Source organism: Sporosarcina saromensis, assembly GCF_054901285.1.
In genome coordinates, this window is sequence record NZ_CM142738.1 from 1,006,201 (window position 1) to 1,117,654 (window position 111,454).

Sequence of the window (111,454 nt, forward strand, 5' to 3'; positions counted from 1 at the left end):
GCGTGGAAATGGTTATGCCTGGCGACAACGTTGAAATGACAGTTGAACTAATCTCTCCAATCGCGATTGAAGAAGGAACTAAATTCTCAATCCGTGAAGGTGGACGTACAGTTGGAGCTGGCGTTGTAGCAACAATCGAAAAGTAATCCTTTTCAAACTAAAACCCCGCATATGCGGGGTTTTTTGTTTTAGAATGATTAGCGTGTTCCATAGATTCTTCATTACACATGCTAGTAAGCACGAAACTTTTTCGATCGACTTATAATCAATAAAATCACAATGTTTTTTCTAGGAACGTCGGATATTCGCCTCATGCAGCATATTTCCATAGAGCGCCGCAAAATCGCATCAAATGCAGCATATTCCCCTGTAACCCGGCATAATCCCATCAAACGCCGCATATTTCTCTGTAACGCGGCATAATCGTCTCAAACGCGGCAAAACTCCTCAGAACGCCGCATAATCACTTCAAACGCGGCAAAACTTCTAGGAACGCCGCATAACTACAGGAAACACCGCATAACCCCTCAAAATCCTTCCATATTAGTATTCCTCTCAACCAAACCGTTAATTTGTCAAAACCCATTTAGCGCGACCAGAGAATTAACCGATCAACCAACTGCCGCGCGGTACTAGCAAAATGATTGATTGAATCTATTAAGTGCTAATTTCTTAACCAATTTTTAATAAACCAAGCAACTCCAAGCATCTACCGTTCTTCTATAAGAAAACAATAGTCATCGAAGCCAACTTTTACCTAAATCATCATATCGCGAAAGAATACCCTTACTAAAAAGTCAAAGCATCTATATGAATTCCGCTGCATCTCACTAGTACGCTGAGTGATTCCAAGAATTGCGGAGTTTTGCAGTAACATGAGGAAAACTACAGTACTATGCGCTCTTCTAGCTAAATATGCTGAAATCTAACAAATTATGCGGATAATTAAAGAATTATGCGGTTTATATGAAAGCACTAGCTACAAATAAAAAGCATTATCTCCTCTTTACGCGGTGTCATACGCAACCATGATCAACTCTTCGTCAAGTTATCATCTATATTCCTACTTGCTTTAAATGTTTTAAAAAATTCGATGGTGGCGCGTAGTGTAATTTTCAATCTCATATGTATCATCGCATTCATTCTACTGATTAAATTAAGTATCATTTGTGTGAAGCTAATTCAACTTGGACAAGTTGAATAGCAATCAAATTACGCAGCGAATCGCGTATTTCCAATCTTTACTCCCTCATAACAGTTGAAAAAAATAATATATCCTATTATAATAAAAAAGCTTGAGAAAGAATTTCGCCAAAAGACTTGCGAGATTCTATTTCCTTGTGTATAATGTTGAATGTTGGTCTTTGACTGCGATGAAGCGAGAGGTTGCCGACACACCCGGCCGCTTTGCCATGGCATGTGTGTGGGAAATTTTCGTGGAGAATGTCTAGAAAATAGGCGAAAAGGAGGGAAAGTAATGGCAAAACAGAAGATTCGTATCCGTTTAAAAGCATATGATCACAGAATTCTTGATCAGTCAGCTGAAAAAATTGTAGAAACAGCAAAACGTTCAGGTGCAAGCGTATCAGGTCCGATACCTCTTCCAACTGAAAGATCTGTTTATACAGTGCTTCGTGCGGTACATAAGTACAAAGATTCGCGCGAGCAGTTTGAAATGCGTACGCACAAACGTCTAATCGATATCGTTAACCCAACACCACAAACTGTTGATGCGTTAATGAAACTTGATTTACCATCTGGCGTTGACATTGAAATCAAACTTTAATCGATAAAAATAAAACTAATCAAATTCAGGAGGTGTGACAAATGACCAAAGGAATCTTAGGGAGAAAAGTCGGTATGACGCAAATTTTTGCTGAAAACGGCGATCTCATTCCAGTAACTGTGATTGAAGCTGCTCCAAACGTAGTTCTTCAAAAGAAGACTATTGAAACGGACGGTTACGAAGCAATCCAGCTTGGATTCGACGACAAACGTGAAAAGCTAGCAAACAAACCTGAAAAAGGACACGTTGCTAAAGCTGAAACGGCACCTAAGCGCTTCATTCGCGAATTCCGCGGAGACGTTAATGGGTACGAAGTTGGTCAGGAAGTCAAAGTCGATACATTCGCAGAAGGCGATATTGTCGATATTACAGGAGTATCAAAAGGTAAAGGGTTCCAAGGTGTTATTAAGCGCCACGGATTCTCACGCGGACCAATGAGTCACGGTTCTCGTTTCCACCGTGCACCAGGTTCACTAGGTGCGGTTGACGGACAACGTGTATTCAAAGGGAAGAAATTACCAGGACGTACTGGTGGAGACACAATTACGATCCAAAACCTTGAAATCGTACGAGTTGACGCTGAGCGTAACTTGCTACTAATCAAAGGTAACGTTCCAGGCGCACGTAAATCACTTATCCAAGTGAAAAGCGCAATTAAAGGGAACTAATTCTTAAGGAAGGAGGAAACAAAAATGCCTAAAGTATCCGTACTAAGTCAAACAGGTTCTTCAGTTGGCGATATCGAATTGAGCGAAGCGATCTTCGGAATCGAGCCAAATGAAGCTGTATTATTTGAAGCTTTGGTTCAACAACGTTCATCGTTACGCCAAGGTAATCATAAAGCAAAAACTCGCGCGGAAGTTGCTGGTGGTGGCCGTAAACCATGGCGCCAAAAAGGAACTGGTCGTGCACGTCAAGGTTCAATCCGTTCACCACAATGGCGTGGAGGCGGTATCGTATTCGGACCATCTCCAAGAAGCTACAGCTACAAGCTTCCTAAGAAAGTTCGTCGTTTGGCACTTCTATCTGCGCTTTCTACGAAAGTTCGCGATGAAGAAATCATCGTGTTAGATAGCCTTACATTCGATGCACCAAAGACAAAAGAATTCACGAAAGTTCTTAAAGATCTTTCAATTAATAAAAAAGCGTTATTCGTAACAGCTGATTTAGATGAAGCGGTAGCATTGTCTGCTCGTAACATTCCTGGAGTTAGCGTAGTTACTGCTAACGGCATCAACGTTCTTGACATCGTTGCACATGACAACCTTGTTGTAACAAAAGATGCTGTACAGAAAATTGAGGAGGTGCTTGGTTAATGGAAGCACGTGATGTACTAAAACGTCCGGTCATTACCGAGCGTTCTTCAGAACAAATGGAACTTAAGAAATACACTTTCGAAGTAGATACGCGCGCTAACAAAACACACGTTAAGCAAGCTGTAGAAGAAATCTTCGGAGTAAAAGTAGAGAAAGTCAACGTTCAGAACTACAAAGGTAAGTTCAAGCGTATGGGCAAACATGCAGGATACACTAACAAACGTCGTAAAGCGATTGTTACATTGACTGCTGACTCTAAAGACATCGAACTTTTCGAAATGTAATTGAAACGTAAATAAACGAAGGAGGGAACACAAATGGCGATTAAGAAATACAAACCTACCTCCAACGGACGTCGTAACATGACTTCTTCTGACTTTGCTGAAATTACAGCTACAAAGCCGGAAAAATCATTGCTTGAACCACTCAAGCGTAAAGGCGGACGTAACAACCAAGGTAGAATGACTGTTCGTCACCAAGGTGGAGGCCACAAGCGCCAATACCGTGTCATCGATTTCCAACGTCGGAAAGATGGCATTCCAGGACGCGTTGCTACGATCGAATACGATCCAAACCGTTCTGCAAACATTGCCCTAATCAACTATGCTGATGGGGAAAAACGTTACATCCTAGCTCCAAAAGGATTACAAGTAGGAATGACAGTAATGTCAGGTCCAGAAGCGGATATCAAAGTAGGTAACACACTACCACTTGAAAACATCCCAATGGGTTCTACTATCCATAACATTGAGCTAAAACCTGGTAAAGGTGGACAATTGGTACGTTCTGCAGGAACTTCTGCACAACTACTAGGTCGTGAAGGCAAATATGTCATCATCCGTCTACAATCAGGAGAAGTTCGTATGATCTTATCAACTTGCCGCGCTACAATCGGTCAAGTAGGTAACGAGCAACACGAATTGATCAACATCGGTAAAGCAGGTCGTTCTCGTTGGATGGGTAAACGCCCAACTGTACGTGGATCTGTCATGAACCCTAACGATCACCCACACGGTGGTGGTGAAGGACGTACGCCAATCGGTCGTCCAAGCCCTGTTACACCTTGGGGTAAACCAGCTCTTGGTTACAAAACACGTAAGAAAAACAACAAATCCGACAAACTTATTGTTCGTCGCCGTAAAAAATAATGTGGTGACACTGCGGTTCGTTGAAAGGACCGTAGTACGATCATCACGGAGGGAGGTTTCTACATGGGCCGCAGCTTGAAAAAAGGACCTTTTGCAGATGATCATCTAATGAAAAAGGTCGATGCTCAAAAAGATGCACAGAAAAAGCAGGTCATTAAAACTTGGTCACGCCGTTCTACAATCTTCCCATCTTTCATCGGATTGACGATTGCAGTTTACGACGGACGCAAACACGTACCTGTCTATGTGACTGAAGATATGGTTGGTCACAAACTAGGTGAATTCGTACCTACGCGCACATACAAAGGTCATGGCGCTGACGATAAGAAAACAAGACGTTAATTGAGAGGAGGTTAATCTGATGCAACAAGCAAAAGCTACTGCCCGCACAGTCCGTATTGCTCCTCGCAAAGTCCGTTTGGTCGTTGATCTTATCCGGGGCAAGAAAATCGGTGAAGCTGTCGCGATTCTACGCCTGACGCCTAAAGCGGCATCTCCGGTTGTAGAAAAGGTATTGAAATCAGCAATCGCTAATGCTGAACACAACTATGAAATGGATGTTGAGAATCTTGTAGTCAGCGAAGTATTCGTTGATGAAGGTCCAACAATGAAACGTTTCCGTCCACGTGCACAAGGCCGTGCAAGTGCGATCAATAAACGTACTAGCCACATCACTGTAGTGGTATCCGAAAAGAAGGAGGGGTAATTCGTGGGTCAAAAAGTACATCCTAATGGTTTACGGGTTGGTGTCATTCGTGATTGGGATTCTAAATGGTATGCTGAAAAAGACTATGCAAACCTTTTACACGAAGACTTAAAAATCCGTGAATATATCGAAAAACGCCTAGTTGACGCTGCACTTTCCAAAGTGGAAATCGAGCGTGCTGCAAAGCGTGTCAATATTACAATTCACACTGCGAAGCCGGGTATGGTTATCGGTAAAGGCGGTTCTGAAGTAGAAGCACTTCGTAACGCTTTGAATAACATTACTGGCAAGCGTGTACACATCAACATCGTAGAAATCAAGCGTGCTGATCTAGACGCGAAATTGGTTGCAGAATCAATTGCTCGCCAACTAGAAAGCCGTGTATCTTTCCGTCGTGCACAAAAACAAGCAATTCAACGTACAATCCGTTCTGGTGCAAAAGGAATTAAAACACAAGTATCCGGACGTCTTGGCGGTGCTGATATCGCTCGTGCGGAACATTATAGTGAAGGTACTGTTCCCCTTCATACATTACGTGCAGACATCGACTATGCACACGCTGAAGCTGACACTACATATGGTAAGCTTGGCGTAAAAGTATGGATCTACCGGGGAGAAGTCCTTCCAGTGAAGAAGAACTCTGAGGAAGGAGGCAACTAATTATGTTAATGCCTAAACGCGTTAAATATCGTCGTGTATTCCGTGGTAAAATGCGCGGAACTACTAAAGGCGGAGCATCTGTTCAATTCGGTGAATTCGGTCTTCAATCAACTGAATCTGGTTGGGTTACAAACCGACAAATCGAATCAGCTCGTATCGCAATGACACGTTACATGAAACGTGGCGGTAAAGTTTGGATCAACATCTTCCCACATAAGCCATATACGAAAAAGCCTCTTGAAGTCCGGATGGGTTCCGGTAAAGGTGCTGTAGAAGGCTGGGTTGCAGTAGTAAAACCAGGTCGTGTAATGTTCGAAATCGCAGGTGTGTCAGAAGAAGTTGCTCGTGAAGCTCTACGCCTCGCATCTCACAAACTGCCGGTTAAGAGCAAGTTTGTAAAACGAGAAGAAATTGGTGGTGAGTCTAATGAAAGCTAAAGAAATCCGTGACTTGACAACTGCAGAAATCGAGCAAAAGGTAAAATCACTGAAAGAAGAGCTTTTCAACCTTCGCTTCCAATTAGCGACAGGACAATTAGAAAACACTGCACGCATCCGTGAAGTTCGCAAATCGATTGCGCGCATGAAAACTGTAATACGTCAAAGAGAGATCAGTGCAAATAACTGATGAAGGAGGTTGCAGCCATGACTGAGCGTAACCAGCGCAAAGTGTACACAGGCCGTGTCGTATCTGACAAAATGGATAAGACGGTTACCGTAATGGTAGAAACACACAAAAAACACTCTTTATACGGCAAACGTGTAAAGTACTCTAAAAAATTCAAGGCCCATGATGAACTTAATGAAGCGAAAATCGGCGACGTAGTTCGCATTATGGAAACACGTCCACTTTCAGCTACAAAGCGTTTCCGCCTCATTGAAGTAGTCGAAAAAGCGGTCATCATCTAATATCGTTCGGAAAGTAAATTCCGAGAGGAGGTAGCCTCAATGATTCAACAAGAAAGTCGTATGAAAGTTGCCGATAACTCAGGTGCACGTGAAGTGTTAACGATTAAAGTTCTAGGTGGAACAGGTCGTAAAACTGCAAACATCGGTGATGTCGTTGTTGTAACAGTGAAAAAAGCAACACCTGGTGGCGTTGTCAAGAAAGGTGAAGTTGTCAAAGCTGTTATCGTCCGTACAAAAAGCGGGGTGCGTCGTAAAGATGGCTCCTACATTACGTTTGACGAAAACGCATGTGTTATCATCCGTGATGACAAGAGTCCACGTGGAACACGTATTTTCGGACCTGTTGCCCGCGAACTACGCGACAGCAACTTCATGAAAATCATTTCACTTGCTCCAGAAGTTCTTTAATTACATGACAGTGCCAATCAAGGAGGTGCGATAAAATGCACGTTAAAAAAGGCGATAAAGTTATGGTCATCACCGGAAAAGATAAAGGTAAGACCGGCGTAATCTTAGCTGCTTTCCCCAAAAAGGATCGCGTGCTTGTTGAAGGTATCAACATCGTAAAGAAACATACGAAACCGAACCAAGCAAATCCTCAAGGCGGAATTATCAGCCAAGAGGCAGCTATCCATGTATCTAATGTCATGCCAATCGATCCTAAAACAGGCGAGCCTACTCGCGTTGGATACAAAATCGAAGATGGCAAGAAGATTCGTATTGCTAAAAAATCCGGTGAAGCGCTGGATAAATGAGTAATGGATGAAAGGAGGTCCAACTGATGAGCCGATTAAAAGATAAGTTTTCAAAAGAAATCACACCTGCTCTAATGAGCAAGTTTGAATATAGTTCAGTAATGCAAGTACCTAAAGTAGAAAAAATCGTCATCAATATGGGTGTTGGTGATGCTGTTCAGAACTCTAAAGCACTTGACGCGGCAGTGGAAGATCTAACAATCATTTCCGGTCAAAAGCCAGTTGTTACAAAAGCGAAGAAATCAATCGCTGGTTTCCGTCTACGTGAAGGAATGCCGATTGGAGCTAAAGTAACACTTCGTGGTGAGCGCATGTACGAATTCCTGGATAAGCTGATTGCAGTTTCACTTCCGCGTGTACGTGACTTCCGTGGTGTTTCTAAAAAATCATTCGATGGTCGCGGTAACTACACACTTGGTGTGAAGGAACAGCTAATTTTCCCTGAAATCGACTACGATAAAGTATCTAAAGTACGCGGAATGGATATCGTCATCGTTACGACTGCTAACTCCGATGAAGAAGCACGTGAGTTATTAACGCAGTTCGGCATGCCGTTCCAAAAGTAAACTAAAGGGAGGCGAAAACGTGGCTAAGAAATCAATGATCGCAAAACAGAAACGTACGCCAAAGTTCAAAGTTCAAGATTATACACGTTGCGAGCGCTGTGGTCGTCCGCATTCTGTATATCGCAAATTCAAACTTTGCCGTATTTGTTTCCGCGAACTCGCATATAAGGGACAAATTCCTGGCGTCAAAAAAGCAAGCTGGTAATCCCCTAACTTGGGAAGGAGGTTAATGTAATGACAATGAGTGATCCGATTGCAGACATGCTTACACGCATCCGTAACGCGAACATGGTTCGCCACGAGAAGCTTGAAGTACCTGCTTCAAACATGAAAAAAGAAATCGCAGAAATCTTAAAGCGTGAAGGTTTCATTCGCGATGTTGAATATGTGGAAGATAGCAAACAAGGCATTATCCGCATTTTCCTTAAATATGGTCAAAACAACGAGCGTGTTATCACTGGTCTTAAACGTATTTCAAAACCTGGTCTTCGCGTTTACGCAAAAACGAATGAAGTACCTAAAGTTTTGAATGGCCTAGGTATCGCCCTCGTATCCACGTCAAACGGTCTCCTTACTGATAAGGAAGCACGTGCAAAACAAGTAGGCGGAGAAGTCGTAGCTTACGTTTGGTAATCCGTAACAATTGAATGGAGGTGCAATAGGATGTCCCGAATTGGTAAACGCCCAATCGAGGTGCCTGAAAACGTAACGGTTACAATCGCTGATAATAACCAAGTTACTGTTAAAGGCCCTAAAGGCGAACTTACAAATACATTTAACGCTGATATTAAAATCGAACAAGAAGGCAACATCATTACGTTGACTCGTCCTTCTGATTCTAAAGAACACCGTTCCATGCACGGAACAACTCGTTCACTTTTAGACAACATGGTTGTTGGTGTATCTAAAGGATTCGAACGTACACTAGAATTGATCGGGGTTGGGTACCGTGCTCAACTTCAAGGCAAAAAACTAGTATTGAATGTTGGTTACTCTCACCCGGTTGAATTCACACCGGAAGAAGGAATTGAAGTTGAAGTTCCTGCCAATACAAAAATTATCGTTCGCGGTATTAATAAAGAACGTGTTGGTGCTCTAGCGTCGAACATTCGCAAAGTACGTCCACCAGAGCCTTATAAAGGTAAAGGTATTAAGTACGAAGGCGAACAAATCCGTCGTAAAGAAGGTAAAACAGGTAAATAATGCCGCTTAGGCATTCGGAAGGAGTGACCACGATGATTACGAAACAAGATAAGAACGCTGTCCGTAAAAAACGTCACGCACGTGTGCGTACGAAAATCAGCGGATCTTCAACGCGTCCACGCTTGAATGTTTATCGTTCAAACAAACATATCTATGCACAATTAATCGATGACGTAACTGGCGTAACGATTGCTAGTGCTTCCACTATGGATAAAGGGTTCGAAATGGACTCTAAAGCGAATGCTGAAGCAGCAGCTAAAGTTGGCGAAATGATCGCGAAGAAAGCCGTTGAAAAAGATGTCAAATCGGTTGTTTTCGACCGTGGCGGATACTTATTTCACGGCCGTGTTAAAGCTCTTGCAGACGCAGCACGCGAAAATGGTCTGGAATTTTAATTAAGAAGGAGGGACATATTTCATGCGTCGTAATGATCAGAATAGAAGTGAATTCGAAGAACGCGTAGTAACGATCAACCGCGTAGCGAAAGTAGTGAAAGGTGGACGTCGTTTCCGCTTTACAGCACTTGTCGTTGTCGGTGATAAAAACGGCCGTGTCGGTTTCGGAACTGGTAAAGCACAAGAGGTTCCAGATGCGATCCGTAAAGCGATCGAAGATGCGAAGAAGAACTTAATCGAAGTACCAATGGTTAAAGGAACGACTCCGCACGAAATCCTTGGACGTTTTGGTGCAGGAACAATCCTTATCAAACCTGCAGCACCTGGTACAGGAGTAATCGCCGGAGGACCTGTCCGTGCGGTACTTGAACTTGCAGGCATCACGGATATCCTTTCAAAATCCTTAGGATCAAGCACACCGATTAACATGGTTCGTGCTACAATTGAAGGATTGAAGAATTTGAAACGCGCTGAAGACGTTGCTAAATTGCGCGGTAAATCCGTAGAAGAACTGTTAGGTTAAGGGGGGAAACACAATGGCAAACAAACTTGAAATCACCCTTACGAAAAGTGTCATCGGCGCAAAGCCGGCACAACGTAAAACAGTTGAAGCTCTCGGTCTACGTAAGATGAATCAAACAGTTGAGCATCAAGACAATGTTGCGATTCGTGGCATGATCAATAAAGTAAGCCACTTAGTCACTGTTAAAGAACAATAAGTTAGATTTTCAGAATAAGGAGGTGCCGATAAGATGAAATTACACGAGATGAAACCAGCTGAAGGCGCACGTAAATCACGTAAACGCATTGGTCGTGGAATCGGTTCCGGTACAGGGAAAACTTCCGGTAAAGGTCATAAAGGGCAAAACGCTCGTTCTGGCGGAGGCGTTCGTCTTGGATTTGAGGGTGGACAAATTCCACTTTTCCAAAGACTTCCGAAGCGTGGATTTACGAACATTAACCGTAAAGAATACGCAATCGTGAACTTGGACGTACTTAACCGTTTTGACGAAGGTACCGAAGTTACACCTGAATTGTTGATTGAAACTGGAATCGTGAGCAATGAAAAATCAGGAATTAAGATTCTTGGCAATGGGACTCTTGAGAAAAAGATTACTGTCAAAGCTCATAAATTCTCTGCTTCTGCAAAAGAAGCGATCGAGAAAGCGGGCGGGCAAACTGAGGTGATTTAATGTTTCAGACAATCTCCAACTTTATGCGCGTTAGAGATATCAGGTCTAAAATCATTTTCACACTACTAGTGCTCATCGTATTCAGACTAGGATCTTTCGTTCCAGTCCCAAACGTTGATGCCACGGCTTTACAACAGTCAAACAACTCATTCATTAACCTCTTGGACACATTTGGTGGTGGTGCGTTAGGTCAGTTCTCCATTTTTGCGATGGGAATCATGCCGTACATCACTGCCTCCATCATTGTGCAATTATTGCAGATGGATGTTGTTCCGAAGTTTACTGAATGGGCGAAGCAAGGCGATGTCGGTAGACGGAAGCTTGCGCAATTTACAAGATATTTCACAGTCGTTCTTGCTTTCATTCAAGCGATTGCCATGTCATTTGGATTCAACCAAATGTTTGGTGGTACGTTGATTAAAGATGAAGGAATTGCTACATATGTAGTAATTGCGATTGTGTTAACTGCGGGTACTTCTTTCTTGCTATGGCTTGGTGAGCAAATTACTGCAAAAGGTGTTGGTAATGGGATTTCCATTATTATCTTTGCGGGAATTGTCTCAGCAATTCCAACGTCATTGTCACAGTTGTATGCATCCCAAATTCAAGATGCGGGTGACGCGTTGTATATCCGTATTGCAATGATGGTATTGTTGTTGATTGTTGTATTAGCAATCATCGTCGGAGTGATTTACGTACAAGAAGCACTTCGTAAAATTCCAATTCAATATGCAAAACGCATGACTGGTCGTCAACAATCGTCGGCTGGACAACAAACTCACTTGCCATTGAAATTGAATGCTGCAGGAGTTATTCCAGTAATCTTTGCGGTGGCGTTCTTCATTACACCACAACAAATTGCTAATTTCTTTGGAGAAAACAGTGTTACGAAATTCATCGCGCGGACATTTGATTACAATGAACCGATCGGGATGATCTTGTATGTAGCACTCATTCTTGCCTTCACGTATTTCTATGCATTCATTCAAGTGAATCCGGAAAACATGGCAGATAATCTGAAGAAACAAGGCGCGTATATTCCTGGCATTCGTCCAGGTCAAAACACGCAAGATTATTTAACAAGCACTTTGTATAGACTGACATTTGTCGGCTCGATTTTCCTAGCTGTCGTTGCAGTCATGCCAATTCTTTTCATAAACTTGGCTAGCCTTCCACAGTCCCTTCAAATTGGAGGAACAAGCTTGCTAATCGTCGTCGGGGTTGCCCTTGAAACGATGAAACAGCTTGAATCACAACTTGTGAAAAGGCATTACAAAGGGTTCATGAAATAATATTCAACTCAGGTTTTCCTGTTTTGAATACGGATGGAGGGCAAGACGTATGAATATCGTCTTAATGGGTCTGCCGGGTGCCGGTAAAGGTACACAAGCAGACAAAATTGTCGAGAAGTACGAAATCCCTCATATTTCTACAGGCGATATGTTCCGTGCTGCTATTCAGGAAGGCACGGAACTTGGAGTCAAAGCAAAATCGTTCATGGATCAAGGTGCTCTTGTTCCTGATGAAGTGACAATTGGTATCGTTCGTGAACGATTAAGCAAATCCGACTGTGATAATGGATTCTTACTTGATGGTTTTCCAAGAACAGTTCCTCAAGCAGAAGCACTCGATGCGTTGCTTTTGGACATGGGACGGAAAATTGAGCATGTGCTTAACATCAAAGTAGAAAAAGATGAACTTATCGCTAGATTGACCGGTCGCAGAATTTGTAAAGTATGCGGCACATCCTACCACTTACAGTTCAATCCACCTAAGGTTGAAGGTGTATGTGACAAGGATGGCGGGGAACTTTATCAGCGAGCGGATGACAATCCGGAAACTGTCACGAACCGTCTGGAAGTAAATATGAATCAAACAGCACCGCTCTTAGCGTTTTATGACAATAAAGGCGTGTTGACGAATATAGATGGTCAAAAAGACATCAATGATGTTTTTAAAGACCTGGACGCGATCTTACAAGAGAGTGGCCAGTGATCCTTTCCGGACGCAATTCATGCACGCCATATTGTGGGCAGCATCGCACTATTGCACGGAAAGAACGTTTAATTAACGAGCTGCAAAAGCATATGGTGCCCGGTATAGGAATTGGTGATCATCCACTAGTAGAACGTTTTTGGGACGTTGTACATGCAAATATTCATTTCGGTGGATATAATGTAGAATGTGTCCGGAAATATTCCGCAAAGTTGGAGTGCACCAACGGCAATCCTGTCGTTTGTGTCTTTTCCGATGCGATTTTCCACAACAAAAGTCGGGGACTGACTAACGGGAAACGAAGTGTGACAGACGTCTTTCGAACATCACTCATGCAATCCGGACATATGTTGAAGGAAGCTTTGAAGGCGACAGTTGCCGCTCGATGGTTAAGACCTTTATTGGATATAGAAGGGAGACAGGATTGATGGCGAAGGACGACGTAATTGAAGTTGAAGGTACCGTAGTCGAAACGTTGCCGAACGCGATGTTCAAGGTGGAATTGGAAAACGGTCATACGATTCTTGCACATGTTTCAGGCAAGATCCGCATGCACTTTATCCGTATCCTACCTGGTGACAAAGTGACGATGGAACTCTCACCTTATGATTTGACACGCGGTCGTATCACATACCGTTTCAAATAAAACTTTTGCAACTCCGGAATATTGAAGGAGGTTGGGTAAGATGAAAGTAAGGCCATCTGTAAAACCGATCTGTGAAAAATGTAAAGTTATTCGCAGACGCGGCCGAGTAATGGTAATCTGTGAAAATCCAAAACATAAACAAAGACAAGGCTAATACAAAGGGAGGTGCACAATCTATATGGCACGTATTGCTGGTGTAGACGTACCGCGCGATAAGCGCGTAGTCATTTCATTGACATACATTTTTGGAATTGGTAAAACAACTGCACAAAAGATCCTAGCTGAAGCTGGTATTTCTGAAGATACTCGCGTTCGCGATCTTACTGAAGCAGAACTTGATAAAATCCGTGAGCAAATCGACGGTTTGAAAGTTGAAGGGGACCTTCGTCGTGAAACTTCTTTAAACATCAAACGTTTGATGGAAATCGGAAGCTTCCGTGGAATCCGTCACCGTCGTGGATTACCTGTTCGTGGACAAAACACGAAAAACAACGCACGTACACGTAAAGGTCCTAAACGGACAGTTGCTAACAAGAAGAAATAATAGGTAAAGGAGGTTTTTCGTAGACATGGCACGTAAACAACAAACTCGTAAACGTCGTGTGAAAAAGAATATTGAAACTGGTATTGCACATATCCGTTCGACGTTCAACAATACAATCGTAACGATCACTGATAGCCACGGGAATGCCCTTTCTTGGTCTAGTGCAGGTGCATTAGGATTCAGAGGATCTCGTAAATCAACTCCGTTTGCTGCACAAATGGCTGCTGAAACAGCTGCTAAAGCTGCTATGGAGCACGGCTTAAAGTCTTTGGAGGTTACTGTTAAAGGACCAGGTGCTGGTCGTGAAGCTGCTATCCGTTCACTACAAGCTGCAGGTCTTGAAGTAACTGCTATTAGAGACGTAACTCCGGTTCCGCATAACGGTTGCCGCCCACCAAAACGTCGTCGTGTGTAATGGTTTGTTTTCCAATTGATTGAGAAGCACAATTTTTGGCAAAAATGATTGTGTGATTGCATGGTGATCGTATTTGATAATCGATTTCAATATGGAACGGCCACTATACTAGACGTTTTGAAGGAGGGTAAATAAATGATCGAGATTGAGAAACCGAAGATTGAAACAGTTATGATCAGTGAAGATTCCAAGTTTGGTAAGTTCATTATTGAACCATTGGAACGTGGATACGGAAATACTTTAGGGAATTCCTTGCGCCGCGTGCTTCTTTCATCATTGCCAGGAGCTGCCGTGACATCTATCCAGATCGACGGAGTTCTTCATGAATTCTCTACAATTGAAGGTGTCGTTGAAGACGTTGCAACAATTATTTTGAATGTGAAGAAACTTGCTCTTAAAATCTATTCAGATGACGAGAAAGTGATTGAAATAGATGTAAAAGGTGAAGGCAAGGTGACTGCTGCAGACATTACTCATGATAGTGATGTCGAAGTATTAAATCCTGATCTTCAAATCGCCACACTCGGCAAGAACGGCCATTTACGTATGCGTATGTATGCTGTTCGTGGGCGAGGCTATGCACCTTCTGATCAAAACAAACGTGAGGATCTTGCGATTGGTGTAATTCCGATCGACTCTATTTACACTCCAGTTTCACGCGTCAATTTCCAAGTCGAGAATACTCGTGTAGGTCAAAGTACGAACTTTGATAAGTTGACGTTTGATATTTGGACAGATGGTAGCATCGGTCCGAAAGAAGCTGTTTCGCTCGGAGCCAAAATCCTGACGGAGCATCTTAACATCTTTGTTGGCATGACAGACGAAGCACAATCTGCAGAAATCATGGTAGAAAAAGAAGAAGACCAAAAAGAAAAAGTGCTTGAGATGACTATCGAAGAGCTCGATCTTTCTGTTCGCTCTTATAACTGCCTGAAACGTGCAGGCATCAATACAGTCCTCGAACTTGCAAACAAGTCAGAAGACGAAATGATGAAAGTGCGCAACCTGGGCCGTAAATCACTTGAAGAAGTGAAGGCAAAATTGGACGAGTTGAACCTTGGGTTACGCTTGGAAGATTAAGAACATATAGATTGAGGGAGGGAAACTTCTATGGGTTACAGAAAACTTGGACGCACAAGTTCACAACGTAAAGCAATGCTTCGCGACTTAGCGACAGACCTTATCGTACATGAGCGCATCCAAACAACTGAAGCGCGTGCGAAAGAATTGCGTTCAGTCGTTGAAAAGATGATCACTCTTGGTAAGCGCGGTGACTTGCATGCACGCCGTCAAGCTGCACAATTCATCCGTCGCGAGTTGGTGACAACTGCGGACGAAGAAGGTAATGAGAAAGAAATCTTTGCACTTCAAAAATTGTTCGATACTGTTGCACCACGTTACGCAGATCGCCAAGGCGGTTACACACGTATTATGAAGATGGGACCTCGTCGTGGAGACGGAGCACCTGTTGTCGTAATTGAACTAGTATAATGCGGAGGGCGCCTGCCTAGACGCGATAGGCATAAGACGAATTGGCGAAGCGGCGCTTTTTGCCGCGCACTGCCGAGACGGCTTATGACCCGAGCGTTTGGCGCCAGAAGCTGGAATGTAAAAACACAAGGGTGTGTCTGTCATACGCACAGCCACACCCTTTTCATCAATAATGATTTATACGACAAATATTAAAAGCTGAGTGTTACGATCGACAGTATAGCTGATCGGTCTAGCTCTACGCATCTCATCCGCTGATAAGGATTGAGCACCCATTATCAGAATAGAATTGAGCGCATTTCTTCGGATGAGGTGCGCGCTTTTTTTATTTATTCTCATGAAATATTATAGAATTCAATCTTTATACATAATCGAAGAAATGCCGGGGGTGAAAGATGTGAAAGAAATTTTATCGTTGGATCATGTGTCGTATACATATGAATCAGATGAGACAAATCCACGTAAGGCGATAGATGATGTATCGTTCACAGTCCGTGATGGTGAGTGGATTGCAATAGTTGGCCACAACGGATCAGGCAAGTCGACGCTAGCAAAACTTATGATTGGACTGCTTTTTCCGGAAGAAGGAGAAGTGAACGTTTTCTTAGAGCAGTTAAATGCAGACACACTATGGTCAATTCGTTCTAAAATGGGAATTGTATTTCAAAATCCAGATAACCAGTTTGTCGGTTCCACAGTACAAGATGACGTTGCATTCTCTTTAGAAAATAACGGAGTCCCTTTTGAGGAAATGGTGCCTCGTGTGTATGATTCATTGGCACAAGTGAAAATGGAAGGGTTTCTGAATCATGAACCTCATCATCTTTCCGGTGGACAAAAACAACGTGTCGCCATTGCTGGAGCGCTTGCGATGCAACCGAAGCTATTAATTCTTGATGAAGCGACGTCAATGCTTGACCCACAAGGTAGAGATGAAGTAATTCGTGTCGTTGATGACTTAAAACGCACGACCGGTTTAACCGTTTTATCTATTACGCATGACTTAGAAGAAGTTTTAAGGGCGGATCGAGTCATTGTGATGAATAAAGGAAAATTAATGATGACAGGCAAACCTGAAGAGATTTTTGCACATGGTGAAGAACTTGAAGCAATCGGTTTGGATTTGCCATTCGCTTACCGTGTGTCAAAATCGCTACGGGAACATGGTGTGCAACTTCAAGGTGAACATATGACAGAAGAAGAGTTGGTGAATGAGTTATGGACATCTCACTTCAACAAGTAGGCTACTCCTATGCGAAAGGTACGCCTTTTGAGAAAAAGGCATTGTATGAAGTTAATGCGACAATAAAGTCAGGATCCTATACAGCTGTAATCGGCCATACCGGATCAGGGAAATCGACGTTATTGCTCCATTTAAATGGATTGCTAAAGCCGACGGAGGGTGTCGTACAAGTTGGCGATATAAAAATAACATCTGAGACAAAAGGGAAAGAGTTGAAATCTATCCGTCAGCACGTTGGAATTGTTTTTCAATTTCCCGAACACCAACTTTTTGAAGAAACAGTCGAGAAAGATATTATGTTCGGTCCTTTGAATTTCGGGGTGCCTGTGGAAGAAGCGAGAGAACGGGCACATGCGCTGATCAAGTTGTTAGGCCTACCAGAGGATGTTGCGGAAAAATCTCCATTCGACTTATCGGGTGGGCAAATGCGGCGCGTGGCCATTGCAGGTGTTCTGGCGTTTAAACCGTCCATTCTCATTTTGGATGAACCAACAGCTGGATTGGATCCAAGAGGACGTAAAGAAATTATGGAACTGTTTCATCGGTTGCATGAGGAGGAGAATCTTACAACGATTCTCGTCACACACAGTATGGAAGATGCCGCAAAATATGCCGATCAAATTCTAGTCATGCATGAAGGTCGTTCTGTAATGGCTGGACCGCCGAAAGAGGTGTTTGCGGATGCGGACAAGCTAAAGACGTACAGACTCGGTTTACCGCGTTCTGTGGCATTCCAGAGGGACATAGAAAAGTTGTTTGGCAAACAGTTGAACATGTTAGCACTGACAGAAGAACAATTGGCTGCTGCGATTGCAGAAGCGCTTACGAAAGAAGGTGAGCGTTAATGCTAGAAAAAATGATTTTTGGCCGATATGTACCTGGTGATTCATTCGTCCATAAATTGGATCCAAGATCAAAACTTCTATTTGTTTTTATGTTTATCATCGCAGTGTTTCTAGCGAATAATACAGTGACCTATAGCTTGTTGTTAGTATTTACGTTGTTCATCATTTTCGTCGCCAGAATCCGTCTCTACTTTTTATTCAATGGCTTAAAACCGATCTTATTCCTTATCATTTTTACGTTGCTCATGCACTTCATTTTCACAAAGGAAGGCGCATTGCTGTTTGAATGGAAGTTCATAAAAATTTACGAAGAAGGGATTCGACAAGGGATTTACATTTCTGTCCGTTTCCTCGTCCTCGTGTTAATGACGACCATTTTGACACTTACAACCTCTCCAATCTCAATCACAGATGGTATGGAGACACTATTGAATCCTTTTAAGAAATTGAAGTTACCTGTCCATGAGTTGGCATTGATGATGTCGATTTCTCTTCGTTTCATTCCAACCTTAATGGATGAAACGGATAAAATACTAAAAGCTCAGCTTGCTCGAGGATCAGATTTGACGAGCGGTACCATTAAAGAACGTATACGAGCTGTCGTTCCACTACTTGTGCCGTTATTCGTCAGTGCATTCAAGCGTGCAGAGGATCTGGCCATCGCCATGGAAGTGAGAGGGTATCGGGGCGGAGAAGGAAGGACACGTTATCGACAATTGAATTGGCAAGGTCGCGACACGTTTACTATGCTCGTGTTTGTCTTGCTTGTTGCAGCACTCTTCCTGTTAAGAGGAGGCAGTTAAATGAAACGTGTAAAAGCTACAGTCGCATATGATGGAACAGGTTACGCGGGGTACCAATATCAACCGAATATGCGCACCGTTCAATCGGTCATCGATAAAGCACTTGTCAAACTGCATAAGGACACATCGATCTATTCGGTTGCAAGTGGTCGAACGGATGCAGGCGTTCATGCTTGGGGCCAAGTGATTCACTTCGATACACCTCTTAACCTGCCGCTAGATCGATGGCAGATGGCATTGAATGTTTTATTGCCAAAAGATGTACGCATCGTTGACACCGAATTTGTCAGTGATGACTTTCATGCACGCTATTCTGCAACCGGCAAAACGTATTTGTACAAGTGGTCGTTAAGTCGAATACAAAGTCCGTTTGAACGCAATTATGCAGTGCATTTAGGCAAATGGACACCTGACATCGAACGGATGCGGGCAGCTGCACAGTACGTCATTGGTACACATGATTTCACAAGTTTTTGTTCATCAAAAACGGCTACGGAAAACAAAGTGCGGACTGTACGAGAATTAACGCTTGAAAAACAAGGTGAAGAGTTGCTCATGACAATCGAAGGCGACGGATTTTTGTACAATATGGTTCGTACAATTGCAGGCATGCTTTTTGCGGTCGGCATCGGTTGGAACGAGCCATCGGACATGAAGGAAATCCTTGAAGCAAAAGACCGGAAAAAGGCCGGAAAAACCGCACCAGCACACGGTTTGTACTTGATGAGTGTCACCTACGATGACTGAGTCAACTTTTCCAGGTGTTTTCTCACAAAACACTTGACTTATTACTGAATTCAATATAAGATGATAAATGGTATTTCAATAACCCCACAATAAGCCCCGGAAAGTTTATTTGTGTTTAGGGATAGAGAAAACAACGGAACAGATTGATATTTTTAGGAGGAAACAATACATGCGTACAACATTCATGGCTAAAGGTCACGAAGTAGAGCGTAAATGGCTCGTTGTCGACGCTGAAGGACAGACGCTTGGACGTCTTGCTTCTGAAGTTGCATCAATTTTGCGCGGCAAACATAAACCTACGTTCACACCACACGTTGACACTGGCGATCACGTAATCATCATCAACGCTGAGAAGATCCAATTGACTGGGAATAAATTAAAAGATAAGATCTACTACCGCCACTCTGGCTACACTGGTAGCATCAAACAACGTACAGCTCTAGAAATGCGTACAAACTATTCAACTAAAATGTTGGAACTTGCGATTAAAGGGATGCTTCCAAAAGGCCCTCTAGGTCGTCAAACAATCAAAAAACTTCATGTCTATGCTGGAGCAGAGCATCCACATGCGGCACAAAAACCAGAAGCATACGAGCTTCGTGGATAATTAAGAGGAGGAAACACCTTTGGCACAAGTACAATATATCGGCACTGGCCGTCGTAAAAGCTCAGTAGCTCGTGTACGTCTCGTTCCTGGCGAAGGCAAAATTGTCGTCAACAACCGTGACGTAGAAGACTACGTACCATTCGAAACACTTCGTGAAGTGATCAAGCAACCACTTGTCGCTACACAAACTCTTGGCAGCTATGATATCCATGTAAACGTCAATGGCGGCGGATACACTGGACAAGCAGGCGCTATCCGTCACGGCGTAGCACGCGCTCTACTTACTGTAGACCCTGACTTCCGTGGCGCTTTGAAATCAGCAGGATTGCTTACACGTGACCCACGTATGAAAGAACGTAAAAAATACGGTCTTAAAGGCGCACGTAGAGCTCCTCAGTTCTCGAAACGTTAATCTTGTATTATTGCAGAGCCCTTTCCCGACTTTGTTGGGAAAGGCTTTTTTTGGCGTTTGTATATAGTTTATGGTCGTTATTGATTTAGGAAGTATTGCTTGTAAAATGTGAATTCGTCATGAAAAGAAGGTTACGGGTTAAATAGAAGTGTTTTAAATGCCCGTTAGAGCAGAAAATTGTTGCTCGCGGTCAAATAGAAGTGTTCTAAATGCCCGTGAGCGCTGAAAACCGCAGCTCGCGGTCAAATAGAAGTGTTCTAAATGCCCGTGAGCGCTGAAAACCGCAGCTCGCGGTCAAATAGAAGTGTTCTAAATGCCCGTTAGCGCAGAAAACTGTTGCTCGCGGTCAAATTAGAAGTGTTCTAAATGCCCGTTAGAGCAGAAAATTGTTGCTCGCGGTCAAATAGAAGTGTTTTAAATGCCCGTGAGCGCAGAAAACCGCAGCTCACGGTCAAATAGAAGTGTTCTAAATGCCCATTAGCGCAGAAAACTGTTGCTCGCGGTCAAATAGAAGTGTTCTAAATGCCCGTTAGAGCAGAAAATTGTTGCTCGCGGTCAAATAGCAGTGTTCTAAATGCCCGTTAGAGCAGAAAATTGTTGCTCGCGGTCAAATAGAAGTGTTTTAAATGCCCGTGAGCGCAGAAAACCGCAGCTCGCGGTCAAATAGAAGTGTTCTAAATGCCCGTGAGCGCAGAAAACCGCAGCTCGCGGTCAAATAGAAGTGTTCTAAATGCCCGTGAGCGCTGAAAACCGCAGCTCGCGGTCAAATAGAAGTGTTTTAAATGCCCGTGTGTGCTGAAAACCGCAGCTCGCGGTCAAATAGAAGTGTTCTAAATGCCCGTGAGCGCAGAAAACCGCAGCTCGCGGTCAAATAGAAGTGTTCTAAATGCCCGGTAGCGGTGAAAACCGCAGCTCACGGTCAAATAGAAGTACTCTAAATGCCTGTTAGAGCTGAGAATAGTTGCTATAGGTCAATTAAACCTGAGATATAGTCAAATTTAGTTAGTTGTAGAGTCTATTAGAATTTTATCAACAAAATATCTATGTCTCCTCAATCCCTTGGGTGTGTAGTTTTGGCCGAGCACTCTTCTTATCGTCTTAATTGAAACATCACTCCCGCACCAATCCCACACTTGCCTCGTAGTGATCATCCTATCCGGGAACAGTAGCCGTAATTCCTCAATACTACGCAGAATGCTGTCATCCACAACTTCGGACAACCCGCAATTTTTACAACTCATGAAACGACTATCCTTCTGTTCCATAAAAGTAAAGCAAGAGCTGCAGAGGATTCCTTTCTTCAATTCTTCATACGCATAATGCGGAACTCGAACATACGGTGATTTTGGCAGATGAAGCTTCAGTAATCCTTCAGCAAGCTGGAGATGTTTTGCGCTCAAGGAAGAAGGAACTTGTTCCAGACGCTTCATGAATCGCTTTAACTGTGTTGGTAAAATGATTGGCGTATCCACTGGTGCTTGCAGGAGCGTAAATTCTGGGTTGATAAAAGCGAGATAGCCTTTGATTGACAAGTTGCTACTTTTTAGCATGGATCGCAGAAGAGCGATACTCCGATTCAGCTGATGCAACGGGTTTATAATTTCCTGGTTATTGGAAACTAGGCGGAACGTGCCCGCATCGTACACAAATTCTCCTTCGTAATTCTTTACCTCAAAGAGCAATATCTCCTTTTCCGAAATTAGCATTGTATCAATTTGAAAAACAGAATGGTTGTGCTCGAAACAGATGTCATGCAATAGGTAGGCATCTGATTGCAAGGATTCGATAAGATGAATAAATTGATCTTCTCCTTCTAATCCTTTCGACAAGTTCACAAAGCGCTTAAACTCATTTTCCACTAACGCAACACGGCTATGGAGTGAGCGCAGTATGCTCAACTCGGTTGCCGATGAACGCGCCTTTATAACATATGTCAACGTCCAACAGCTCCTGTTCATTTATTTAAATGGGTAAAAGTGTTAAGGAGAGAAAAGTATGCTAGGGAGATTATGGTGATAGCATTTATGGGGGACTATCTTATCTCTCATGTTCGACATCGAAGTGAAAATACCTGCTAATTCAAAATACATATTGAATCCGAAAAGGAAATTAAGAAATGTTAAACTGTCAACAAACCAGTTACAAGTTACGCAGATAATGACTATTGATGAGGAATGAAAACGGCTGTTGCTGAATTAATAAATGAATTATTAAAAATGGGTCAAACCTGATGTTTCCGCAATCCCTATAAAGCGGAAATACGATTTAATTATCGTGCGAAAAAGTGTGAAATAAGATAAACATAATAAACTGCGTCATATTTAATGACGGATATTCATGCATTCTTCAATACTTATTGAGGATATATCTTGAATTCGAGATATAATACTTGCAGAACTATCAATTGAGTAGTAAAGTGATAAGTATAAGAGGGAGGTCGAACTAGTTGAAAAAGAATACGAGAGGTTCGTTAATTTGGCTGCGGCTCACTCGTTTCACGAATCAAAGTAACTTGCTTTCAAATGAATTCTTAAAGAAATTCGATCTGACTACCGCGCAATTTGATGTGTTAATGCAAATTTCAACTTACGAGCCATTAACACAAAATGAGTTAGCGAAAAAAGTTACAGTTACACAAGGTGGAATTTCTCGTATGCTCGCTCGTCTTGAAAAAGATGAACTCATTGAACGCAAGCAAGATTGGAAAACGAAATCTATTTCATTAACAAAGAAAGGTAGTGATAAACTCGATCACGCCTTTGAGGCTCAACTTGCATTTCAATCGTCTTTTTTTGATGAGTGTTTAACTGAGGATGAACAAAAAACGTTATATATGCTTATGTCGCGCGTGCAGAAAAATAGTGAAAAGAAAATGGGAGGAAAATAATTTTTTTTGCCCCATCACTTGATTAGTCAATTGATAATTAGGAGGAACAATAATGTACACAATTCCTGGACATCACCACATTTCAATGATTACAAAAGATGCAAAACGAAACAATTATTTTTATCGTGAAGTGCTTGGCTTGCGTCGAGTGAAAAAAACAGTCAACCAAGATGACCCGTCGATGTATCACTTATTTTACGGAGATCAAACAGGAAGTGCAGGCACAGAGTTATCGTTTTTTGAAATTCCAATGGTTGGACGGACATACAGAGGTACCAATGCTATTACCAAAATAGGTCTACTTGTGCCAACCGAAGAGAGCTTGTTGTATTGGAAAGCACGATTTGAAGAATATGGTGTACAGCATGGTGACATTACAAATTACGTCAATCGACCTGCGCTGCATTTTGAGGATTCTGAAGGGTTACGCATGGTACTTCTCGTTTCTAATGGCGCGAAAGTAGACCACTGGGAATCATGGGTAAAATCCAATGTGCCTGTAGAGCACCAGATTCAAGGCATGGGTTCTGTGGAAATATCCGTGCGCAGACTCGATAAATTAGCAAGAACATTAACAGAGATGTTTGGTTATGTAGAAGTATCACGTACAGATGATGAAGCGGTCTTCCAATCAGTTCAGGGAGAAGTATTTGGAGAAATCATTGTGAAAAAGATCGACGGACCAACTGAAAAGCCTGGTCGTGGTAGTATTCATCATTTAGCAATCCGCGTTAAAAACGATGAGGAACTTGCTTACTGGGAAGAACAAGTCCGGTCGTTCGGATTTGCTTCCACTGGAATTGTTGATCGTTTCTACTTTAAAAGCTTATATTTCCGTGAGTCAAATGGGATTTTATTTGAAATTGCAACAGATGGACCAGGTTTCACAATTGACGGTGATATAGAAACACTTGGTGAAAAACTGGACTTGCCGCCATTTTTAGAAACCCGTCGAGCTGAAATTGAAGAAAAGCTACAACCACTAGAGGAGGAATGACAATGGAACAATATCGTATCGATCCATCAAAAGGAATCGAGTTTGGACTGTATTCACTTGGAGATCACATTCCCAATCCGCTAACTGGAGAGACCATTTCAGCTCAACAGCGTATAAAAGAATTAATCGAACTAAGTAAATTAGCGGAACAAGCAGGAATTGATGTGTTTGGAGTAGGTGAAAGTCATCAGACGTACTTTACAACACAAGCTCATACGGTCGTACTAGGTGCGATTGCTCAAGCTACAAAAAAGATTAAAATTACAAGTTCCGCAACGGTTCTTAGTGTTTCAGACCCTGTTCGCGTGTACGAAGACTTTGCCACAATTGATTTAATTTCAGATGGTCGTGCAGAAATTGTTGCTGGTCGAGGTTCCCGTGTAGGTGCGTACCAATTACTAGGTGTTGATTTACAGGACTATGAGGAAATTTTTGAAGAGAAATTAGAACTGCTCAAGAAAATAAACGAAGAAGAACTGATCACATGGCAAGGGCAGTTTCGAGCTCCATTACAAAAAGCTCAAATTTTACCACAGCCGAAAAATGGCTCACTTCCTATTTGGCGTGCAGTCGGAGGGCCCCCTGCAAGTGCCATTAAAGCTGGATATATGGGGATTCCAATGATGCTGACAACGTTAGGTGGGCCAGCCATTAACTTTAAGCATTCCGTTGATGCTTATAGAGAGGCGGCTACACAAAGTGGCTTCGATCCGAGATCATTGCCTATTGCGACAACAAGTCTATTTTATGTTGCTGATACGTCTAAAGAAGCTTTACAAGGCATGTACCCACATATTAACGGCGGTTTCCAAGCTATTCGTGGTGGAGGCTATCCCGAACAGCAATTCGCGCAAGCGCTTGATACCCGTGATGCATTAATGGTTGGGAGCAAAGAAGAGATTATCGAGAAAATGCTTTACCAACACGAGCTTTACGATATGCAACGTTTTATGGCTCAAATTGACTTTGGTGGAGTACCTCTTGAAAAGCTTATGAAAAACATCGAGATTATCGGGAATGATATTATTCCGGCTATCAAAAAATACACAGCAAAGTAAATGGTCAATACAAAGGACTTACTTCATCCGCCGTTAGTATCGTAACGGGAGATAAAACGGTAAATTGCGAGTAGAAGACCTAGAGGATATTGGAAACCTGTTGCTGAATTTGTTTCTTATATTGAATAAAGCTATTGTTCCGGAGCAGGATAAGAGCTATGATGCATAAAGAATGGTGGAAAGAAGAAAATGTTTTTGGACTAGCAATTTGTTTTTTGCAGAGCATAGTAATGGACTCGATACCGCCGGGTGTATATGATATTGGTAAGACATATGCCTATTCAGGAGGTTTTGACATGAAAGAAATTACAACAAGCGAATTACAACAACAGTTAGAGAACGGTGCAGTCCTAAATATGATTGATGTTCGTGAAGCGGACGAAGTGGCTGAGGGAATGATTGAAGGCGCAATCCATATTCCATTAGGGGAAATTCCAGACCGTATGAATGAACTCGATGCATCACAACCGTACATTATGATTTGCCGTTCAGGTGGGCGTAGTGGACGTGCTACAGAGTTTTTGACAGGACATGGTTTTGATGTGTCTAATATGGTTGGCGGCATGTTAGAGTGGTCTGGCGAGGTTAAATAATTGTAGAAGAGAGGAGCCGATAGGGCTTCTTTTTTTATCTACTTTTTGAAATGCACACTCCATCGCTTGTCGGGACTATTCCAAGCGCTCTTCGCTTTAGTGTTCATCCGGCTACAAGCGCTAGCCCTCGAGTCGATTCGATCTTGAAAGAAAAGGCAAAGAGCGCTTTTTTCCAATCTCTCAATCGCTTGTCGGAGCTATTCAACCGCCCTCCGCTTTAGCGGTCATATCTTGACCATCTTTTGCGTATAGTGGAGGAAAAAGGCGGTGTGAATGTTGAAACGATGGCTGGTCATGGGTTTGTTGTTTGCAACTTCTTTACTTGTTGTTTTTTATGGCGTACAGGCTTCAGATCGAGGTTTTTTCATGCCAGAGCAGCTAGGGGGAGTGAAAATTGTCATTGATCCTGGGCATGGGGGATTAGATGGTGGTGCATCGGTTGGAGAGGTCGTCGAGCGTGACATTACGTTAAGCATTGCACATGAATTGAAAAAGAAGCTTGAGAAGGAAGGCGCAATTATCGTGATGACGCGTGAAAAGGATGGAGATGCCATCGCGGAGCATGCACCTAAAGAAAAGTTCGGAACAATACGTCAGCGAAAAATGGCTGATTTGAAACTACGCGAAAACATAGCGATTGAAGAAGAACCCGATATGTTTTTAAGTGTACATGTTAATGCCATACCGGATGAGAGATGGCGTGGATCACAAGTGTTTTATCATGCGGAAGGTCATGAAGGTGGCGAGATGCTCGCTAAGTCCATTCAAAGTTCATTCCGTGATAATTTGCAGAACACCGATCGGGAAGCGATGGCAATTAAAGGCGTCTATTTATTAAAAAAAGTACCGATGCCTTCCGTTCTGATTGAAACCGGCTTCATTTCAAATCCTGAAGAACGTCAATTACTGACGAATCCGTCCTACCATGCGAAAGTAGCGGATGCCATTGTAGAAGGGATCATTCAATTTCATACGGGAGAGGAAAATTAAGCATTACGCCATTTAATAAAGTGCCACTATGTTATACTTAGAATAGATTGAATAAACTTCTAAGGAGTGGCCGAATTGATTAACGAACAAATTATCCGTGAAGTTGTGGGCGAACTAAAGGATCCGTTTTTACATAAAACACTAGCTGAAACCGATGGAATTGTGAACATATCGGTGAAGCCTGAAAAACAGCATGTCAGTGTAAAATTGGCCATCGCTAAAATCAACACGGCGGAGCAAATGAACTTGCAAATGAAAGTAGTAGAAGTCATTAAAGCAGCAGGAGCTGACTCGGTTGGTATTCGATTTGAAGAATTGCCACCCGAAACACTTGAGAAGTTTCGTGGGACAGCAACGGAAGCTGAAGCGCAAGATTTATTATCTCCACTAAATGACATTGAATTCATTTCGATTGCTTCAGGTAAAGGGGGCGTCGGTAAATCTACTGTTTCTGTCAACTTGGCTGTGGGCCTTGCACGATTAGGCAAAAAAGTCGGCCTGATTGATGCGGATATTTACGGCTTCAGTGTTCCAGATATGATGGGAATCACGGAGTTGCCGGTTATTCGTCAAGATCGCATCATTCCTGTCGAACGATTTGGTGTGAAAGTTATCTCCATGGGATTCTTCGTGGAGGATAATGCACCAGTTGTATGGAGAGGACCTATGCTAGGAAAAGTACTCGATCAATTTTTCCGCGATGTCGATTGGGGAGATTTAGATTACTTAATTCTTGATTTGCCACCTGGAACTGGTGACGTTGCGCTTGATATTCACCAAATGATTCCTGCGTCCAAAGAAATCGTTGTTACAACGCCACATCCAACTGCGGCATTCGTTGCAGCGCGCGCCGGTGCAATGGCTCTACAAACGGAGCATACGATTTTAGGTGTAATCGAGAACATGGCTTGGTTCCAATCTCCATCGACTGGAGAAAAGGAATATGTATTTGGTCAAGGTGGAGGTCCGCGTCTCGCAGAGGAATTACGTACGGAACTATTAGGCCAAATTCCGCTCGGACAACCGGATTGGAATGAAACAGAGTTTGCGCCTTCTGTCTATGCAGAAGATCATCCAATTGGGCAAACGTATGCAATGATTGCAGAAACGATTATTGGAAAAACGAAAAAAGCATAATATAAAATGAGCGGGGAGGTTATTCACCTCCGCCGCCTTTTTCTTCTCCGCCAGAATCTCCACCGCCCTCAGATTCGCCACCTTTTTCAGTAGGTGCCACTTCGCCGGCCTTCAAAATAAGTTCTTGCCACTTTGCTTTCATCAGTGGGTTGTTAATTGTTTCCTCTACAGATTTTTCGATTTGTTTCTTCATGTTGGCGGACGATAAAATTGTTTCGAGTTGTTTTTGCATGTCAGGCTGACCGAAAAACTCTTCCATCTCTTTTTGAAATGAAGAATCGTTCATCAACTTGGACATAACATCCTGTTGTTGCTCTTTCATGCTTTTGGCAATGGACTCGGCAAATTTCGGATCTTCAAAAGCCTGTTTCCAAAAGTCCTCACCTTTTTTAGAGAGCAATGTTTCCTCAATCGATTTTTTTACTTCTGGTTGCTCTAAAACGATTAATTCTCGGAATTCGGGATCTGCCATCATTTTACGTATAGCCTTTTTCCCTTCTTCCGTTTGTAAAGCGTCCGTCATCATTTTCTTCATTTCATCATAATTGGGACTTTGCTGTTGCTGACTACAGCCTGCGATAAGGAGGACGAGGAGTAGGTAATGAACCCATTTTTTCATCATGGAAATCAAAATCCCTTCCGATTGCTTTTTCATTTATTGTTCACAATATAAAGGGGAATATGCATGAAACGTACAATGAAATAGATTTTTCGGTGAAACGTTGTTACACTAATGTAAGCAATTGAAAACGGGGGAACACAATCGTGACCATACGAAATTGGGTTAAATTCTTTTTTAATGCATTACTAATAGGTGGAATCGTCACAGCAATCGCGGGATTAATTGTAAGGTGGGAGTTTTTCTCGGAATTTCTTTCAAATGGAGAATACTTTGACTTTATTAGCGCATTCATATGGATGATCTTTCTTGGATTTACGATGAGTGTCGTTGCACAAATGGGCTTCTTCGCGTATCTGACAGTCCATCAGTTTGGCGTAAATATGTTTAAATCGTTGACGCTATGGAATTGGGTTCAATTATTAATTATCGCTGTCGTCCTTTTCGATTTAGTCTTCTTTAGATTCAAGCTGACAGAAGGCGACACAGGCCGTACGCTGTTATACATTACGTTATTGTTTTCACTACTTGCGGTATCTATTGTGACAGCATATTTCAAAGCGAAGTGGACAAAAAAGCACGCACTCATATCTGCATTATTCTTCATGATTGTCATCACAACGCTTGAATGGTTACCAGCTCTTATGGTCCGCTCAGGAAACATCGATTCTTGGGTCACCATATTATTATTCCCACTTTTAGCGGTAAATGCGTACCAGTTGCTTATGCTTCCGAAGTATAACCGCCAATCGGACGTCGATAAAGCACGTCTAGATGCGCGCAGAGAGGCACGCAAAGCAAGCAAAAACACAACAAAAAAGAAATAACAGAAAAAAGCACAACGCCTACTAAGGATGTTGTGTTTTTTCTGTTGTAAAAACATGTGTTACGGCGCACAACTAGCATATAGCACTGTATACATGCCTCAAACGCGGCATAAACTCGTAAAACGCAGCAAACTATCCAAGAACACCGCATACTAAAGAAAAACGCCTCATACTTTCATCTAACTAAGCATACCTAAAAAGAAGATCAGTTTTCTATCACTCCGGTATTCTCTTTGTCTTAATTGACATATTAAACAGTACACCTTCCAGCGATTTATATTCTCGAGTTTCATTCAGTTTTTTAAATGCAGCCATACTAATCCGCTTCTCTCTATAATGGGGAATGGAAATAATCTCTCCTTCTAGAACAGGTGGCGGCTCTCCTTCGTACCATTTCACAGTGGAACCAATTGGATTCACTTCACTGTCCCACAGTGCTGTACGCAAAGAAAGAGGGAACACTTCATCAGAAGTCCGGAACCATAGAGGCTTTGTGCCAAAGTGTTTCTCATACAGTTGCAATTGCTCTGCTAACAATGCCGTATTTTGTTCGTACGAATCACCGGCATGTCCTAATAAACCAATGGGAATATTTTTTTCTTCAATTAATTCCACTATATCCGGAAACCGTTCTACCCAATCCATGTCTAATAGCAATAACGGGTAAGGAGCTTTCAATTCGCTGACCAATTGTTCTACTTCTTCATCACCAAAAGAAATATTAATTGTTAATGCTGACCCGGACATGCCTCGCACAATTACTTCAGCGGGCTCATCCGTTAATCGAAATACAGTTCTTAATGAATCAGAGCCAGGCATATTAGGGAAAAATAGAACAACGACACTTACTACGAGTAGAAGAATTACTATTTTTGTTTTCATGTTACATCTCCTTTGCTACGAATCATATAGAGTACTTTATGAGGCAAGCTTGACCATTATGAGTACACCATGCTACGATAAAAAAGTTGTAACGGAAGGTTGAAAAACTTTTTCTAAAAAAACAGTTGCATTCTTAATGACTTTTGGATATACTAAATCTTGTCGTTGGAGAATAAAAATTTAGTACGATTCCGCAGTAGCTCAGTGGTAGAGCAATCGGCTGTTAACCGATCGGTCGTAGGTTCGAGTCCTACCTGCGGAGCCATTTTTTTATGCTTCCATAGCTCAGTAGGTAGAGTGCTTCCATGGTAAGGAAGAGGTCACCGGTTCGAATCCGGTTGGAAGCTTCTGGAAGTATCTTGGTGAAACCTTCTAAAGAAAATTTAAAAATGGGCTTGCGTAGATCAAACAAATTTGTTACTATAACACTTGTGCGATTCATAACAACGACTTACTTATTATGAAGGCCCCTTGGTCAAGCGGTTAAGACACCGCCCTTTCACGGCGGTAACACGGGTTCGAATCCCGTAGGGGTCACCATGTTTGTTCCTCTTAAATAAAGAGGTATCTATATTGGAAACAATGGATATGTACAATAGTACATAAACAACAAAACCAAAAAAGCTGGCAAAGAGATGCACAGCTTATTATTTTTTTACCTGGTGGGGTAGCGAAGTGGCTAAACGCGGCGGACTGTAAATCCGCTCCCTCAGGGTTCGGCGGTTCGAATCCGTCCCCCACCACCATTATTTTTCTTTTGTAGCAGTTTGGGATACGCAGCATATCACCAAGTATAACGTTGGGGTATAGCCAAGCGGTAAGGCAACGGACTTTGACTCCGTCATTCGTTGGTTCGAATCCAGCTACCCCAGCCAATTTTTTAAAACGCTTCACGTTTTGAAAAATTTGCGAGTAATACCGCAAGGTATTAGGAGCAAACGGGTTTAAAGAATTATTTGCGAGTAATACCGAAAGGTATTAGGAGCAAATGGGTTGAGAGAATTAATTTGCGAGTAATACCAAAAGGTACTAGGAGCAAATGGGTTTAAAGATAGCCTAAAAAAATCAAATACAACACTAACTACCAAAATCCTTATACCTGTAGGGTTTTTTATTTTGCCTAAAATAAACGATTCATGAACTTCTCTTCATATAGTAGAAACGTCTCTCTATTGAAAACATACTTTAATCAAAACTGCGTCCTAACATTGGAGAGCAGTTTTTTTCCTGTTTAATGAAACAACACTGCCCATTTCCTTGCTGTGAAATTAGGAAAATGACTCCACTTTTTCAATCTCTATTTACATGTTTTATCCTCAATCTACCGAAACAGCATAATTCAATCTCGTCAGTATTCAACACCTAGTTACCCTACCGAATTCAATACTCTAAAACATCCTTGCAAACAAAGCGCAACTAACTGCAATTTCGTAAAAAGTTCATACTCCCGTTTCCTATTCTAACGACGAAGGAAGTATGATAGAAAAGTAGTGTTGCAAAATAGGTAAATCAGTCCTTTTATACATATCCCATTTGTACGGATACATTAGTAGAGGAAAAGTGAGTGTGTAGAGTTTATGGAGAAATACATAGAAATGATGCACGAGATGACGGGCAGAACGAATAAACAAGAAGTGGAAGAAATGTTGGCTGATATTGCTTACGCGCTCGACCAATCCGTCATTGTTGCCATCACGGATAGAACCGGGAAAATTACATACGTGAATGATTTATTCGTTAAAACATCGCAATACAGTGCGGAAGAGTTAATTGGACGAACGCATGCAGTCGTTAATTCCGGCTACCACCCAAAATCGTTTTTTAAAGAGATGTGGGCTTCAATTGGTAAAGGGAAGATATGGCATGGTGAAATACGTAACCGTGCAAAGGATGGTAGTTTCTACTGGGTGGATACGAAAATTGTCCCTTTCATGAATGAGTTGGGAATTCCCAATCGGTATATCTCGCTTCGGTATGACATTACGGAGAGGAAGCTGATGGAGCAACAAATTCGAAAAGATGCGGAAGTGTATCAGCTAATCACGGAGAATGCCATCGACTTCATTTCTGTCATTGACCGATCGGGGGAGTTTCAATACATCTCTCCTACTTATGAACAGTTGCGTGGTTGCAATGACACATGCACTACAAACAATCTATTCGCGCTAATTGTTGAAGAAGATCATGAGGTAGTTCATAATGCGATCGCAATGGCAGGGAAAACGCATGAATCGGTAACAGTAGAGTTTCGGATCATCGATCAATTAAAATCCATTCGTACAATGGAGGCAAGTTTAAAACGCATTCGACAAACCGGTGAATACCTCCACAATCTTGTTGTTTCCATGCATGATATTACGGCTCAAAAAGAATCAGAATTACGCATTCAGGATTTGGCTTGCTATGACCAGTTGACAACTTTGTTGAATCGTCATGCGTTCGGCCAAAAACTATATACCAAGCTTGAGCGGGAAAGCTCTTCTTTCGGCCTTGTCTATATGAACATTGATCGGTTTCGACACATAAATGATTCCTTTGGTCAAGAAACAGGGGATTATGTTTTGTCGGTCGTTGCAGAACGCTTAAAAAAAGCGCTCGGGAGAGAGGCTATGCTAGGTCGAATTTCTGGTGATGAGTTTGCATTCATTCTCCCACAAGCTTACGATGAAAAAGATGCATTCCTTTTGACAGAACGTATACAAAATCAACTGGCGCAACCGGTATTGATTGGAAGTGATTTGTACGTAGTATCGACCAGTTGTGGGATTGTAATGTTTCCGCAGCATGGCCGTACACCTTCTGTTTTATTAATGAAAGCTGAGAAAGCCTTGCATGTTGTCAAGGAACATGGTGGCGGTAGTCTGCAGATGTACGAGCCCGGTACTGCACAGAAAACGTTGGAACGGATATTGCTTGAAAATGAGTTAAGGAAGAGTGTTCAAAAGGGGCATTTTACGTTAGAATATCAACCCAAAATGAATTTGGAACTAGGTGAACTAAGTGGCGTAGAAGCGCTGGTCCGTTGGAATCATCCTGACTTAGGACGTATCCCTCCTGATACTTTTATTCCCCTCGCGGAAGAAACAAAAATTATTGTGCCGTTAGGTGAATGGATTTTACGCCAAGCTTGCAAGCAGGCGTGGCAATGGAGAAAACAAGGGTTCAAGCCGTTTCGAATTGCCGTCAACATGTCAACGGTTCAGCTTGAAGAACCGGATATTGTATCTACCATTAAGCGCGTTCTACATGAAGAAGACGTAACTCCAGAATTTATTGAAATTGAGCTGACGGAATCTTCGTTTGCAGATCGTGTGGAAATGCGCCATACCATACAAGCCATTCGGGAGATAGGAATTACTGTAGCCATAGACGATTTTGGGACGGGATACAGCACGTTTAGCTATATAAAAGAATTGCCTGCAGATACATTAAAAATTGATATGTCTTTTATTCAGGACATCGATGTGAATGAACAAAGCAGAGCGATTGTAAAAGCGATTGTTACGCTAGCTGACACAGCAGGATTGCGTGTGATTGCTGAAGGGATTGAGACGGAAGAGCAGGCAAAACTGCTACTTACATTAGGTTGTAAAGAAGGGCAAGGATACTTCTACAGTAAACCAGTTCCGGCGGATGAGTGTGAATACATGATTCCTAAAACATTGGAATATGAATAAATATCCGAAAACTTGTCAAGTTGAGCCATTTTCAATAACGTTTTACAATAGTAAGCGTAAGGGAGGTTGGCGAAAATGAAAAAACTAGACATTGCATTGATAGGTGTACCACTCGACTATGGACAAAGCCGTAGAGGGGTGGATATGGGACCTAGCGCTATACGTTATGCAGGCGCAATTAAACGGTTGGAAGCAATCGGCCATTCGCTGACTGACGAAGGGGATATACAAGTTAGTGCGATTGAAAGAAGAGACCGTGAAGAGACAAATTTGAAAAACTTGGAGGAAGTTGTCCAAGCGACGAGCAAGCTTGCAAATAAAGTAGCTGAAGTTGTTGAAAAAGGGCATTTCCCGCTTGTACTCGGTGGCGATCATAGCATCGCGATCGGAACAATTGCAGGCTTAACAGCGAAATATAACAATTTAGGTGTCATTTGGTATGATGCTCACGCTGATATGAATACGGCAGACACATCACCATCAGGTAACATTCATGGAATGCCTTTAGCAGTCACGATGGGGCTAGGTCATGAAAAATTAGTAAATATCTTTAAAGATGGTCAAAAAGTGAAGCCTGAAAACATTGTCATTATCGGAGCTCGTTCCGTTGACCCTGGTGAACGTGAATTGATTAAAGAAAAAGGCGTAAAAGTATATTCTATGCACGAAATTGATCGTGATGGGATGACAGCAGTTATGAAGGATGCCATTACTTATTTACAATCAAAAAATTTGGATGGCGTTCATTTGTCATTGGATCTTGATGGATTAGATCCATTATATACGCCAGGTGTAGGAACGCCAGTTCAAGGCGGCATCAGCTATCGTGAAAGTCATCTTGCAATGGAAATGCTTGAGGATTCCAAAATGATCACATCTGCAGAATTCGTTGAAGTGAATCCGATTCTAGATGAAAAGAATAAAACAGCGGATGTCGCAGTCGGTTTAATGGGCTCGTTGTTCGGTGAAAAGCTTCTATAAAAGAAATGGGCTACTTGAAATAATTTCAAGTAGTCTATTTTATTCTCTTAAAATATTGTAAAGTAAGGAAATAGTTTTCAAAGTTTGGTAAAATAAAAAAGATACATAAAAAATGAAACCTGTTGCACCCTTCGAACGTATAGAAGGAACAGCCGCATAGAGCGGAGGATGAGATTCATTGGATGAATTGATCAATAAACGAATAAATCAAGTGATCAAAGGCAATCAAGAAGCATTCGAAGACATCGTAACGTATTATCAACACCGGCTGTATCAAGTTTGTTATCGAATGCTAGGAAATGCCCAAGAAGCAGAAGATATTGCCCAAGAAGCTTTTGTCAGAGCGTACGTCAATATTCATACGTATGATCAGAAGCGAAAATTTTCGACATGGTTATATCGGATTGCTACAAATTTATGCATCGATCGAATTCGGAAAAAGAAACCGGATTATTATCTAGATGCGACCGTACCGGGGACGGATGGGCTTGATATGTACTCCCAGATTGCCGCGGCGGGTGATTTGCCGGAGGAAGAAGTGGAACGTATGGAGACGCAAGACCGCGTACAGTACGAAATCAGTAGACTCCCCGACAAATACCGAACCGTCATTATTCTTCGTTACTTGGAAGAATTGCCGTTACAAGAGATCAGTGATATTTTAGAATTACCATTAGGTACCGTAAAGACCCGCGTTCACCGTGGTCGGGAAGCACTCCGGAAGCAAATGGGTAATATGTAGGAGGGAACTAAGTATGAATACGTGTCAGGAACCAGTGATCCACTTAATGCACGCGTATTTAGACGGAGACATTAGCCGTGAAGAAGAGCAAATGTTACAAGAGCATTTAGCTGCATGTCCGAAATGCAGAGACATGATGGAAGAATTTAAAATGTCGGCTCTATTCCTTCAACGTGCAGAGCCCGTTCAAGCACCGGAAGGATTTGTCTCAGACGTCATGACACGTCTTCCGAAAGAAAAATCGCAAGCAGGATTTCAGCGTCTGTTAAGAAGGCATCCATTAGTAGCAGCCGCTGCACTATTTTTCATATTAATGAGTGCAACGCTCTTTTCCAATTTCAACAATAATCAGCAATTCTCCTTCACAAAGCAACCGAACCTGGTCATTGAAGGCGAAACTGTCGTAGTTCCAGCTGGTGAAGTTGTAAAAGGAGATCTTGTCGTGAAAAATGGCGACATTCGTATTGAAGGAGAAGTTGACGGTAATGTAACTGTTATCCACGGCTCTAAATATATGGCATCGACTGCTGTCGTTACAGGAAACATAGAAGAAATTGATAAAGTATTTGATTGGCTATGGTATAAAATCAAAGAAGTTTTCAAAGAAGTTGTACCTTCATCGAAAAGTGAACCTGTAGAAGAATAGCAAGGAAAAACGATCGGTTACGTTTCATAAAAGCGTCCGATCGTTTTATGTTGCGAAAGGGAAGTAGAGAGTTATTCTGCAGTCTTTCTGTACCGATGACAGCGAAAGACTCCTCCCGTAGCACGCGCTATGCATTGACGTTTCAGAAGCATTGGCGGACAGCTGTATGCTATACTAGTAATTAAGAATTTGGGATGAAAGTGAGGGAAGCACATGCCTGTGTGGGAGTCAATTACAAGTTCAAGTCCAGTAGAAATACTGAAAAATATCGTGGATGTGCTTCTCGTTTGGTTTGTTTTCTATAAACTGATTACAATCGTCAAAGGAACGAAGGCAGTTCAATTACTTAAAGGGATATTTGTAATCCTATTCGCCAATATTTTGACCAGATACTTAGGTCTTGATACGTTGAATTGGATGATGGAGCAAGTCCTTACATACGGTTTTCTGGTGGTAATCATCATTTTCCAACCTGAATTGAGGCGAGCTTTGGAGCAATTGGGCCGCGGTCGATTGTTTGCACGTTCGGCCATGCAGGAAGAAGAGGAACGAGACCGTTTGATAGAAGCGTTCAATAAGTCTGTCAGTTATATGGCAAAACGTCGGATTGGCGCGCTTATTTCCATAGAAAGAGAAACGGGTCTAAGTGAATATATTGAAACAGGCATCCAGATGAACTCCAACGTAACTTCCGAGTTGCTCATTAATATTTTCATCCCGAACACACCGTTACATGATGGAGCGGTTATTTTACAAAAAAATCGTATTGCTGCAGCCGGTTGCTATTTGCCACTTTCTGAAAATCCGTTTATCTCTAAAGAACTGGGTACACGCCATCGGGCCGCATTAGGCATTAGTGAAGTTACGGATGCAATAACGATCATTGTTTCAGAAGAGACAGGTGCCGTCAGTCTTACAGCAAATGGTGATATTAACCGTAATCTGTCAATGGAAGAATTCGAAAAGCAACTACGGAAAGTTTGGTTTGGTGGAGAAGAACAGGTAACTTCTACTTCATTCTGGAAAAGGGGGAAGCGGAATGACGGATAAGTTCATGGATTCCCCATGGTTTCTTCGTTTTACAGCTTTGGCACTTGCCATTGTCCTATTCTTTTCTGTCAAAGCGGAGGATGACAAAACAAACAAAAACGCTGTCGGGGATATGCAAGATATTATTAATGATGTTCCTGTAGAAGTGTATTATGATAATGAAAACTTAGTTGTCACAGGCGTCCCAGAGACCGTCAATATGACAATTGATGGACCAGCCAACTTAGTGAAAACAACAAAACTACTGAAAGATTTCACGTTAAAAGTCGATTTGAGAAGTTTGCCGAATGGTCGACATAAAGTGAAGATTCTAACTGAAAATGTTTCGGAGAAGTTAGACGTACGGTTAGACCCGGCAACTGTCGATGTTGTCATTGAAGAAAAAATTACACAGTCGTTCAAGGTAGATGCTGAATTGAATGAAAGACTCCTCGCTGACGATTTCTATGTTGCAAATATGGAAGTGGAACCTTCTTCCGTTCAAGTAACCGGTGCGAAAAGTGTAATTGAATCAATTAGCTTTGTGAAGGTTTCAGCAACAGGTGATCCAGGTATAAATAAATCGTTTGAGCAAAAAGCGAGAGTCCGTGTGCTTGACCGTGAGTTAAATAAATTGAATGTAACGATCGAACCTGCTGATGTCGTAGTGAAAGTTGACGTGGAAGAAAACAATAAAGAAGTACCAATCGTACTTCGTCAACGTGGAACACCTGCTGACAATATAACGATTGATGCGTTGAAGACTGAAACAAGAACGGTAAGATTATACGGACCGAAGAGTATCCTTGATTCGATTAAAGAAATACGCGTGGATGTTGATGTATCTAAAGTAGAAGAATCAGGCTCTATGGAGTTGGCGCTCAAGAAGCCGAAGGGCGTATCAAGTCTATCGGAAAGCAAGATTACTGTAAATGTTGAAGCGAGTGTAAAACCTGAAGAAGAGACGACCGACGTTTCCATACAACCTGAAGAAGAGGATGTCACGAGAGAATTTAAAGGTATCCCGATCATTGTAAACAAGCTCGATGAAAAATTTACGAGCACTTTTATTAAACCTGAGTCAGGGGTTGTCGATCTGACGGTCACTGCGAAAGAAGAAGTACTTAATGAGCTGGCCATAACTGATTTTATAATAACGGTGGATGCTTCTGAGACTGCTAGTGAAGGGCAACATATCTATCCACTGAATGTACAAGCGCCAAATCAGGTCGCTTGGGAACTTTCTATAGAAGAAGTGACAGTTGAGATCAAGCTCGCTTGATGATGAACAAGCTGATGAATCAGCATTGAAAGGGAGAATGAATGATGACGAAGTATTTTGGAACAGATGGAGTCCGTGGAGTGGCAAATACAGAATTGACACCAGAGCTTGCATTTAAATTAGGAAGAATTGGTGGGCATGTGTTAACAAAAGATTCGCATGAAACGGCTCAAGTGCTTGTTGGTCGCGATACAAGGATTTCAGGCAATATGCTTGAGAATGCACTAATTGCAGGGCTTTTATCTACTGGCGTGGAAGTGATGAGACTTGGTGTGATCAGTACACCTGGTGTTGCTTATTTGACTCGTGCGATGAATGCTGATGCAGGTGTAATGATTTCCGCATCTCACAATCCAGTGGAAGATAACGGCATCAAGTTTTTTGGTGCAGATGGCTTTAAGCTGACAGATGAGCAGGAGGAAGAATTTGAAGCACTCTTAAACGCTGAAACGGATAACTTACCTCGACCGACTGGTGCGGATGTTGGAACAGTAACGGATTACTTTGAAGGTGGCCATAAATACATCCAATACTTGAAACAGACAGTGGATGAAGAATTCACAGACCTTCATATTGCATTGGACTGCGCACATGGTGCAACTTCAACATTAGCAACACACGTATTTGCTGATTTGGATGCCGACTTATCAACAATCGGCGCATCACCAAATGGATTAAATATTAACGACGGAGTAGGTTCTACTCATCCGGAAGGACTTTGTAAGCTAGTCGTTGAAAAGAATGCAGACGTTGGTCTGGCGTTTGACGGCGATGGAGATCGACTCATTGCAGTAGATGAACTTGGACGAGTGGTCGATGGAGATCAGATCATGTTTATTATCGGTCAGCACTTGCATTCAAAAGGTCGTCTAAAGTCAAACACGATTGTTTCAACGATCATGAGTAATCTTGGTTTCTACAAGGCGTTAGATACGCATGGTATGACAAGTGTGAAAACAGCGGTTGGAGATCGCTATGTCGTCGAAGAAATGAAAAAAGGAAATTATAATCTTGGTGGAGAGCAATCCGGCCACATTATTTTCCTTGATTACAACACGACGGGTGATGGGTTGTTAACCGCTTTACAACTTGTGAACATTATGAAGAAAACCGGTAAGAAGTTATCGGAGCTAGCAAGTGAAATGACAATTTACCCGCAAGAACTTGTCAATGTTCGCGTAACAGATAAACATAAAGTGACTGAAAACGAAAAAGTTGCAGCTGTCATTAAAGAAGTTGAAGAGGAGATGGCTGGCAACGGAAGAGTGCTCGTCCGTCCATCAGGAACAGAGCCACTTGTACGTGTAATGGTGGAAGCGCCAGATCACGATGCATGTGAGCGGTATGTAAATAAAATCGCAGATGCAGTACGACAAGAAATGGGATTAGAAGGATAAGTAAAAAAGACTGGAAACTTCTCTGTTGAGAGGTTTCCAGTCTTTTTAATTATAGGCGGAGAGAAGAGGGATCTTCTTCCTTGTTGTTTAGGTTGATTAAAACACGCGCTGAAACTTATTGCGAATAATAATCGCCGTTGAATTCAAGACGAACAATGCAACCAACAGGACAATGATTGTAGCTGCTGCGAGATTTGCATATTCTGCAACGAGTGAAGCGTCTAGTGTCCAGTAGTAAATTTGCATTGGCAATACAGTGAAACGATCCATTATACCGCCCGGGAAGGGGATGAGTAGCGCTGGAATACCGATGACAACTAATGGGGCAGTCTCCCCGATTGCTCTTGATAATGAAAGGATTGCTCCTGTCAAAATGCCAGGCAGTGCAGCAGGTAAGATGATGCGTTGGATTGTTTGCCATTTTGTCGCTCCTAATCCATATGAAGCTTCACTTAATTGGAACGGAATGGCTCGAATTGCTTCCTGACTTGCAACGATGACAATCGGCAAGATTAGAAGAGACATCGTCAATCCACCGGCAAGAACGACACTACCTAAGTCTAGTACACGGACAAAAACAGTCAGACCAAGAATTCCATACACGATGGAAGGTACACCAGCTAAGTTTGAAATGTTAGTTTGAATAAAACCGACCAATTTCCCTTTCTTCGCATACATCTCCAAGTAAATTGCCGTACCAACTCCTAGGAACATCGTTACAGGAGCGACAACAAGCATTAGCCAAAACGTACCGAGGATCGCACCCATAATGCCTGCTCGTTCTGGTTGTGTGGAAAGTTTACCAGTAAGGAAGTCGATGTTAATTGCCCCGATACCTTCTGACACAACGCGTACAAGTAAAACGACGAGGAAGAACAGTCCAAAAAATGCGGAGAGCATGAATATGAATTTTGAGATCTGGTTAAGCAGTAAACGGAATTTCATGCGTCTCATAAGTGTTGTTTCGCTCTGTTGGTGCATCTTAATATTCCTCCCTGAACTTCTTAGAAACAGCTCTTGCAAGTAGATTCATAAGCAATGTGAAAACAAATAAGGTCATGGCAACTGCATACAAACTGTAATAGACGGTAGATCCGGAAGCTGCGTCTCCTCCAGTTACCTCAACGATATAGGCCGTCATCGTCTGCATCGATTGTGTAATATCAAATGTGAAATTCTTTGTACTACCACTTGCGATCGTCACGATCATCGTTTCTCCGATCGCACGTGAGATCCCAAGTACGAAGGATGCAATAATGCCCGATAAAGCCGCCGGAATGACTACTCTTCGTGTTACTTCAAGTTTTGTAGAGCCTAAGCCATAAGCTCCTTCGCGCATGGACCGAGGTACGGAACTCATCGCATCTTCAGATAACGAGGCGATCATCGGGATGATCATGACGCCCATGACGATTCCGGGACTTAAAATATTCGTCGCTTGAAGGCTTGGAATGAATTCACGCAATAACGGTGTCACGAACGTAAAAGCGAAGAATCCATAAACAATTGTCGGAACACCTGCCAGTAGCTCTAATAATGGTTTGACGACTTTACGCACTTTTGGTGATGCATATTCACTTAAGTAAATGGCAGCCATTAAACCAATTGGAGCTGCAACCGCCATCGCAATCAGTGAAGAAGTGATCGTTCCCATTAATAAAGGAAGCACGCCAAACTCAGGCGTTTGACTTAAAGGTTTCAGTACAGTTCCAGTAAAGAAGTCTACAATTGGAACACGTTTAAAGAACTCGATCGTTTCAGCCAACAGTGTCCAAATGATACCAAGTGTAGTGAGAATCGAGAGGGAGGCGAGAACGAGTAGAAAGACAGGTATGAGCCGTTCAATTTTCCGGCGTAAGGAATTACTCCGTTGATTTTGGTCTATCATATCTCGAATGCTGACCGATTTTGTTTTTGTAAATTCGCTGTTCATCATAAGAGGAACCCCTTCCGCAAAGTTGCAAGAAGATGAGGGCCAGAAGTAGCCCCATCCTCAAGTACTAATGGTTATTTCAGACCTTCCAAGAAGCTGATTGTTTCTTTCACTTCTGCTTCAGGAATTGGTGCAAAGCCTGTTTCACCAGCAAATTTATTAATGTTGTTCATGACATAGATTGCATAATCTTTCACTTGTGGCTTTTCTTTCGCGTGGTTCACGTTTAAGTACGTGAACACAGGACGTGTGAAGTCTGCATAAGCACCGTCTTCAGAAATTGTATCCAAAGCTGGTTCTACTGGACCGTTACCGAAATCAACGGATACAGCTTGCAATTTGTCTTGGTTGTTTACGTAGTAGCCAAATCCAAAGAACGCAATTCCGTTTTTGTCTTCAGATACTAAGTTTACGAGTGTTGAGTATTCTTGTTGCAAGTTTACATCACTCGCCATATCTTGTTTATCTAGAATTTTTTCATAGAAGAACTCATATGTTCCGTGGTTTTCGTTAGGCCCCATTGCATTGATTTTTTCATCTGGCCATTCTGGATTAATGTCTGACCACTTTTCAACGTTGCCATCTGCAAGGAAAATACTAACCAATTGTTCAGGTGTCATTTCATTAGCCCAGTCATTGTCTTTGTTAATAACGAATGTCAGACCATCCAAAGCTACTTTTAATTCTTTCACTTCAATACCAAGTTTGTCTGCTTCAGCTGCTTCTTCGTCTTTAATTTGGCGGGAAGCATCGTTAAAGTCTGTACCGTTTTCTACTAAGAATTTTTTGAAACCTGCACTCGTACCTGCACGGCTAACTTCTACGGATACATTTTCTTGTTCGTTTATCATATATTCTTCAGCTAAACGTGCCATTAAAGGATACACAGTACCTGATCCATCAATTACAACACTTCCTTCAAGCTCTTCTGCTTCCGGTTCTTTCGCTGATGCTGAATTCTTTTCTGAGGAATCACCTGCTTCAGCATCTGTCTTGTTGTCATCCGATTCGGATCCGCATGCTGCGATAATGACGGTGAATGCTGCAATGATCATAAATAAAAGTACCTTGTTGAACTTCATGTAACTAGTCCTCCCCTAAGTAAATGATCTGTTTTAGTATGAGGGGGGTTTCCCTCTCACAATTACAGCATAACGGTTGATTGTTAAGTGAGTATTGTAAAAGTGTAAAGGTTTTGTAAATGTGATTGTTATTTTAATAGAAAAAGTGTTCTATGAGGGGGTCATAGAACACTTTCAGGTAAAGCTGTATAGGGGGAATAAGTCAAGAAATGTAGAGCTGGAAAAGACAATTGAATATTTTGTTCAACACCTATTAACCAAAGCGCCCATTCACGTAGTCGTCAGTTAACGTATCAGTAGGATTATTGAAGATCGTCGATGTTTTGTTCTCTTCAATGATTTCACCGTTTAAGAAGAAAGCAGTACGATCTGAAATACGAGAAGCTTGCTGCATGTTATGTGTAACGATCGCGATCGTCACGTCATTTTTAATGGAACGAATCAATTCTTCGATTTTATGCGTAGAAACGGGGTCAAGTGCAGAAGTCGGCTCATCCATTAAAATGACTTCCGGATCGACTGCTAGACAGCGAGCGATACAGAGACGTTGTTGCTGACCGCCAGACAAGCTGTATGCACTCTTATGCAAGCGATCTTTCACTTCATCCCATAGAGCTGCTTTTTTCAAGCTTTCCTCAACAATGGTTTCCAGCATCGCTTTGTTGCGAATGCCATGGACTTTTGGTCCGTATGCAACATTCTCAAAAATGGATTTCGGAAACGGATTTGGCTTTTGAAATACCATTCCTACTTTGGAACGCAGGATTTCAACGGGCATAGATTTGCCTAGAATATTGTTTCCTTTAAAGGTGACGTTCCCAGAGATTGTCACGTCCGCTGTCGTTTCCACCATACGGTTAAGTGTTTTAAGGAATGTGGATTTTCCACATCCAGATGGTCCGATGATAGCAGTTACTTCTTTTTCATTAATAGACAACTCAATATTTTTGAGTGCGTGTGATGTTCCATACCAAAGGTTAAGTCCATTCGTTTCGTAAATTGGCTTTTTCCAGTTTTCATTACGGACGACAGACAGTGGGTTTTCTTTTATACGTTCGTGCATTAAGGTCATTTGGAAATCCTCCTAATTGTTTTGAGGCTTTCCTTTAGTATAGGGGTGGATTGTTGAGGGAGTGTGAAGGATGTGTAAAGAGTTTGTAAATTTGGGTGGGGGGCTTTTTGGGGATATGCTGCGTTATTGGAGGATTTGCGGCGTTTGTGAGGAGTATGCGGTGTTATCGGAGTTTATGCGGAGTTTGTGAGAAGTATGCGGTGTTATCGGAGTTTATGCGGCGTTTGTGAGGAGTATGCGGAGTTATGGGAGTTTATGCGGCGTTTAGAGGAAGAATGCTGAGTTATAAGAGTTTATGCCGCGATTTGGCTCGAAGCTTGTTTGTTACGTAAGATGCAGGAGAGTAATTAAAAAGAAAGCACTTTAGATCTTTCGATGTAAGAGATCTTTAAATCCGCGGGTGGTAGGAGTTGGTGACGGGGTGGTCGCGCTAAATGGGTTTTGACAAATTAAGGTTTTGGTTGGATTTTGGGGAAATGTGATGGTAGATGGAGTTTATGCGGTGTTAGGAGATAAAATGTCGAGATGTTCAGGGAAAAACGTATTTATTGACGCGAGTGAATCGATTAAGTAGCCTAACGCGTCGATAAACATCACTTAATGACGCGCGATCCCCGATTTTGCAGTCAAACGCGTCGATAAACGTCACTTATTGACATACGCCCCCCGATTTAGTCAGCAGTAGTGCAGGATAGAATGCGGAGATTATAGTTGCTAGATGAAGAAATAGCTAGCAGATACATAATAAATGAAGGAATTCTTATGAGGAAATGAAAACAAGGCTGTCCCGATTAGGGGAGAGCCTTGTTTTTCATTCGAAAATATAATGTAGTGCTTTGACGGCTTGATCCACTGTTTCGACGGTGGCGTGGGCTTTACGGGATAATTCTTTTAATGGGTGATGATGTTGTTCGGAACGGATGAGCATGAGTGGCTTGTCGTATGCAACGGCGGCACTTGCATCCATCGCGGTGTTCCACTGCTTGTATTGCTCCCCAAATAGGGCGATGACAAGATCCGCTTTTTTCATGAGCAGTTCGGTTCGTAAGTTATTGAAGCTTGATGCGGCTGCGTCTTTGAAGATGGCATTCGGTTGTTTGCCGAGAATTTCTTCTCCGATATTATCGGAACGATCGTGGTCTTCCATTGGGCCGACGAAGTCGATGGGCAATTTCAATGCGGCAACTTTTTGTTTCACTTCTTCTCGCCAAGCCGTATGGATTTCGCCTGCAAGGTAAACAGTTAGTCTCATAAAAAATCCCTCCTCAATTAGATAACTTCATTATAACATCGATATTCAGTAGGATTGCTCAATGTTGCATGAAAGTTTAGAATAAAAGATGAGAAGAGGAGGCGTTTACATGAAGACAATGTGGCATAATGGCACGCTTTATACAATGGAAAGAGAAGGCGATACAGCTGAAGCGTTGCTAACAGAAGAAGGTAAAATACTAGCAGTTGGTACATATGAACAATTGAAGGACCAAGCAGATAAGACTGTCGATCTTAAAGGGGCAGTCTTGTACCCAGGATTCATTGACAATCATATGCATATGATTGGGCATGGACAAAAATTACTGAGCTTGGATTTGTCGAAAGCCACGTCTTCAGAAGAGATGATGGATATGCTCATGAAGGCTTATCCACAGTTGAGCGAGGATGAGTGGTTCATTGGTGAAGGGTGGAATGAAAACAATTTCGCTGACCAAAAGATTTTTACGCGATGGGAATTGGACAAGGTGACGAAATCGCCGATGGTGTTGAAACGGACATGCCGGCATGCGGCGCTTGCCAATTCAAGAGCGTTAGCATTGGCCGGGATTACGAAAGACTCGCCTGATCCTGAAGATGGCGTTGTTGAGCGTGACGAAAATGGCGAACCAACAGGGTTTTTGAAGGAAGGACCGATGGATCGGTTGTTACAATTAATACCTCAGCCGTCTGAAGGAATGCTGACAGAAGCATTGGCGAAGTCTGTCGATGACTTGCTGTCACTAGGTTTGACAGGGGCTGTAACGGATGATTTAGGATATTACGGAGATTACTACAATCCATTACAAGCGTTTAAAAACGTAATTGGAGAACAAAAGAAATTCCGTGCGCATTTATTAAGAAGGTCGACGGTTTTTTCAAGGTTGATGGAGGAACATGCGACATATAATGAGCCATGGATCGATCCGGGGGAAATGAAATTCTTCATTGACGGATCGCTCGGAGCACGGACGGCATTATTGAGTGAACCATATGCCGATGCACCTGAAACGTCAGGCAATGCAGTCGTGACAGATGAGGAAATTGATACGCTGGTTGCGACAGCAAGAAAGTATGGAGAAGCTGTAGCCATTCATTTGATTGGTGATAAAGCTGTTGAAAAAGCGTTGGACGCGATTGAAAAGTATCCTGTGCCTGAAGGGAAACGTGATCGACTCATACATGTGAATGTGTTGCGTGATGATTTGGTAGAGCGGATGAAGAAACTTCCTGTCGTTCTTGATATTCAGCCGGCATTTGTCCCGTCGGATTTCCCGTGGGTAATGGATTGCTTACCAGAGAACCTTCATGACTGGGCGTATGCATGGAAACGGCTATTAGATGAAGGTTTCATTTGCGGAGCGGGGTCGGATGCACCGATTGAGGAAGTTGACCCGCTACTAGGCATTTACGCAGCTGTAACGCGAAGAAAGCCTGGACAAACGCACGAAGGCTATTTGCCGAAAGAGAAGTTGAGTCGATTTGAAGCGGTCGGTTTATTCACAACGGGAAGTGCTGCGACCATTGGAAAAGAACATTCACGCGGGAAGCTAGCAGTCGGTTTTGATGCGGATTTTACTGTTTTAGATAAGGACTTGTTTAAAGTGGATGAAGAAGAGATGCTCGATATTGCTGTTGTCATGACGATTGTAGCCGGGGATGTTATGTATAATTCCCGTGGGTAATGCCAGTTCTACTGATTCTATGCATAGGAGGAGGTTAGTAATTGAAGAGACTTTTACTAGGAACTGTGTGTGTAGCAGTAATTCTAGGAGGATGTATTGAAAAATCGAATGCAAATCAGTCAAATGAAAATCATACGGAAGAGATTAAGGAACTGAAGAAGCATATCGAGCAAATTAACTTGGAAAATGAAGAGCTATTAAAGACCGTTGAGGAGCAGAAAAAAGCGCTCGAATCAACGGAAGTGGAGCCCCCAAGTGATGCAAATATTGGTTCTGCTTTGATTAAAGCAAAAAAAATTGAGAAGTATCCACAAACTCTCTATAAAGAAATGACCCTTGACATCGATAGGGATGGTGAGGAAGAAATTATCGAACTGTATGTGAATGCAGGAAAAATGGAGGATGGCCAATTTGCCTGGGATGATGGACAGAACTGGTTGGTTTTTTCCCCGTCTTTCACTACAAGAGAAATGGATTAATAAAGAAGAGAATCAGATTAATCCCAAGGTGATGGAAAAGCTTAAGGAAATAGGCTTCGATGTGTAAGATCTTGTGATATGTGATGTGGACAGTTTTTTTTTGCTGTAGCTACATATCATGTGTGAAGTATCTTCAAGCAAAGATTGGAGGGGTTATGTGGCTATCTTAGTATGGATTTTTAGTATGCTAATTTTATATTTTGTCATCTATTCGGCGGTAAAGTATGGAATTGACAAGTCTGAGGTGGGGAAGTTAATTAAAAAGAAGTATGGGGATCAGAAGGTAGAAAGGGAAATGGATGACCGGTTTTGAGAGGTACCATACTATGAATAATTTATAGTTGCTATAAACGAGGTGATCGATCAAGCATTTGCAGCGGATTGATGAGACCGATTAGGTTAGATTATTCAGGTAAAAAAGGTTATCAAATTGTCCATGAATGCTTGAAATGTGGTAAATTACAAAGAAACAAGGTTGCTCGTGATACAGTTCAAGAAGATAATATTTTGAGCTTAATGACTACAACAGCATACTCACTCAACTAGATGTTTCTCAGCCTCCCGGTTTTTTAAGACTGTGGAGGCTTCTTGTATGAATAGGAAAAAGATAACTGGAATAATGTGAATAACGAATAGGAGAGGAAGAAGTTGTGTTAAAAAGTATTCTTTTAACAATTATATCCGTGCTTGTCTATTACTCGATTTTATTGTTACTCTACCTTTTTGATGTTATTTGGTCATTTGTTTTCTTAGTATTCTTGTTGTACGGCATCATAATAGTAGGTGTACTTTTTCTGGTTTTCTTTAAAAATTCCAGCTTAAAGAGATCATTCGGTGCTTCTATTGTGCTGTTAAGTATATTGTTTGCCTATGAGTTTCTGCTACTCTTTGATACATCCGCACCAGCTTATTCTGTAAAGAATTACATCCCGCCACATGAGTCAATCGCTGGATCTGGAATTTATTCGATCGGTATAGGTGAGATTGAATATGATAAAAAAGATAGTAAAGAGTTGATCCATACAGTACTGACTGAGCAAGGTGTGGACGTACTTTCTATTACTAAAATTGACAACATGATGATTTATGGTGTTAAAAATAGACAATTATTGAGCTGGTTACATCTCAGAAAAGAATATTCATCAAAGGAAATGGTGGAAACAGTGCAAGATTATTTAGGAAATGAAATGGATTGGGTATTGAATTGGGATAAAGAAGGAATTAGTGGTCATAGTGCAGGTCTCAGCTTAGCATTATCAGGGCTTTACAATAGAGGAGATTTTGAGAATCATATACCCATTGCCGTAACAGGTGGCATCAATAAGGATGGAAAAGTAACTAAAGTGGGAGGTATCAAAGAGAAACTTCAAATAATTGATAAAGCCGAAATTTCCATTGCTTTGTTGCCCACTAAAAACAAGAGAGAGGCAGAGAAACTTCGGAAGGAAATGAAGTCAAAGGTTTCTATATTTTATGTTTCTGATGTAAAGGAAGCTCAAAGGAAAATTGAAGAATTAAATTTGAAACACAAGGCCGCTCAATAGTTTTAGCATCAACAATATTTGGAGTGGACATCTATAATCTAAAAATTAGCGATTCAAGTGATGGATCGGACTGGTAGATAGTTAGTAATCTGCATGAATAGAAACCCTTTCCCTGAAATCTATAAAGAGCAAGTAGCCTAATTAAATTGCTACTTGCTCTGTTTTTAATTTTGTTCCAGCAAAGGAACCTTCGTTGCATTTTTAACCGGATAATATTGGGTCGTGGACACAAGATGTAACGTCAATTGCTCAGGAACCTCTTCTAGTCCTTCCAGTTCCAACTCGATCGTTGTTATGAAGCGGCCGTTCTTATCTGTTTTATTCAAAACGGAGCCACTCGGATTGCCTGGGTAGACGTTCCCTTTTTCATCAACCACTAACCAACTGCCGAGGTCGGAGGATTGAGCATCTTTGCCGCCTTCCAATGAAATGACGACAGAGGTCTCCTTTTGGATTGGATTAAGCGACTTTTTGAAGGAATACGCATTCTTCTTTTTGACCTTCGTAATCGTCAAGTGATTCCCTTTATAGTCAAATGATATCGGTTGTTTTTTTAATTCACTCGGTCGAACCGTCAGTGAGAAATTTGCAGGTTCTTTTTTATAAACACCATCCAGTACAAAGGATAAGTTGTCTTCTTTACTTGGAACAAATGAATCATTCCATTCGGTCTTGCCAATCTCTGCCGTGTCTTCACCAGAACTTTGTAGCATACCAATTGTGTCCGCACCCATCGGGTTACCTGTGGCATAGATTGTTTGACCATCAGCGTTTTCAACATGGTACGCAATGGCACTGTCAACACCATAGACGAGAGAATCCAAATGTTTTGCGCCAAAATCTTTTTCAAATTGGTTTCGAGCTTGCTCAGCAATTGCCAGTTCTTCTTGTGTAAAAGAGGTTTCGTACATAAATTCAGTGGAGGAAGGTGCAACCTGAAGCTTTTTCAGATCGATCACAACACCATGATGGCTAGGGATCGATTCATTCAAATCCACAGTTTTCGTCAGCTTTTGGGTTTCTTGCAAATCAACAGGTACTTCTAGCTGCCAGTTCCCTTTGACGCCATTCAACTCGACGAGGTCAAACGAAATCGTTAGCTTCTCAAAATCCTCTTGTCCACGTAATGAAAACTCAACAATGCCGTAATCGCTGCCTTCTTGCCATCCTGTACCTAAGCGGTTGAGAGTTTTTCCCAGTTGATCCATTGCTGTAATTGCATTGTCCGAATCAGATAAGTCCAGATACGTATCCTGGGGCTTGCCATCCTTCAACACTTGGTATGAAAGCGTTACTCTGGAAGAATCGGCAATGACATCTTCCACTTTTAAGGTGAGTCCTTGGTCCTCGACTGCTAAGTCAACCCGTTTTGTCAGTCCAGCCTCTGCGGCAACTTGTAATCCTTCATCTACTTGGTTCGATGAGAACATACCTCCGATGAGCTGAGCGAAACTTGGATGGAAAGTCGCACTGAGTCCGACGGCAAAAACAATTCCAGCAGCGGTCAGCATGACACGTTTCCATGGTGTGGAACGGCGAGATTTCTGCTGTTTTGGATACGGCTCAAGCTGATCCAAGACAAGTGAATTGAAATTGTCTGGCAAGGTAGGCATTTGCAATGTATCTTTGATAAATTGCTGTTCTTTTTTGAAAGCCTTAGCAACTTCAGCACATGCAACACACGAATGAATATGTCTTTTTACGTCCTCTTGCTCCTCATTCCCTAACAAGTTATCCACGTATTGAGAAATTTTATCCACCGTTGGACAGTTCATGAAAATAGCCTCCTTCACGTTTTACGGTTTCTCTCATTTTTTTCTTTGCTCGATGTAATTTATTACGGACGGTTGACAGGGAAACGTTCATAATCTCACTAATTTCCTCGTAGTTCATTTCATTTACATACCGAAGAAGAATGATTAGACGTTCATCATCAGGTAAAGTAGCAACCAATCGCTCTAACTGCCGGCTTTTCTCGTTTTTTAAGAAAATGATTTCCGGATGATTTGGATTGACCACTTTCTCTTCGTCTACTTCAACTTGCACTGTGGAATACTGCTTCTTGCGAAATGCATCCATACAGTGGTTGATAGCAACCCGATAGAGCCAGCTTGCAAATGGACCATCTGCTTTGTATTTGTCGAGATTGCGATACACTTTTATGAACGCATCTTGCACAAAATCTTGTGCATCTTGTGGATTTCTCGTCATCCGTAATACGGTTGCGTACAATTGATTTTTATATTTGTTGATAATGTGTGTATAGGCTTCTTTATCACCAGCCAACACTTGTTGGATCCACAACTGTTCCTCGTCCATAGTGACCTCCTTGCTGAAACGAACATGCGCATGTGTCGTTTTGTCTTTCATTCAGTATAACGGGTTGAGTGGAGGAATAATTTCATGTAACAGAATTTTATCGGTGGATTTGTTGAGCAATTGGATAGTTAAAGATGTTTAGGAAGAAAGAAGGGTCTTGACCGGAGCGGTATTCGTTTAGACAAACAGAGTCCATAGTCGATAAATCAGACTACGGACTCTGTTTGTATGTGCGTCAAAGCTTACATCCAACTTGCAAGCATTCGACAAGCTAGGCAAGTAATAGGAAGCCTTCTTAGTATTATATTGAATTCAGTTTAATGAATCGACGTATCATCCAGGCAACCGTCAGGCTGAATACCAAATGACTAGCTGTCCAATAGAACCACGCCATACCATCATTTGCAGCAGGTGGCCGGTCCGTAAAAAGTGTCAGGAAATACAGGATACCACTACCCGCTGTATAAACGGTCACGTAGGGCCAACTACTATATTGCTTGCCCCAAAAGGATAAAATGGAATAGAGGCCGACCACGCTAGCGATACAAAAGACAAAATGAAAGGCGATCCCGAATAAGTAGCTGTCTTTAAATACATGAATAATAGGGAAGTAATCTACGTTATAGAGTAAAATGTACGCTTCATTTCCAGTTAGAGAATATATGAGTTGCATAATCATCGCTAAAACTGCACCGCTTATAATTCCTATCCCGATTAATTGTAAAAATGTCTTCATCCATTCATCTCCTTTCAAGGCGTTTTGTCTTTTCATTCCCAGATCTACACAAGGTAAAACAGCAGGAATCCCCCTCATACATGAAAATCCTAGTATAGTTGCAGCTAATATGGTGCGATGAAAAATCGTTGACGCCTTAGCATCTAACTTCAATATGATAAACTTATGGAAAATGGCTGAAAGGAGTAGATGACGCATGACAAACACATGGCATGAACGTTTTTCAGGAGAGGAATACATCTATGGCAAAGAGCCAAATGAATTCATTGCGGGGGCTGCGCACATCCTGCAACAAGGAAAAGTGCTTTGTATCGCAGAAGGGGAAGGGCGAAACGCAGTTTACTTGGCATCCCTCGGCCACGACGTAACTACATGGGATTACGCACAGGCGGGCCTGGATAAAACCGAACGTTTGGCGAATGAAAAAGGGGTATCCGTCCAAACCGAACTTCGCGATTTAGCAGATGTGGAGTGGGAGGCAGAACAATGGGATGCTATCGTCCATGTATTCGGCCACTTGCCAAAAGATGTGATGGATTGGACGATAAAAGGAATCCAAAAATCACTTAAACGTGGCGGCTATTATATAAGCGAGTTATACACGAAAGAACAGCTACACTACCAAACAGGCGGCCCGAAAGATGAGACAATGCTTGTGGAACCTGTAGAACTTCTCAACCAGTTCAATAACTATTTTACAAAGCACTTTTTTGTCGGCGAATTGAATCGAGAAGAAGGACAACTGCACACAGGCATCGCCCACGTCGTGCAGTGTATTTTTCAGAAGAGAGAGGAAGACAACTAATGGACGGAAGAAATCGAAGTGATGTACAACCAGGCGTAAAAGTGAACGTCATCCTGAAAAAAGACCAACGGACAGGTGTAAAAACAGAAGGCATCGTGAAAGATTTACTCACAAACTCCAGCTACCATCCACATGGCATTAAAGTACGACTTGAAGACGGACAAGTCGGCAGAGTGTGTGAGATCTTGAAGTAAGTTGGAGAGGTGCAAGTGCCTGTTCGTTTAATCGCGTTCAGGCATTGCCACTCTAGAATAGCGATAAGCCCGCGTTCATGCTTACGCAAATACATGTAGTCGCTAAGTAAACAGAGTTCGTTCGTCGCATAAGACTTTCGCAATAAACAAGCCCCTTCCCGCTCAAAGATGAGCCGCCCGCTCCGAAATACCGACTATCACCATTTAAACCTAAAAACCGGTGAGAACATTGCCCTCACCGGTTAACAATTAACACTCACTTACCCAGAAGTCACTTCCGAATCATCGGCAACCTCTTTATTCGCTGGAATGAGCAAATTCAACAGCACCGTCGCAATTGCACCAACTGTAATTCCAGAAGAAAGGATGTAGTTTGCCCAATCTGGAACAGTAGCGAGCACTTCTTTCGGAAGTACAGTAACAGCAATTGTCAACAAAATCGGAATCCCGATGACCATCATGTTGCGGTCGTCAATAATAATCGGCTGAATGACTTTCATGCCGTTTGTTACAATCGCAACACAGACGATACCGAAAATCCCGTTAATGACCGGTTCAGGTATGCAAGTAATGAGTGTAGATAACTTCGGTACTAGTCCAAGACATACGAGAATTCCACCACTCACCATAATGACGGACCTGCTGGCAACGCCGGTAATCGCAAGCAACCCTGCGTTTGAAGAGTAGCCTGTCATTGGAGTGCTTCCAACAAGTGCTCCTGCGAAACAACCGAGTCCTTCTCCAACAGATGCACGGTTTAACCGTTTTTCATCTAATTCCTCACCAGTTACAGAGGAAACGACAAACCAAGTACCTGTCGTTTCTATTAAAATAATTAAATAGACAAAGATCATTGAAATGATGGCACCCATGTCAAAGACCGGTTTTCCGAAAGGTAGTAACGTTGGTAAAGAGAACCACGCAGCATCTTTTACCGGACTAAAATCGACTGTACCAAAAAACATCGCGGTAATAATGCCGCCAATAATTGCAAGAATAACAGAAACAATACGGAAAAAGGTACCGACTGCACCGAGCCTACGACCAAGCAACATACAAACGATGACAATACTTGCAGACACAGATGCAATAATAATATTGTCCCCAATATTTCCTTCAGCAATAAATATATTGTTCAAGCCGATTGGCATTAATGCAATTCCAACAATGATGATAACCGTTCCACCGACCAATGGTGGAATGACTTTTCGAACTGCTTTTGCAAACCATTTTAAAGGATATCCGAGTAAGGCAATTAATATCGCTCCGGGAATAAGACTGCCTGCAATCGCGCCCAGTCCAAGTTTTCCTCCAATTGCGGCGATCGCTCCGACAGGTACGTAAGATGGCCCTTGTACGACCGGCATCTTGATGCCTGCACCCGTTTGAATAAGTGTTGCGATACCTGTTGCTAAAAAGCACATTTGAATAAAAAATGCTGTGTTTTCGACGGTTAATGAAAGAAGTCCTGCAATGATAATTGGCGCAATATAAAGGTCCATTGCCAACACGTGCTGTAATCCGAGAATAAACGCTTTTGGTGGACTCACTTTTTCATTCACACCAATGATAATGCCGTTTGCTTTGTTCTTATTCACAACGATTTCCCCGCTTCTTCGTGGATTTGTTACTTTTCAATTGGATTATATATAATAAACGCTCGTTTGTATATAAAAACCGAATAATTAACTTAGAAAAAAATCATTCGTTCGTGTTTTCAGGTTGACGGTCGTATATGTTATTCGGTAAACTAAGAACAAGGAATACACGTCAGGAGGAAATGACATCATGATAGAGGATCACGTATTGTTGGAAGACTGGCTCGTTGCTTGCCGTTCCGAAGATGTGAAAGATAAACCGATTCAAGTGAAGTTAATGGGGGAACGCCTTGCGATTTTCCGCAACAGTAAAGGTGTTCATGCTTTCAGGGACTTATGTATCCATAGAGGGGCTGCGTTGTCGTTAGGTGAAGTAAAAAACGATTGTCTTGTTTGTCCTTATCATGCATGGGAATATGACGATGAAGGCAAGTGTGTCCACATTCCACAATTGCCAGAAGGACGAGCGATTCCTAAGAAAGCAAAAGCATCATCATACAGCTGTGTGGAAAAATACGGACTGATTTGGGTGAACTTTGCTGGGAATAAACCTGCTATTTTTGATTACAAACCGATGGCTAATGCTGAATATCGTAATGTCATCTGGGGCCCACAAGAAGTGTTTGCCAAGCCACCTCGAATCATTGAAAACTTCCTAGATGTCGGTCATCTTGCAGTCGTGCATGAAGGGTACTTAGGTACAGAATCGCATCGAGAAGTAATGGACTACAAAGTAAATAAAGAAGGAAAGCGTATCTTTTCTGATGAGATTGCGATTTTCCAACCGGATCCAGATGGTTCGGGCATTCCGAAATATGTGTACTATACGTATGAAATCCACAGCCCTTTCACAGTTAGCTTTACGAAAAGGGATAAAGAAATTGATACATTAATGACGATTTTATTAACGGTTCGTCCAATAGACGACGAGCGTTCTGTCGCGTACGGAATATTATCATTCAATTATGAAACAGGCTTAACGGACGAAGCAATCATTGCATTCCAAGATGAAATCTTTGCACAAGATAAGCCAATTGTTGAAAATCAAAAGCCGGAAGAACTACCACTTGATTTGCAAGTTGAATTGTCACTTGTTTGCGATCGTATGAGTATTGCTTATAGACAATATTTAAAAGAACTTGGTGTGAAAATGGGAACGGCATAAATTAATCGTTACGGTATCGTTCAGCGACAAGCTGTTCGGTGCCGTTTTTTTATATTCATTCAAAGCGATCACACGTATTTTATATGTCCTATATTATTCTTGCTAATAAAAACAAATATTCAAAAATGTGCTATTCTAATAGAAAGAACATTACTACAGGGAGGCTAGAGATTGAAAACCTTTTGGGCAATCTTATCAGTTGCATTCATCATGGCAATCGTATTCCCACTAGTTGCTATTATTGTATTCATCACGTATCTTTCAGAAGCTCGCTATTTATTTCCTTTGGTGATCGCTGCATATATATCACTCGGTGGCTTCCTTGTCATGGCTCGTTTTGAGTTGCACCGATTCAAGAAATATTTTTTCATCGCTGCTGGCGCTGTCTTTGTTGTTGCATTGCTGTTTGCTACACCAGATATTTACGACAAAACGCGGCAAGTCATTGGCGACGGTTCGCTTGAAGTGGAGGAGTATAAGCCATTTCAAAAAAAGACAAAAGCAGTGGCACTTGATGACCCTGCAACATTAAAGATCGAGGATGATTTACCGGTCATAGATGGTGCAACTGCCCTGTACCCAATCTATTCCGCATTTGCACAGGCAGTTTATCCAGAAAAGGATTATGCAGTACATGGCAGTGAAGTGATGTCAAACAGGACGGGGCAAGCTTACACAAATCTGATCAATGGAACGGCAGATATCATTTTCGTCCTCGGTCCATCTGCGGAACAACTAAAGCAGGCTGAGAATAGTGGAAAAGAATTAACGTTGACGCCAATTGGGAAGGAAGCCTTTGTGTTCTTTGTAAATGCGAAAAACCCGGTTACATCATTAACAGTAGATGAAATCAAAGGAATCTATGCTGGAGAAATCACAAATTGGCAAGAGGTTGGTGGGGAAAATGATGAAATTCGCGCATTCCAGAGACCTGAAAACAGTGGGAGTCAAACAGCACTTCAGAATTTTATGGGCACAACGCCAATTATGGATCCTCCAACTGAGAATATTGCCTCGCTGATGGGGACGGTTATTGGGGAAGTGGCTGACTATAAAAATCACAATAATGCGATTGGCTACACGTTCAGGTATTACTCCACCCAAATGGTGAAGAACAATAACATTCGCCTGCTGCATGTTAACGGTATTGAACCGACTGTTGACACGATCCGGTCAGGTGACTATCCAATAACAAACGAGTTTTATGCGGTCACTGCAGGTAGTGAAAATCCTCACGTCAAAGCATTCTTAGAATAGGTCTTGTCTGAGCAAGGACAGGAAATTATCGAAAAAACAGGATATGTACCGATTAAGAAGTGAGGTAAAAGGGTGAAATACTGGTTTAAAGTAACAGCGATTTTAGTTGGTATTGTAGTAGTAATTGTCATTACTCTGTTTTTGATATTGAATTACTTTATTTATCAACACGAGCCAAAAGGAGAACTGTTGAACGAAACGGTTTCGCCGACTGGAGATTACACAGTGAACATGTATGTTATAAGAGGGAATGCGACAGTAGCGAATTCGCTTCGTGGAGAAGTTATTGATCATACGAATAAAGACAAGAAGAAAACGATTTATAAAGCCAATCGTGAAGAAGATGCTGATGTCGAGTGGTTAGATGACTTTATTGTATCCATCAATGGGATTCAACTAGACGTTAGAAACGACTCCTATGATTGGCGAAAGAATAAATGAACGAAGGAGGCTTATCCGATGAAATTTACAGAAAGCGTACAAATCGATCACCCCATCATCCAAGCACCGATGGCGGGTGTGACGACACCTGAATTTGTCGCGGCCAGTGCGAATGCAGGAGTTTTAGGTTCTATTGGTGCGGGTTATTTATCAGCAGAAGCTACGAGAGAGTTTATTCAACACGTTAGGAAACTGACAGATAAACCGTTCGCTGTGAATTTATTTGTACCTGAAGAAATGAATATGGATGAAAAACTTGTACGTCGAGCATATGAACAGTTGCAACCAATTGGAGAGCAGCTCGGTATGCCCTCTTGGGAGACGCCGTTTTCTGCACCGTGTTTTAACGAGCAAGTCCAAGTCGTTATTGAAGAAGGCGTTCCGGTCTGTTCGTTCACGTTTGGTCTACCGTGTGATGATAATGTCCTAAAATTGAAATCGAATCATGTGTTTCTGATTGGCACCGCTACGTCTGTCGAAGAAGCGGTTCTCGCTGAAAAGTGCGGGATGGATGCGGTTGTCGTACAGGGCAAAGAAGCCGGTGGGCATCGTGGTTCATTCATCGGGGAAGCGCTCATCCCTCTTAAAGAATTGGTCACGGATGTAGTTGAACAAGTTCAAATCCCAGTTATTGCAGCTGGCGGAATTGCCGATAAAGAGCAGATGAAAAGCATGATCGATTTAGGGGCACAAGCGGTACAAATCGGGACAGCATTACTCGCTACGAAAGAGAGCGGTGCGCATCCACTCTATAAACAGGCGGTATTACAAGCAAGTGAAGGATGTACAGAATTGACGAAAGCGTTCTCGGGGAAATCCGCAAGAGGCATTCGCAATCAATTCATGATAGAAATGAAAGAAGATAAGCCAATCGCTCCTTATCCGATTCAAAACGATTTGACGAAAAAGATTCGGAGTGAAGCAGCTGCACAAAACCGTCCGGAATTCATGTCGATGTGGGCAGGGGAACGTGTGCATGAAACGGAGGGTGGTTCAATTAGTGAAATAATAAGTAAATTTGTTTGAGACTTAAAAGATTAGAAAATTAGCTTTTAACAATCGAATTATGTGCTGAATTTGAAAGGGGTGTATCTCAATGTTTGTGTCTGAAAGAATCGGACTGCGAAAAATGCAAAATGAGGATGTGGAAATCTACCATGCTTGGCGAAACGATAGTCAAGTAATGTATTCAACAATTCCATCGTTAGACGTGTATTCACTAGAAGAAACAAAGGAATTCGTAGAAAAAATAATTTTACAAGCCAGTTCTTCAAAGAGCTATATCATTTACGATAAACAAAATTCTAAACCAATTGGTATTACATCATTGATAAATATTGATGCGAAAAATAGAAATGCAGAATGTATTATAGATATTGGAGAAAAGGATTATTGGGGACAAGGTTATGGACAAGAAGCCTTATCGTTATTACTCAATTATGCCTTTTTAGAAATGAATTTACATAGGGTTTATTTACGCGTATTTTCATTTAACGAAAAAGCAATCAGTTTATATCACAAGCTTGGCTTTATGCACGAGGGACGCAGCAGGCAAACTCTATTCCGGAACGGCCAGTGGCACGATATTGTTCATATGGGAATACTTCAGGATGAGTATATGAAAAAGAAGTAAGTCTAGAAAGTGATAGGGGATGCAGCTACATGTGTTACGTGTAGCTGTTTGTTTCGAGTGGAAGAATTTTTTATTTATTATCAGTCAATTTAAAACAATTGTACATAATCATCCTCAAATGCAGTATACTTATGTACAAACTTCGCAAGTAGCTGGGGGAATGGATATGTTGGATTTACTTGTGATCATGCTGGAACGGGTAGGGACTATTGTGGCGGTAGCGTTCATTTTGACACGCTTCCGCTTTTTTAAAAATATGGTGCACCAAGATTTGTTAGATCGGAAACAGGAAATGACCGCTATTTTGTTTTTTGGCTTCTTTGGAATTATTGGTACATATTTTGGTGTGGCATTTAATACGCAGACGTTGAATTTCAATAGCGTTGCCATCGAATTGACGACAGATGAAGCAATTGCTAACTCTCGAGTGATTGGTATTGTCGTAGCGGGTTTGCTAGGTGGTTATAGAGTAGGAATCGGGGCAGGGTTAATAGCGGGTATCCATCGGATGACGCTTGGCGGATTCACTGCGATTTCTTGTGGTGTTTCAACAATTATATCGGGTGTTTTGGCTGCTGCATTTTATAAACGAGGCAAGCATGTAAAGCCGTTAACTGCATTTGCAATCGGCGCGTTTGCAGAAACGATGCAAATGGGTCTCATCCTTCTCATTTCGCAACCTTTTGAAAAGGCATGGTCATTAGTCCAAACAATCGGATTGCCGATGATTCTTGCCAACGGAATTGGGACAGCTATTTTCATGCTCATTGTGTATAACGTTATTAGCGACCAAGAGAAAGCGACAGCCCTACAAGCACAAAAAACATTGCGAATTGCAGACCAAACACTAGGTCATTTAAGAAAAGGAATGAATACTGTGACGGCGTCTGCTGTGTGCAACATCCTGTTCCGTGAATTGCAACCAAGTGCAGTCGCCATGACAAACAAAACGGAAATTCTTGCTCATGTCGGGATTGCTGATGACCATCATCAGGCGAACAGTCCGCTCCAAACGCTCGTGACGAAAGATGTGTTGCAACATGGGGAGCTAGTCGTTGCGGGTGAACAAACGATTCATTGTGTACAAGATAATTGTCCGTTAGGGGCGGCCGTCATAGCTCCTTTGAAATTGCGAGACGAAACGATTGGTACGCTAAAGCTGTACTATCCATCCGAAAAAGCGATTACGAATGTGACAATTGAGTTGATTGCTGGTCTTAGTTCATTGTTAAGTAATCAACTTGAAATTGCAGAAGCCGATCGGGCGTACCAGTTAGCAAAAGACGCTGAAATTAAGGCGTTGCAAGCGCAGATCAGTCCGCATTTCCTGTTTAACTCAATGAATATTATTGTGTCGTTAATTCGCACGAATCCTGACGAAGCACGCAGACTATTGACCTCTCTCTCATACTTCCTGCGTCAAAACTTGGAAGGGACGACAGCGGAGAAAGTAACGTTGGAGCAAGAGCTTGCACACGTGGAAGCGTATTTAAAAATTGAAGAAGCAAGGTTCATTGATAAATTGAAAGTGTGTATTGATGTGGATCATACGATTTTGCAAGAGTTCATTCCGCCACTTACGTTACAGCCGCTTGTCGAGAATGCCGTCAAACATGGCATTAAAGAGATGGAGAAGAACAGTGTCATTCAGATTATTATCCGAGACAGTGGTGATGCGATTGATATACTCATCCAAGACAATGGTTCGGGCATTACAAAAGAGCGATTACCGCTTCTTTGTGAGAAAGTAATTGAATCAGAAACGGGGACTGGAATGGGGCTCTATAATGTGAATCGCCGCTTGACAATGACGTTTGGGCACCAGTCAGCATTGCATATTGCCAGTTGTAGGGAGCAAGGAACAGGGACGGAAATATCATTCCAAATTCCGAAAATGGGAGTGGTTGTATGAATCGGATGATAAAAGTTGTCGTAGTGGATGATGAACGCTATGCACGTGAAGAATTGACGTATTTGCTCGAACAACATACTGGAATTTATGTTGTAGGGAAGGCGGATTCAGGGGAGTCCGCCATTATGAAAGCGATCCAACTACAACCCGATGTCTTGTTTTTAGATGTGGAAATGCCGAAGTTGAATGGTATGGAAGCTGCCAAAGCGTTAATGGAGCTAAAAAAGGTTCCATTGATCGTTTTTGCGACAGCTTATCCTCAATTTGCAGCAGAAGCATTTCGTATTAATGCAGTTGATTATTTACTGAAGCCGTACGATGAAGAACAAGTAAAGCAAACGATCATTCGAATCCAAGACAAGCTTTTGCCGAAAGAGAACTTAGAAACCATTAGTCGTTTAGGAAAATTAGCGATCGAGATGGATGGAGAAATTGAGTACATACCGATTCGAGATATTTTTTATATGTATCGTGATGAAAAAGTGACGAAGGTAATTACCGCAAAGCAGGAATATGATTTACGAACTTCCTTGAAAGAGTTGGAAAGCAAGTTAACGCCTTTTTCTTTTTTTCGGATTCACAAAGGCTACATCGTCAATTTACTGCACGTGAAAAAATTGACTCCGTGGTTCAATGGGGCGTATCAGTTAGAGCTCGAAGGACGCAGTGAAAAGTTATCAGTGAGCAGAAATTATGTACGTGATCTACGTCAACAGTTGGAAGTATAAGATGCTTGCACAATAATCCGCCATTCATACGTTTTATTCTTCATTTTTGACATGTTGCGACAAAAACCTCCGTTTTTAGAACATTTCCTCTAAACTGAATGAAACCGCTATCATTCTAAAGGGGGAAGTTCTAGTGATTACGTTTTTATTTGGGGTAGTTTTACTGATTGTCGGTTATTTCACGTACGGTAAATTCATCGAAAAGATGTTTGGCGTAAAGGAAGACCGCGCAACACCTGCTTATACGAGCGGGGATGGAGTGGACTATGTGCCAATGAGCACAAAGAAAAACTCTTTAATACAATTGTTGAACATTGCAGGCGTAGGTCCTATTTTCGGGCCGATCATGGGTGCGCTTTATGGTCCAGTCGCTTTTATCTGGATTGTGGTCGGTGCTATTTTTGCAGGAGCTGTACATGACTATTTAACAGGAATGATTTCGATCCGTAACCGTGGAGCACATTTACCTGAGCTTGCGGGCAAGTTTTTAGGAAAGTTCATGAAGCATATTGTAAATGCATTTGCGGTATTGCTTCTTTTATTAGTAGGAACAGTATTCGTTTCTGCACCAGCTGGATTGTTATACAATTTGATGAACGGTTGGATGGCGATGGGCATTATCGTTGCATTGATTTTTATCTACTATATTATTGCGACATTGTTACCAATCGATAAAATCATCGGGCGTTTCTATCCAATCTTTGGTGCACTACTTATTATCAGTGCTGTTGGTGTGGGTGGAATGATGGTGATCAAAGGCGTTTCGATTCCTGAGCTATCACTAACGAATTTCCATCCTGACAATTTACCGATTTTCCCATTGTTATTCTTAACAATCTCTTGTGGTGCATTGTCTGGTTTCCATGCGACACAATCACCAATCATTTCTCGTACGACACAAAAAGAAAGTCAAGGACGTAAGATTTTCTACGGTATGATGATTGCCGAAGCAATTATCGCGATGATTTGGGCAGCAGCTGGAATGGCGTTATTCAATGGATATGGCGGCTTGAGTGAAATGCTTGCAGCTGGTGGACCAGCACTAATCGTCAGCGAAGCATCTACGATGATGTTAGGAGCTGTTGGTGGAACATTGGCAGTATTAGGGGTTATCGTTCTTCCAATCACTTCAGGTGATACAGCATTCCGAAGTGCACGTATGATCATTGCAGATTATTTGAAATTCCCACAAGCTAAAATGGCGAGCCGTTTGTGGATTGCTGTACCGTTGTTTGTCGTTTCCATCATTTTAACGCAAGTCGATTTCAATATCTTATGGCGCTACTTCTCATGGGCAAACCAATCGACTGCAGTTATTGCATTATTTGTAGGCGCAATGTATTTGTTCATTGCCAGAAAAAATTATTGGGTTGCATTGATTCCAGGCGCATTCATGCTCATGGCGACGATGACGTACATTTTAAATGCGACGATCGGATTCGGTTTACCAATGAACGTGGCGTATATTGGAGCAACTGTTATTTCCATCTTCCTTGTTGTCTTGTTCTTCTTCGCAGCAGTAAAAGCACGGGCTGCGCAAATTCCTTTGGAAGAAGACATTACAAACTGGAAAGGTGCAACGATCAACTGATGAACTCAAAAGAGGCTGGCCAATTCGGTCGCCTCTTTTTACATATACCAAAGCAAATCATATTTCATCTTTTTACCTGCTTTGCTCTCTTGCTCAACAACCTTCCACATGCCATTTTCCCTTTGCACTTGATAGTACACGTTCGACCCATCAGATTTTTTAAAGAGAATGAAACCTTCGTCGTCTTTTACAAAAGTAACCGGGTCAATGACGTTCTTAAAGGGTGGTTGAATTTCAGGACTTAAAATATTGATAACAATTTCTTCAGCGATTGCCGCAAGTGAATTATACGCATCATGCTTTTCTGCTTTATAGCGTAATTGTTTGTAATCATAGCGTTCATAAGGCAATAAGTTCAGATGAAAAGTCTTTTTGATATCAATCAAAACATCTTTGTAAAACTGCTTCATCTTTTTTTCATCGTCATCGCCTTCATGTGCAAAGCTCAGTTGTTCAACGCCTTGAGGACTTACTCGGAATTGTATAGTTTCCTTACCTATTGGCGGATTGTGTGCATTTTCAAATGTTTGAACTTGTACATCGACAATGAACGTAAATTTTCCGACCTCTTCTCGTTCAATCTTTAAAATGTCAGCATCAAAAAGACCATACGATTTGTCATAGCCATAATGTGCGACAACTGCTTGCCTAATAACAGGATCAAGTGTGGTCAGAAGTGCATCTTTGACGGATTGCTGTTCAATTGTTGTGCTGGCGTGACCGGAGTTCGAATTGAACAACGAAAAGAAAATAAGAATAGCAAAGGCGGACAGTAATTTTCTCAATGTTAAACACCTCCTCATCAGACTTTGCAGTTAGGATTACCTGTAGGTGAGAATCAATACGTAACCGAAAAAATATGGCCATGGCCAACGTTTACGTGGAACGCCGCATAAAATCCTGTAATGCCGCAAACTTTATCCAAACGCGGCATAATTCGGTCAAACACAGCAAATTTCTACAAAACACGGCATAATCCCGCAAAACGCCGCATAGCCAGTCTCATTAAAATAAAACCCTTAGTTTGTCAAATGCATTTAGCGCGACACCAACTCCACCAACAAAAAAATCCCGCGCTCACAAGTAATTAAAGGAGCGAAATTTCTCTGTAACTGCTCATGATACTCTTAAGTACCGCAAACTTCTTCGTAATGCCGCAGAAATCCACGAAACGCCGCAAACTTTTTCCGAATGCGGCATAACCTCGTCAAACGCCGCAAACTTCTTTCAAACGCAGTCAAGTCCTAAATCTTGTGTAAATTCCTTACTAATGTTTTCAACATGTCTACTAAAGAAATCTAATTGAACAAATTTGTTAATCCTGTTGAGAAGGATACTTAGCACAACTGGAACAAGGCATACGATTATCTCTCTCACAACTTTACTTGGAGAGGCGGGCATGATAGGCTTGTCGGAAAAGCCAGCATCTACATAAGCTGGCTTTCCTGGCTTAAGAGTCATGCCCGTAGAGGCTCCTAGTCAAGTTGTTAACGGCTTTTTAAGTCTTACGACTTCTTTGTGGTAAATAGTTTTCTGTTCCAGTTTTCATTTGCATCTACATAGCTAATTAATACTGCACCAATTAATCTAAAAGCTGATTGTGTATTCGGGAATATGTTGATGACTCTTTCGCGCCTACGGACTTCTAGGTTTAAGCGTTCTAAACTATTGGTGCTTCGTATGGACTTTCGATGTGAAATAGGATAGTTCATGTATTGAATTGCATCATCAAAACCTTCATCTAGGATCTTTAGTGCCTTTTGGTATTTCAAATCATTCTCATACTTCTCAAAGAATAAATCTTTTAATTTCCTTACTGTCTCTAGCTCTTCAGCCGCAAAGATACTCTTCAGTAAACTGGTTGCTTCTTGACGATCTTTCTTAGGAAGAACCTCTACAATATTGCGTTTAAAATGGACGGTGCAGCGTTGCCAAGAAGTTCCGATGAATTCTTGCCGAATCGCCTTTTTTAAACCTTCGTGTGCATCCGAAATGACCAATTTAGGTGATTGAAGTCCTCTTGAAATAAGGTGCTTGAAGAATCCAGACCAGCTAGTATAGCTTTCATTATGATCCACGCTCATACCAAGTATTTCTCTACGTCCCTCTTCATTAATTCCCATGGCAATGTAAACAGCTTTGGAGACCACTTTACTGTGTTCTCTAACTTTAATGTACATGGCATCGACGAAAAGATACGGATAATAAGCCGTGTTTAGTGGTCGATTTGCCCACTCGTTTACAATTGGATCGAGTTTAGAAGTTAACGAAGAAACAAACGATTTCGATACACTACTCCCACATAACTGTTCAACCACTTTGGTTACTTTCCGCGTAGAAACGCCGTTAACTACCATCTCAAGCATAGAGAGGATAAGTGCTTGTTCACATCTTGCATAACGTTCAAACACAGATGGAGCAAAATCACCTTGTCGAGTACGAGGTACCTTCAACTTGATCTTGCCTAGACTAACAGTGTAGTCGCGTTCGTAATAGCCGTTACGGTAATCCCTACGGCTGTCAGTCCGCTCATAAGCAGATGCCTGTAAATGTTCGTCACGCTCTTTCTCCATGAATTCATTCAGTACAAGCACAATTGTAGATTTTACAACCGCATCAATATTCGAATTCATCACAGAGTCTTTCAAAATATCCATATTTAAGTTAAAATTAAGTTGAGCCATTTTCTATTCCTCCTAAATGTTTATCGTGGTTGAAAACATTTTAACATAAGGAATAGAAATGGCTTTTCCTTTTTACACAATTATATGGACATGGCCTCAAACGCGGCATAATCCCACAAAACACAGCAAACTTTTACAAAACGCGGCATAATCGCCTTAAACGACGCATTCTATTCAAACGACACCATAATTGGCCAATTACATGCATCGCGACAATGAAAACCGAAATCAAAATAAGCTCTCTGCGAAAAGTTCCAACAGGTGTGTTCAATGAGCGTCTCTACCGTGTTTTTGAACAGTTGATTGCATAATTATACATTCCTGCCTTACATTCTCTATTTAAAAATACTCGACCGATTTGGTAAAGTTTACGCTATAATTGTCTAAAGTCATCAAGTGCATACGGAGGGACATATGAAAAAATATATAGGTGAAATTGGTTTGATCATTACGGCCATCATTTGGGGAAGCGGATTTGTCGGTAGTGCGATGGCGTTGGAAACGTACACACCGTATCAAATTTTAGCAGGGAGATTTTTAATTGGTGCGCTTTTATTATGTGCGGTTTTCTATAAAAAATTGAAGTTCATAACAAAAAGTGTGTTACTGAAAGGGACAATCTTAGGTGTGTTTTTATACATAGCATTTGCATTGCAAACGGTCGGATTACAATTTACAACGCCTTCAAAGAATGCCTTTTTGACAGCTGTCAACGTGGTTATTGTACCGTTTATCGGCTTGGCGTTATATAAACGAAAACTTGACATATTTGAAGTGATGGGCGCATTTTTAGCGATGTTTGGTGTCGCAATCTTGTCATTACAATGGTCAGCTGGGGTAAATGTTGGTGATTTTTTATCGTTCTGTTGTGCCATTGCATTTGCGTTTCATATTTTTTACACGTCTCAATTTGTTAAGAATGAAGATCCGATTGTGTTGACGATTGTTCAGATGGCAGCTGCAACAGTTATCGGTTTTGTTGTAGTTCTGCTTAAAGGGGAAATGGCATTCAGTATGGAACCCGGTGGATTGTCGTCTTTATTGTACTTAGGGATTTTCTCAACGACCATTGCATTTTTATTGCAAACTGTGGCTCAAAAATTTATTACCGAAACGAAAGCGGCCATTATTCTATCGACAGAGTCATTGTGGGGAATGGTGTTTTCCGTCATTTTATTAAGTGAAGTGCTTACAATTAAAATGGGCATCGGTGCTGTTTTAATACTTGGAGCTATTATTTTATCGGAAACGAAATTGAGTTTTATGGCAAAAAAACGGTCGAAGCGAGTGACGTGACAAGGGAGTGGATTTGTATGCATGTTCATCCTAAAAAAACTTCTATTATCTAGTTGACTCGTACCTAACGGGCACGTTTACAGTGAGAGTAGAAGGAGGAAACATATGCTATCAATCGGAAAAACGGCACGTCTTGTCGGGATGACTGTTAAAGCGATTAAACATTATGAGGACATTGGTCTGGTCTGTCCATCATATGTGAATCCTGAATCAGGTTATCGTTATTATGCTCAAAAGGAGCAACAGCAACTTCTGCGAATTAAGACATTAAGGCAATTTGGAGTATCTCTTTCAGCCATCTTGCAAGCAGGAGATGAACAGATGGAGACATTATTGCGCAAACGCATTGAAGAAATCGACGGGGAAATGAAGGAATTGCATGGGGCTAAGCTTGCAATTCAACAATTACTTGAACAGGGGGAAAAACAAATGCAAACGAGAATTGTAGAGAGCGAAGGGTTTGTTGTACGTGGGTACGAAATGAAAGGGCCAGTAGCGGATATTCCTGCTAAGTGGGCAATCTTAAACGGTGATATTCACGAAAAAGGGCTTGTCGTGGAAGAATCGTTTGGTGTTTGCTTAAAGATGGAAGGGGATGTGATTCAGTATATCGTTGGATTAAAGTCAGAGTTGGCGGAGCAATTGCCTGGAAAAGATGAAGTAATCATTCCGCCCGGAAGATTCATTGTTGCAACAGTTGAAGGTGGCATCCCTGGCATTCCGGCAGCCTATGACTACATCATTCAAATGGAGGGCATTCAATTGAGGGAGTGCTATGACTTTGAACGTTATGTCCATCCCGAAGGTTCGACAGAAGACATCATTGAGATTTGGATGCCGATCGTGTAACGTGCTTGCGTTTTTTTTTAGAAGCTTCATATCGGCCAATACTTATGAATACGATTCCTTGTATGAATGAGACAACCGCGATAACAATGGAACCACTTTGGGCTTCCCAAAAAGTCCGTTCTAAAAGACGGGACCCTAAAACACCTACTTTTGGTCTGTGGTACATGTCATAATACATGGCCCATGCTGCGATGAAACACACAATGCTAAGAACGACTAGCGTCCAGCAAGCCAGAAACGTCGCAGTACAGGATCACTTAAATAGGTGATAACGAGCATTAGCAGTAACGGTAATAGTAGAGCAGCCATAACAATATAAATCATAAGATTCTCCTTCAATGGATAAGCGGATCAAGAAATTGAGGTGATCCGCTTATTTGTTTTTTTATACTTCTTCCTCGTAAGTAATTGCTGTACCGGTCGCAATACACATCATCATGCCCTCACGAACGGTTTCAAAATCAAGATCGACGCCGATTACTCCATTCGCACCTAAACTTCTAGCCCGTTCTGTCATTTCATTCAGCGCTATTTGCCGGCCTTCAGCCAATTTATCCTCATACGCAGCACTTCTTCCACCGACAATATCGGTCACCGATGCAAATAGATCACGAACGATATTAGCGCCCATAATCGCTTCTCCACTCACTATACCGTGATAAGCCAAAATCTTTTTCCCTTGTAACGTGTTTGTTGTTGTTTGTAACATTGCCATTCCTCCTTTTACTTTTATACGATAGGAACTACTTTTAGTTTCATTATTTAGAAAAATATTGACAAGTAGTAGTTTGATTGGATTATAGTTAATGAAAGGAGTGATGTAGATGAATACACGTATTGAAAAAGTGGAGAGTTTTATTGTGAAAGGGTTTGAAATGAAAGGTGATGTCTCACAAATTCCTGCTCTTTGGGACAAGCTGAATGGAGCGCTTTGTGAAAGTGGAGCCTCCAAGTCGGAAGAATCGTACGGGATTACGTTAGCAATGGAGAATGGGAACTTTCATTATATAGCGGGTGTACGGAAAGAATTTGCAGAAGGAATGGTAGATTCGAAAGAAGTGGTCGTTCCAAGTGGTAATTTTATTGTTGCAAAAGTTGACGGGGGATTGGATCAAATTCCTGCAGTATTTGGTGCGCTGATGCAAATGCCAGGTATTAATCTTCGACACAGCTATGGATTCGAGAAGTATCGTCATCCAGAGGGGGCAGAAGGGTACGAGACAGAAGTTTGGGTCGCGATTGAGTGAAACTTTTTTTTCTTAGCGGAAATTAAAAATTGTTGGTTATAGTAGTTTTTTGCGTTGGCTACTACTCTCCCGGATCTAGGAAACTGAAAGGGGGGACGTTGGAATGAAGAACATTTATCGGAAGTTATACATTTTTAGTTTTAGCGGTGGTTGTGTACTTGCGGTTTTATCCGTTGTCTACTATTTTATTTGGCATGATCAATTTGGGGTGAATGGAGCTCTGTTAGTCGAATTAGGAATTGCGGCTATCGCTGCAATTGGTTCAGGATTTTATTTTCGGCATGCTTTTCACAAGCTAAAAACTGCTGATGAAACTTCAACAGACGTATTCCATTTTGAGGAAGTGACAGAGCTGACGCTGAAAAGAGTACCAGCTCTCATACCTAAAATTGTCCATGTCGATTCTTCTGGACAACCTCAATTCATGATTGTACCGAATAGAAATTGGGCTCGTCCTTTTATGGTGTTTAAGTTGTTTGAAAAAGGACTTATTTTCCCTGTCACCTATACGATTTGTGACATGAATGGGTCTCCAATTGCGACGTTTCGCATAAAAAATACTGTGAAGCAAGTAACGTTATCACTTTGGAGTTCAGAAGGCTTGTTGATTGGGACTTACATACAACAATTAGCGAAATCCGTTCTCGTTAATCGGGGAATGCTTTACGGCTCAAATGGTTCAATTTGGCGTCAACTTGAAGCAAAGAATATGACTGGTGATATTGATGTGACGGATGAGCAGGGGCGTATGACTGCTACCTATCGATACGGACGATTTCCGTATGCAACACATCCTGCTTTCGTCAGTACGGCGCATCACGATTATGTCCGATTTGGTTCACATATTTCTACAGATGAAAAACTTGCATACACTATGATTTTTTTCTTTTGGCTTGGTTTGGAAAATTGACAATTAAAACGTATGTATAAAACGAATCGTAGAGGTGAAAGCATTACAAACAGTAGTGCTTTTTCTTTTAAATATACCCTTGACTCTCACGTTACGTCATACTTTAAAGTACATAGTGAAGGGAGGCTGAAATGATGAAAGTAAAGGAAGTAGCAGCATTATCGGGTGTGAGTGTGCGGACGCTTCACCATTATGATGACATTGGTTTACTCGTACCGGATACTGTAACGGAGGCGGGTTACAGGGTTTATTCAGATGAAAATGTAGCAACGCTCCAACAAATTTTGTTCTTTCGTGAACTCGGCTTTCCTTTAAAGAAAATTAGTGAATTGTTGAGCAGTCCTTCATTCAACCGGAAAGAGGCGTTTGAGTTGCAACGAGAAATGCTGATTGCTAAACGAACGCAACTGGATAGGATGATTGAAACACTCGACAAAACAGTCCAATCAGAGAGAGGAGAAATTACAATGACGAATGAAGAAAAGTTCAAAGGGTTCGATTTTGGTGCAAATCCATTCGAACAGGAAGCTAGGGATCGATGGGGGAATGCGGTTGTCGATCGAACGAATGAGAAATTTAGTACGTTTGGGAAGGATGCACAAGAGGAGATGAACGAGATCTATTTCAAACTGGCTGCGCTTAGAGATAAAGATCCAGCTAGTGAAGAAGCGCAAAAGGCGATTGGTGAATGGTATACGTTCTTAAATAAAATTGGCGATTATTCATTAGAGGCATTCGCCGGATTAGGGGAAATGTATGTCGCAGATGAGCGCTTTATGACGAATATTGATAAGTTTGGAGAAGGCTTGGCGGTATTCATGCGGGATGCAATGAAGGTGTACGCAGAAAAAGGTGAATGATGCTCTGTAGAAAATGTAAATAATTGAAGGTGGGTCGGTGCAGAAGAAAGGATTCCTGTCACCGGCTTTTTCACGCATTCTTCGAGTAGATGATCGTAAACTTCTGTTGCATGAGTTTCTGTTAACTCGCTTATAGTTACACGATACTATCGGTTTGTAGATTATGAAATTTTCATTCGAATGAAACTTCATATGACGTTGACACGTATAATAGATATATAGAAAAGCTCGAACTGTCTACAACGAATAGCGCAGCTACAACTTAAGGCTTAGTCATTTTCAATCTGCAGACGGTTTAGCGCGCGATGTAAATCGTACATACTTGTAGAGAGAAGAGTTAGGGGTTGGGAATTATGGGGAAAACAATTTATATTGTTCTTACTGATACGGGGACATTGCTATCGAAAGCAATCGGTATGTATACACAGAGAGATTTAAATCATGCATCGATTGCATTTGATGAGCAATTGACGGAGATCTATAGCTTTGGACGGAAACAGCAGTATAATCCATTTCTAGGAGGTTTCGTCCGCGAAAATGTGGCGGAAGGGATTTTTCAAGATGCTGCTTGCGCTATTTATCGATGTGAAGTGTCCGCGGAAGCATATATGCGAATCCGACAGAAAATCGTTCAGTTTGAGAGAAATCAAAACGACTACAAATACAACTTCATCGGTTTGTTCGGCGTAGCGCTGAATAAGGAAATTCGACGGAAACGGGCTTTTTTCTGTTCTCAATTCGTGGCGACCGTTATGCAGGAAAGCGAAGCGCATCGGATGATGACGAATCCTTGTTTAACAATGCCGCATCATTTGGCATTTTTGCCACATATGCAACTTGTCTATGAAGGGGACTTGCACGGTTATTTGCAAACTGTAAGAGGTCAGCAAATGCAACGGCCGATTCGGATGGGCTTGTTGAAAAGTTTAGCATTTCGTTTGTTAGCATAAATAGGTGAGGAAGGGAGCTTCTCATTTGTTGGGGGAGCTTTTTTATTATGAACGGATAAGAGGGCTGTGTTTGGAACACTTAGTCCAAGTCGACAGATGAATTGAAGTTCGGGAGAGTAGAATTTTTACCTGCTGAAGCGGTTGTTCTTCGCTTTTGTACAATTCCGTGCGATAATGAACAAAATGAAGGAAAAAGGATGACACGATGACAAAAACAATTGATGTGCAAGTGAACGCACAAAGTATAGCAGCCTTTAAAAAGGGCTATCCCTTAATATTAAAAGATGCAGTGATGAACCCTGAGGTATTGCATGATGAAGGGACAATCATTCGTTTAGTTGATAAATACCGTAAATTTGTTGCGAAAGGCTATTATGGCAATCAAAATAAAGGAATTGGCTGGGTGCTCACAAGAGATGATCAGGAGGAAATCGATTTTGCTTTCTTTGAAGGGAAAATTGCTGCTGCTTTATCTAGACGTGAGTCGTTCTTTGAGGATGAAGAAACGACCGCTTTCCGTCTGTTCAATGGTGAAGGTGACGGAATCGGTGGATTGACAATTGACTTTTTTGACGGGTATGTGATGGTTAGTTGGTACAGCGAAGGCATTTATTCAATGAAACATCATGTATATGGTGTGTTGGATAAGCTTATGGATTATAAAGCCATTTATGAGAAGAAGCGTTTTGACACGAAAGGACAGTATATTGAGCAGGATGATTTCGTTAAAGGCGAGCCAGGAGATTTCCCGATAATCGTGAAAGAGAACGGTATGAATTTTGCCGTCGATTTGAATGACGGTGCGATGACAGGAATTTTCCTCGATCAACGTGATGTGCGTAAAGCGTTGAGGGACAAGTATTCGGAAGGTAAACACGTATTAAACACATTTTCGTATACCGGTGCCTTTTCTGTAGCAGCCGCTCTCGGCGGTGCGCGTGAGACGACAAGTGTCGATTTAGCGAAACGGAGTTTGCCGAAGACTATAGAGCAGTTCAGTGTGAATGGAATTGACTATGAAGCACAAACCATTAAAGTGATGGACGTGTTTGAATACTTCAAGTACGCAAAACGCCATGCGTTAAAATTTGACGTTGTCGTACTAGATCCGCCAAGTTTTGCGCGCTCAAAAAAATATACATTCAGTACAGCGAAGGATTATCCAGCGTTAATCGCTGACGCAATTGCGATTACAGAGAAAAATGGCATCATCATTGCATCCACGAATAATGCAAGCTTCAGCATGAAGAAATTCAAGACATTCATTGCCAAAGGATTCGAAGACGCAGGTGCACGCTATAAAATTCTTGAAGAATCATCGCTACCAAAGGATTTCCGTACAAATCGCGACTTCCCTGAATTCAACTACTTAAAAGTCGTCATCTTACAGAAATTGAAATAAAAACAAAAGCCACCTCCAACGGACACTATCCGAGGAGGTGGCTTTTTTTGTATTTGTTTGGGTGCTAATTGTTTTGGGGACAGGCACCCGCTTGATTCTGAATAGTTCATATAATTATAAATGTACTATTGCAATTTTAAGTGTTTGGACGTTTAATGGATTGAGGAGGTGGGGAAATGATTCAAGCTATTATTCATGGTGTTATTCTTGCATTCGGCTTAATATTGCCGTTAGGTGCACAAAATGTGTTTGTTTTCAATCAAGGCGCACTACAACCCAAGTTAACGAGAGCTTTGCCAGTCGTCATAACGGCTGGAATATGTGACACAATCCTCATAGTCGCAGCAGTTTCAGGGGTTTCTTTACTCATTTTAACGTTTGAGTGGCTTGAGACGATTATTATTGGGATCGGAATTTTGTTTTTGTTATACATAGGCATTTCACTCTGGAGAACCAACTCCTCGCCTGCAAAGCAAGAAGGCGAACGATTTTCTCCAAGACGACAAATTATTTTTGCAGCATCCGTTTCGCTACTCAATCCACATGCTATCCTCGATACAATAGGTGTCATTGGATCAAACGCTTTAAGCTACACAGGCGATGAAAGAATGGCATTTACGGTTGCGACAATACTCGTCGCATGGTGCTGGTTTTTCGGTCTTGCGCTAACAGGGCGTCTTATTGGTAGGTTGGATACGAGTGGTACGTTTATCAACCTATTAAATAAAATCTCGGCCGTCGTTGTTTTTGGCGTCGCTTGCTACATGGTATTCCGTTTGCTTGAATAACAATCATAAGGTGTAAGTGAAGCATGCCCAATCAAAAAAGCCACCCCGCGGAAACTTCCGTGGAGGTGGCTATTTAGCGGTGCCAGTCCCCAAAACAATTTAGAATTTTTCGGGGGACAGGCACCTGCACAATTATGAATAATAAAAATAATGTTAATCACAATTCACGTAGTTCTTTGTTCAATTTTGCAGCTTGTTTTTTGAAGTACAGGTAGAAGGCGGTCCAGATGATTGCGTAGATGACGATGAAGAGACCGAGTATGGCGAGAAAGCCGATTGTTGTGAATGGCACCCATCCTAGTACGAATGCGACGATGAAATAGAGGATGGATACACATAGAAAATGCAACACAGTTTGAACAGGCAACGATAGCCTTTCATTCTCAAAAAGCAACGGAGTTACGGTGAAGAACCAACCACAAAAAACTTGCCCAATTGCATTTTTCACAAGAATGGACGCGTCGAGTGTGTCATGATCCCCGACAAATATGACAATAAATAAGACAACGAGTGTAAGGAATGAGCCAAAAAAGATACCCAATATGCTTCGTAGTAAAAATGTCTTCATCCATTTTTCCTCCTGTTCAGTTTCAGCGCTTCCTTGATGCCATGGACATACGTGCGGGAAACATATTCTTTTGCACCCGATTTGAAATGTACACATAGCGTTCCGTTAAAAGAGGCTTCAAATCTATTTAATTCGTGAAGATTAGCAATGACTGACTTGGATAAGCGAATGAACTTTGATGAAGAAAGCATTTCCTCTAGCTCATACAATTTTTCTCTTAACATATACGACCCTTCTGAAGTGACCGCAACCACCCCTTCGTTTTCCGTATGAAAATAATGCACGGCGTCTGGCCGAATAATATGTTGCATCTCTCCGTCCTTGCCGACGAGAAACTCTGTCTTCTTCCCTTTTAGAAAATCGAGGATTTCTTTAATCGATTCATCTACTTCATTGCAGTGGATCGTCACTTTTGTTTCCTCATAATCACTATCAATGTCCAACGTTACTTTCATTCCCCCAAACCTCCCCTTAAACCTTACTTCTCATATCGTACCATCGAAAACCTCAAACTCTCACTTTTTTTGCAAAACGAATGATGAGAAGCGCTACGAGGACCCAACTTAAAATGTAGCCAATTGACATGAATGTACCGCTTTCAAAGACAAACTGGCCATTCCACACAGCGATGAACAGCTGATTCATATGATAGAGCGGATTGAAGTCTGCAATGACTTGCACGAAAGTCGGCATTCGTTCAATCGGCATTGTGAATCCTCCTGAAATCATACCGACTTGAAAGAGGACAATTGAAAAGACAAGTGCGCCGTTGATACTCTTGAAAAAAGAATAAATTGCAGATGAGATGATGAGTAATGACGCGTTTAATAAAATGAAAAATCCATACGACACGAGAAAGCTTATAGGTTGGAAGGAAAGATCGTATAGGATCATACCTAGGGAAAATACAAGGAAATATCCGAAACTCGTTACAATAATTGATTTTAAAATATCGGATAGCAATAAGACTTTTTTTGGCACAGGTGCCAAGCTGACCCGTTTTTCAACTCCTGTCGACCGATTCAGCACTTTGTTGAATCCAAAAGCGAAAAAGACGACGCCGAATGTGATAAGCAAGATGAAGGAAGGTGTATATGTCTCTGCATAATTCAATCCCCCGGCATACATGAACTCGCCATATAGCTCGCCCATGAAAAGATACGTAACAGGTGGAACGACCACCGTGAACACAAGATAGAATAGCTCCCTTGAAAACATTAAAAGATCATATTTCAACTGATTCGCTAACATATTTAGTCCCCCTCTTAACCTGATACTTTCGAAAGATAAAAATCGTTAATGGATGAATACCCGTCATCCAAAATCTGTTTTGTCGTCGAAAACACTTCACTAACACCGTTATTAATGAGCAACACTTTATCGCAATACAACTCCACTTCATCCATGTTGTGCGTCGTCAAAATGACAGTACCTCCAGTCCGTTTGTTGTAGTCGGTAATGTACATCCACAACATATTTCGCATATGCGGATCAAGTCCAGTCGTCGGTTCATCCAAAATGAGAATTTTCGGTTCCGATAAAAACGCAATGGCCAAACTGACGATTTGTTTCCAGCCACCTGATAACTTATCGAAATACTTTTTTCTGTAAGGTTGGAGTTTAAAGTCGGTGATGATTTTTTCAATGTTTACTGGCGACTGGTAATAGGCTTTAAACAACTTCAACAACTCCACAACCTTTAACGACTTATAAAATTGTGTTGGCTGCAAGACGACTGCAATTTGCATACGCATCTCAACAAGTTGCTGTGCCGATAAGGTGCGTACTTCTTGATTTAACACCGAAACGATTCCTTCGTCATAGGGTCTTAACGTCATTACGATTTCTAAAAAAGTCGATTTGCCAGCACCGTTTTTACCGATGACTCCGATAATTTCCCCTGCTTGAGCTGTAAAATCAATCCTCTGCAATACTTGGTTTGCACCGTAAGTCTTTTTCAGTTGCTTCACCTGAACAATATTCATTGCCATCCCTCCGTTGTTATTCTTTGTACTTCTACTATAGAAAACAATACCGAGTACGTCTTCGGATTTTCGGTAACTCGACAATTACGGTCGGTCACTTGCAGAAAAATAGAGATAAGTTGCAACAGATGAAAAAGGATAAATAACGTTGTGTGTAGAATAACAAGTATAGAAGGGGGGCAAAATGCTTCATTGGAACAGGTCAGATAAAGATTTCTTGTGTTTTGTGACTCTCCGCGTCTGTAAGTTTTGGTTCTTTGATAGGTATGTGTATATAACTTGGGGTTAGTGTATTGCAGAAAGTGTAGCTACACATGAAATCACTCGCTATATAGAATCCATATTTTAGTATATACAATATTGTTTTTGGTAATAAACGATGTATGATTCATTGTTAATGAGGGGGAAATGGAATGATTGTGATGATCAATGGCGCATTCGGTGTGGGGAAGACGACGGTTGCCAACGAACTGTTACGTAAAATGGACGGGGCCATGCTTTTTGATCCAGAAGTGGTTGGTTATATGTTGCGACACATCATACCGGAAAATATCAAACATGCGCATGAACAAACAGGGGATTTTCAAGATTTGGATATGTGGAAACCGTTAACGGTTGAAGTGGCAAAACAACTTCGTGCAACGTATGGAAGAGATTTAATAGTGCCGATGTCGATTTACAACAAGCGCTATTTTAACAGGATTTATGATGGCTTTTTAGAGATTGACCCGGAAACAGTCCACTTCTGTTTAACTGCTGAAAAAGAAACCATTCATGCACGTCTTCACGCGCGTGGTGAAGAGGCTGGCAATTGGTGCTTTAATCAAACGGACAAATGCATACAAGGATTTAAAGATTTTGATGACCATCATTTTATTCAAACGGATGATGTGCCAATAGAAGAAATTGTGGAGTTCATCTGCAATGAAATAAGACAGGAAGTGAAGTAAAGATGTTAGGTTTGAATAAGGACGTAGTGCAATTATCATCCTACAATCCACAGTGGAGAAATCTTTTTGAAGAAGAGAAAAAGATTTTAGTTGAACTGATTGGTGAGCACATTATCGATATCCAACATATTGGCAGTACTGCAATTGCAGGGATTGCAGCGAAACCGATGCTAGATGTATTAATTGGCGTTAAAACGTTAGAAGACGTAAAACAATTCGATAAGGTTCGATTAAAAGAGGCGGCTATCTATCCATTAGGTCGAGTAGCGATTGAAGGGAAAGTTGTCTATGCGAAGTTTTCGGACTTAGAAGCGCTCACGAAAACACATGTGTATCACATTGTGGAATATGGAGGAGATTGGTGGCAGCAACATACGCTGTTCAGGGACTATTTAAACAACCATCTTCATGTGGCTGCTGACTATGAAAAACTAAAATTGGAGCTTGCTAAGAAATTTCCAACGTGTGAAAAAAGTTATGCCGATGCGAAAAAAGCGTTTGTAGATAAAGTCTTTCAATTAGCTATGAAAGAATTATCTGTTAAATAGAACGTGCGTGTGGTAATCTATTACTAGAAGAGTTGTATCCACATGCATGATTGCTATATTTCACTAAGCTGTCAATAAAAGTTTATTCGGAGGATACAAGATGTTTATAAAAAGGAATGAACTAGTCATTCGACAGCTTTTGGTAGAGGATCGTTTTCACCTTGCAAAATGGTTGTCTGACCCAAAAGTGCTTCAGTATTATGAGGGTAGAGATCGCCCATTAGATATGGAGCAAGTCATAGAAGATTTCTTTGGAGATCCAGGTGAAGAAATACGTTGTTTAATAGAATATAAGCAGGAACCGATCGGTTATGTGCAGTCTTATCCAATAAGTGAAGAGGAAAGAAGACTATATGGCTATGACGATACAATGGAAATTATATACGGAATGGATCAGTTCATCGGCGAGCCGCCTTTTTGGAATAAAGGAATAGGCACGCAACTAGTCGAGACCATGATGGATTATTTATTGAACGTCAAATGTGTGGATCGCATTGTTATGGATCCACAGGCGTGGAATGAGCGGGCAATCCGCTGTTATGAAAAGTGTGGATTTACAAAGATCAAGCTGCTTCCGCACCACGAGTGGCATGAAGGTGCATATAGGGATTGTTGGTTAATTGAATTTGATAGGGGGAGATGAAGGGCGAGCAATTTTTAACACTTGGGGCTCCAAGTGAAAAGAGCTTGCAAATGGTAATAAGGGGCATTAGCGAACACGGCAATTAGAAAAAGTATCGGAGGAACAATGAAATGAAAAGGATGAAACCGCCATTCGCTGCTAAACGTTTTGTTGATGAGTATTTTCCACATTGCCAAGCTGCTATTCTTGCAGGCAGCGTCGTCAGAGGAGAGGCAACGACGACATCCGATTTGGACATTGTCATATTTGATAAGCACGTACAGTCCCCTTACCGTGAATCCCATATTGACTACGGATGGCCAATTGAAGTGTTTGTACATACACTCACTTCCTATAAAACCTTTTTTCTTGCGGACGCTGAAAGGGCTCGCCCTTCATTACCAAAAATGGTTGCAGAAGGAATTGTTCTTGTCGATGCCGGCATACTTTCTAGCATTAAAAATGAAGCGTGTGAACTTTTAAATAATGGACCTGTACCTTGGTCTGCGGAAACGATTTTAACAAAGAGATACATGTTGACGGATATGCTCGCCGATCTAATCGGCTCCAAGAATGGTGCAGAGGCACTTTTTATCGCCAATACGTTAGCGGAAGCAATCCACGAATTTGTATTACGAACAAATTGCCAATGGATTGGCTCGTCTAAGTGGATTGTAAAAGCCTTGAAACAGTACGATGAAGTATTTGCAAAAAGATTTACGGACGCGTTCGATCTTTTTTATAAAACCGGTGACAAACACGGCATCATCTTGTTAGTGGATGAAGTATTAAAACCGCATGGCGGAAGGTTATTTGAAGGCTACTCAATAGGGAAATGAGGATGATGATGTCGATTACGTATGTGGATTGGGGCGGTCATCAAGTAAAGTTGACATGGATTGAGCAACTTTTGCCTGAACGGGACCTCATCACAAGTGTCCACGCATTTTGTTTTCACGAAGGAAAATTGCTCATGGTGAACTTGAATGATCGAGGATGGGATTTTCCTGGTGGACATATTGAAGTCGATGAGGCAGTAGAAGCTTGTCTACATCGTGAAGTGTTCGAAGAAGCTTATGTACAAGGTACTTCCCATCTCCTTGGGGCGATTGAAGTGAATCATGAAGAAAACCCTTTGTGGACCGAAGCCAGTCCCTATCCGAAAGTGGGCTATCAAGTATTTTATCGGATGGATGTTACGGATTTCATGTCATTTGATGCGGCGTATGAGTCAACGGAGCGTACGCTTATTCATCCGGCAGAGGTAAGTGCCTACTACAAGGGATGGCACACTACATATGAAGTGATCATAGAGGCGGCACTACGTCTTGAAAATCTGTCTATTTAATGCTTAATACGCTAGGAATGAAGAAATAGATGCTTTTACGAAAGATGATGAAAGTACTTGGTCATGCAAGAAAGGGAGAGGATAAATGAACAATTTTATGTATTCGTTGTATGCATTACTTTTGGGCATTATCGCTTTTTTTACCGGTGAGATTGTCACTTTTGTTATGCTAGGTTTTATACTTATTGCACTCATCAATATCAACACGACGCTTAAGAGAATTGCTAACAAAGATGACGATAATAAATGAATGTGAACTTCTCCTCGCAAGTTGGAGTAAATGGAAGTTAGGATAAAAAACTGTATGGAAGGAGTTGTTGAAAAGACCTCATGAAGATCAGGAAACTACAACTTCAAGAAACACCTCCCTATACGCTTCTACTATTAGCCGATCCTTCTCGGGTTTTAATAGAAGCGTATCTGCAGCAAGGTGACTGTTATGTATGTGAGGAAAAAGACGAGATTATCGGCACCTACGTAATCGTGAAATTAAATGATGAAACGACAGAGATTAAGAATGTTGCTGTACGTGAGGACATGCAAGGACGAGGAATCGGTAAAAAGCTTCTACTTGACGCACTACGTACAGCGAAAGCGAGTGGTTCTACAACCGTTGAAATTGGGACAGGGAATTCCAGTATTGGTCAACTTTCACTCTATCAAAAATGCGGTTTTCGCATTTCGGGTGTTGTAAAAGATTTCTTTGTCAATCAATACGAAGAACGCATTTTCGAAAATGACATTCAGTGCAGGGATATGATTCGCTTAGAGATAAGCGTTTAGATTATTCACCTAATCCCATTATGAGTCCAACCGTCGGAAAGTTCACAAAAAAGTTGGATGACAAAAGACCATACTCCTACTAAGCTGAAAGTAACAGTTGTTGAACTTTCCGAGAGGGAGATGTCTAAATGCGAAACGTATTGCTGCTAATCCTTATTGTTGGAACAATTATAATGACGGGTTGTTCGTATGAATATGCTAAGGAAGACGGTTATCGAATGGCGGTCATCAATGAAGGGTTTCCAATTCCAAAAAATGCGTATGAATTAAAGCCGGAAGATTGTACAAATGTGATTGCCAAGTCTGCGAAATACAAGCTAAAGGATATTGGTGATGAGGAAGGAACGCCACCGCAAGACTACTTGGATGAAATTGAACGGTGGGGTTGGACAGAGCTTGAAGACAAGCGAGTTGGTCACGTTCATTACTTTGAAAAAGAGGGGAAAGTCATGTCGCTTATTATTCAGCAAAATGTATTTGATGTGTTTGAAATGAGTGATGAGTTGGAACTGTAACGAATTCCTTGTACTAGATGGGATCGTAATAGTCGCTTGCTAAGCGGTACCGTTTATTGGAAAGAAGTGGTCTTTATCCAAATGTAGCGAACGATAGCGGTTGGAAATGAATGTGGGATAAACAATGAAACTCTGTTATTTTAATAAGCGTGCTGCTTTATCGTAGCGCTGGCATAGCGGCACGCTTGAATTATTTATTCGATATAATTTCTTGACGAATATTCAACTCCATCTGAGCCGACGAATTTTCGTGGAGCAGTTTTCGTTAATGTATACGTAAATGTTTCCTTTCCAGTGACGGTAATCGTATACTGATCGTCTTCTTGTAAAACTGTGTAGTTTGCGTATTTGCCTGCGTCTAAAGCGGTATCTTTTATTGCGAAACCTTTGTAAGGATCCTTAATTTGGCCATCGGGGTTAAATCCGATGAAACTACCATAGTCATCTTGAATTATAATTTGTTCGTCATAGAAAGTAATGATGTAGTTTGTAGGACTCGTTTGACTGGACTGGGTTAAAATGACACCATTCCAAGCAGAAGTGACATCAATGCGATTTTTTTCGGACAACGTACGTGTAGGATTATTCCCATATTCGCTTGTTATCAAGGTAACCATTCCTGTGCCGACCGTGAAGAATAGGATGAGAGTTAAAATAACTGGCAGCAATCGTTGTCTCCGAAAAGCTCTTTTTTTGACGGTCTGTTTGAAGATTGCTCGATAAGCACTTTCTTTTTGGCTTGTTGAAGGTTGAAATGCTTCGTTTAGTGACTTTAATTCCCTCGTTACCTCATCTTCTGAATAGAGTTTCATTCGTAAAACCTCCTTTTTCCAATTCTTTCTTAAAAGCGACTAGTGCACGTGATAGACTCATTTTCACTTTGCCTTCCGTCCACGCTAAGATAGTTGCTGTTTCTAAGGTCGAAAACTCCTGGATTTTGCGCAACACAATTACTTGTTGGTAACTCGGTTTTAACCGCTGGAGCGCTGCATAAAATTCTTTTTGCTGAGCATTCAACAGTGTCGTTTCTTCTGGCGATAAATCATGCTTCGACCGTAAAAGTGCAGTATCTAGGAAGTGCGTGAGGGGTTGTTTCTTTCGGAAATAGCTAATTGTCGTCGTATAGGCAATTCCAAAAAGCCATGTTTTTACGGAAGATTGCCCTTTGAACGTTTGCTCAAGTTTCATCGCCTTCAAAAACGTTTCTTGTGTTAAGTCTTCGGCAGTGTGAGCGTCATTGACGAGTAGTAAAATATAGCTGTAAATTTGATTGAAATGATTATGAAACCATTGCTCACGATTCGTCACGCTTTCATCCCCCTTTCTCAACCATTTAGACGCAAACGAAATAAATCGGTAACGGTTTCCCATAAAAAAACTTGCCACGGAATCGACCGATGACAAGTTACCTTATGCAAAACGCTACGTTCATTCAAATAATCGTATTTGCGGATTTTTTCCTAAACAATGCACAAGCAAAGCATGTAACTGCCCGCGATGATGGTAGAGGTGAGAAGAAATCTCTAGCAACCATTCATACCTTGTATAGGACACTCCCCAGTAGGAAGTTGTTTTTTGCATTAATTCATCTTCCGTATAATTCATGTAGCGAGTTTTTAATAACGAGAAATTCGATAACAATGCTTCTTTTATGTCATCAATAGCTGTAAAATGGTTGGATGCATAAAAGTTACTCATTTCTTCTTCGGACGCTTCGTTCGCAATTAGTAGGTCCGCCTTGCAGATCAACGCCATATGAGTGAATAACTGCCCAATGGAAAGTTTATCCGCTGTTGGTTGGGCATTTAAATCCCCTGGCTCCAGTTCGTCCAATAGGTCGGCAATTGATTGAATTGAAATGGAGATTTGATTAAATGTTGCCTGTACGTATGGATTCATCTCTTCACCTATATTGCTCCTTTTTCGTAGGCCTGAAGAATTCTCAAATTTTCTAGCGTCAATACGCCGCTCCATTCTTGCTTCGCTTTTTCCCATTCCTCTTCAAATTGTCCCCACGCCCACGTCGGTTTCCAACTCCAATCTTCCGTTTGCGTATCTAGCAGATGCTGAATATTGGATGGTATGACGTCTTTAAATTCTTCATACAAAAACGATTCTTTGATCGATACGATTTGGAGAGGAAGTAAGCAATAGCCATGCCATTTTTCGGGATCAGTCGTCACGCTGTTTCGGGCAATATGACGCACATTATCGGAAATCTTCCCAGCTTCATCAGCAGGTAATTCTTTTAGTAATTTGACCAGGCATTGTAATTCATGATGGTCGTTCGTGTTCAATTGCTGCACGTAGGTAATTGTATGAGCTGTCAATGTTTCTAAGAAATCGGCAGGCACAAGCCCTTTGTAATGATGGAGTAAGCCAGTTATCTCGGCACTAGGATTTCCCCATGGCCAATCTCCACCGTAATTCCACCAAATCGCCCGTGGCGCAGATTCCACTTCCTCTGGGATGATCTCCCATCCCATCTTTTCTTCATCGAAAGTATGCAACAGATAGTGGATTGCACTTTGCACCATTGGTTCCGAATCATCTGCTCCAATGCGAATCAAATGTTGTAACCCGATTGTTGTTGCTAGCGCAGAAGAAGCCTTGCATCTGAAGTCAGGCTCCAATCCGTTTCCAAAACCACCGTCTTCATTTTGATAAGTCATTAATGCATCTAATACCTGCTTTGTGTCACCATTCTCAAATTCATATGCATAAAGAGCCTTTTCTAAAGGTCTAGCCTTTGTTTGGAGAAATGTTTCTGCTTTCTGACGTTGTTCGATCATTAATAGTATCCCTACTTTCTAAAGATATTCGTTCTCTCTTCTTTCGCTAGTGTAATGCGTAAATCCTTTATTTTGATGAGAGACTCGTCCAATTAAAAAAGCGTGAAATTCAAGGATCGTTCTCCTCGAATTTCACGCGATTAGGAATGAATCAACTAATTATCTAAAAAATTCATTAAAATTCATGCTCTGCAAGTACTGTTGCAATGGCATCTTCAATCGGTGTTACGGGACCCGTCACGTAATTATTTATCATAATAGAGAAAATTAATTCCGTTCCGTCTTTCGAAGTGACATAACCGGAAAGTGTGGAGACACCTGTTATTGAACCGGTTTTCGCTTTGACGTTACCAGCCGTTAATCCTTTGCCCATTCGGTTACGAAGGGTTCCACCTACCATTCGATCAGGCGCACCAGCAATCGGTAAAGATGCCTCGAATGCAGGGAACCAGCTTTTGTCTTGTATAGTATAAAGTAGCGTAGTCAGTTCATCCGCCGAAACAAGATTTTTATGGGACATGCCCGAGCCGTCGCGCAGTACAATTGTATTCGTATTCACACCGAATTCCTGTAGCTTCGCTTTCATCACTGCAAGTCCTGCATCCCATGTACCTTTTCCTTGCTGCACTTTCCCCATTTCCTTTACCAATGTTTCCGCGTGTCCGTTATTGCTGAGCTTCATAAATGGAATGAAGAGCTCTTCAAGTGGCATGGATTGTTTTTCTGCGAGCACAGTGGCGTTAGAAGGGGTCAATCCGGTTTCCATCCGGTGCTTACCGACAAATAGGATGCCATGTGCTTCCAACGATTTTTTGAATACATCGAGAACAAGTCCAGTCGGCTCCCACACAGCTGTCCAAGAACGCGATCTCGTTCCTTCAAGTGGCATGTTTCCATCGATGAAAATTCGATTTGTCCCATGTTCACGTTCAATGGAAATGTTTTTTGTTGTACCTTTTGCCGTTGTCGAAGCGCGATTGACAATTTCAACGTATCTAGTTTCTGGCGTAACGGTTACCTTTGGAAGGTCTCCCGCTTTATTGCCAGCATTCACTTCCACAATAACTGTACCAGCGTCATAGTCCGCATTTGGAGAAATTGTCAAAGCGGACACTTGCGCACCGACATAATTGTGTTCATCAGACCAGTTTAGGTCTTGTGAATAACGAACATCATCATACCAACTATCATCTGCTAGTAAATCTCCATTAATTCTCGTAATACCTTTTGCCTTCAAGTCTTTTGCAAATTGATCCAAGTCTTCTTTTAAGAGAGTGGGATCGCCTTTCCCTCTAATGAATAAATTGCCGTGAAGCATTTTGCCTTTCACTTGCCCGTCCGTCAACAGTTCAGTCGTAAAACGATAATCAGGGCCTAAAATGTCCATTGCCGTCGTACCCGTTAGCAACTTCATATTGGAAGCGGGACGGAGGCGGATATCACTGAAATGAGAAAAAATGGTCTCATTCGTATCCGCTTTTCGTACACTCACTCCTGTGATGCCTCCTTGAAGCTTAGGGTTCGACAAAATGGCTTGTAACTTGCTTTCTAGTGATGTCGATTCAATGGATGTAACGGGAGTTGTTTCCCCGGATGCGGCGACAGAGGAAAAAGTTCCTTCATGTGCGACCGGAAATAAAGCAATCAAAGCAATGGAAACTGCTAAGAAAGCTCGCTTGATTAGATTTTGCTGCTTCATTACTAGCTCACATCCTTTCATCCTTTAGCTTGATTGTACTGCAACTTAGTAAGTATATATAGATGTAATTACAGAAAGTTTTAAATTGAAGCATTTTTACTAATGGAACACATAGTCATTCCTTAGTAGTTTATGCAACAGTAGGTCATTCATTCGAAGGGAACATAGAGAATTCGCGTTTTCGGAAAGCTTTTTTATAACTGGATAGGCTGCACATAGCGAAATTCTTGCGTTGCAAAGCTCGGTTCGCATCACATCGTAACCGCGTCGCATCACAACGCAACCGTTTCGCAACACAATACAAAGGCTTCGCATCGCAAAGCTCGTGCCGTAACACAACGCAACCGCATCGCATCACAATACAAAGGGCTCGCATCGCAACACAATACAAAGGCTTCGCATCGCAAAGCTCGCGTCATTCAGACGTGCTATAATCGTAGAAATTCTAGTCACCTATCAAATCACCAGATAATAACCTAATTTTTATACTATTTGTAAATACTAGTTTGCGAAATATGTAGAATAATGTAGAATAATCAGTACGTGTAAAAAGATCTTCTGTGGTGGGAGCGTGTGAGCAGCATGAAGTACAACTTGAGCCCGTTAGGTGACGAAGCAGTCGTCATTGAAGTAGGGACGGAAATCAGTCCAGCAACCGAGAAAAAAGTGAATGCGATTGTCGTGACTTTGGAGGAATTGAAGCCGTCTTGGATGGTCGAGTACATTCCTGCTTATACGACCGTTACTGTAATTTATAAGGTTGATAGGTTGAAAGAGAACCGTCCGTATGATTTCATTTGTAAGCGTATACAGGGATTGATGAATGAAGTGAAAGAAGTGTCGATGTGCGAGCAGAAAGTTGTTCGGATTCCTGTCGTATACGGTGGAGTGCATGGACCGGACCTTGCTTTCGTTGCGGAACATAATGGATTGACGCCCGAGGAAGTTATTCGCATTCATACATCGGGGACGTATACCGTTCATATGATTGGTTTTGCGCCAGGTTTTCCTTTCATTGGCGGCATGTCTGAAAAGATTGCGGCACCAAGGCGGCAGTCCCCGCGTTTACATATTCCTGCTCGTACGGTCGGAATTGCTGGTATGCAGACGGGTGTCTATCCTATCGACTCGCCAGGTGGATGGCAACTTATTGGTAGGACACCAATCGAGTTATTTTTGCCAACTGAAGATCCGCCGAGTTTATTGTCGGCAGGAGATACAATTCAGTTTTATGAGATTACACAGGAGGAATACGAAGCGTTGAGAGGTGACTTTGAATGATTACCGTCATGAAAGCAGGTCTTCAAGATACGATTCAAGATTTAGGAAGGTATGGTTATCAGAAATTTGGCGTCATCGTAGGAGGTGTCATGGATCCTTACTCTCATCGAATAGCAAACCTTCTCGTTGGAAATGAAGAGCACATGGCTACTTTGGAAATGACGCTAGTCGGTCCACATTTGTTAATGGAACAAGACCTCGTCATTGCAATTTGTGGAGGGGATTTACAACCATCGATCGATGGCGAGCGTGTGCCGATGTGGAAACCGGTCTTTGTCCAAAAAGGAAGCGTTGTAAAGTTTGGTGCTGCGCTTGCTGGTAGTCGTGCGTATTTGGCGGTAGCAGGTGGATTCGATGTGCCGGACGTGCTAAATAGTCGCACGACATATTTGAAAGCACGAATTGGTGGATATGAGGGAAGAGCTTTGAAAAAGGCTGATAAGCTTGCGACGGGAAAACCGCTTGGTATTGGAGCTTTCGTCTATAAACGCCTTCAAACTTCAGAAGTATCGCTACCTTTTCGTTCAACGGACTGGAAAATCGCCTCAAAGCTCTTACCAAATCTCTCAAAACACTATGAGATTCGAGTCATGCGGGGGCGGCAATACGACTTGTTTACGGAAGAGAGCCAGCAACGATTTTGGCAGGAACCTTTCACAGTGAGCTCGCAGTCTGACAGGATGGGCTACCGAATGAGTGGTCCGACATTGACGTTGAAAGTTTCTGCAGAATTAGTTTCCGAAGCGGTGACATATGGATCTATTCAAGTGCCGTCGGATGGCAATCCAATTATTTTAGCTGCAGACAAGCAAACGACAGGTGGCTACCCGAAAATTGGGCAGATTGCTTCGGTCAATTTTACGAAATTGGCGCAGGCGAAAGCTGGCGATCAGCTAACCTTTACGGAAGTGACAATTGAACAATCACAACTGCTTGTCGCGATGCAAGAAATGAGCTTGAAAGCGCTTCGTGCTGCGATTGAAAATAAATTCCGCTAAGCGTGTAAGGTGTTCAAGGTTGAGAGGTTATTTTACATGTATGGAGATAGGAGTGGAAAATATGGCTTTAACAGTTGATTTGAATTGTGATATGGGCGAAAGTTTTGGTGCCTATACGATGGGCAACGATGAAGCGATTTTACAGACGATTTCTTCTGCCAATATTGCATGTGGGTTTCATGCTGGTGACCCAACGACGATGCGGAAAACGGTTCGAATGGCGCTGGAGAAGAATGTCGGCATTGGTGTCCATCCGGGGTTGCAGGATTTAAGTGGATTCGGTCGCAGAGAAATGGCTATTAGTGCAATGGAGGCGTTTGACCTCGTTGTCTATCAAATTGGTGCATTATCTGCTTTTGTTCAGGCGGAAGGGGGGCGTTTGCAACACGTGAAGCCACACGGTGCGCTTTACAATATGGCAGCGAAAGATGCGCGTTTGTCTGAAGCGATTGCAGAAGCTGTGTACAAAGTGAATCCGGAGCTAATCCTTTTTGGTTTGGCGGGCAGTGAGCTAGTGAAAGCGGGTGAGCGGATTGGCTTGAAGACTGCGAGTGAAGTGTTTTCAGACAGGACGTACCAACCGGACGGCATGTTGACGTCCAGGAGGGAGCCGAATGCATTAATTACTGATCATGAAGTGGCCATTCGTCAAATTGTGAAGATGGTGAAAGAGGGGAAAGTGACGGCAACAGACGGAACGGATGTCAGTATTAAAGCTGATACAATTTGTATTCATGGAGATGGAAAAACAGCCCTTGAATTTGCGAGAAAAATTCCGGGCGCGTTGCAACAGGAAGGAATTGAGATTAAGAAAATCGCTAGTTTTCTATAAATGGAATGGGGTGTGTTCACATGGGGAAAGGGAATACGATTCAGAAATCAAATAGAGGGGTACTGTTAGGCGCGGCGTTTCTAATGGCAACTTCTGCGATTGGGCCGGGCTTTTTGACACAAACGACGTTTTTTACGGAGACATTACTTGCGAGCTTTGGATTTGTTATTCTAGTATCCATCATTATTGATATTGGAGCACAAATGAACGTGTGGCGGATTATCGCCGTTTCCGAGAAGCGGGCACAAGATATTGCAAACGATGTGTTTCCGGGTTTAGGGTTCTTGCTTGCGGCACTCGTCGTAGCAGGCGGACTTGCGTTTAATATAGGGAACATCGGTGGGGCAGGTTTAGGAACGAATGTCCTTTTCGGCATGTCGCCGGAAGTCGGTGGTCTATTAAGTGGTTTGCTGGCCATCGGGATTTTTATCGTCCGTGAGGCGGGTAAGATTATGGACCGATTCGTACAAATTTTAGGATTTGTCATGATCGGCTTAACGCTGTTCGTCATGTTCACGGCTGTTCCGCCAATCGGGGAAGCGGTGACACGGACTTTCGTTCCGACGGAAATTAGTTTGATAGCGATCGTAACGTTAGTCGGTGGAACTGTTGGTGGATACATAACGTTTGCTGGCGGGCATCGATTGATTGACGCAGGGGTGAAAGGGAAAGAAGCACTTGGCGACGTGACACGCAGTTCAGTTTTTGCCATACTTGTCGCATCTCTCATGCGCGTGCTACTATTTTTAGCGACGCTCGGTGTTGTAAGTCAAGGATTGGCGCTTGATCCAGCCAATCCACCAGCATCCGTCTTTCAGTTAGCTGCGGGTAATGTCGGCTATAAGATCTTTGGTGTCGTTATGTGGTCCGCTGCAATTACTTCAGTTGTTGGATGCGCTTATACGTCCGTTTCGTTCATTCGCACGTTCCATCCAAAGTTGGAAAAGTATTATAAGTGGATTATAATGGCGTTCATCGCGATCTCCACTGCTGTGTTTATCATCGTGGGCAGACCGGTTAAAATCTTGATTTTGGTCGGATCGTTGAATGGTCTTATTTTACCGTTGGCTCTTGGCATCATATTAATTGCTGCGTATCGCGTCAAGATTGTCGGCGATTACAAGCATCCGCTTTGGATGACGATTTTTGGGTTAATTGTCGTTGTGGCGATGGGGTATATGAGTATTTATACGTTAATTAATGATATACCGAAGTTATTTCAATAATTTTTAGTGAGGGGGCTTCTATACGGGGAGCTCCTTTTCTTATGTGGAGTTTTCGTATGGCGATGGGATGCAATGTAGTATGGGAATAAACTCTGCACATTGTATCGTAATATAAAGCTGTCGCAATGCTCGCGTTGTAACACAACATAAAGCAGTCGTATCGCAACGTAATCGCTTCGTATCACAACATAAAGCTCTCGCATCGCAATGCTCGCGTCGTAACACAACATAAAGTCGTCGTATCACAACGTAATCGCTCCGTATCACAACATAAAGCCCTCGCATCACAACGCTCGCGTCGTATCACAACATAAAGCCCTCGCATCGCAACGCTCGCGTCGTAACACAACATAAAGCTGTCGTATCACAACGTAATCGCTTCGTATCACAACATAAAGCCCTCGCATCGCAATGCTCGCGTCTTAACACAACATAAAGTCGTCGAATCGCAACGTAATCGCTTCGTATCACAACATAAAGCCCTCGCATCGCAACGCTCACATCGTAACACAAAATAAAGCCCTCGCAACGTAACCGTTTCACATCACAACATAAAAATCCACATAAAAAAACCGCCAACTCAATGGCGGTTTCAGCAATTTATTCCCCTAAATCAACGTTATGATACACTTGTTGAACGTCTTCCAAGTCTTCCAGCGCATCGATCATCTTTTCGAATTGTGCTTGTGCGTCTGCATCTAGTGCGATATCGTTTTGCGCAAGCATCGTCAGTTCGGCAACAGAGAATTCAGTGATGCCGGCGTTCTTCAGTGCTTCTTGGACCGCGTGGAATTGGTCTGGTTCTGCATAGATGATGACTGTTTCCTCTTCTTCTAGAATATCACGGACTTCAATGTCTTCTTCCATAAGCAATTCCAATAATTCGTCAGCGGACTTGCCTTCTAATCCGAATACAGCTGTCGCGTCAAACATGTAAGCGACCGATCCACTCACACCCATGTTTCCGCCGTTCTTACCGAATGCTGCACGTACCTCGGATGCTGTTCGGTTCACGTTATTTGTTAGCGCATCCACGATTACCATTGACCCGTTCGGACCGAAGCCTTCGTAACGTAGTTCGTCGTAGTTTTCTTCTGCGCCGCCTTTTGCTTTCTCAATCGCACGGTCAATAATTGTTCTTGGTACGTTATAGGTTTTCGCACGTTCCACGACCATTTTCAACGTTTGGTTCAACTCGGGATCCGGCTCACCTTGCTTAGCAGCTACATATAGTTCACGTCCGAACTTTGCATATATACGACTCGTATTTGCATCCTTCGAAGCTTTTTTGTCTTTAATGTTGTTCCATTTACGACCCATTTCATTCACTCGCTTTCGCTCTGTGCATAGATTCTATCGAGCTATTATACACCCGTTCTCACAATCCTGACAAGTTGAAACCCTAAAAATGGAATACTATCGACAAGCATAAACACCGAGTACGCAAACAATTCATTTTAAATAATTTACACGTATTCAATTAAAAACATGTATGATAAGATCGTTTTTCACTGCTAATGTTCGGTTGCTAATGTAAGTTAATTTTGTATGGTGTTTGATTAAAAGCCTTTTCTACTAGTCTGTTCTTGTCTATATCGTCTCATGCAGAACACGTACACGATTCACCTTTTAATCCGCAACGTTCGTATTTTGTTGCTTAAAAACAGAGTTTTCCCTTTTTCTACGTCTGAAACTACTATATACTAAGTGTAGCACTACATTTTCGAATAGAAAGGAAACGTGGGCATGGAACTTGTTTATAAAGGAAAGACGAAAGACGTTTATAAATTGGAAGATGGCAATGTTTTATTGACATTCAAAGATGATGTAACAGGGGAAGATGGCGTATTTGATCCGGGGGCGAATACTGTCGGATTGACGATCGAAGGGGCGGGACGATCGGGTTTACGCATGACGAAGTTCTTTTTTGAAAAGTTGGCGGAACAACAAATCCCGACACACTACATAGCTGCCGATATCGAACGAGCGACGATGTCGGTGAAGCCTGCAACTGTATTCGGGAAAGGGCTAGAAGTCATTTGCCGTTTCCGGGCGGTTGGGAGTTTCTTGCGACGCTATGGTGCTTATTGTAAAGAGGGACAGCCTTTGGATGCGTTTGTTGAAGTGACTATTAAAGACGATGACCGTAATGACCCACCGATTACAAAAGAAGCATTGGCACAACTGAACATCTTAACGGAAGAAGAATACGCCATTCTTGAACCGATGACAAAGCGGATTTCAACCGTTGTAAAAGACGAGCTTGCTGCGAAAGGTCTTGAGTTATACGATATTAAACTGGAGTTTGGTCGTGACGCAGAAGGCAATGTTATGCTGATTGATGAAATTTCCGGTGGGAATATGCGTGTATATAAAGATGGCACTTACATCAGCCCACTTGATCTGGAAAAGCTCGTACTCTCTTAATTTAAATGAAAAACGCTGTTCATTGCATCGATGAATAGCGTTTTTCTTCGTCATTGGCCTTTATTCTAGCGGCAATTGAAAAACTACTCCACAGTGTGGCTAGACCTAGCGCAAGCATTAACAGGTCAAGATAAAACAGACGTGAATCACCATTGAGATTAAGTTCGTCAATGACTGTTCCATTCAGCAATCCCAGTAAAAAAGCGAGCAGAACGGGTAGGATACCTAATGGGTAAACAATGAATCGATTTGCGTATCGAAAACGATTTTTCCATATGAAGATTAGTGTTAGTATTTGACCGCCAACAATACAACTTGCAATTAATAAGAACAAAGTGTGTATGCCCAATCAAACCCCTCCTCTTCATTGAGACGTCATGCTTTAGAAAAAGTTTCCACTCATAAAAGCGCTCGCAAAGGGCAGACTTGGCAAGAGTGAAAATTGAGGAGGTATGCAGTATGAATAAGAAGGTCATTACACTTCTAGCGATTAGCACCTTACTTGTGAGTGCAGGGTGTGTAAAGTCAGACAAAAAAGTGCCAGTCAGTGGTGAGCAAATGAAAGCCATCGTATCACCGCTTATAAATACGGAAGGTGTGACAATTGGCGAAGTGTCGTTAGTGCAAGAGGCTGATGGCGTCGCAATTCATGTGGAAGCAGAAGATTTGTCACCGGGCGTTCACGGCATCCATATTCATGAAACAGGCATCTGTACAGCTCCGGATTTTAAATCTGCCGGTGGGCATTTTAATCCAACGGGAAAAGAACATGGCTTTGATAATCCGAAAGGCTTTCATCTAGGGGATTTGCCAAATATTGAAGTCAACGAACAAGGTAAAGTATCTCGCCAACTGATATCGCCGAAAGTGACGTTAAAACCGGGGATGGAAAACTCCCTTCTGAAGGAAGGCGGAACAGCAATCGTCATCCATGAGAAAGAGGACGATTATAAAACCGATCCGGCAGGGGATTCAGGTGATCGTGTAGCCTGTGCAACCATTACACAATGAATAAAAACGGCACGCATACAGTTGCGGGCCGTTTTATTTTGAAAAGAAATTCTCCGTATAATAAGGTTGCGATTTCTCATTAAACGCAACGCCAATCCCGAGATGGCTATATTCCTCAATGAGAATATTATCCCGATGGCCTTTTGAATTCATTAACCCCTCATGCGCAAATATGCTACTCGACTGCCCATACGCCAAATTCTCCCCAGCCCGTTTAAATGCAATATCATCTGCTTTCATACGGTCAAAAGGCGACTGCCCCTCCAAGTTATCATGACTAAAGTAATCATTGTCCGCCATGTCCAAGCTGTGCTTGCGGGCGGTTTCAGAAATCGCATCATCCCATCGCAAAATGGAACGACCGTGGCGAACGCGGGCTGCGTTTGTTAAATCGAAAAGTTGCTGCTCGAAACCATTGCGCAAAGAAACATCGCCGTCTGCGTACATCTCTTTCTTACGCTGCTCGAGTGAGGTTGTAATCATTTGGACTGCCGTCACCGTATAATTCTGATGGACATCGTAAAAGACATACGTATAATGATCACCTGTTTTAAAGAGGTCCATCCCTTCATTTTCCTGAAGCACATATACATTCAAGCCTTTGCGCATCTCTGTCAGTGGCGTACCGTAAGCTTTTCGGACATCCTCTTTCGAAGAACCGTACTGAATACCTGCTGATGATGCGATGAGGTCATCGTTCGTATAAATAGCATTTACGTTCCATGCGTCATCAAATGAAACCATGACATAATTCTGGTAATCTTTATGATACGTAAACCATTCCGTTCCGTATTCGTTCAAGGAATGATTTTTCGGCTCTCCCAGCTCAGCCTCGACGGTTGTTTTTGGTGTGCCGAGTTCAATGTTGTGGATTGACAAAGCGGATTGTTGGGGCTTATCCAATTCGGGTTTATCCACTTTCTCAGGGATGAGTTGCTCCACTTCAGACGATTTTGATGTGATGTAAAGTGCTACTTGGTTTACAGTGTTGCGGATTGAACTCATCGTTGTTGTAACGGATTCTTTCCCCATTACGGATTCTATTTTTTCATCTACCGAATCCAAGAAGGACAGGTCAATATAATTGGATACAGGTTCTTCCCATAGAGGTTTTGCAAGATAGACGCCGATCACAAGCACGAGTAATAGATAAAAACGTCTCAACGAATCGCCTCCTTTCTAGTATTGTACCCGCTTAAGGACCGATAGATACAGCTAGAACCATCGTTTGTTTGTGTACAAGTAAAAAGACGGTATACTAATAGAACGACAGTGGATCGGATTGACTACTGGATTAGTCGAGAGATCGTTTATAATTACCCAGTTAATCGATTTTATAAAAGTGTGGTTGAAGACTACTTGGTTAAAGAGTTTAGAGATCTTATTTTTCTAGCAACGTGCGCTTAAGTGTTTGAGGTAGTGTGGTGTTGATGAAGTTGAAATGAGGAATAAACGAACCATACTTATGATAATGACGGCTAGCATCGCAGATTTACTTGCATAAGGTCGCGTTGTCAATACATCCATAGAATAAGGGGGTTGGGAAATGTTCAGTGGTATTAGTGCAGTTCCGAATGAATTTTATGTGGTGGCGTTCATTGTGGTCATCGTGCTCGTTATTGTAATTGAATGGAAAACACGTTAGGGGGACTTGCTTTGACTAAAGCGAAAGACAAGCGGCAGAAACCAAAATTGTCGGCGGAGCATGAACAGATTCGGTGTAATGATGTTTGGAGTAGGGATGGCTTCATTGAAAAAGCTCGTATTGAAGGTGGTGCGATGTTAGATGCAGAAGGGGAGCGTCTTGTGTTTGATGATTGTGTTTTGAAAGACGTTTCTTTTGCGTCAAGTACTTGGAGAGGGACGGAATTTGTAGATGTTCGATTTGAAACGTGTGATTTCTCGAATGCACAAATGGAAAACGTAATGTTCCACCGCTGTGAAATCATTGATTCAAAAATGACGGGTGTTGATATGGCGAATTCCAATCTAGGTCATGTGCTAATTGAACGTTGCGATGTCCGCTATGCGAATTTCAATTTCTCCAGAATGAAAGAAGTTGAATTTAAGGAATCGGGTTTAGAAGATAGTGATTTCTATGAATGTGATTTTAAGGTAGTTCGTTTCAAGGAATGCAAGTTGAACAATGCGAATTTCTCGGAGACCGACTTGTCTGGTGTTGATTTATCCGCTAATACATACGACCACATTGAAGTGACGCTACCTAAAATAGCAGGGTGTATCGTTTCGAAGGAACAAGCCGTCGGGTTTGCACGTGTACTTGGGTTAACAGTGAAGGAAGAATAATGGTATACTGAAAAGACATATGACATAGAAAAGAGTGGCAAAATTATGCTGACATTCGAACAAAAACAACAGATTATTGAAACGTTCCCTGAACTGACACGCAAAGAAGTTTCAATGAAGCGCTTGAATTATCATTACGAAGATAGCTTGTATGAAAAGACGGTCGTCGTGCAACATCTTCACCCAAATGGCAATGGCTTTGTGTACGTGGAAGGGATTGAAGGGTATGAGCCGGATAACCGTGGTCTCGTCAATATCCGGGAAGCGTCAGAAGAGGAATTGAAAAAGATTATACAAGATGCAATCCATGGCCTTTCCACTGATGAAGAGGATGTGGAAGAAGAGCTTCGTGAAGAAGTTTGGATGAATGGGGAAGGTCAAAAACTGACGTTGTTGGAGGAAGACGATTTCTTCAATATTTACCACGGGTATAACTTGGAAGAAAGTTTTGGTGATTACAGAGATGCAACAGCGTACTTGAAAGAAGAAGGTTTCAAGTTTGCGAAAAGTGGAGGTGAAGCCGAGTGAATGGTAAGACGCTCGTCATCGGCGTTGTTTTATTTGTGCTCGCGATATCGGCAGTCATCTATTTCACGATGATGGCTGAGTTTAACAAGGATAAGCCTGAAGAAACAATTACAACCATTGTAGATTGAAATCAAAAAAACGCCTGGAAAGCGAAGTGATTTGCTTTTCCAGGCGTTTTTTATAAGTTTATTATGATGAGTGGGTGTTAGGGTATTTCTGAGGCCGGCACGAAGCCGGTCATGCAGTCGTTGCCACAGGATGTGGCGCCCTTAGACTGCGAACCTTTGTCTGAGCAAGCGCCCTCCGCTTTAGTTATCATCTAGCTTCGGCAGCCAGCCCCTCGGGTCGCTTCGCCCTTGAATTAAAAGGCAAAGAGCGCCTTTTTTCAATTCCTCCGACGTACAGGATGTACTAGTGCCGACGTTGTCACAGGACGTGACGACCTTAGTCGGCCATCGCCTGTCGGGTCTACACGGCTGCTTCCGCTTTAGTTAGCATCCAGCTGCGGGTGGCAGGCTCTCGGGTCGCTTCGGAATTGAAAGAAAGGCAAAGAGCGCCTTTTTTCAATTCCTCCAGCACCTGTCGAGCCTAACCGCCATCCTCCGCTTTTGTTAGTGCCAGTTACCGGCTTTATATGGTCCTTTCCTGAATGGCATCCACCAGTTCCATTTTCCGAACAGTTTCATTAAGCTTGGTACTAGTAGCAAGCGGATGATGGTTGCGTCGATGGCGACTGCAATGGCGATGCCGACGCCGATTTGTTTGACGGGCATGACGTCTGTGAAGGCGAAGGCGCCTGTTAAGACGATCATGATCAATGCTGCGGATGTGATGATTTTGCTTGTCGTTGCGAGCCCTTCGACGGTTGCTCGGTCATTGTCAAACGACGTTGCGTATTCTTCCTGCATCCGTGAAATGAGGAAAACTTCATAGTCCATGCTCAAGCCGAACACGAGGCTGAAGACGATGACAGGGATGATTAACGCAATGGTGCCGGGATGCAATCCGAAATGGCCGTATTGGAAAATATACACGAGAATCCCAAAAGTCGCAGATAGTCCGACGATATTCATCAAAATTGCTTTCAGTGGAATTAAAATCGAACGGAATGCAATCATGAGAATGATGAACGTTGAAATAAGGATGATCAGCAATACATAAACAATGTTATCGAAAATCTCATCAAATATTTCTTGGTTAAATTTCGGAGCGCCCCCGACTAACAAATTCCAATCAGTATTAGCCGACCAGTCGCGTGTCCATTGTTGGGCTTCATCTGATGAACCTTCTGCTTGAAGTGTCACAGGAATTAATAATTGGTCGTCTTTCACAAAGGACTCTAACAATGGTTCAAGTTGTGTTTTCATTTCCGGTACTTGCATCGCTTGCTCCCATTCTTGTGGGGAAGCGATACCGCTTGCTGTGAAAATGGTAGTCAAGTCATCGACGAGCGGATCATTTTTTAAGTCGTCTTGCAACGCCAATAAATCGTTTAATCCATTCGTATCCGTCCAACCATTTTTGCGCTCTGCAATGACATATACACTGGACTGATCGCCTAATCCGAATGTATCGTCCATTAATTCATAAGATGCTCTCGAATCATACGTCGTTGGCAACGAATCGATTTGTGGAATGGCTAAATCCATGTTCTTCACTGGAATCAATGCAATGCCTAATAAAATGAATGCGCCGATTGTAATAAGGATTGGCCGTTTAATAACTTTATTCGCAAACTGTCTCCACCGATCTGAACCGTTTTCCTTCACTTTCAACACCTGACCCTTATTAATGCGGTCACCGAGTGCGATGAGGATAGCGGGGAGCAGCGTAATGGAGCTCAACACAGCCATTCCGACAACGAGCATGCCGCCGAGTGCAATGTTTTGGAAAATCTCGACTCGGATGACGAACATGGCTCCGAGTCCGATAAATACACAAAAAGCAGAGAAAATGACAGATCGACCGGCAGTACGAATCGTTGTTGTAACTGCTTCAACAATATCGCTCTTCAACCGTTCTTCACGGTATCGACTAATGAATAACAAAGAAAAATCGATGCTTAACGCTAAACCTAACATTGGTACAATGTTTAAGACAAATATGGCTAAATCCAGTTGACCACCGATAAGCGATAAAATCCCGAATGTCGTGACAATCGTTGTAATACCAACGATTAAAGGGACAACCGAGGCCATAATCGTGCCAAATGCAAATAGTAAAATGATAATCGCAATCGGTAAGCCAATTGCTTCCGCTTTCATCAAGTCCCGCTGGCTTGCTTCGTTTATGTCTTTTGTAAATGCAGACTGACCGGTCAATACAACACCCTTCTGCTCACCGATTACGTCGCGCATTTCTGTTACGACTTTTGCCATATCCCGATCTGTATTATCAAAATGCAACATTGCATAAGAAACAGTATCTGTATATTGCTCTTCCTGTTCTAAAGGAGAGACGATTTCCGATGTTAAACCGAGCTTTTCAATGTCCTCCAAAGTAGTTGCTACTTTTTCGTCTGTCACATCTTCGAATACGACAAACATCGTCTCGGCTGGTAAATCAAATGTTTCAGAAGCGATTTTCATGACTCGTTCGTGCTCAGCATCCATTCTGAAACCATCACCTTCAAGTAGTCCGGGCAATCGGATTGCAAAAATTGCCATGACAACAAAAAGTGCAGCCCAGGCAATAATGATGGATTTGTATCCTTTTGTCACTAGACGCGCTAGTGTGCGCATATCCTCGTCCTCCCCTAAATACTTCAACTATTCTATTATCATATATTCTATTATCATAGCTGAATTTAGATAGGATGTCTTTTACTAATATGTGAATTTCTTTTTGTTTACGCGGGTTAGGTCTATTAGTGACCAAACAAATGTCGCGATTCAGTGAAACGAAAAAAACCACTCCTCGAAAGAAGTGGTTTTGAATGGTTAATTCAAATTAGTTTTTTTCAACGTTAGTTGCTTGAAGTCCGCGTTGACCTTGTTCGATTTCGAAAGTCACGTCTTGGCCTTCTTCAAGAGTCTTGAAGCCGTCGCCTTGGATAGCGGAGAAGTGTACGAATACATCGTCGCCATCTTCACGTTCGATGAAGCCATAACCTTTTTCTGCGTTAAACCATTTTACTTTACCTTGTTCCATGTTTGTTTCCTCCTCGTGTACAAAAGTACACATTGTGTTACTATCCTTGCTCAAGTCTTGAAGCGGTCAAACGTTAAATCGTGACCATCACGCCGAACAAAAATAATTCTCCTTTATCATAACAGACCTATTTTGGCAATGCAAGTAAAAAGATTTAATTTACAAAAATAAGTCTAAGATTTGAAAAACAATTGCCGCGATTGTTGCACAGATCGGCATCGTAATAATCCATGTTAAAACGATCTTCTTAGCGACGCCCCATTTGACGCCTTTTACGCGCTGTGCTGAGCCAACGCCCATGATAGCAGATGATATGACATGCGTTGTACTAACTGGTAAATGAACGAGTGTCGCCCCGAAAATAATCATGGCCGAACTTAAATCGGCTGCCGCGCCATTGACAGGACGAATTTTCATTATTTTACCGCCGACTGTTTTAATAATCTTATAGCCACCAATCGATGTACCAAGCCCCATTGCTGTAGCGGCTGCGATTCGTACCCATAATTGGATGTCGTCACCGGTTTGTAGCTGAGCAGCGATGAGTGCCATTGTGATGATTCCCATTGCTTTTTGCGCATCATTTGTTCCGTGCGTGAAAGATTGCAAGGCTGCAGTTCCGATTTGCAAGTAACGGATTCTTTTATTCGCCTTGAACAAGTTCCGATTTTTCAACAGAACCTTAAAAAGCGACATGACGATGAATCCGCCGGCAATAGCGATAAATGGTGAAATTAACAACGCCTGCAAAATTTTCAAAAATCCACCGTAATTTAAGATGCCAAATCCTGCCGCAGAAATGGCTGCGCCTGCAATGGATCCAATCAAAGCATGCGAGGAACTGGAAGGAATTCCGAAATACCAAGTGATTAAATTCCATGCGATGGCCGAAATGAGAGCTGCCAAAATAACAATCGATCCACTTTCCAACATGAATGGATCGACGATATCTTTTGAAATCGTTTTTGCAACGCCTGTAAAAGTGAGCGCACCGATAAAATTCATGATGGCTGCCATGTAAATGGCTGTTCTTGGCTTTAGTGCCCTTGTTGAAACGGAAGTTGCAATCGCATTGGCTGTGTCGTGAAAACCATTAATGAAATCAAATGCGAGTGCAAAAACGACAATTGCGATGGTGAGAAACAAAATCATGTCCATAAAGTATACCCCTTACGCGTTTCGCATGATGATTGTTTCAATTGTGTTTGCAACATCTTGGCAGTGGTCGGCTGTGTCCTCCAAAAGCTGGTAGATGTCTTTAAATTGAATGATGCGAATTGGATCTTTCTCGCGGATGAAAAGTTGTTTAATCGATGTACGGAGTACTTCGTCGCAAATCCGTTCGTATTCCTTAATCAGCACAGCGTGGTCGCGCATTTGCACCAGTTTCTTTTTCGCTAACAGCTCCATTGCTTTCACAATTTCATCGGAACTTTTCACGATGTTCTCCATGAATTTCTGCACGTACTCGTCGATTTCCGTCAATGAGAACATTTCTAAGTTTGCTGCAAAGTGCTCAATGCCATCAAGGATGTCATCCATTTTAATCGCAAGTTGTAAAATATCTTCACGCTCGATCGGCGTCATGAAAGAAGTGTTCAGTTTGGAAATGAGGTCATGAATCATATCATCGCCTTCAGTTTCATACTTCTTCAGAGTGATGCTAACTTCTTTCAAGTCTGCTACAGACTGTACTTTATAATCATCTGCATAATGCATCGCTTTTTGAACGTGCTCTGCTATCGCTAAAAGTGCTGCGAAAAATGGATCGGTTTTACGTGAACTAAACATCTTTAAGCCTCCATCCGTCTCCGGAAATTTTCAATAGACCTATCATAGCAAATTCTCTTTAAAATACATATATTTTTTATGGATTGTTATCGAAGAAAAACAATTAGTTTTTCTGATGAAGACCTATGCTTTTCCTTGAATTTATTTCTGAGAATTTGAAACTTTACTCGGGATGCTCCGTATATATAGGTGAATTCAAATTGGAGGGAGAGGTGAGAGGATGGAATTGTTCGGAATGCCGGTGCAGAATGTCTATTTGACAGTGCTCATCATCGCAGGTTTGGCAACCTTGCTCTATGTGTTTTTTAGTGACATTGCTGAAGGGGTTGGAGATGTCAGTCCTGTTTTGGATCCAGCTGTTATTTTAGCGTTCATTACTTTCACGTCTGCAGTTGGTTATAGCTTAGAGTTGATGACGGGATTAAGTCATGTGCTGATCATTGTCATTGCTGTAGCTGTTGCAATCGGATTGGACTTTCTTCTATATTTCTTCGTGCTCCTTCCATTGAAATCTGCCGAAGTGTCGCTCGCATACACGGACGAATCCCTAACAGGGCAAGTCGGAAAGGTAATTGTTCCAATACCGGTTGACGGCTATGGAGAAATCGTCATTGAAACGGTGAATGGCATCATTCCAAAGAGAGCTGCAGGGTATGAAAACAGCGCGATCGACTACGGAAAAGAAGTGTTGATCATCGAAGTGAAAGAAGGGACCTTTATTGTAAAGGAATATGAGCCTTTTCGCTTCAAGTAAGAATTCAAAATGAATAAAGGGGGAAATTGAACGATGGAATTGTTTATCATTATTGGGATTGTCGCATTCATTTTATTGGCAATCGTACTCGTCTACATTACGAAGTACAAGACAGTTGGTCCGGATGAAGCACTTATCGTAACGGGTAGTTATTTAGGAAGCAAAAACGTACATACGGATGATTCGGGCAACCGCGTGAAAATCATCCGTGGCGGTGGTACATTCGTCTTCCCGGTATTCCAACAATCTGAGCCACTCAGCTTGTTATCAAGCAAGCTCGAAGTAACGACACCTGAAGTCTATACGGAACAAGGCGTTCCAGTCATGGCAGATGGGACAGCAATCATTAAGATCGGAGGTTCGATTCCTGAAATCGCGACGGCAGCGGAGCAGTTTTTAGGGAAATCGAAACAAGACCGCGAAAATGAAGCAAAAGAAGTGTTGGAGGGTCATCTACGTTCAATCCTTGGTTCGATGACAGTTGAAGAGATTTACAAGAACCGTGACAAGTTTTCCCAAGAAGTGCAACGTGTTGCTTCACAAGACTTAGCGAAAATGGGGCTTATTATCGTTTCATTTACAATTAAGGATGTTCGTGATAAAAACGGTTACTTGGATTCCCTTGGTAAACCGCGCATCGCACAAGTAAGACGTGACGCAGATATCGCAACAGCAGAAGCAGAAAAAGAGACACGTATTAAAAATGCAGAAGCAGCGAAGGAAGCACAAAAAGCTGAAATTGAGCGTGCAACTGAAATTGCCGAAGCAGAAAAAGAAAACCAATTGAAAGTGGCTGAATATCGCCGCGAGCAAGATATCGCAAAAGCACGCGCCGACCAAGCGTATGAGTTGGAATCCGCTCGTGCGAAGCAAGAAGTTACGGAACAAGAAATGCAAGTACGGATTATTGAGCGTCAAAAGCAAATTGAACTAGAAGAGAAAGAGATTCTTCGTCGTGAAAAGCAATACGACTCTGAAGTGAAGAAGAAAGCGGATGCGGATCGTTACGCGATTGAGCAAAACGCGGCGGCTGACAAATCCCGTCAAATGGCTGAAGCTGAAGCGGAAAAATACCGCATCGAAGCACGAGCTGCAGCCGAAGCTGAAAAAATCCGCTTAGACGGTCAAGCAAAAGCCGACTCACAACGTGCGCAAGGTGAGTCTGAAGCAGAAGTTATCCGACTAAAAGGTCTCGCTGAAGCCGAAGCGAAACGTAAAATTGCAGAAGCGTTCGAACAATACGGTCAAGCGGCTGTCCTTGATATGATTGTCCGCATGATCCTGAATATGCGAAACAAGTTGCAAGCCCACTTTCCAACATTGACAAGATTACAGTTGTCGACACAGGGAGCGGTGAAGGCGGCGGTGCAAACAAAGTGACATCCTACGCAACGAACTTAATGTCCACTTTGCAAGAGTCACTTAAAGCATCCTCCGGCATCGACGTAAAAGAGATGATGGAAAGCTACGTCGGTAAAAACAACCTTCGCCCGAGCATCGATAATCTGACGGAAGAGTTACGCGTCAAGAAAACAGCACCTACAAAAGTCGAAGAGACGCAAGAAGAATAATTTTTATAAGCAGAACACCCAGTATCGCTTTGGCGGTAATGGGTGTTCTTTTCCGTGCTCTAAAAATTTGGTTACGTAAAAATAGGTGTCTCGTTTACATAGCGGTATTTCCCGAGTCAAAATAGCTTCTCCCACGTCCAATGTGCAGCGTTCCAGGCAGCCGTTCCTTGCCTAAAGTAGCCCCTCCCGCATCCAGTGAAGTAACCCCCATCTCCCTCTATAACCTCCTCACCTTAAGAATTTCTTCATATTTCCCCTTACTCTCCCTTAAGATTCTCCCTGTACACTAGCATTTAGTTACTACGTTGGAGGGATTCGCATGATACAGGTACAGGAATTATCACATGCATTCAAAATAGGAAAGAAAGGCAAAGAGAAGCAAGTACCGGTCCTAAAAGGCTTATCGTTTTCTGTTGAAAAAGGCGAGATTGTCTCGATTGTCGGACGGAGTGGATCGGGGAAGTCGACGTTGCTACATATTATGGCAGGCTTTCTAAAACCGGACAAAGGCATTATTGAAGTGAATGGGGTAAAAACATCGGTTTTCAATGAAGCCGAAAGTGCCCAATTTCGACTTGCAAATTTCGGATTCATATTTCAAAATTTCCAACTCATGCCTGGATTAACGGCGTTTGAAAACATCGAACTGCCGCTTAAATTGAGAGGGGATAATAAGCATGTCCGGACACAAAAAGTGAAAGACATACTTCAGCATGTCGGCCTGACCGATGTACAAAAACATTATCCGAACGAGTTATCAGGGGGACAACAACAACGGGTCAGCATTGCGCGTGCATTAGTAACGGATCCACCCATTATTTTTGCGGACGAGCCTACCGGAAGCCTGGATTCAGAAACGGAACAGGATATCCTCCTGCTCATTCAATCACTAAACCAAACACGAGGTATCACGTTTGTCATCATTACGCATGACGATACAGTAGCAGAAACGGCAAACCGTATATATAGGATGCATGACGGAGAGTTAGTGGAAAGAGGTGTGACCCATGCAATTTAAAGATCAACTGAACTTCGTTGGCCAACATATTAAAAAGAACAAACTACGTGTCTTCATGACCATTCTTGCTGCGACAATGGGGACTGCTTTCCTAATCGTTCTCGCTTCAGTCGGATTCGGCGTGCACGATACGATGCGAAACGAGATTTTAGATAATCGATTGGTCAATCAAATAGAGATATATGGGGATGGAACAGAAGAAATAAACGTGGAAGCACTAAAAAAACGAGAACATGTCAAAGCTGTCGTCTACCGTCAATCCGTAGGGGTACGACAAGAATCAAAACTGGATGATTTCAGTGGCTCTCATGAACTGATTATCACAGACTTCAGTGAAGAGGAAAAGGTCGGTTTTGCCCTACAGGAAGGACGTTTGCCTCAGAATGAACACGAAGTTGTCGTCGGGAGTCACTTTGCTGACAATCTTTATGAACAAAGTACCAAAGAAACGGCTGATGAACCAAACACTTATAAAGGTTCTTTAATTGGTAAGCAGTTTACATACAAAATGGGCTTGTATGATGAACCAGAGCTGTTCCCAGAAGAAACGCCCCTTACTATTGTTGGAATAGCAAAAGAGCCTGCAAAAGATTGGGAAATGGATTTGAAAATCTATGCGGACGCAGCAATCATCAACGCATTAGAGCCGATCTTTCGTACGCATGTTGAAGATGAATACAGCGGATTATTCTATGGCAATGTGACAGTGTACGCCGATAACCTTGAAAACGTCACACGCGTGAGCCAAACTTTAAAAGACGACGGCTACGCGGTCTATTCGATCGCAGATCAATTGGAACAAATTGACGTCTTCTTTCTAGCATTTAAAGCAGGACTTGTCTTCGTTGGAACAATAGCGATATTAATAGCATCTATCGGCATTTTCAATACAATGACGATGGCTGTTACTGAGCGAACACGTGAAATTGGTGTCATGAAAGCGTTAGGAGCAAGCCCTAAACTCATTCAGCGCTTATTCCTTATGGAAAGTGCGTGGATTGGAATCGTCGGTACAATTAATGCGGTTGCCATTTCGTATGGTGTCAGTTTCATTGCGAATATGCTCTTGCCGCTTATTGTAACAGCGGCTCTTGGGCAAGAAGAAATAGGTGAATTGAACGTCACATTTTCTATCATTCCATGGCAACTCGTCTTAATCGCTTCAGCCATAAGTATTACAGTCGCAATGCTATCTGGATGGCGTCCAGCACGTAAAGCGACCAAAATTGATGTAATCCAAGCGTTGCGACAAGAATTGTAGTATACTTATTGTTAATTTTTTATTCTGAAAAAAGTGATCTAGACTCGGGAAACCGGGTCTTTTCGGTTGCAAGGGGGATACTATGAATTACATTCAAACGATGCGACAACTGATTGGAAATGAAACGCTATTGACGATTGGCTGTGGGGTTATTTTAGTTGAGAACGAAAAAATATTACTGCAACACCGAACGGATGAGGATAATTGGTGTATCCCAGGCGGCATGATGGAGCTCGGAGAAACGTTTGAAGAGACAGCCATACGAGAGACACGTGAAGAAACAGGTCTTACGGTAAAAGAGTTGAACCTATTTGGTCTGTATTTAGGCGAGTCATGCTTTGTGACGTACCCAAACGGTGACTAAGCATACAGTGTGCAAATCATATTTCAATCCGCACACTATGAAGGGAACCTAATCCATACGGGTGTGGAGACAAAAGAACATCAATTTTTTCACAGACATGAACTGCCACAAAATTTGAATCCAAGACAAGAACAATTCATTCGAGAATGGGCAAACGGAAAAACGAGTAAGTAAGAAAATTAGCTTTCTCGGTGATATAAGAAACGGATCAGCAATGCGCTATAGTATCTATTTTTCTATTAGACAAATCTGACCTGATCCCATACATCTTAAACGACAAAACGGGTCTTTTTATTTCATTCGCAAAAAGGTGTATGATGAAAGAAGAAGTTTTCTTTTATTTCTAATTAGGAAAGGCGGAGAAGTAATGGATTATCGAATTGAGCATGATACGTTTGGAGAAATTAAAGTCCCGGCAGATAAATTATGGGGTGCGCAAACACAACGCAGTCGGCAAAACTTTAAAATTGGAGGCGAACAGATTCCACTTGGCGTTATTAAGGCGTTCGCCCATCTGAAAAAATCAGCGGCCATTGCGAGTCACTCCTTTGGCAATCTTTCCGAATTGAAAATGAAAGCGATCGCAACAGCAGCGGATGAAGTACTCGAAGGAAAATGGGACGACCAATTCCCGCTCGTCGTTTGGCAAACGGGTAGTGGTACGCAATCCAATATGAATATGAATGAAGTGCTAGCGAACCGAGGCAATCAGCTATTGGAAGAATGGGGCGAAGTAGACCGCCTACATCCAAATGACGACGTCAACAAATCGCAAAGTTCGAACGACACGTTCCCAACAGCACTGCATGTCGCAGGCGTTATCGCTGTTGAACGTGAATTGTTGCCGGCATTGGCTCAATTAAAAGCGACATTACAAAATAAATCCGAAGCATTCATGGATATTATTAAAATCGGTCGCACGCATTTACAAGACGCGACGCCACTGACACTAGGACAAGAAATCAGCGGATGGCATCGTATGCTTGAAAAAACGGAAAAAATGTTGAAGGACAGTGTCCAATCCATGAAAGAACTGGCCATTGGCGGAACGGCAGTCGGTACAGGACTCAATGCGCCAAAAGGTTTCGGTGAAAAAGTGGCCGAAGAAATCTCCAAGTCGGTCGGCATCTCATTCACATCAGCGGAAAACAAATTCCACGCACTCACGAGTTATGATGAAGTCGTCTATACACACGGTGCCATGAAGGCACTGGCAGCGGATTTGATGAAAATCGCGAACGACGTACGGTGGTTAGCAAGTGGCCCGCGTTCAGGTATTGGGGAAATCACGATACCAGAAAACGAGCCAGGTAGTTCCATCATGCCTGGTAAAGTGAATCCCACGCAAAGTGAAGCGCTCACAATGGTTGTCGCCCAAGTGATGGGGAACGATGCAACAATCGGTTTTGCAGCAAGCCAAGGGAATTTTGAACTGAACGTATTCAAACCTGTTATCATCTACAACTTCCTGCAAAGTGCTAAATTACTCGCAGACGGTATGATTAGCTTCAATGATAATTGTGCAGTAGGGATTGAACCGAACAGAGAAGAAATTAATCTTAAAGTGAAAAATTCACTCATGCTTGTCACGGCATTGAACCCACATATCGGCTACGAAAACGCGGCGAAAATTGCTAAGACGGCGCATAAGGAAGGGACAACGTTGAAAGAAGCGGCTTTGAAAACGGGTTTATTGACGGAAGAACAGTTTGATGAATATGTAGATCCATCTAAAATGATTGGGCAATGATTGTTATGAAAGAAAAGAATTGTCCATACTGTCAGTTGACTGCAGATCCAGAACAACAAATTATCTTTGAGACAGCTACTTGCGCGTATATCCAAAAGCCTTCCGAACAAAAAGTGCTGGAAGGTAGCGGATTAATCGTACCGAAGCGCCATGTTGTGGATGTATTTTCGTTAACAGCTGAAGAGTGGCAGGATACGCAAGAGCTGTTGTTAAAAGCAAAAGCGTATTTGGAAGAGCAATTTGGTCATGAAGGCTATACAGTCGGTTGGAATACAGGTGAAGTAGCAGGTCAATCGATTCCGCATGCTCACTTGCACGTCATTCCACGATTTGCGGATGAGCCGCTTGCCGGAAAAGGAATTCGATATTGGATAAAACAAAAGGAAAATAGACGGAATACATTGTCCACAAAATTGTAACCCTTTTTCCAATAAAAGTCCGTTATGATGAAGGGACAACTACGTATTAAAGGAGTAGACTTGAATGAAAAAGAGCCTCATGCCTATACTGTTAATTGTTATTCTTGTCCTTTCAGCTTGTGGAAGTAAGGCGCAACAAGACGAGCACAACGAAGAAATGGAAGTTGGTCATGAAAAGCATTTGCCAAATGGCGATTTGCAAGAAGTGACTGCATCTGCAACAGAATTACCGAAGTTCTTAGATGACAAACCGGAAGACATGCAACTGGTCTATCAAGTTGCAGCAAGTGCTTCTGACGTGCTCACATACATGCCTTGCTACTGCGGATGTGGAGAAAGTGCAGGTCACGGCAGTAACTTGAACTGTTTCGTTGATGAAATTCGAGAAGACGGTTCTGTCGTATGGGACGATCACGGCACACGTTGCCTTGTCTGCTTGGAAATTGCAGTGAAATCCGTACAGATGAAACAAGAAGGCAAGTCGTTGAAGGAAATCCGCGAATACATTGACGAAACTTACAATGAAGGATACGCAAAACCAACTGACACACCGATGCCTGCATAAATAGCTGAAAAGCTGCCCTGTGTGAAAAAGGGGCAGCTTTTTGTATGGAGATAAGTAGGTCTTGGAATAGAATTTTTCAATTCGTAAGAACCTTTCCTCAAGGCGTTGATTAACCCACCGTAACCCACTCCCGCACGAATGCATAAACCTCAACATAGCATTAAGCAACCATACAATCGCCACATTCTACATTTTATTTTTCTGAATTTGTTTCTAGCACTTTAAATTTTCTTTAAAACATCGTATGCTGTGTGAGAGAAAATGAGTTTGATATTCCGTTCGGAAATGAGGGAGAGATGGAATGGTTTTTGAAGGGAATAATAAAGTCAGAAGAAAAATCTATCAAGCAATCGATGGATTAACGGATCATGAATTTAACGAAAAGCCGTCAACAGGCGGATGGTCACCAAAGCAGATTTTGGAGCACCTCGCATTGATGGAAACATATATAGCTGCAAGAATTTCAGGTGAATTGAAGAATCCTGATAGCCCGAAAGCTTCTAAAAGAATCATCATGTTGCCGGGAAGTGTGGTACTGAAAGATCAACTTCCTGAGCAAACGGAACCGACGGAACACTACAAAACAATATCGGAAATGAAAGAAGAACTTCACAATTCGCGAATTTATCTTCTTGATGTGTATGACGCAAGTTGCAAAGACGCCCTAAAAGAGAAGTCGCTTGAGCATCCGAATATTGGTTCGATCCCGTTACATCAATGGTTCCCATTTGTTGGAATGTATGAAAAGTGTCATTTGAAACAACTGCGAAAAACAATAGATTGCCTGCTAGTGCATGGTGCGTCGACGGGAAAAACAGATATTGTTGAGTAAAATCCCTATTGCTAAATGCTTAGGGATTTTTCCATTTTAACCTTGCCACGCGATGACGATAAAGGTCGTCCAGAAAATCGAGGTACCAACGAGTAATGAACTAAACAAATTAAACAAAATATCACTTCCTATTAAACCATTTTTTTTGATAGGAAATTACCATAAACACAACTGAAAGAATGGAACATCCATAAGACAAACCGACACCGACATAAAACCAACTAAACGATTGTCCTCCCCAATAGAACATGTTCTGGAATAACTGGCTGAACACGAAGCCGATAATGGCGAAAAGCATTGCCAACAGCGTATGTTTTTTACTCATTTCTTCACCCCTTATTCATAACAACGAATGACTCCGTTAGAAAGTTCCGAAAAAATGTTTGCGCAAAAAAATGCGTGTCGCCAACTTAATTGACGCACGCACAGTTCGTAGTTGTTGTACCGATCTACATGCATTTTATTTTATATATAAATCACTGACGAGCAAATCGTTAAGAATTTCCGACGGTATTTCAAATGTGACGAGTCCCATATAACCTGGAGCGATTTCATATTTGTCGAACGAAATCACAAGCTTTCCTTTTTCTGTGATATAGAATGATTGATTGGCATCAATTGAAGTGAAACCTTCACCAAATTCTTCTTCTGTAAAATACGAAATATTTTCGTCTTCGGCCATTTGCCTTGTAATTTCATCTGAAATATAAGCGCTAATAACGGGAATGTACTGCTCATTTTTAAACAAACTTGGCAATGTAATGAGCACGTTATCGACTTTATCAATCGTATCGTATTGCATTGTCGTAGAGGAAGATGCGACAGTGTTCACTTGATAGCGTCCGATGGAAAGAATGCGATCAGTATCGGTTTTCACCTCATACCCTACATCCATACCTAAGTGTCCGCCACCTGCTATTTCAATTTCTTTCATCTCTAATTCAAATTGCTTATACAGTTCTTTGTTTTCCTCCAAATACTTTTCATTCAATGAAGCTTGTAATTCCTCATCTTCCAACC

General features: G+C 42.0%; 132 protein-coding genes, 5 tRNA genes and 1 pseudogene (2 of these 138 running past the window's edge). 105 read left to right on the top strand and 33 right to left on the bottom strand.

All coding sequences use genetic code 11. The features are described 5' to 3' along the window. The 37 genes from tuf to rpsI form a co-directional block, all read left to right on the top strand. Nucleotides 1-146, top strand: the end of a protein-coding gene (gene tuf, locus ACVHUV_RS04865) for an elongation factor Tu (RefSeq protein WP_317943698.1). The gene continues 1,042 nt to the left of window position 1, outside the view; only the last 146 of its 1,188 coding nucleotides appear in the window; its start codon lies off the left edge, out of view; its stop codon occupies nucleotides 144-146. Nucleotides 147-1,477: 1,331 nt separating this feature from the next. Next, nucleotides 1,478-1,786: a 30S ribosomal protein S10 gene (rpsJ, locus tag ACVHUV_RS04870; protein ID WP_060203412.1), complete on the top strand. Its 309-nt coding sequence runs from the start codon at nucleotides 1,478-1,480 to the stop codon at nucleotides 1,784-1,786. A 41-nt stretch (nucleotides 1,787-1,827) separates the two neighbouring features. Further along, on the top strand, nucleotides 1,828-2,454 hold the full coding sequence (gene rplC / locus ACVHUV_RS04875; RefSeq protein ID WP_317943696.1) for a 50S ribosomal protein L3: 627 nt from the start codon (nucleotides 1,828-1,830) through the stop codon (nucleotides 2,452-2,454). Nucleotides 2,455-2,478: 24 nt separating this feature from the next. Beyond that, a complete protein-coding gene (gene rplD / locus ACVHUV_RS04880) occupies nucleotides 2,479-3,102 on the top strand; it encodes a 50S ribosomal protein L4 (protein ID WP_317943694.1) in 624 nt (207 codons plus the stop codon). Next, the gene (gene rplW, locus ACVHUV_RS04885) at nucleotides 3,102-3,386 is read left to right on the top strand and encodes a 50S ribosomal protein L23 (RefSeq protein ID WP_248510330.1); all 285 of its coding nucleotides are present in this window, start codon (nucleotides 3,102-3,104) and stop codon (nucleotides 3,384-3,386) included. Before rplD ends, rplW begins: the two co-directional genes overlap by 1 nt. 33 nt (nucleotides 3,387-3,419) lie before the next feature. Then, the gene (gene rplB, locus ACVHUV_RS04890; protein WP_317943690.1) at nucleotides 3,420-4,250 is read left to right on the top strand and encodes a 50S ribosomal protein L2; all 831 of its coding nucleotides are present in this window, start codon (nucleotides 3,420-3,422) and stop codon (nucleotides 4,248-4,250) included. A 63-nt stretch (nucleotides 4,251-4,313) separates the two neighbouring features. Continuing rightward, nucleotides 4,314-4,592, top strand: a complete 279-nt coding sequence (gene rpsS / locus ACVHUV_RS04895; RefSeq protein ID WP_060203421.1) for a 30S ribosomal protein S19 — start codon at nucleotides 4,314-4,316, stop codon at nucleotides 4,590-4,592. A 19-nt stretch (nucleotides 4,593-4,611) separates the two neighbouring features. Further along, a complete protein-coding gene (gene rplV / locus ACVHUV_RS04900) occupies nucleotides 4,612-4,956 on the top strand; it encodes a 50S ribosomal protein L22 (protein ID WP_317943689.1) in 345 nt (114 codons plus the stop codon). A gap of 3 nt (nucleotides 4,957-4,959) precedes the next feature. Next, nucleotides 4,960-5,616 carry a 30S ribosomal protein S3 gene (rpsC, locus tag ACVHUV_RS04905; protein WP_317943687.1) on the top strand — a complete coding sequence of 219 codons (657 nt, stop codon included), beginning with the start codon at nucleotides 4,960-4,962 and terminating at the stop codon, nucleotides 5,614-5,616. A 2-nt stretch (nucleotides 5,617-5,618) separates the two neighbouring features. Then, entirely contained in the window at nucleotides 5,619-6,053 is a 435-nt protein-coding gene (gene rplP, locus ACVHUV_RS04910) for a 50S ribosomal protein L16 (protein ID WP_317943685.1), read from the top strand. Beyond that, nucleotides 6,043-6,243 (top strand): 50S ribosomal protein L29, encoded by a 201-nt coding sequence (rpmC, locus tag ACVHUV_RS04915; protein ID WP_009499049.1) that lies wholly within the window; start codon nucleotides 6,043-6,045, stop codon nucleotides 6,241-6,243. The genes rplP and rpmC overlap by 11 nt, the downstream gene beginning before the upstream one ends. A 17-nt stretch (nucleotides 6,244-6,260) precedes the next feature. Continuing rightward, nucleotides 6,261-6,524 (top strand): 30S ribosomal protein S17, encoded by a 264-nt coding sequence (rpsQ, locus tag ACVHUV_RS04920; protein ID WP_147057446.1) that lies wholly within the window; start codon nucleotides 6,261-6,263, stop codon nucleotides 6,522-6,524. 39 nt (nucleotides 6,525-6,563) lie between these two features. Next, nucleotides 6,564-6,932, top strand: a complete 369-nt coding sequence (rplN, locus tag ACVHUV_RS04925; RefSeq protein WP_317943681.1) for a 50S ribosomal protein L14 — start codon at nucleotides 6,564-6,566, stop codon at nucleotides 6,930-6,932. Nucleotides 6,933-6,967: 35 nt separating this feature from the next. Beyond that, nucleotides 6,968-7,279 (top strand): 50S ribosomal protein L24, encoded by a 312-nt coding sequence (gene rplX / locus ACVHUV_RS04930; protein ID WP_317943679.1) that lies wholly within the window; start codon nucleotides 6,968-6,970, stop codon nucleotides 7,277-7,279. Between the two features lie 26 nt (nucleotides 7,280-7,305). Next, nucleotides 7,306-7,845, top strand: coding sequence for a 50S ribosomal protein L5 (gene rplE / locus ACVHUV_RS04935; protein ID WP_317943677.1), 540 nt, complete (start codon nucleotides 7,306-7,308; stop codon nucleotides 7,843-7,845). Nucleotides 7,846-7,864: 19 nt separating this feature from the next. After that, nucleotides 7,865-8,050, top strand: coding sequence for a 30S ribosomal protein S14 (rpsN, locus tag ACVHUV_RS04940; protein ID WP_020062302.1), 186 nt, complete (start codon nucleotides 7,865-7,867; stop codon nucleotides 8,048-8,050). 29 nt (nucleotides 8,051-8,079) lie between these two features. Further along, nucleotides 8,080-8,478, top strand: a complete 399-nt coding sequence (gene rpsH / locus ACVHUV_RS04945; protein ID WP_317943676.1) for a 30S ribosomal protein S8 — start codon at nucleotides 8,080-8,082, stop codon at nucleotides 8,476-8,478. Nucleotides 8,479-8,508: 30 nt separating this feature from the next. After that, the gene (gene rplF / locus ACVHUV_RS04950; RefSeq protein WP_371390416.1) at nucleotides 8,509-9,048 is read left to right on the top strand and encodes a 50S ribosomal protein L6; all 540 of its coding nucleotides are present in this window, start codon (nucleotides 8,509-8,511) and stop codon (nucleotides 9,046-9,048) included. A 32-nt stretch (nucleotides 9,049-9,080) separates the two neighbouring features. Further along, nucleotides 9,081-9,443, top strand: coding sequence for a 50S ribosomal protein L18 (rplR, locus tag ACVHUV_RS04955; protein WP_317943674.1), 363 nt, complete (start codon nucleotides 9,081-9,083; stop codon nucleotides 9,441-9,443). Nucleotides 9,444-9,465: 22 nt separating this feature from the next. Beyond that, complete coding sequence (gene rpsE, locus ACVHUV_RS04960; protein ID WP_317943672.1) at nucleotides 9,466-9,966, top strand: 30S ribosomal protein S5; 501 nt, start codon at nucleotides 9,466-9,468, stop codon at nucleotides 9,964-9,966. Nucleotides 9,967-9,979: 13 nt separating this feature from the next. Beyond that, a complete protein-coding gene (rpmD, locus tag ACVHUV_RS04965) occupies nucleotides 9,980-10,162 on the top strand; it encodes a 50S ribosomal protein L30 (RefSeq protein ID WP_317943670.1) in 183 nt (60 codons plus the stop codon). Between the two features lie 33 nt (nucleotides 10,163-10,195). Then, the gene (rplO, locus tag ACVHUV_RS04970) at nucleotides 10,196-10,636 is read left to right on the top strand and encodes a 50S ribosomal protein L15 (RefSeq protein WP_317943668.1); all 441 of its coding nucleotides are present in this window, start codon (nucleotides 10,196-10,198) and stop codon (nucleotides 10,634-10,636) included. Then, nucleotides 10,636-11,928: a preprotein translocase subunit SecY gene (secY, locus tag ACVHUV_RS04975; protein ID WP_317943666.1), complete on the top strand. Its 1,293-nt coding sequence runs from the start codon at nucleotides 10,636-10,638 to the stop codon at nucleotides 11,926-11,928. The genes rplO and secY overlap by 1 nt, the downstream gene beginning before the upstream one ends. A gap of 49 nt (nucleotides 11,929-11,977) precedes the next feature. Then, nucleotides 11,978-12,631 carry an adenylate kinase gene (locus tag ACVHUV_RS04980; RefSeq protein ID WP_317943664.1) on the top strand — a complete coding sequence of 218 codons (654 nt, stop codon included), beginning with the start codon at nucleotides 11,978-11,980 and terminating at the stop codon, nucleotides 12,629-12,631. Continuing rightward, nucleotides 12,628-13,059 (top strand): hypothetical protein, encoded by a 432-nt coding sequence (locus ACVHUV_RS04985; protein WP_371390417.1) that lies wholly within the window; start codon nucleotides 12,628-12,630, stop codon nucleotides 13,057-13,059. The genes ACVHUV_RS04980 and ACVHUV_RS04985 overlap by 4 nt, the downstream gene beginning before the upstream one ends. Continuing rightward, nucleotides 13,059-13,277 carry a translation initiation factor IF-1 gene (gene infA / locus ACVHUV_RS04990; protein WP_060203457.1) on the top strand — a complete coding sequence of 73 codons (219 nt, stop codon included), beginning with the start codon at nucleotides 13,059-13,061 and terminating at the stop codon, nucleotides 13,275-13,277. Before ACVHUV_RS04985 ends, infA begins: the two co-directional genes overlap by 1 nt. 40 nt (nucleotides 13,278-13,317) lie before the next feature. After that, a complete protein-coding gene (rpmJ, locus tag ACVHUV_RS04995) occupies nucleotides 13,318-13,431 on the top strand; it encodes a 50S ribosomal protein L36 (protein ID WP_076758849.1) in 114 nt (37 codons plus the stop codon). A gap of 24 nt (nucleotides 13,432-13,455) precedes the next feature. Further along, nucleotides 13,456-13,821 carry a 30S ribosomal protein S13 gene (gene rpsM, locus ACVHUV_RS05000; RefSeq protein ID WP_317943661.1) on the top strand — a complete coding sequence of 122 codons (366 nt, stop codon included), beginning with the start codon at nucleotides 13,456-13,458 and terminating at the stop codon, nucleotides 13,819-13,821. Between the two features lie 25 nt (nucleotides 13,822-13,846). After that, a complete protein-coding gene (rpsK, locus tag ACVHUV_RS05005) occupies nucleotides 13,847-14,236 on the top strand; it encodes a 30S ribosomal protein S11 (protein ID WP_239430248.1) in 390 nt (129 codons plus the stop codon). Nucleotides 14,237-14,371: 135 nt separating this feature from the next. Next, on the top strand, nucleotides 14,372-15,316 hold the full coding sequence (locus ACVHUV_RS05010; protein WP_317943659.1) for a DNA-directed RNA polymerase subunit alpha: 945 nt from the start codon (nucleotides 14,372-14,374) through the stop codon (nucleotides 15,314-15,316). Nucleotides 15,317-15,346: 30 nt separating this feature from the next. Continuing rightward, the gene (gene rplQ / locus ACVHUV_RS05015) at nucleotides 15,347-15,727 is read left to right on the top strand and encodes a 50S ribosomal protein L17 (protein WP_317943657.1); all 381 of its coding nucleotides are present in this window, start codon (nucleotides 15,347-15,349) and stop codon (nucleotides 15,725-15,727) included. A gap of 397 nt (nucleotides 15,728-16,124) precedes the next feature. Further along, nucleotides 16,125-16,970 carry an energy-coupling factor ABC transporter ATP-binding protein gene (locus tag ACVHUV_RS05020; RefSeq protein ID WP_317943797.1) on the top strand — a complete coding sequence of 282 codons (846 nt, stop codon included), beginning with the start codon at nucleotides 16,125-16,127 and terminating at the stop codon, nucleotides 16,968-16,970. Next, a complete protein-coding gene (locus ACVHUV_RS05025) occupies nucleotides 16,946-17,815 on the top strand; it encodes an energy-coupling factor ABC transporter ATP-binding protein (protein WP_462086302.1) in 870 nt (289 codons plus the stop codon). Before ACVHUV_RS05020 ends, ACVHUV_RS05025 begins: the two co-directional genes overlap by 25 nt. Then, the gene (locus ACVHUV_RS05030; protein WP_317943653.1) at nucleotides 17,815-18,618 is read left to right on the top strand and encodes an energy-coupling factor transporter transmembrane component T family protein; all 804 of its coding nucleotides are present in this window, start codon (nucleotides 17,815-17,817) and stop codon (nucleotides 18,616-18,618) included. Before ACVHUV_RS05025 ends, ACVHUV_RS05030 begins: the two co-directional genes overlap by 1 nt. After that, the gene (gene truA / locus ACVHUV_RS05035; RefSeq protein WP_317943651.1) at nucleotides 18,619-19,365 is read left to right on the top strand and encodes a tRNA pseudouridine(38-40) synthase TruA; all 747 of its coding nucleotides are present in this window, start codon (nucleotides 18,619-18,621) and stop codon (nucleotides 19,363-19,365) included. It abuts the gene before it with no gap. 169 nt (nucleotides 19,366-19,534) lie between these two features. Next, a complete protein-coding gene (gene rplM, locus ACVHUV_RS05040; RefSeq protein ID WP_317943650.1) occupies nucleotides 19,535-19,972 on the top strand; it encodes a 50S ribosomal protein L13 in 438 nt (145 codons plus the stop codon). Between the two features lie 19 nt (nucleotides 19,973-19,991). Next, a complete protein-coding gene (rpsI, locus tag ACVHUV_RS05045; protein WP_317943648.1) occupies nucleotides 19,992-20,384 on the top strand; it encodes a 30S ribosomal protein S9 in 393 nt (130 codons plus the stop codon). 998 nt (nucleotides 20,385-21,382) lie between these two features. Here rpsI and ACVHUV_RS05050 read toward each other — a convergent pair. Continuing rightward, a complete protein-coding gene (locus ACVHUV_RS05050) occupies nucleotides 21,383-22,321 on the bottom strand; it encodes a nuclease-related domain-containing protein (protein ID WP_462086303.1) in 939 nt (312 codons plus the stop codon). A gap of 509 nt (nucleotides 22,322-22,830) precedes the next feature. Between ACVHUV_RS05050 and ACVHUV_RS05055 the strand changes: the two genes are divergently transcribed. The 6 genes from ACVHUV_RS05055 (at nucleotide 22,831) to salA (ending at nucleotide 28,046) form a co-directional block, all read left to right on the top strand. After that, nucleotides 22,831-23,271, top strand: coding sequence for a MarR family winged helix-turn-helix transcriptional regulator (locus ACVHUV_RS05055; RefSeq protein WP_462086304.1), 441 nt, complete (start codon nucleotides 22,831-22,833; stop codon nucleotides 23,269-23,271). A 52-nt stretch (nucleotides 23,272-23,323) separates the two neighbouring features. Next, complete coding sequence (locus ACVHUV_RS05060) at nucleotides 23,324-24,268, top strand: ring-cleaving dioxygenase (protein ID WP_462086305.1); 945 nt, start codon at nucleotides 23,324-23,326, stop codon at nucleotides 24,266-24,268. 2 nt (nucleotides 24,269-24,270) lie between these two features. Then, nucleotides 24,271-25,326, top strand: a complete 1,056-nt coding sequence (locus ACVHUV_RS05065; protein ID WP_462086306.1) for an LLM class flavin-dependent oxidoreductase — start codon at nucleotides 24,271-24,273, stop codon at nucleotides 25,324-25,326. A 296-nt stretch (nucleotides 25,327-25,622) separates the two neighbouring features. Continuing rightward, the gene (locus tag ACVHUV_RS05070) at nucleotides 25,623-25,919 is read left to right on the top strand and encodes a rhodanese-like domain-containing protein (RefSeq protein ID WP_462086307.1); all 297 of its coding nucleotides are present in this window, start codon (nucleotides 25,623-25,625) and stop codon (nucleotides 25,917-25,919) included. Nucleotides 25,920-26,195: 276 nt separating this feature from the next. After that, nucleotides 26,196-26,909, top strand: coding sequence for an N-acetylmuramoyl-L-alanine amidase (locus ACVHUV_RS05075; RefSeq protein WP_462086308.1), 714 nt, complete (start codon nucleotides 26,196-26,198; stop codon nucleotides 26,907-26,909). Nucleotides 26,910-26,984: 75 nt separating this feature from the next. Beyond that, nucleotides 26,985-28,046 (top strand): iron-sulfur carrier protein/transcriptional regulator SalA, encoded by a 1,062-nt coding sequence (gene salA, locus ACVHUV_RS05080; protein WP_317943635.1) that lies wholly within the window; start codon nucleotides 26,985-26,987, stop codon nucleotides 28,044-28,046. Between the two features lie 19 nt (nucleotides 28,047-28,065). On the opposite strand, the gene gerD is transcribed toward salA, so the two are convergent. Then, nucleotides 28,066-28,701 (bottom strand): spore germination lipoprotein GerD, encoded by a 636-nt coding sequence (gene gerD, locus ACVHUV_RS05085; protein ID WP_317943633.1) that lies wholly within the window; start codon nucleotides 28,699-28,701, stop codon nucleotides 28,066-28,068. Nucleotides 28,702-28,811: 110 nt separating this feature from the next. On the opposite strand from gerD, the gene ACVHUV_RS05090 reads away from it, so the two are divergent. Further along, on the top strand, nucleotides 28,812-29,492 hold the full coding sequence (locus ACVHUV_RS05090; protein WP_462086309.1) for a KinB-signaling pathway activation protein: 681 nt from the start codon (nucleotides 28,812-28,814) through the stop codon (nucleotides 29,490-29,492). Between the two features lie 216 nt (nucleotides 29,493-29,708). Here the strand turns inward: ACVHUV_RS05090 and ACVHUV_RS05095 are convergent, their stop codons facing one another. Further along, nucleotides 29,709-30,374 (bottom strand): polysaccharide deacetylase family protein, encoded by a 666-nt coding sequence (locus tag ACVHUV_RS05095; protein ID WP_462086310.1) that lies wholly within the window; start codon nucleotides 30,372-30,374, stop codon nucleotides 29,709-29,711. 190 nt (nucleotides 30,375-30,564) lie between these two features. Between ACVHUV_RS05095 and ACVHUV_RS05100 the strand changes: the two genes are divergently transcribed. The 12 genes from ACVHUV_RS05100 (at nucleotide 30,565) to glmM (ending at nucleotide 40,128) form a co-directional block, all read left to right on the top strand. Beyond that, nucleotides 30,565-30,639 (top strand) — tRNA-Asn (locus ACVHUV_RS05100). 9 nt (nucleotides 30,640-30,648) lie between these two features. Beyond that, nucleotides 30,649-30,721: transfer RNA gene (locus ACVHUV_RS05105), tRNA-Thr, on the top strand. 118 nt (nucleotides 30,722-30,839) lie between these two features. Continuing rightward, nucleotides 30,840-30,914 (top strand) — tRNA-Glu (locus tag ACVHUV_RS05110). Between the two features lie 121 nt (nucleotides 30,915-31,035). Then, nucleotides 31,036-31,120, top strand: a tRNA-Tyr gene (locus ACVHUV_RS05115). 54 nt (nucleotides 31,121-31,174) lie between these two features. Continuing rightward, nucleotides 31,175-31,249: transfer RNA gene (locus tag ACVHUV_RS05120), tRNA-Gln, on the top strand. Nucleotides 31,250-31,951: 702 nt separating this feature from the next. Next, nucleotides 31,952-34,051 carry a putative bifunctional diguanylate cyclase/phosphodiesterase gene (locus ACVHUV_RS05125; RefSeq protein WP_462086311.1) on the top strand — a complete coding sequence of 700 codons (2,100 nt, stop codon included), beginning with the start codon at nucleotides 31,952-31,954 and terminating at the stop codon, nucleotides 34,049-34,051. Between the two features lie 75 nt (nucleotides 34,052-34,126). Continuing rightward, on the top strand, nucleotides 34,127-35,032 hold the full coding sequence (gene rocF / locus ACVHUV_RS05130) for an arginase (protein ID WP_462086312.1): 906 nt from the start codon (nucleotides 34,127-34,129) through the stop codon (nucleotides 35,030-35,032). A gap of 178 nt (nucleotides 35,033-35,210) precedes the next feature. Next, entirely contained in the window at nucleotides 35,211-35,774 is a 564-nt protein-coding gene (gene sigW / locus ACVHUV_RS05135) for an RNA polymerase sigma factor SigW (RefSeq protein WP_462086313.1), read from the top strand. 13 nt (nucleotides 35,775-35,787) lie between these two features. Further along, nucleotides 35,788-36,420, top strand: coding sequence for a zf-HC2 domain-containing protein (locus ACVHUV_RS05140; protein WP_317943625.1), 633 nt, complete (start codon nucleotides 35,788-35,790; stop codon nucleotides 36,418-36,420). 213 nt (nucleotides 36,421-36,633) lie between these two features. Continuing rightward, on the top strand, nucleotides 36,634-37,470 hold the full coding sequence (cdaA, locus tag ACVHUV_RS05145; RefSeq protein WP_462086314.1) for a diadenylate cyclase CdaA: 837 nt from the start codon (nucleotides 36,634-36,636) through the stop codon (nucleotides 37,468-37,470). Beyond that, nucleotides 37,460-38,731 carry a CdaR family protein gene (locus tag ACVHUV_RS05150; RefSeq protein WP_462086315.1) on the top strand — a complete coding sequence of 424 codons (1,272 nt, stop codon included), beginning with the start codon at nucleotides 37,460-37,462 and terminating at the stop codon, nucleotides 38,729-38,731. Before cdaA ends, ACVHUV_RS05150 begins: the two co-directional genes overlap by 11 nt. 44 nt (nucleotides 38,732-38,775) lie before the next feature. Continuing rightward, nucleotides 38,776-40,128 carry a phosphoglucosamine mutase gene (gene glmM, locus ACVHUV_RS05155; RefSeq protein WP_462086316.1) on the top strand — a complete coding sequence of 451 codons (1,353 nt, stop codon included), beginning with the start codon at nucleotides 38,776-38,778 and terminating at the stop codon, nucleotides 40,126-40,128. 96 nt (nucleotides 40,129-40,224) lie between these two features. Here the strand turns inward: glmM and pstA are convergent, their stop codons facing one another. The 5 genes from pstA to ACVHUV_RS05180 all read right to left on the bottom strand — a co-directional run bounded on the left by pstA (nucleotide 40,225) and on the right by ACVHUV_RS05180 (nucleotide 45,467). Further along, a complete protein-coding gene (pstA, locus tag ACVHUV_RS05160; RefSeq protein ID WP_317943620.1) occupies nucleotides 40,225-41,109 on the bottom strand; it encodes a phosphate ABC transporter permease PstA in 885 nt (294 codons plus the stop codon). A 1-nt stretch (nucleotide 41,110) separates the two neighbouring features. Further along, nucleotides 41,111-42,061 (bottom strand): phosphate ABC transporter permease subunit PstC, encoded by a 951-nt coding sequence (gene pstC / locus ACVHUV_RS05165; RefSeq protein WP_317943795.1) that lies wholly within the window; start codon nucleotides 42,059-42,061, stop codon nucleotides 41,111-41,113. Nucleotides 42,062-42,135: 74 nt separating this feature from the next. Next, entirely contained in the window at nucleotides 42,136-43,143 is a 1,008-nt protein-coding gene (locus tag ACVHUV_RS05170) for a PstS family phosphate ABC transporter substrate-binding protein (RefSeq protein ID WP_462086317.1), read from the bottom strand. A 253-nt stretch (nucleotides 43,144-43,396) separates the two neighbouring features. Next, a complete protein-coding gene (pstB, locus tag ACVHUV_RS05175; protein ID WP_371390484.1) occupies nucleotides 43,397-44,206 on the bottom strand; it encodes a phosphate ABC transporter ATP-binding protein PstB in 810 nt (269 codons plus the stop codon). A gap of 820 nt (nucleotides 44,207-45,026) precedes the next feature. After that, nucleotides 45,027-45,467 carry a YtoQ family protein gene (locus ACVHUV_RS05180; protein ID WP_462086318.1) on the bottom strand — a complete coding sequence of 147 codons (441 nt, stop codon included), beginning with the start codon at nucleotides 45,465-45,467 and terminating at the stop codon, nucleotides 45,027-45,029. A gap of 109 nt (nucleotides 45,468-45,576) precedes the next feature. On the opposite strand from ACVHUV_RS05180, the gene ACVHUV_RS05185 reads away from it, so the two are divergent. From ACVHUV_RS05185 to ACVHUV_RS05205, 5 genes are all read left to right on the top strand, one after another. Then, entirely contained in the window at nucleotides 45,577-47,151 is a 1,575-nt protein-coding gene (locus ACVHUV_RS05185) for an amidohydrolase (protein WP_462086319.1), read from the top strand. A gap of 41 nt (nucleotides 47,152-47,192) precedes the next feature. After that, the gene (locus tag ACVHUV_RS05190) at nucleotides 47,193-47,630 is read left to right on the top strand and encodes a hypothetical protein (protein WP_462086320.1); all 438 of its coding nucleotides are present in this window, start codon (nucleotides 47,193-47,195) and stop codon (nucleotides 47,628-47,630) included. Nucleotides 47,631-47,787: 157 nt separating this feature from the next. After that, nucleotides 47,788-47,943 (top strand): hypothetical protein, encoded by a 156-nt coding sequence (locus tag ACVHUV_RS05195; protein WP_462086321.1) that lies wholly within the window; start codon nucleotides 47,788-47,790, stop codon nucleotides 47,941-47,943. Between the two features lie 20 nt (nucleotides 47,944-47,963). Beyond that, on the top strand, nucleotides 47,964-48,176 hold the full coding sequence (locus tag ACVHUV_RS05200; RefSeq protein ID WP_462086863.1) for an RNHCP domain-containing protein: 213 nt from the start codon (nucleotides 47,964-47,966) through the stop codon (nucleotides 48,174-48,176). Nucleotides 48,177-48,280: 104 nt separating this feature from the next. Further along, on the top strand, nucleotides 48,281-49,174 hold the full coding sequence (locus ACVHUV_RS05205) for a S16 family serine protease (RefSeq protein ID WP_462086322.1): 894 nt from the start codon (nucleotides 48,281-48,283) through the stop codon (nucleotides 49,172-49,174). A gap of 164 nt (nucleotides 49,175-49,338) precedes the next feature. Here the strand turns inward: ACVHUV_RS05205 and ACVHUV_RS05210 are convergent, their stop codons facing one another. The 3 genes from ACVHUV_RS05210 to ACVHUV_RS05220 form a co-directional block, all read right to left on the bottom strand. Then, entirely contained in the window at nucleotides 49,339-50,949 is a 1,611-nt protein-coding gene (locus ACVHUV_RS05210) for a DUF4179 domain-containing protein (protein WP_462086323.1), read from the bottom strand. Beyond that, nucleotides 50,927-51,493 (bottom strand): RNA polymerase sigma factor, encoded by a 567-nt coding sequence (locus tag ACVHUV_RS05215; protein ID WP_462086324.1) that lies wholly within the window; start codon nucleotides 51,491-51,493, stop codon nucleotides 50,927-50,929. Before ACVHUV_RS05215 ends, ACVHUV_RS05210 begins: the two co-directional genes overlap by 23 nt. Nucleotides 51,494-51,794: 301 nt before the next feature. Then, nucleotides 51,795-52,229, bottom strand: a complete 435-nt coding sequence (locus ACVHUV_RS05220) for a hypothetical protein (protein WP_462086325.1) — start codon at nucleotides 52,227-52,229, stop codon at nucleotides 51,795-51,797. A gap of 196 nt (nucleotides 52,230-52,425) precedes the next feature. Between ACVHUV_RS05220 and ACVHUV_RS05225 the strand changes: the two genes are divergently transcribed. Next, the gene (locus ACVHUV_RS05225; RefSeq protein WP_462086326.1) at nucleotides 52,426-53,034 is read left to right on the top strand and encodes a class I SAM-dependent methyltransferase; all 609 of its coding nucleotides are present in this window, start codon (nucleotides 52,426-52,428) and stop codon (nucleotides 53,032-53,034) included. Continuing rightward, nucleotides 53,034-53,228 carry a YwbE family protein gene (locus ACVHUV_RS05230; protein ID WP_317943600.1) on the top strand — a complete coding sequence of 65 codons (195 nt, stop codon included), beginning with the start codon at nucleotides 53,034-53,036 and terminating at the stop codon, nucleotides 53,226-53,228. The genes ACVHUV_RS05225 and ACVHUV_RS05230 overlap by 1 nt, the downstream gene beginning before the upstream one ends. 260 nt (nucleotides 53,229-53,488) lie before the next feature. On the opposite strand, the gene ACVHUV_RS05235 is transcribed toward ACVHUV_RS05230, so the two are convergent. Continuing rightward, nucleotides 53,489-54,826: a uracil-xanthine permease family protein gene (locus ACVHUV_RS05235; RefSeq protein ID WP_462086327.1), complete on the bottom strand. Its 1,338-nt coding sequence runs from the start codon at nucleotides 54,824-54,826 to the stop codon at nucleotides 53,489-53,491. Nucleotides 54,827-55,013: 187 nt separating this feature from the next. Between ACVHUV_RS05235 and ACVHUV_RS05240 the strand changes: the two genes are divergently transcribed. The 8 genes from ACVHUV_RS05240 to ACVHUV_RS05275 all read left to right on the top strand — a co-directional run bounded on the left by ACVHUV_RS05240 (nucleotide 55,014) and on the right by ACVHUV_RS05275 (nucleotide 63,553). Continuing rightward, nucleotides 55,014-55,991 (top strand): aromatic ring-hydroxylating dioxygenase subunit alpha, encoded by a 978-nt coding sequence (locus ACVHUV_RS05240; RefSeq protein ID WP_462086864.1) that lies wholly within the window; start codon nucleotides 55,014-55,016, stop codon nucleotides 55,989-55,991. A gap of 171 nt (nucleotides 55,992-56,162) precedes the next feature. Continuing rightward, nucleotides 56,163-57,248, top strand: coding sequence for a PstS family phosphate ABC transporter substrate-binding protein (locus ACVHUV_RS05245; RefSeq protein WP_462086328.1), 1,086 nt, complete (start codon nucleotides 56,163-56,165; stop codon nucleotides 57,246-57,248). 72 nt (nucleotides 57,249-57,320) lie between these two features. Then, entirely contained in the window at nucleotides 57,321-57,689 is a 369-nt protein-coding gene (locus tag ACVHUV_RS05250) for a DUF5412 family protein (RefSeq protein WP_462086329.1), read from the top strand. A gap of 18 nt (nucleotides 57,690-57,707) precedes the next feature. Further along, on the top strand, nucleotides 57,708-58,715 hold the full coding sequence (locus ACVHUV_RS05255) for an NAD(P)H-dependent flavin oxidoreductase (RefSeq protein WP_462086330.1): 1,008 nt from the start codon (nucleotides 57,708-57,710) through the stop codon (nucleotides 58,713-58,715). Nucleotides 58,716-58,785: 70 nt separating this feature from the next. Continuing rightward, nucleotides 58,786-59,322: a GNAT family N-acetyltransferase gene (locus ACVHUV_RS05260; RefSeq protein ID WP_462086331.1), complete on the top strand. Its 537-nt coding sequence runs from the start codon at nucleotides 58,786-58,788 to the stop codon at nucleotides 59,320-59,322. 166 nt (nucleotides 59,323-59,488) lie between these two features. After that, a complete protein-coding gene (locus tag ACVHUV_RS05265; RefSeq protein WP_462086332.1) occupies nucleotides 59,489-61,234 on the top strand; it encodes a LytS/YhcK type 5TM receptor domain-containing protein in 1,746 nt (581 codons plus the stop codon). Further along, nucleotides 61,231-61,962, top strand: a complete 732-nt coding sequence (locus tag ACVHUV_RS05270; RefSeq protein ID WP_462086333.1) for a LytR/AlgR family response regulator transcription factor — start codon at nucleotides 61,231-61,233, stop codon at nucleotides 61,960-61,962. The genes ACVHUV_RS05265 and ACVHUV_RS05270 overlap by 4 nt, the downstream gene beginning before the upstream one ends. Before the next feature lie 133 nt (nucleotides 61,963-62,095). Continuing rightward, on the top strand, nucleotides 62,096-63,553 hold the full coding sequence (locus ACVHUV_RS05275; RefSeq protein WP_462086334.1) for a carbon starvation CstA family protein: 1,458 nt from the start codon (nucleotides 62,096-62,098) through the stop codon (nucleotides 63,551-63,553). Between the two features lie 38 nt (nucleotides 63,554-63,591). Here ACVHUV_RS05275 and ACVHUV_RS05280 read toward each other — a convergent pair whose 3' ends face one another. Both ACVHUV_RS05280 and ACVHUV_RS05285 read right to left on the bottom strand, forming a co-directional pair. After that, a complete protein-coding gene (locus tag ACVHUV_RS05280; RefSeq protein ID WP_462086335.1) occupies nucleotides 63,592-64,338 on the bottom strand; it encodes a DUF3888 domain-containing protein in 747 nt (248 codons plus the stop codon). Between the two features lie 720 nt (nucleotides 64,339-65,058). Next, on the bottom strand, nucleotides 65,059-66,237 hold the full coding sequence (locus ACVHUV_RS05285) for an IS256 family transposase (protein WP_462085818.1): 1,179 nt from the start codon (nucleotides 66,235-66,237) through the stop codon (nucleotides 65,059-65,061). 414 nt (nucleotides 66,238-66,651) lie between these two features. Between ACVHUV_RS05285 and ACVHUV_RS05290 the strand changes: the two genes are divergently transcribed. Both ACVHUV_RS05290 and ACVHUV_RS05295 read left to right on the top strand, forming a co-directional pair. Then, a complete protein-coding gene (locus tag ACVHUV_RS05290) occupies nucleotides 66,652-67,533 on the top strand; it encodes a DMT family transporter (RefSeq protein ID WP_462086336.1) in 882 nt (293 codons plus the stop codon). A 105-nt stretch (nucleotides 67,534-67,638) separates the two neighbouring features. Continuing rightward, entirely contained in the window at nucleotides 67,639-68,382 is a 744-nt protein-coding gene (locus ACVHUV_RS05295; protein WP_462086337.1) for a GyrI-like domain-containing protein, read from the top strand. 385 nt (nucleotides 68,383-68,767) lie between these two features. Here ACVHUV_RS05295 and ACVHUV_RS05300 read toward each other — a convergent pair whose 3' ends face one another. Beyond that, nucleotides 68,768-69,091, bottom strand: coding sequence for a YbjQ family protein (locus tag ACVHUV_RS05300; RefSeq protein ID WP_317943575.1), 324 nt, complete (start codon nucleotides 69,089-69,091; stop codon nucleotides 68,768-68,770). 115 nt (nucleotides 69,092-69,206) lie between these two features. Here ACVHUV_RS05300 and ACVHUV_RS05305 point away from each other — a divergent pair, with 115 nt between their 5' ends. From ACVHUV_RS05305 to ACVHUV_RS05330, 6 genes are all read left to right on the top strand, one after another. Next, nucleotides 69,207-69,629, top strand: coding sequence for a GyrI-like domain-containing protein (locus tag ACVHUV_RS05305; protein WP_462086338.1), 423 nt, complete (start codon nucleotides 69,207-69,209; stop codon nucleotides 69,627-69,629). A gap of 103 nt (nucleotides 69,630-69,732) precedes the next feature. Beyond that, complete coding sequence (locus tag ACVHUV_RS05310) at nucleotides 69,733-70,539, top strand: hypothetical protein (protein WP_462086339.1); 807 nt, start codon at nucleotides 69,733-69,735, stop codon at nucleotides 70,537-70,539. 134 nt (nucleotides 70,540-70,673) lie between these two features. Beyond that, nucleotides 70,674-71,399, top strand: a complete 726-nt coding sequence (locus tag ACVHUV_RS05315) for a MerR family transcriptional regulator (protein WP_462086865.1) — start codon at nucleotides 70,674-70,676, stop codon at nucleotides 71,397-71,399. A gap of 353 nt (nucleotides 71,400-71,752) precedes the next feature. Continuing rightward, a complete protein-coding gene (locus tag ACVHUV_RS05320) occupies nucleotides 71,753-72,349 on the top strand; it encodes a hypothetical protein (RefSeq protein WP_317943566.1) in 597 nt (198 codons plus the stop codon). 205 nt (nucleotides 72,350-72,554) lie between these two features. After that, the gene (locus tag ACVHUV_RS05325; RefSeq protein ID WP_462086340.1) at nucleotides 72,555-73,751 is read left to right on the top strand and encodes a class I SAM-dependent rRNA methyltransferase; all 1,197 of its coding nucleotides are present in this window, start codon (nucleotides 72,555-72,557) and stop codon (nucleotides 73,749-73,751) included. A gap of 176 nt (nucleotides 73,752-73,927) precedes the next feature. After that, complete coding sequence (locus tag ACVHUV_RS05330) at nucleotides 73,928-74,539, top strand: LysE/ArgO family amino acid transporter (RefSeq protein WP_462086341.1); 612 nt, start codon at nucleotides 73,928-73,930, stop codon at nucleotides 74,537-74,539. A gap of 157 nt (nucleotides 74,540-74,696) precedes the next feature. Here the strand turns inward: ACVHUV_RS05330 and ACVHUV_RS05335 are convergent, their stop codons facing one another. From ACVHUV_RS05335 to ACVHUV_RS05350, 4 genes are read right to left on the bottom strand one after another with little or no spacing between them, the layout of a single operon-like run. Continuing rightward, entirely contained in the window at nucleotides 74,697-75,107 is a 411-nt protein-coding gene (locus ACVHUV_RS05335; protein ID WP_462086342.1) for a DUF3021 domain-containing protein, read from the bottom strand. Beyond that, complete coding sequence (locus ACVHUV_RS05340) at nucleotides 75,104-75,562, bottom strand: LytTR family DNA-binding domain-containing protein (RefSeq protein ID WP_371390460.1); 459 nt, start codon at nucleotides 75,560-75,562, stop codon at nucleotides 75,104-75,106. Before ACVHUV_RS05340 ends, ACVHUV_RS05335 begins: the two co-directional genes overlap by 4 nt. A gap of 52 nt (nucleotides 75,563-75,614) precedes the next feature. Further along, a complete protein-coding gene (locus ACVHUV_RS05345; RefSeq protein WP_462086343.1) occupies nucleotides 75,615-76,358 on the bottom strand; it encodes an ABC transporter permease in 744 nt (247 codons plus the stop codon). A 14-nt stretch (nucleotides 76,359-76,372) separates the two neighbouring features. Next, the gene (locus ACVHUV_RS05350) at nucleotides 76,373-77,092 is read right to left on the bottom strand and encodes an ABC transporter ATP-binding protein (protein ID WP_462086344.1); all 720 of its coding nucleotides are present in this window, start codon (nucleotides 77,090-77,092) and stop codon (nucleotides 76,373-76,375) included. A 413-nt stretch (nucleotides 77,093-77,505) separates the two neighbouring features. Between ACVHUV_RS05350 and ACVHUV_RS05355 the strand changes: the two genes are divergently transcribed. The 8 genes from ACVHUV_RS05355 (at nucleotide 77,506) to ACVHUV_RS05390 (ending at nucleotide 81,858) form a co-directional block, all read left to right on the top strand. Next, nucleotides 77,506-78,042: an AAA family ATPase gene (locus tag ACVHUV_RS05355; protein WP_371390463.1), complete on the top strand. Its 537-nt coding sequence runs from the start codon at nucleotides 77,506-77,508 to the stop codon at nucleotides 78,040-78,042. A gap of 2 nt (nucleotides 78,043-78,044) precedes the next feature. Next, the gene (locus tag ACVHUV_RS05360) at nucleotides 78,045-78,590 is read left to right on the top strand and encodes a GrpB family protein (RefSeq protein ID WP_371390464.1); all 546 of its coding nucleotides are present in this window, start codon (nucleotides 78,045-78,047) and stop codon (nucleotides 78,588-78,590) included. Between the two features lie 100 nt (nucleotides 78,591-78,690). Continuing rightward, nucleotides 78,691-79,233 carry a GNAT family N-acetyltransferase gene (locus ACVHUV_RS05365; RefSeq protein ID WP_462086345.1) on the top strand — a complete coding sequence of 181 codons (543 nt, stop codon included), beginning with the start codon at nucleotides 78,691-78,693 and terminating at the stop codon, nucleotides 79,231-79,233. Between the two features lie 110 nt (nucleotides 79,234-79,343). Next, a complete protein-coding gene (locus ACVHUV_RS05370) occupies nucleotides 79,344-80,051 on the top strand; it encodes a nucleotidyltransferase domain-containing protein (protein ID WP_371390468.1) in 708 nt (235 codons plus the stop codon). An 8-nt stretch (nucleotides 80,052-80,059) separates the two neighbouring features. Then, the gene (locus ACVHUV_RS05375) at nucleotides 80,060-80,560 is read left to right on the top strand and encodes an NUDIX domain-containing protein (protein ID WP_462086346.1); all 501 of its coding nucleotides are present in this window, start codon (nucleotides 80,060-80,062) and stop codon (nucleotides 80,558-80,560) included. Between the two features lie 85 nt (nucleotides 80,561-80,645). Beyond that, nucleotides 80,646-80,810: a hypothetical protein gene (locus ACVHUV_RS05380; RefSeq protein ID WP_462086347.1), complete on the top strand. Its 165-nt coding sequence runs from the start codon at nucleotides 80,646-80,648 to the stop codon at nucleotides 80,808-80,810. 80 nt (nucleotides 80,811-80,890) lie between these two features. Then, nucleotides 80,891-81,343, top strand: coding sequence for a GNAT family N-acetyltransferase (locus tag ACVHUV_RS05385; protein ID WP_462086348.1), 453 nt, complete (start codon nucleotides 80,891-80,893; stop codon nucleotides 81,341-81,343). A 128-nt stretch (nucleotides 81,344-81,471) separates the two neighbouring features. Next, entirely contained in the window at nucleotides 81,472-81,858 is a 387-nt protein-coding gene (locus ACVHUV_RS05390; protein WP_317946858.1) for a hypothetical protein, read from the top strand. A gap of 194 nt (nucleotides 81,859-82,052) precedes the next feature. Here the strand turns inward: ACVHUV_RS05390 and ACVHUV_RS05395 are convergent, their stop codons facing one another. The 5 genes from ACVHUV_RS05395 to dacB form a co-directional block, all read right to left on the bottom strand. Next, entirely contained in the window at nucleotides 82,053-82,670 is a 618-nt protein-coding gene (locus ACVHUV_RS05395; protein ID WP_462086349.1) for a hypothetical protein, read from the bottom strand. Beyond that, nucleotides 82,648-83,166 (bottom strand): RNA polymerase sigma factor, encoded by a 519-nt coding sequence (locus tag ACVHUV_RS05400; RefSeq protein WP_462086350.1) that lies wholly within the window; start codon nucleotides 83,164-83,166, stop codon nucleotides 82,648-82,650. Before ACVHUV_RS05400 ends, ACVHUV_RS05395 begins: the two co-directional genes overlap by 23 nt. Nucleotides 83,167-83,286: 120 nt before the next feature. Further along, complete coding sequence (locus tag ACVHUV_RS05405) at nucleotides 83,287-83,757, bottom strand: DinB family protein (protein WP_462086351.1); 471 nt, start codon at nucleotides 83,755-83,757, stop codon at nucleotides 83,287-83,289. Between the two features lie 8 nt (nucleotides 83,758-83,765). After that, nucleotides 83,766-84,650 carry a hypothetical protein gene (locus ACVHUV_RS05410; protein ID WP_462086352.1) on the bottom strand — a complete coding sequence of 295 codons (885 nt, stop codon included), beginning with the start codon at nucleotides 84,648-84,650 and terminating at the stop codon, nucleotides 83,766-83,768. A gap of 175 nt (nucleotides 84,651-84,825) precedes the next feature. Beyond that, nucleotides 84,826-86,349, bottom strand: a complete 1,524-nt coding sequence (dacB, locus tag ACVHUV_RS05415; protein ID WP_462086353.1) for a D-alanyl-D-alanine carboxypeptidase/D-alanyl-D-alanine endopeptidase — start codon at nucleotides 86,347-86,349, stop codon at nucleotides 84,826-84,828. 582 nt (nucleotides 86,350-86,931) lie between these two features. Between dacB and pxpB the strand changes: the two genes are divergently transcribed. The 4 genes from pxpB to ACVHUV_RS05435 all read left to right on the top strand — a co-directional run bounded on the left by pxpB (nucleotide 86,932) and on the right by ACVHUV_RS05435 (nucleotide 90,686). Beyond that, nucleotides 86,932-87,630: a 5-oxoprolinase subunit PxpB gene (gene pxpB / locus ACVHUV_RS05420; RefSeq protein WP_462086866.1), complete on the top strand. Its 699-nt coding sequence runs from the start codon at nucleotides 86,932-86,934 to the stop codon at nucleotides 87,628-87,630. After that, entirely contained in the window at nucleotides 87,627-88,628 is a 1,002-nt protein-coding gene (locus ACVHUV_RS05425) for a 5-oxoprolinase subunit C family protein (RefSeq protein ID WP_317946852.1), read from the top strand. The genes pxpB and ACVHUV_RS05425 overlap by 4 nt, the downstream gene beginning before the upstream one ends. Before the next feature lie 61 nt (nucleotides 88,629-88,689). Next, complete coding sequence (locus ACVHUV_RS05430) at nucleotides 88,690-89,460, top strand: LamB/YcsF family protein (RefSeq protein ID WP_462086354.1); 771 nt, start codon at nucleotides 88,690-88,692, stop codon at nucleotides 89,458-89,460. A gap of 20 nt (nucleotides 89,461-89,480) precedes the next feature. Next, the gene (locus tag ACVHUV_RS05435) at nucleotides 89,481-90,686 is read left to right on the top strand and encodes an NRAMP family divalent metal transporter (RefSeq protein WP_462086355.1); all 1,206 of its coding nucleotides are present in this window, start codon (nucleotides 89,481-89,483) and stop codon (nucleotides 90,684-90,686) included. A 600-nt stretch (nucleotides 90,687-91,286) separates the two neighbouring features. Here ACVHUV_RS05435 and ACVHUV_RS05440 read toward each other — a convergent pair. Next, nucleotides 91,287-92,006 carry a YebC/PmpR family DNA-binding transcriptional regulator gene (locus ACVHUV_RS05440; protein WP_317945197.1) on the bottom strand — a complete coding sequence of 240 codons (720 nt, stop codon included), beginning with the start codon at nucleotides 92,004-92,006 and terminating at the stop codon, nucleotides 91,287-91,289. A gap of 426 nt (nucleotides 92,007-92,432) precedes the next feature. Between ACVHUV_RS05440 and ACVHUV_RS05445 the strand changes: the two genes are divergently transcribed. After that, nucleotides 92,433-93,113, top strand: a complete 681-nt coding sequence (locus ACVHUV_RS05445; protein ID WP_462086356.1) for a phosphoribosylaminoimidazolesuccinocarboxamide synthase — start codon at nucleotides 92,433-92,435, stop codon at nucleotides 93,111-93,113. A 19-nt stretch (nucleotides 93,114-93,132) separates the two neighbouring features. On the opposite strand, the gene ACVHUV_RS05450 is transcribed toward ACVHUV_RS05445, so the two are convergent. Beyond that, a complete protein-coding gene (locus tag ACVHUV_RS05450) occupies nucleotides 93,133-93,462 on the bottom strand; it encodes a hypothetical protein (protein ID WP_462086357.1) in 330 nt (109 codons plus the stop codon). Between the two features lie 110 nt (nucleotides 93,463-93,572). Here ACVHUV_RS05450 and ACVHUV_RS05455 point away from each other — a divergent pair, with 110 nt between their 5' ends. Next, entirely contained in the window at nucleotides 93,573-94,124 is a 552-nt protein-coding gene (locus ACVHUV_RS05455; RefSeq protein WP_371391656.1) for a superoxide dismutase family protein, read from the top strand. Nucleotides 94,125-94,157: 33 nt separating this feature from the next. Here the strand turns inward: ACVHUV_RS05455 and ACVHUV_RS05460 are convergent, their stop codons facing one another. Then, nucleotides 94,158-95,288 carry a CAP domain-containing protein gene (locus ACVHUV_RS05460; protein ID WP_371391655.1) on the bottom strand — a complete coding sequence of 377 codons (1,131 nt, stop codon included), beginning with the start codon at nucleotides 95,286-95,288 and terminating at the stop codon, nucleotides 94,158-94,160. Nucleotides 95,289-95,780: 492 nt separating this feature from the next. Here ACVHUV_RS05460 and ACVHUV_RS05465 point away from each other — a divergent pair, with 492 nt between their 5' ends. The 3 genes from ACVHUV_RS05465 to ACVHUV_RS05475 are packed head-to-tail and all read left to right on the top strand — an operon-like array spanning nucleotide 95,781 to nucleotide 97,087. Then, entirely contained in the window at nucleotides 95,781-96,431 is a 651-nt protein-coding gene (locus ACVHUV_RS05465) for a pentapeptide repeat-containing protein (RefSeq protein ID WP_462086358.1), read from the top strand. Nucleotides 96,432-96,476: 45 nt separating this feature from the next. Next, nucleotides 96,477-96,959 (top strand): hypothetical protein, encoded by a 483-nt coding sequence (locus ACVHUV_RS05470; RefSeq protein WP_371391654.1) that lies wholly within the window; start codon nucleotides 96,477-96,479, stop codon nucleotides 96,957-96,959. Continuing rightward, the gene (locus ACVHUV_RS05475; protein ID WP_371391653.1) at nucleotides 96,956-97,087 is read left to right on the top strand and encodes a hypothetical protein; all 132 of its coding nucleotides are present in this window, start codon (nucleotides 96,956-96,958) and stop codon (nucleotides 97,085-97,087) included. Before ACVHUV_RS05470 ends, ACVHUV_RS05475 begins: the two co-directional genes overlap by 4 nt. 483 nt (nucleotides 97,088-97,570) lie before the next feature. Here ACVHUV_RS05475 and ACVHUV_RS05480 read toward each other — a convergent pair whose 3' ends face one another. The 4 genes from ACVHUV_RS05480 to ACVHUV_RS05495 form a co-directional block, all read right to left on the bottom strand. Then, nucleotides 97,571-99,700 (bottom strand): MMPL family transporter, encoded by a 2,130-nt coding sequence (locus ACVHUV_RS05480; RefSeq protein ID WP_462086359.1) that lies wholly within the window; start codon nucleotides 99,698-99,700, stop codon nucleotides 97,571-97,573. 208 nt (nucleotides 99,701-99,908) lie between these two features. Next, nucleotides 99,909-100,109, bottom strand: coding sequence for a cold-shock protein (locus ACVHUV_RS05485; RefSeq protein ID WP_060205704.1), 201 nt, complete (start codon nucleotides 100,107-100,109; stop codon nucleotides 99,909-99,911). 159 nt (nucleotides 100,110-100,268) lie between these two features. Further along, nucleotides 100,269-101,267, bottom strand: a complete 999-nt coding sequence (locus ACVHUV_RS05490; protein ID WP_371391650.1) for an inorganic phosphate transporter — start codon at nucleotides 101,265-101,267, stop codon at nucleotides 100,269-100,271. A gap of 12 nt (nucleotides 101,268-101,279) precedes the next feature. Next, on the bottom strand, nucleotides 101,280-101,900 hold the full coding sequence (locus ACVHUV_RS05495; RefSeq protein WP_371391649.1) for a DUF47 domain-containing protein: 621 nt from the start codon (nucleotides 101,898-101,900) through the stop codon (nucleotides 101,280-101,282). A 220-nt stretch (nucleotides 101,901-102,120) separates the two neighbouring features. Between ACVHUV_RS05495 and ACVHUV_RS05500 the strand changes: the two genes are divergently transcribed. From ACVHUV_RS05500 to ACVHUV_RS05540, 9 genes and pseudogenes are all read left to right on the top strand, one after another. Then, the gene (locus tag ACVHUV_RS05500) at nucleotides 102,121-102,654 is read left to right on the top strand and encodes an NfeD family membrane protein (RefSeq protein WP_371391648.1); all 534 of its coding nucleotides are present in this window, start codon (nucleotides 102,121-102,123) and stop codon (nucleotides 102,652-102,654) included. A 33-nt stretch (nucleotides 102,655-102,687) separates the two neighbouring features. Next, nucleotides 102,688-104,225 (top strand): annotated as a pseudogene (gene floT, locus ACVHUV_RS05505) (flotillin lipid rafts scaffold protein FloT). Between the two features lie 319 nt (nucleotides 104,226-104,544). Continuing rightward, nucleotides 104,545-105,243, top strand: a complete 699-nt coding sequence (locus ACVHUV_RS05510; RefSeq protein ID WP_317945169.1) for an ABC transporter ATP-binding protein — start codon at nucleotides 104,545-104,547, stop codon at nucleotides 105,241-105,243. Beyond that, complete coding sequence (locus ACVHUV_RS05515; RefSeq protein WP_462086360.1) at nucleotides 105,233-106,504, top strand: ABC transporter permease; 1,272 nt, start codon at nucleotides 105,233-105,235, stop codon at nucleotides 106,502-106,504. The genes ACVHUV_RS05510 and ACVHUV_RS05515 overlap by 11 nt, the downstream gene beginning before the upstream one ends. Nucleotides 106,505-106,586: 82 nt before the next feature. After that, nucleotides 106,587-106,868, top strand: coding sequence for an NUDIX domain-containing protein (locus ACVHUV_RS05520; RefSeq protein ID WP_462086361.1), 282 nt, complete (start codon nucleotides 106,587-106,589; stop codon nucleotides 106,866-106,868). Nucleotides 106,869-107,235: 367 nt separating this feature from the next. Continuing rightward, nucleotides 107,236-108,618, top strand: coding sequence for a class II fumarate hydratase (gene fumC / locus ACVHUV_RS05525; RefSeq protein ID WP_462086362.1), 1,383 nt, complete (start codon nucleotides 107,236-107,238; stop codon nucleotides 108,616-108,618). Next, nucleotides 108,615-109,037, top strand: coding sequence for an HIT family protein (locus ACVHUV_RS05530; protein WP_462086363.1), 423 nt, complete (start codon nucleotides 108,615-108,617; stop codon nucleotides 109,035-109,037). Before fumC ends, ACVHUV_RS05530 begins: the two co-directional genes overlap by 4 nt. Before the next feature lie 64 nt (nucleotides 109,038-109,101). Then, nucleotides 109,102-109,602 (top strand): PCYCGC motif-containing (lipo)protein, encoded by a 501-nt coding sequence (locus tag ACVHUV_RS05535; protein ID WP_462086364.1) that lies wholly within the window; start codon nucleotides 109,102-109,104, stop codon nucleotides 109,600-109,602. A 301-nt stretch (nucleotides 109,603-109,903) separates the two neighbouring features. Continuing rightward, a complete protein-coding gene (locus ACVHUV_RS05540) occupies nucleotides 109,904-110,434 on the top strand; it encodes a DinB family protein (RefSeq protein WP_317945159.1) in 531 nt (176 codons plus the stop codon). Between the two features lie 121 nt (nucleotides 110,435-110,555). Here ACVHUV_RS05540 and ACVHUV_RS05545 read toward each other — a convergent pair whose 3' ends face one another. Continuing rightward, the gene (locus ACVHUV_RS05545; RefSeq protein WP_462086365.1) at nucleotides 110,556-110,759 is read right to left on the bottom strand and encodes a hypothetical protein; all 204 of its coding nucleotides are present in this window, start codon (nucleotides 110,757-110,759) and stop codon (nucleotides 110,556-110,558) included. A gap of 135 nt (nucleotides 110,760-110,894) precedes the next feature. Continuing rightward, nucleotides 110,895-111,454, bottom strand: partial view of an anti-sigma-V factor RsiV gene (gene rsiV, locus ACVHUV_RS05550; protein WP_462086366.1) — the 3' portion only. Its footprint extends 313 nt past the window's final position; only the last 560 of its 873 coding nucleotides appear in the window; its start codon lies off the right edge, out of view — the gene reads right to left on this strand; it ends in the stop codon at nucleotides 110,895-110,897.

Excerpts from the sequence above, each read along its gene's own strand:
- ACVHUV_RS05380 (WP_462086347.1), top strand. The coding sequence starts at position 80,646 with ATGAACAATTTTATGTATTCGTTGTATGCATTACTTTTGGGCATTATC.
- rplO (WP_317943668.1), top strand. The coding sequence starts at position 10,196 with ATGAAATTACACGAGATGAAACCAGCTGAAGGCGCACGTAAATCACGT.
- ACVHUV_RS05510 (WP_317945169.1), top strand. The coding sequence starts at position 104,545 with ATGATACAGGTACAGGAATTATCACATGCATTCAAAATAGGAAAGAAA.
- pstA (WP_317943620.1), bottom strand. The coding sequence starts at position 41,109 with ATGCACCAACAGAGCGAAACAACACTTATGAGACGCATGAAATTCCGT.
- ACVHUV_RS05335 (WP_462086342.1), bottom strand. The coding sequence starts at position 75,107 with ATGAAGACATTTTTACTACGAAGCATATTGGGTATCTTTTTTGGCTCA.
- secY (WP_317943666.1), top strand. The coding sequence starts at position 10,636 with ATGTTTCAGACAATCTCCAACTTTATGCGCGTTAGAGATATCAGGTCT.
- ACVHUV_RS05220 (WP_462086325.1), bottom strand. The coding sequence starts at position 52,229 with ATGAAGACATTTTTACAATTAATCGGGATAGGAATTATAAGCGGTGCA.
- rplD (WP_317943694.1), top strand. The coding sequence starts at position 2,479 with ATGCCTAAAGTATCCGTACTAAGTCAAACAGGTTCTTCAGTTGGCGAT.
- glmM (WP_462086316.1), top strand. The coding sequence starts at position 38,776 with ATGACGAAGTATTTTGGAACAGATGGAGTCCGTGGAGTGGCAAATACA.
- rplF (WP_371390416.1), top strand. The coding sequence starts at position 8,509 with ATGTCCCGAATTGGTAAACGCCCAATCGAGGTGCCTGAAAACGTAACG.
- ACVHUV_RS05405 (WP_462086351.1), bottom strand. The coding sequence starts at position 83,757 with ATGAATCCATACGTACAGGCAACATTTAATCAAATCTCCATTTCAATT.
- ACVHUV_RS05515 (WP_462086360.1), top strand. The coding sequence starts at position 105,233 with ATGCAATTTAAAGATCAACTGAACTTCGTTGGCCAACATATTAAAAAG.
- rpsJ (WP_060203412.1), top strand. The coding sequence starts at position 1,478 with ATGGCAAAACAGAAGATTCGTATCCGTTTAAAAGCATATGATCACAGA.
- ACVHUV_RS05390 (WP_317946858.1), top strand. The coding sequence starts at position 81,472 with ATGCGAAACGTATTGCTGCTAATCCTTATTGTTGGAACAATTATAATG.
- pstB (WP_371390484.1), bottom strand. The coding sequence starts at position 44,206 with ATGCACGAACGTATAAAAGAAAACCCACTGTCTGTCGTCCGTAATGAA.
- dacB (WP_462086353.1), bottom strand. The coding sequence starts at position 86,349 with ATGAAGCAGCAAAATCTAATCAAGCGAGCTTTCTTAGCAGTTTCCATT.
- ACVHUV_RS05260 (WP_462086331.1), top strand. The coding sequence starts at position 58,786 with ATGTTTGTGTCTGAAAGAATCGGACTGCGAAAAATGCAAAATGAGGAT.
- ACVHUV_RS05125 (WP_462086311.1), top strand. The coding sequence starts at position 31,952 with ATGGAGAAATACATAGAAATGATGCACGAGATGACGGGCAGAACGAAT.
- ACVHUV_RS05445 (WP_462086356.1), top strand. The coding sequence starts at position 92,433 with ATGGAACTTGTTTATAAAGGAAAGACGAAAGACGTTTATAAATTGGAA.
- ACVHUV_RS05355 (WP_371390463.1), top strand. The coding sequence starts at position 77,506 with ATGATTGTGATGATCAATGGCGCATTCGGTGTGGGGAAGACGACGGTT.
- ACVHUV_RS05455 (WP_371391656.1), top strand. The coding sequence starts at position 93,573 with ATGAATAAGAAGGTCATTACACTTCTAGCGATTAGCACCTTACTTGTG.
- ACVHUV_RS05535 (WP_462086364.1), top strand. The coding sequence starts at position 109,102 with ATGAAAAAGAGCCTCATGCCTATACTGTTAATTGTTATTCTTGTCCTT.
- ACVHUV_RS05365 (WP_462086345.1), top strand. The coding sequence starts at position 78,691 with ATGTTTATAAAAAGGAATGAACTAGTCATTCGACAGCTTTTGGTAGAG.
- ACVHUV_RS05520 (WP_462086361.1), top strand. The coding sequence starts at position 106,587 with ATGAATTACATTCAAACGATGCGACAACTGATTGGAAATGAAACGCTA.
- ACVHUV_RS05435 (WP_462086355.1), top strand. The coding sequence starts at position 89,481 with ATGGGGAAAGGGAATACGATTCAGAAATCAAATAGAGGGGTACTGTTA.
- ACVHUV_RS05325 (WP_462086340.1), top strand. The coding sequence starts at position 72,555 with ATGACAAAAACAATTGATGTGCAAGTGAACGCACAAAGTATAGCAGCC.
- ACVHUV_RS05375 (WP_462086346.1), top strand. The coding sequence starts at position 80,060 with ATGTCGATTACGTATGTGGATTGGGGCGGTCATCAAGTAAAGTTGACA.
- ACVHUV_RS05150 (WP_462086315.1), top strand. The coding sequence starts at position 37,460 with ATGACGGATAAGTTCATGGATTCCCCATGGTTTCTTCGTTTTACAGCT.
- ACVHUV_RS05440 (WP_317945197.1), bottom strand. The coding sequence starts at position 92,006 with ATGGGTCGTAAATGGAACAACATTAAAGACAAAAAAGCTTCGAAGGAT.
- rplE (WP_317943677.1), top strand. The coding sequence starts at position 7,306 with ATGAGCCGATTAAAAGATAAGTTTTCAAAAGAAATCACACCTGCTCTA.
- ACVHUV_RS05215 (WP_462086324.1), bottom strand. The coding sequence starts at position 51,493 with ATGGACGAGGAACAGTTGTGGATCCAACAAGTGTTGGCTGGTGATAAA.
- ACVHUV_RS05320 (WP_317943566.1), top strand. The coding sequence starts at position 71,753 with ATGGGGAAAACAATTTATATTGTTCTTACTGATACGGGGACATTGCTA.
- ACVHUV_RS05185 (WP_462086319.1), top strand. The coding sequence starts at position 45,577 with ATGAAGACAATGTGGCATAATGGCACGCTTTATACAATGGAAAGAGAA.
- ACVHUV_RS05065 (WP_462086306.1), top strand. The coding sequence starts at position 24,271 with ATGGAACAATATCGTATCGATCCATCAAAAGGAATCGAGTTTGGACTG.
- ACVHUV_RS05500 (WP_371391648.1), top strand. The coding sequence starts at position 102,121 with ATGGAATTGTTCGGAATGCCGGTGCAGAATGTCTATTTGACAGTGCTC.
- ACVHUV_RS05490 (WP_371391650.1), bottom strand. The coding sequence starts at position 101,267 with ATGGACATGATTTTGTTTCTCACCATCGCAATTGTCGTTTTTGCACTC.
- rplW (WP_248510330.1), top strand. The coding sequence starts at position 3,102 with ATGGAAGCACGTGATGTACTAAAACGTCCGGTCATTACCGAGCGTTCT.
- ACVHUV_RS05030 (WP_317943653.1), top strand. The coding sequence starts at position 17,815 with ATGCTAGAAAAAATGATTTTTGGCCGATATGTACCTGGTGATTCATTC.
- ACVHUV_RS05070 (WP_462086307.1), top strand. The coding sequence starts at position 25,623 with ATGAAAGAAATTACAACAAGCGAATTACAACAACAGTTAGAGAACGGT.
- rplP (WP_317943685.1), top strand. The coding sequence starts at position 5,619 with ATGTTAATGCCTAAACGCGTTAAATATCGTCGTGTATTCCGTGGTAAA.
- rplV (WP_317943689.1), top strand. The coding sequence starts at position 4,612 with ATGCAACAAGCAAAAGCTACTGCCCGCACAGTCCGTATTGCTCCTCGC.
- ACVHUV_RS05485 (WP_060205704.1), bottom strand. The coding sequence starts at position 100,109 with ATGGAACAAGGTAAAGTAAAATGGTTTAACGCAGAAAAAGGTTATGGC.
- ACVHUV_RS05170 (WP_462086317.1), bottom strand. The coding sequence starts at position 43,143 with ATGAAGTTCAACAAGGTACTTTTATTTATGATCATTGCAGCATTCACC.
- truA (WP_317943651.1), top strand. The coding sequence starts at position 18,619 with ATGAAACGTGTAAAAGCTACAGTCGCATATGATGGAACAGGTTACGCG.
- rpsE (WP_317943672.1), top strand. The coding sequence starts at position 9,466 with ATGCGTCGTAATGATCAGAATAGAAGTGAATTCGAAGAACGCGTAGTA.
- rpmD (WP_317943670.1), top strand. The coding sequence starts at position 9,980 with ATGGCAAACAAACTTGAAATCACCCTTACGAAAAGTGTCATCGGCGCA.
- rpsK (WP_239430248.1), top strand. The coding sequence starts at position 13,847 with ATGGCACGTAAACAACAAACTCGTAAACGTCGTGTGAAAAAGAATATT.
- rplB (WP_317943690.1), top strand. The coding sequence starts at position 3,420 with ATGGCGATTAAGAAATACAAACCTACCTCCAACGGACGTCGTAACATG.
- ACVHUV_RS05010 (WP_317943659.1), top strand. The coding sequence starts at position 14,372 with ATGATCGAGATTGAGAAACCGAAGATTGAAACAGTTATGATCAGTGAA.
- cdaA (WP_462086314.1), top strand. The coding sequence starts at position 36,634 with ATGCCTGTGTGGGAGTCAATTACAAGTTCAAGTCCAGTAGAAATACTG.
- ACVHUV_RS05265 (WP_462086332.1), top strand. The coding sequence starts at position 59,489 with ATGTTGGATTTACTTGTGATCATGCTGGAACGGGTAGGGACTATTGTG.
- rplM (WP_317943650.1), top strand. The coding sequence starts at position 19,535 with ATGCGTACAACATTCATGGCTAAAGGTCACGAAGTAGAGCGTAAATGG.
- ACVHUV_RS05345 (WP_462086343.1), bottom strand. The coding sequence starts at position 76,358 with ATGTTAGCGAATCAGTTGAAATATGATCTTTTAATGTTTTCAAGGGAG.
- rpsS (WP_060203421.1), top strand. The coding sequence starts at position 4,314 with ATGGGCCGCAGCTTGAAAAAAGGACCTTTTGCAGATGATCATCTAATG.
- ACVHUV_RS05095 (WP_462086310.1), bottom strand. The coding sequence starts at position 30,374 with ATGAAAACAAAAATAGTAATTCTTCTACTCGTAGTAAGTGTCGTTGTT.
- rpsM (WP_317943661.1), top strand. The coding sequence starts at position 13,456 with ATGGCACGTATTGCTGGTGTAGACGTACCGCGCGATAAGCGCGTAGTC.
- ACVHUV_RS05330 (WP_462086341.1), top strand. The coding sequence starts at position 73,928 with ATGATTCAAGCTATTATTCATGGTGTTATTCTTGCATTCGGCTTAATA.
- ACVHUV_RS05060 (WP_462086305.1), top strand. The coding sequence starts at position 23,324 with ATGTACACAATTCCTGGACATCACCACATTTCAATGATTACAAAAGAT.
- ACVHUV_RS05425 (WP_317946852.1), top strand. The coding sequence starts at position 87,627 with ATGATTACCGTCATGAAAGCAGGTCTTCAAGATACGATTCAAGATTTA.
- ACVHUV_RS05305 (WP_462086338.1), top strand. The coding sequence starts at position 69,207 with ATGAATACACGTATTGAAAAAGTGGAGAGTTTTATTGTGAAAGGGTTT.
- ACVHUV_RS05285 (WP_462085818.1), bottom strand. The coding sequence starts at position 66,237 with ATGGCTCAACTTAATTTTAACTTAAATATGGATATTTTGAAAGACTCT.
- rplN (WP_317943681.1), top strand. The coding sequence starts at position 6,564 with ATGATTCAACAAGAAAGTCGTATGAAAGTTGCCGATAACTCAGGTGCA.
- ACVHUV_RS05225 (WP_462086326.1), top strand. The coding sequence starts at position 52,426 with ATGACAAACACATGGCATGAACGTTTTTCAGGAGAGGAATACATCTAT.
- ACVHUV_RS05360 (WP_371390464.1), top strand. The coding sequence starts at position 78,045 with ATGTTAGGTTTGAATAAGGACGTAGTGCAATTATCATCCTACAATCCA.
- ACVHUV_RS05540 (WP_317945159.1), top strand. The coding sequence starts at position 109,904 with ATGGTTTTTGAAGGGAATAATAAAGTCAGAAGAAAAATCTATCAAGCA.
- rpsH (WP_317943676.1), top strand. The coding sequence starts at position 8,080 with ATGACAATGAGTGATCCGATTGCAGACATGCTTACACGCATCCGTAAC.
- rpmJ (WP_076758849.1), top strand. The coding sequence starts at position 13,318 with ATGAAAGTAAGGCCATCTGTAAAACCGATCTGTGAAAAATGTAAAGTT.
- ACVHUV_RS05025 (WP_462086302.1), top strand. The coding sequence starts at position 16,946 with ATGGACATCTCACTTCAACAAGTAGGCTACTCCTATGCGAAAGGTACG.
- ACVHUV_RS05230 (WP_317943600.1), top strand. The coding sequence starts at position 53,034 with ATGGACGGAAGAAATCGAAGTGATGTACAACCAGGCGTAAAAGTGAAC.
- rocF (WP_462086312.1), top strand. The coding sequence starts at position 34,127 with ATGAAAAAACTAGACATTGCATTGATAGGTGTACCACTCGACTATGGA.
- infA (WP_060203457.1), top strand. The coding sequence starts at position 13,059 with ATGGCGAAGGACGACGTAATTGAAGTTGAAGGTACCGTAGTCGAAACG.
- ACVHUV_RS05270 (WP_462086333.1), top strand. The coding sequence starts at position 61,231 with ATGAATCGGATGATAAAAGTTGTCGTAGTGGATGATGAACGCTATGCA.
- ACVHUV_RS05545 (WP_462086365.1), bottom strand. The coding sequence starts at position 110,759 with ATGAGTAAAAAACATACGCTGTTGGCAATGCTTTTCGCCATTATCGGC.
- ACVHUV_RS05410 (WP_462086352.1), bottom strand. The coding sequence starts at position 84,650 with ATGATCGAACAACGTCAGAAAGCAGAAACATTTCTCCAAACAAAGGCT.
- ACVHUV_RS05430 (WP_462086354.1), top strand. The coding sequence starts at position 88,690 with ATGGCTTTAACAGTTGATTTGAATTGTGATATGGGCGAAAGTTTTGGT.
- ACVHUV_RS05470 (WP_371391654.1), top strand. The coding sequence starts at position 96,477 with ATGCTGACATTCGAACAAAAACAACAGATTATTGAAACGTTCCCTGAA.
- ACVHUV_RS05395 (WP_462086349.1), bottom strand. The coding sequence starts at position 82,670 with ATGAAACTCTATTCAGAAGATGAGGTAACGAGGGAATTAAAGTCACTA.
- ACVHUV_RS05210 (WP_462086323.1), bottom strand. The coding sequence starts at position 50,949 with ATGAACTGTCCAACGGTGGATAAAATTTCTCAATACGTGGATAACTTG.
- rpmC (WP_009499049.1), top strand. The coding sequence starts at position 6,043 with ATGAAAGCTAAAGAAATCCGTGACTTGACAACTGCAGAAATCGAGCAA.
- rplC (WP_317943696.1), top strand. The coding sequence starts at position 1,828 with ATGACCAAAGGAATCTTAGGGAGAAAAGTCGGTATGACGCAAATTTTT.
- pxpB (WP_462086866.1), top strand. The coding sequence starts at position 86,932 with ATGAAGTACAACTTGAGCCCGTTAGGTGACGAAGCAGTCGTCATTGAA.
- ACVHUV_RS05310 (WP_462086339.1), top strand. The coding sequence starts at position 69,733 with ATGAAGAACATTTATCGGAAGTTATACATTTTTAGTTTTAGCGGTGGT.
- ACVHUV_RS05315 (WP_462086865.1), top strand. The coding sequence starts at position 70,674 with ATGAAAGTAAAGGAAGTAGCAGCATTATCGGGTGTGAGTGTGCGGACG.
- ACVHUV_RS05290 (WP_462086336.1), top strand. The coding sequence starts at position 66,652 with ATGAAAAAATATATAGGTGAAATTGGTTTGATCATTACGGCCATCATT.
- ACVHUV_RS05300 (WP_317943575.1), bottom strand. The coding sequence starts at position 69,091 with ATGTTACAAACAACAACAAACACGTTACAAGGGAAAAAGATTTTGGCT.
- ACVHUV_RS05495 (WP_371391649.1), bottom strand. The coding sequence starts at position 101,900 with ATGTTTAGTTCACGTAAAACCGATCCATTTTTCGCAGCACTTTTAGCG.
- ACVHUV_RS05530 (WP_462086363.1), top strand. The coding sequence starts at position 108,615 with ATGATTGTTATGAAAGAAAAGAATTGTCCATACTGTCAGTTGACTGCA.
- ACVHUV_RS05255 (WP_462086330.1), top strand. The coding sequence starts at position 57,708 with ATGAAATTTACAGAAAGCGTACAAATCGATCACCCCATCATCCAAGCA.
- ACVHUV_RS05295 (WP_462086337.1), top strand. The coding sequence starts at position 67,639 with ATGCTATCAATCGGAAAAACGGCACGTCTTGTCGGGATGACTGTTAAA.
- fumC (WP_462086362.1), top strand. The coding sequence starts at position 107,236 with ATGGATTATCGAATTGAGCATGATACGTTTGGAGAAATTAAAGTCCCG.
- rplR (WP_317943674.1), top strand. The coding sequence starts at position 9,081 with ATGATTACGAAACAAGATAAGAACGCTGTCCGTAAAAAACGTCACGCA.
- ACVHUV_RS04980 (WP_317943664.1), top strand. The coding sequence starts at position 11,978 with ATGAATATCGTCTTAATGGGTCTGCCGGGTGCCGGTAAAGGTACACAA.
- ACVHUV_RS05140 (WP_317943625.1), top strand. The coding sequence starts at position 35,788 with ATGAATACGTGTCAGGAACCAGTGATCCACTTAATGCACGCGTATTTA.
- ACVHUV_RS05180 (WP_462086318.1), bottom strand. The coding sequence starts at position 45,467 with ATGAGACTAACTGTTTACCTTGCAGGCGAAATCCATACGGCTTGGCGA.
- ACVHUV_RS05350 (WP_462086344.1), bottom strand. The coding sequence starts at position 77,092 with ATGAATATTGTTCAGGTGAAGCAACTGAAAAAGACTTACGGTGCAAAC.
- ACVHUV_RS05480 (WP_462086359.1), bottom strand. The coding sequence starts at position 99,700 with ATGCGCACACTAGCGCGTCTAGTGACAAAAGGATACAAATCCATCATT.
- ACVHUV_RS05385 (WP_462086348.1), top strand. The coding sequence starts at position 80,891 with ATGAAGATCAGGAAACTACAACTTCAAGAAACACCTCCCTATACGCTT.
- ACVHUV_RS05370 (WP_371390468.1), top strand. The coding sequence starts at position 79,344 with ATGAAAAGGATGAAACCGCCATTCGCTGCTAAACGTTTTGTTGATGAG.
- rplX (WP_317943679.1), top strand. The coding sequence starts at position 6,968 with ATGCACGTTAAAAAAGGCGATAAAGTTATGGTCATCACCGGAAAAGAT.
- rpsQ (WP_147057446.1), top strand. The coding sequence starts at position 6,261 with ATGACTGAGCGTAACCAGCGCAAAGTGTACACAGGCCGTGTCGTATCT.
- gerD (WP_317943633.1), bottom strand. The coding sequence starts at position 28,701 with ATGAAAAAGCAATCGGAAGGGATTTTGATTTCCATGATGAAAAAATGG.
- rplQ (WP_317943657.1), top strand. The coding sequence starts at position 15,347 with ATGGGTTACAGAAAACTTGGACGCACAAGTTCACAACGTAAAGCAATG.
- ACVHUV_RS05340 (WP_371390460.1), bottom strand. The coding sequence starts at position 75,562 with ATGAAAGTAACGTTGGACATTGATAGTGATTATGAGGAAACAAAAGTG.
- pstC (WP_317943795.1), bottom strand. The coding sequence starts at position 42,061 with ATGAACAGCGAATTTACAAAAACAAAATCGGTCAGCATTCGAGATATG.